Origin of the sequence: Pseudomonas sp. QD4, from assembly GCF_049199125.1 — a bacterium.
In the GTDB taxonomy this organism is placed as follows: Bacteria; Pseudomonadota; Gammaproteobacteria; order Pseudomonadales; family Pseudomonadaceae; genus Aquipseudomonas.
On sequence record NZ_JBLZOM010000002.1, the window covers coordinates 1,543,975 to 1,656,785 of the forward strand.

A 112,811-nucleotide genomic window follows, 5' to 3' on the forward strand; every position below is an offset into this window, starting at 1 on the left:
AATGTCCTTGGCCTGCAACGAGGTCTTGGCGCCCTGGTTGTCGGTCACCGTGACCTTGCCCGGCCCGTCGATATGGCCCCAGCCCTTGATCCAGTCGACCTTGTTCTTGCGAAACAGAAACTCGATGCCCTTGGTCAGGCCGGCCACGCTTTCGTCCTTCTGTTTCATCATCTGCGCCAGGTTGAGGGTCGGCTTGACCTCGATGCCCAGGTTGACGAATTCCTGGCCCATGGCCGCGTCGTACAGTTCCGAGGCATGCAGCAACGCCTTGGACGGCATGCAGCCCACGTTCAGGCAGGTGCCGCCGAGGGTGGCGCGGCCTTCGACACAGGCGGCTTTCAGCCCAAGCTGGCCGGCACGGATGGCCGCGTTGTAGCCACCGGGGCCGCCGCCCAGAATCACGACGTCGTAGGTACTCATGGCGTTACTCCTGCACAAGGGATGGGAAAGGAAGACCGTTGAAGGATGGTCGGATAAAAAATTACGGTCGTAATATGAGACCTCGAAAGCCTGCTGGTCAAGGGCCGGGTTTCGAGGAAGGAAGGCGGGGAGAGCAGGAGGGAGGTTGCTCGGGGGAGGTCGATGCCCCCGCCCGAGCGATAGCGCGTCGTTACCTCAGGTCCACCAGTAGCGCACCAGGTGGAAGAAGATCGGCGCGGCGAAACACACCGAATCCAGGCGATCGAGCATGCCGCCGTGGCCTTCGATCATGTGCCCCCAGTCCTTGACCCCACGGTCGCGCTTGATGGCCGACATGACGATGCCACCGGCGAAGCCCAGCAGGTTGATCAGCAGGGCGATCAGGAACGACTGCCAGATGTTGAACGGGGTGATCCAGAACAGCGCGCCGCCGATCAGCGAGGCCAGCAGGATGCCGCCGACAAAGCCTTCCACCGTCTTGGACGGTGACAGGTTGGGCGCGATCTTGCGTTTGCCGAAGAGTTTTCCACAGACGTACTGCAGCACGTCCGACAGCTGCACGACGATCACCAGGTAGGCGATCAGCAGCAGGTTGCGGCCCTCATAGCCGGCGATATCGAGGGTCAGCAGGGCCGGCACGAACGACACGCAGAACACTGCGATCATCAAGCCCCACTGGACCTTGGAGGCGCGCTCCAGGAAGTGCGTGGTGTCGCCGCCCAGGGACGCCAGGATCGGCAGCAGGAGGAACACGTAGACCGGGATAAAGATCGAAAACAGCCCGTACCAGTCCGAGTAGATCAGCAGGTATTGCAGGGGCAGCGCCAGGTAGAATGCCGCCACCAGCGCCGGGTAGTCGCTGCGCCGGGTCGGGGTCAGGGTCAGGAATTCACGCAGGGCGTAGAACGACACCGCGTAGAACAGCAGGATCACCGCGCTGGTGCCGAGCCAGAAGGCCAGGCCGATCACCACCACCATCACCCACCAGGCGTTGATCCGCGCGTTGAGGTTGTCGATCACCGAGTTGGGCGTGCCGCGGGTGCGCAGCTTGAGGATGAAACCGATCAGCGAGGCCAGCACCAAAATGGCACCGATGCCGCCGAACAACATCAGGGTTTGCTTATCCATGTCAGGAATGCTCCGGGGCCAGGGCCAGCAGCGCTTCGCGGCTGCGTTCAAGGAAGTGCTCTTTGCTTTCACCTTCTTCAAGGTTCAGCGGGGCGCCGAAACTGGTGGTGCATAACAGCGGCAGCGGCAGGAACCGGCCCTTGGGCATGACCCGGTTCAGGTTGGCGATCCACACCGGGATCAATTGCGCCTGTGGGTAACTTTTTGCCAGGTGGTAGATCCCGCTCTTGAACGGCAGCAGGCCGTCTTCGAGGTTACGCGTGCCTTCGGGGAAGATGATCAGCGAATCACCGTTCTCCAGGGCATCGAGCATGGGCTGCAAGGGGTTATCCACAGGCTCTTTGCGCTCGCGGTCGATCAGCACGCCGTTGAACACGCGGTTGATGATGTAGCGGCGCAGGGTGCTCTTTTGCCAGTAGTCGGAGCCGGCCACCGGTCGCGTCAATTTGCGCAGGGCCGGCGGCAACGAGGCCCAGAGCAGCACGAAATCGCCGTGGCTGCTGTGGTTGGCGAAGTAGATGCGCTGGGTCGCTTCCGGCGCGCAGCCGAGCCACAGGCTGCGGGCCCCGGTGATGCTGCGCGCGGCAGAGGTGATGAGGGTGGAGACCACGGGTTCGAACATGAGAATTCCTTATCCGGCAAAGGCCAGCCAGGGGCTGGCCAGGATGAAGCCCAATGTCAGCAAAACTTGTACAGCGAGCAGCAGAGCCTGGCGGCGCAACAGCCCCAGGGCACCATGGGTACGTTCGGGCCAGGGCCGGCCAGCGCGTGCGGCGGGTTGCAGGCCCAGCGCGCTGAGGGCCAGGTCCAGCGCCTGGGTACGCTCGGCCAGTGGCTGTGGGTCGTCGGCAACCCGTTGAAACAGGTCGGCATCGAAGGCCACGCGCAGCGCCCAGTATTTTTCCAGCAGGCCCACCACCAACAGGGTCACCCCGAAACACAGCAGCCATGGATTGAAAGTTGCCAGCCACCAGGGGCTGAGCCCCAGGGCGACACCGAACAGGCTCAGCCCTGTGGATAACTGATCCAGGCTGCGCCCGCGGCGCAACAGGCTGGCCACCGCGTGCAATTGCATGTCAGTGGCCATAAACCGCACCCGCGACTGTGGATAACTGCTCCAGGGCCTGACGGTGCGCCGGGTGCAGGACGATCTGCGGCCGCGCGCGCTGAATCTGCACGATAGCGGCATCGACGTTGGCCGCGCGCCCGGTGTGCAGCAGCCAGGCGGCGATGGCGGTGGCGCTGCGGGAGTAACCCAGGGCGCAGCACACCAGCAGCGGTCCGTGCTGGCGCAGGCTCTCGATGGCCTGTGCGGCGGACAGGCACTGTTCGGGGCTGGGCGCGGTCAGGTCGAGTACAGGGATCGAGCGGTAGGCCAGGTGCCGGGCATCCAGGGACAGCTCGGCGCACAGGTCGACCACCGCGCTGAATGGACTGTCCCGCAGCTCGGCCGGGGTCGGAATCCGCCCCAGCCAGACGTTATCCACAACCTGGTCCGGCTGTGGATGCTTGCGCGTCCACAGCCGAGAATTGATCCAGGCCGCCGCCAGGTACGGCGCCAGCAGCCAGCGCGCGGCGGCGGTCAAGCGCCCGTCCGCGCGTTTTTGGAAGCCTTCGGCGCCAATCAGGGCGTAGTTCAGGGCCACCAGCAGCAAGGCCACGGCCGGCCACACCAGCCATAGCCAGGTGCCGCCCAGGGTCAGGGCGGGGTAGCCCAGCAGCGCCGCGGCAATCCCGTAGCGCACGGCCAGTTGCCAGCGCTTGGGGTCCTGGGTGGGCTTGAGGCGCAGCAGCGGGCTGGGTCGGTCCAGGGGCCAGAGCCAGACGCACAGCCAGCCGGCCAGGGCGCCTGTGGGCAAGTCGACAAAGTGGTGTTGATAAGTGGTGAGTACCGAGACCCCGATCAGCGCGAACCAGCCGTGCACCAGCCAGCGCCACATCCCTTGGCTATGCCGTTGATAGCAGACCCAGAGGATCACCAGCAGGGCGATATGCAGCGACGGTGCCTGGTTGAACGGTTTGTCGAACCCGGCCAGGACCTCGAACATCCAGCCAAACACCCCGTCCAGCTCCGGCCGGGCAAAGGTGAAGCTCAACGGCCAGAGCAGGAAGCAACTGACCGCGATCAACTGCGCCGTCAGCAGGCGCAGGGCGTGGCGCTTGAGTTCTTCGCGGCTGTTGGGCAGCAACAGGGACAGGCCGTACAGCAGGTCGATGGACCAGTAGGGCACGATGGTCCAGGCCCAGAACGGCATATGGCTTTCCCAGCCGAACACCAGGCTGCCGACATCGTCACGCTGGGAGGTGTACCAGGTGGCGAAACCGTAGGTGCTGAAAAACAGCGGTGCCAGCAGCAACAACCAGAGCACCGCGGGTTTCAGCAAGCCGGGCTCGCGGCCCGGCGTTGCGGCGTGGGTCATCATTGCACCCGTTGGGCCAGGGACACGCTGAAAATGCCCCACTCATCGACGCGCATGGTCACTTTGCGGAAACCGGCGGCTTCCACCAGTTGGTCCATCTCCGCCTGGGTCCGGCGGCGCATGACCCAGGCCTGGCCCTGGCGGTGGCTGGTCAGGGCGCGGGCGATCAGTTCCAGCTGCGGGTGCCACGGCTGCCCGGTGTACACCAGGTAACCGCCGGGTTCCACGGCCTCGGCCAGGCCGGACAGCGAACCGCCGACCATCTGGTTGTCGGCGAACAGCTCGTACAGGCCAGAGACCACCGCCAGGGTCGGTTTCGGGTCGAGTGCCGCGAGGTCGGCACGGTCGAAGGCATCGCCTTTGACGAAGCGGGCGGTCTGGCCCAGGCCTTTCTCGCCGATCAGCGCACTGCCGTCGCGCACGTTGATGTCGCTGTAGTCGCGCAGCAGGATCGATTCCGGCAGCGGGCTGACCCCTTGCAGGGCTTCGAGAATGTAACGCCCGTGACCGGCGGCGATGTCGACGATGCGCACTTCGCTGTTCTGTTCGCGCAGCTTGCCCATGGCCAGGCGCAGCAGCTCCTCGACGTTCAGCTTGCGTTGGCGGATGCCGCGCCAGCCGATGGAGTTGAGGTAGTTCTGGTCGATCATGCGGCCCAGGGCCGACGTGCCGGTGGGTTTGTTGCGGTACACGTAGTCCAGGGTGCTGCCGGAATCGAAACCGGTGTCGAAGCCCAGCTTGACCCCGGCCGACAGCTGGCTGCCCAGGCGCATGCTGGCGCGGGTCATGCGCCAGTACAGGTCACGGGGCGAGTTGTGCGGCAGCGGCGCGGCCAGGGATTCGGATTCGGCACAGGTAGCGCCCAGGCGATCGGCATCGAGCAGGGAAGGGCGGTCCAGGGGCTGGGCGAACGTCTGCAGGATAAAGCGTCGTGCGCTGGCGACCGCAGGGGCGCGGTTCTTCTCGCCCAGGGTGTCGTGGAAGAAGCCCGGCAGGATGTGTTTTTCCTTGTGCAGACTGCCCAGGCGCTCGAAGAACTGCTCCTGGGGTTTGCGGTGCACCACGAAGTCGGCGCCGGAAATCAGCAGTTGGGTCGGCACCTGGATTGCCTGGGCGTCGGCCACCACGCGATCGGCAGCCTCATACAGGCCGAGCAAGACGTTGACCGAAATCGCCTTGGTGATCAGCGGGTCGCTGTCATAGGACGCGACGCGTTCCGGGTCATGGCTGAGAAAGCGCGCCTTGACGTAGCTGTTGACGAAGAAATTGCCGCGAAACTTGCGCATCAGGGCCAGGCCGCTGCGGGCAAAGGGCACGTAGAGCTTGACCTTGAACGCCGGCGACGCGAGCACCAGGGAACGGATGCGTGGCGCGTAGTCGTGGACCCAGGTCGAGACGATGACCGCGCCGACACTCTGGGCGACGACCGCGATGTTCTCTTCGTCGATCTGGTAGGTGGCGTTCAAGTGATCGCAAAAGGTCTGCACGTCTCGCGCGCTGGTGGCGAAACTCGGGCTGTCGCCCCGTGCACCCGGGGACTGGCCATGGCCACGGGCGTCCCAGGCGAAGAAGTCGAAGCCGGGCAGGTCCAGTTCGTCCACCAGGTGGGCGATGCGTCCGGAGTGTTCGTGACCGCGGTGGAACAACAGCACGGCCTGGCGCGGCTCGCCGGGTGTGGCGGCAGTGGCTGGCCAGTGCCGGTAAAACAGTTCTACGCCATCGTGGGTAGTGAACGTCTGGTGTTGAGCATCGCGCATTGCAATTTCCTTATGCTGAGGGAGCGTTGTTCTGCACTTCTTTAAGGCCCTGGCGGACCCGGTTCACAAGGGTGTAAAGCAGCAGTGCGGCGACGATCGCCAGGACGCCGTTGATCCAGGCGGCGGCGAGCCAGCCCAGGGCAATGCCGGTGGCCATGACGCCGAGGATGAACGCCCGATCGCTTTTGCCCATTGGCCCGTCGTAACGCCGGGTGGCGCCGACCATCGGCCCGAGCACGCCGGCGTATTCGCTGAACAGCGCCAACAGCGTGACCGCCAGCACCAGCAGCAGGCTGACGCCGGGGATCACGGCAAACGGCAGGATCAGCGCGCAATCGGCAACGATGTCGCACAGTTCATTGAGGTAGGCGCCGAGGCGCGATTGCTGGCCGAACTCCCGGGCCAGCATGCCGTCGATGGCGTTCAACGCCATGCGCAGGATCATCCACAGGGGGATCAGGGCGAACAGCCACAGGTGGCTGGCGAAACAGGCGATCACCACGCCCACCAGCACCGAGACCAGCCCGGCCAGCACGGTGATCTGGTTGGCGGTGGTGCCGTTGTCGTAAAGACGCTGTACCAGAGGCCGCAGCAGGTTCTGAAAGCGCGGTTTGAGCTGATAAATCGAGAGCATGGTGGGACAGTTCCTTGTCACGCTGGGGAAGCCGGGTTGGATTATTGCCATAAATCCCGGGGCGCCGACATCAGTACTTCCCTTGAGGCCCCGGGTTGCCTAGTGATTTTTTGACGCACCGCACAGACGAAAAGGCATAGGGCGTGACAAAAATTTCACTACTATTGTTATATAGTAACCAATTGTTTCGATTTCAGCGGCCTGGAAATTATCCACAGGCCCAGTTTGAACAACTGTACCTGTTGGGGTGGTATGCAAGTCGATCTTGATGCTGAAGGGGAGGGCGTCCAGGCCTTGCCACGGTTTCAGCGCGCGGGGTTTCACGCTCGCCGCTTGAAACGCTGGGGGGGTGGCCTGGCCGCAGTCGCAGCGAGTGCGATGGTGCTGGCGTTGTTTGTGGTGCTGTTTGCAACGCAGTCGATCTGGCCGGTGCTGCTGATGAACCTGGCGGCGGCACTGACGGTGCTGGTCTGCGGCCTGCAATCGGCCTGGTGGGTGGCGCATTGGCGTGCCGAGGGGATGGAAAACGCACCGCCCCTGATTGTTCAACAGACCACTCCTCCTGACGCGGCAACCCCTGCCGCCTACGAGCGTTTGCTCGAAGGCGTGGGTCGGCGTGGTCGTGGGCTGTTATCGCAGATCGGCGCGCCGACCTTGGGGCTGGCGGCCGGCGCCTTGTTGGCGCTGTGGGCCATCAAGCAGTTCTGGAACCTGGAGTTGCCAGGCGCGGCCCTCGGTGTGTCCGCCAGTGTGGGCGCGGTCCTGGCCTTGTTGCTGGCGTTCGCCCTGCTGGTATTCGAGCGGCAACTGGCCCAGGAACACCCCGCTGAATGGCCGGAGGCCGGGGCCTTGGCGCAGCTGGCGCGGGTGGCAATCATCTGCCTGATGCTGGGCGCGCTGTGCCTGTTGTTTGCCGGCGAATCCGCTGTCTGGCCGGTGCGTCTGGCGGTGCTGCTGGGCGCGTTGCCTGGGTTGGTGGCGGTTGAACTGCTGCTGCGGGCGCTGTTGTCCCTGTTCAGCCCCCATCGCGCGCGCCTGGAGCCCCGGCTGCTGGCCCACAGCGTGGTCGCCGATATGCTGCGCTGGCCACCGCAACCGCTGCGAGCCCTGCAACACGAGCTGCACAACCGCTTTGGCATCGACCTGCGGCAGATCTGGGCATTTACCTATATGCGTCGGGCGTTGCTGCCGGTGGCGTTGGTGGTGGCCGCTGTGGGTTGGCTATTGACCGGCATTCATGAAATATCCCTCCACAATCGCGGCATTTATGAGCGTTTCGGCAAACCGGTGGCGGTGTTCGGGCCTGGCCTGCATGCCGGGCTGCCCTGGCCGCTGGGGCGGTTGCTGAGTGTGGAAAACGGCGTGGTGCACGAGTTGGCCACCAGCGTCGGCGAGGCCGCGCCACCGGCCCAGGCCGAGCCGGCGGAAGGCCCGGCGCCCGTGGTCGCCAATCGGCTGTGGGACGCGAGCCACGTCAACGACAAGTCCCAGGTGATTGCCAGTGGCAGTGGCGACAAGCAGAGCTTCCAGATCGTCAACATGGACGTGCGGTTTGTCTACCGTATCGGCCTGGACGACAAGTCAGCGCTCGCGGCCACCTATAACAGCGCCGATGTGCCGACCCTGATCCGCAGCACGGCCAGCCGGGTGCTGGTCCATGACTTTGCTTCGCGGACCCTCGATGGCCTGCTGGGCGCAGACCGCGGCAATCTGGCCGATGATATCGGGCGCGCGGTGCAGGCCGACCTGGCGCAGCTCGACAGCGGGGTGGAAATCCTCGCCACCGTGGTCGAAGCCATTCATCCACCGGCTGGCGCTGCCAATGCCTATCACGGCGTTCAGGCTGCGCAGATCGGCGCCCAGGCGCTGATTTCCCGGGAGCGGGGTGCGGCCAGTGAGCAGACCAACCAGGCTCATTTGCAAGCCAGTGTGGTGCGCGATCAGGCCCAGGCCACGGCCCATGAAGTGCAGGCTGCGGCCCAGGCTGCCGACCTGCGTTTCACTGCCGAGCAGAAGGCCTATGCCAGCGCCGGCCAGGCGTTTGTGCTGGAGCAGTACCTGAGCCAACTGACCCAGGGCCTGGCGCACGCCAAGTTGCTGATTCTCGATCACCGTCTGGGCGGCGACAGCGCGCCGACCATTGACCTGCGTCCTTTCACTCTACCGACCGAGCTTTCGGTGCCGCGTAAAACCGCTCAGCCAGGAGCCGCCCAGTGAGCCAGTCTTCCCCTACCCACGAGCATCACGACGATCACCCCGGTCACGCTCACAGTCATGGCGGTCACCATCACGGGCACCACCACCATCATCATGGCGAGCCGGCAGAGGCGGGGCCTTTCCCTTGGCGGCGCATGGGCTGGGCGCTGTTGCTGGTGCTGTTTGCACTGGCTGCCGCGAGCCTGGTGCAAGTGCGCTCCGGCGAGGCGACGGTGATCACCCGCTTCGGCAACCCGGCCCGGGTGTTGCTCGACCCGGGCCTGGGGTGGCGCTGGCCGGCACCGTTCGAGGCGGCGATTCCGGTCGACCTGCGGCTGCGTACCACCTCCAGCGGTTTGCAGGATGTGGGCACCCGCGATGGCTTGCGCATCATCGTCCAGGCCTATGTGGCGTGGCAGGTGCAAGGTGACCCGGAAAACGTGAAGCGCTTTATGCGCGCGGTGCAAAACCAGCCGGATGAGGCGGCGCGGCAGATTCGCACCTTTGTCGGCTCGGCACTGGAGACCACCGCCAGCAGTTTTGATCTGGCCAACCTGATCAACACTGACGCGAGCAACGTGCAGATCGCCGACTTCGAGGCGCAGTTGCGCAAGCAGATCGAGCAGCAATTGCTCAGTACCTACGGCGTGCGGGTGTTGCAGGTCGGGGTCGAACGCCTGACCTTGCCCTCGGTGACCCTGACCGCCACCGTGGATCGCATGCGCGCCGAGCGTGAAACCATCGCCACCGAACGCACCGCCATCGGCAAGCGCGAAGCGGCGCAGATTCGCTCCGCTGCCGAGCGCGAAGCGCGCATGGTGCAGGCCGACGCCACAGTGAAAGCGGCCGATATCGAAGCTCAGTCGCGGGTTGAAGCGGCGCAGATTTATGGCCGCGCCTACGCCGGTTCGCCCCAGCTGTACAACCTGCTGCGCTCCCTGGACACCTTGGGCACGGTGGTCACCCCCGGAACCAAGCTGATTTTGCGCACCGATGCGGCGCCGTTCCGGGTGTTGGTGGATGGGCCGCCGAGCCTGGGCAACAAAGCGCCCGGGTCGCAGCCATGAGCGATAAGGTTCCACGTGGAACAAATGAACTGGCCAGCCCCTGGATTCAGGCCGGCCGCCTGGCGTTTCTGGCGCTGTACGGCGTCACCATCCTCGCGGCAGTGGCCTGGGCGTTTTCCAACGTGCGGCAAATCGATCCGCAAAACCGCGCGGTGGTCGTGCACTTTGGTGCTCTGGAACGGATTCAAAATGCCGGGCTGCTCCTGGCCTGGCCGCGTCCCTTTGAGCAGGTGGTATTGCTACCAGCGGCCGATCGGGTGATCGAGCGTCGGGTGACCAGCCTGTTGCGCTCCGATGCGGCGTTGCAAGGCGACCGGGTCGCCAGTTTTGCCACGCCCCTGAGCGATACCCTGGCCGGGTCCGGTTACCTGCTGACCGGCGATGCCGGGGTGGTGCAACTGGATGTGCGGGTGTTCTACAAGGTCAACGAGCCTTACGCCTTTGTCTTGCAGGGCGAACACGTGCTGCCGGCCCTCGACCGGCTGGTGACCCGCAGCGCCGTGGCCCTGACCGCCGCCCGCGACCTGGACACTATCCTGGTCGCGCGGCCGGAACTGATCGGTGCCGACAACCTGGCCGCCGAACGCCGCGAGCGATTGCGCGGTGATCTGGTGCAGGGCATCAACCAGCGCCTGACAGAGTTGACCGCCACCGGTCAGGGCATCGGTATCGAAGTGACCCGGGTCGATGTGCAATCGAGCCTGCCCGGGCCCGCCGTCAGCGCCTTCAATGCGGTGCTGACGGCCAGCCAGCAGGCTGACAAAGCCGTGGCCAATGCCCGCACCGACACCGAAAAACTCACCCAGGGTGCCAACGAACAGGCCGACCGGGCGTTGCAAGTGGCCCACGCCCAAGCCGGCGAACGGCTGGCCAAGGCCCAGGCCGACACCGCGACCATCCAGAGCCTGGCGGTGGCCCAGCAGCAGGGCACCGACCCGGAGATGCTGCTGCGGATCTACCGCGAGCGCCTGCCGAAGATTCTCGGCCAGGCCGCCTCGGTGACCACGGTCAACCCTAAAGATGATTCCCGCCTGATCATTCAGGGAGCCGAACAATGACCGCACACACTCATGCCGCTCCGCCCGCGAGCATGCTGACTTCCGTCGAACAACGCAGTGCCGCCCGGCAACTGACCCTGGCCATGCTGGCCCTGGGCTTGCTCGGCCTGGGCCTGGCCTGGCGCTGGCTGGCGCCGGAGCAGGAGGGTGTCAGCCAATTGCTGCTGGGTGTGGCCTCGTTGCTGGTAGCGGTGCCGGTGATGCGTTCGGCCTGGTACAGCCTGCGCTACCCGAGCCTGCACGGCATCACCGATCAACTGATCGCCTTGGCCATGCTCGGTGCCTGGGCGACCGGCGACCTGCTGACGGCGGCGCTGCTGCCGATCATCATGATCTTCGGCCATGTGCTGGAAGAGCGCAGCGTCATCGGCTCCCAGGAAGCGATCCATGCCCTGGGGCGCCTGACCCGCAGTCATGCACGCCTGGTGCAGGCCGATGGCAGTGTGCGCGAAGTGGATAACTCGATCCTCAAGGCCGGCGATATCGTGGAGGTGCGCGCCGGCGACCGGGTGCCGGCCGATGGCCTGGTGTTGTCCGGGCAGGCGAGCCTGGACACCGCGCCGATTACCGGTGAGTCGGTGCCGCTGGAGGCCAGCGTCGGCACCTTGGTATTTGGCGGGGCGATCAATCTCGATGGCTTGTTGCGCCTGGAAGTCACCCGCACCGGCAATGAGTCGACCCTGGGCAAGGTCATCGCCCTGATGCAAAGCGCCGAACGTTCCAAGCCGCCCATCACCCGTCTGCTGGAGCGTTATGCCGGCAGCTATATGGTGCTGGTGTTGCTGCTGGCGGCGGTGACCTGGTTTGTCACCAACGACGCGCAGGCCATGCTCGCGGTGCTGGTGGCGGCCTGCCCTTGTGCGCTGGTGCTGTCGGCCCCGGCCACGGCCATTGCCGGGATCGCGGTGGCGGCACGCCACGGCATATTGATCCGCAGCTCGGCTTTCCTCGAGGAGTTGGCCGACCTGACGTCGCTGGTGGTGGACAAGACCGGGACTCTGACTTACGGCACCCTGCGCTTGCAGTCCATCGACAGCCCGCAGGCAGACCACGGCGCATTGCTCAGCCTGGCGGCCAGCCTCGGTTCCGCCAGCAGCCACCCGGTAAGCCGCGCCTTGGCCGGGTTGGTGGGCCAGGAACAGCTCCAGGCCCTGAGCGATATTCGTGAGCGCCAGGGGCTGGGCGTGGTGGCGCAAACCCTTGAAGGCGAAGCAGCCCTGGGTCGCCCCGAGCTGTTCGAGCAGTTGGGCATCAGCACCACCCCGGTGCCGGGCCATGACGGTCCGATTGCCGGACTGGCCTTGAATGGGGAGTTTCTGGCCTGGCTGCTGCTGGCAGACAGCGTCAAACCCGAAGCGCGCGCGGCCCTCGATGAACTGCGTGAGTTGGGCCTGGGCCGCCAGTTGCTGCTGACCGGCGACCGACAGAGCGTGGCCGACAGCCTGGCGCTGGAGGTGGGGATCCGCGATGTGCAAGCCCAGGCCTTGCCCGAAGACAAACTCAACCGGGTGCTGCAAGAGATCGACAGCGGCTTCCGGCCGATGGTGGTGGGGGACGGGATCAACGATTCCCTGGCACTCAAGGCCGGCGTGGTCGGCGTGGCCATGGGCGCGGGCGGTGCCGATATCGCCCTGGCTTCGGCGGATGTGGTGCTGATCGGCAGCGACCTGCGGCGCCTCGGCACCTGTGTGCGCTTGAGCCGGCAATGCCGGCAGACCTTGCAGGTCAATGTGATCATCGGCCTGGGCTGGACCCTGGCCATTGTCGCCTTTGCCGCGTTCGGCTGGCTCGGTGCGGCAGGGGCGATGATTGCGGCAGTGCTGCACAACCTCAGCACGTTGCTGGTGCTGGGTAACGCCGGGCGCTTGCTGCGCTTCCAGGAGCCGCTGCTCAAACTCTAAGGGGCAGGCGGCTGCGGCGCTTGGAACTTTGCCGAACTGCACGACGTCCTCTGTCCAGAGGGCGTGGCTTTTCAGGTGATCATTGGCGGGAATTTCGGGTACTTGATGGCGGTTTGCCGCGTCGAGTCTTATAGAAACCGGCTATCAGATCGATAGCCTGCTAATTTTCGCTGATGGTCTACCCTCATTTCAGACGTCTGAAACCAGGGGGTTATTCCATGCTCGCGCAACTTCCACCGGCCTTACAGAATCTGCATCTACCGCTTCGTTTGCGGCTCTGGGATGGCCACGAGTTCAATCTGGGGCCAGCCCCCAGCGTCACTATTGTGGTCAAGGACCCGCAATTGGTTGCCCAATTCACCCACCCCAGCCTGGACCTGCTGGGGGGTGCCTTCGTTGAAGGCAAGCTGGAGCTCGAGGGCTCGATCAGCGACGTGATCCGAGTGTGTGACGAGTGGAGCCAGGCCCTGCTGGACGAGGACGACGCTGTGCAGCCGGCCCGCGCCGAGCATGACAAGGCCACCGATGCCGCCGCCATTTCCTACCACTACGACCTGTCCAACGCGTTCTACCAGCTCTGGCTCGACAGTGACATGGCCTATTCCTGCGCCTATTTCGAGACTGGCAGCGAAACCCTCGAACAAGCTCAGCAAGCCAAATTCCGCCATCTGTGCCGCAAGCTGCGCCTGCAGCCCGGCGAGTATCTGCTGGATGTCGGCTGCGGCTGGGGGGGCCTGGCGCGCTATGCGGCGCGGGAATTCGGGGTCAAGGTTTTCGGCATCACCCTGAGCAAGGAACAGTTGGCCCTGGCCCGCGAGCGAGTGATCGCCGAAGGCCTGGAAGACCAGGTCGAGCTGCAACTGCTCGACTACCGCGATCTGCCCCAGGACGGGCGCTTCGACAAGGTGGTCAGCGTCGGCATGTTCGAGCACGTCGGCCACGCCAACCTGGCCCAGTACTGCAAGACCCTGTTCGGCGCGGTGCGTGAAGGCGGTCTGGTGATGAACCACGGCATCACCGCCAAGCACACCGACGGCCGTCCGGTCGGACGTGGGGCCGGGGACTTTATCGAACGTTATGTATTCCCCAATGGCGAGTTGCCGCACCTGGCGATGATCTCGGCCGAGATCAGCGAGGCCGGCCTGGAAGTGGTCGACGTCGAAAGCCTGCGCCTGCATTACGCGCGGACCCTGGACCACTGGAGCGAGCGCCTGGAAGACAACCTGGAGGCCGCCGGCAAGCTGGTGCCTGAACAGGCCCTGCGGATCTGGCGCCTGTACCTGGCCGGCTGCGCCTATGCGTTCGCCCGGGGTTGGATCAATCTGCACCAGATCCTTGCGGTCAAGGCCCGGGCCGATGGCAGCCATGAGCTGCCCTGGACCCGTGACGACCTCTACTACCCCTGAGCGTTAGAGGATCGGTGAGATAAGACGGGCGACCCGCATGCCCAGTTGTTGCAGGCGGTGGGTTTCCCGGCTTTCTTCCTGGGCGATCTCGTGGGCCTGGGCGAAATCGGCGATCAGCATGCTTTCGACCTCAGCGGCGAACGCTTGGTCGACGGTCAGCAGCATCACCTCAAAATTGAGCCGGAACGAGCGGTTGTCCAGGTTGGCGCTGCCGATGGCGCTGATCTCGTTGTCCACCAGCACCACTTTCTGATGCAGGAACCCCGGCTGATAACGGAACACCCGCACCCCGGCCCGCACCGCTTCGAAGGCGTACAGGCTGGAGGCGGCGTAGACAATGCGGTGGTCGGGCCGTGAGGGCAGCAGGATGCGCACATCGACTCCGCGCAGGGCCGCCAGGCGCAATGCGGCGAATACGGCTTCGTCGGGGATGAAGTACGGGCTGGTAATCCACACCCGCTCGGTGGCGGCGTGGATCGCCTCGACAAAGAACAGCGAGCAGGTCTCATAAGGGTCGGCCGGGCCGCTGGCCAGGACCTGGCACAGCACCCCTTCATCGGGGTAGGTGTCCGGCAGGATCAGCGGCGGCAATTGCCGCGAGGCCCAGTACCAGTCTTCGGCGAACGACTCCTGCAGGCAGGCCACCACCGGGCCGCTGACTTGCACGTGGGTATCGCGCCACGGTGCCAGGGGCGATTTTTTGCCCAGGTACTCGTCCCCCACGTTATGCCCGCCGACAAACCCCAGCAGCCCGTCGACCACGACAATCTTGCGGTGATTACGGAAGTTGACCTGAAAACGATTGAGCCAGCCGCTACGGGTGGCGAAAGCGTGCACTTCGACCCCGGCGTCGCGCAGGGTCTGCACATAGGCATGGGGCAGCGAATGGCTGCCGATGCGGTCGTACAGCAGGTGAATGGCCACGCCTTCGGCGGCTTTCTTCAGCAGCAGGCTTTGCAGGCGGCGCCCCAGATCGTCGTCATGGATGATGAAGAACTGGATCAGCACCGCCGTCCGTGCCCGGCTGATGGCATCGAAAATCGCCGCGAAGGTGGCGTCACCATTGATCAACAACTGCAATTGATTGCTCGCCAGACACGGCATGCGCCCCAGCTTGGGCATCGCCCGCAGCGACGCATAGGCGGCGGAGGCGCGGGCGCTGAGGGCCTCTTCGATCCAGGGACGCCAGTTCAGTTCGTTGATGGCTTTGCGCATTTCCAGGTTGGCCTGGCGTCGCGCCTTGATGTACGCGTCGAAGGTGCTGCGGCCAAAAACCAGGTAGGGGATCAGGGTCAGGTAGGGGATGAACATCAGCGACAGTGCCCAGGCAATCGCGCCTTGGGCCGTACGCACGGTCAGCACCGCGTGGATGGCGGCGATCAATCCGAGGAAGTGCAACAGTGCGATCAAATAACCGAAGATATGCGGACCGAAATAATCCATGGGGCAGCCTTGCTCCTGAAGACTCAATGCGTAACAGACCATGTTCCACGGCGAATGTCGCTATTTAATTGGCCATGCAACGCAAGTCGATTTTTGACGTCTAACGGCCACTACTGTCTAGGAGCTTCTCGATGAAACGTCGTTTACTGGGTTTGGCCATGGTGATGGGTGTTGCACTTCCGCTGGCCGCTCAGGCGCAGATGCTGCAGCCCGGGCTATGGGAACTGACCAGCAGCAACATGAAGGTTGATGATCAGAACCTGCCGGACCTGTCGTTGATTCTTGGCCAGTTGCAGCAGCAGATGACCCCGGAACAACGGGCCATGCTGGAGAAACAGGGCGTGACCATGGGCGGCAAGGGGATCCGGGTGTGCCTGACCCAGGCTCAGGTGCAATCGGACAGCATCCCGCTGACAGACCCGCAATCGGGCTGCAAGCAGGAGGTCACCGACCGGACCGGCAACCAGTGGAAGTTCCGCTTCAACTGCCCGAAAGCCCAGGGCACCGGCGTTGCCAAGTTCCTCAGCGATCGTGAATTCACCACCAATGTCCTCGGCACCTTCAATGCCACCGGGATCCAGCAAAAGGGCAGCATGGACACCCGTGCCGTCTGGCTGGGGCAGGACTGCGGCACAGTCAAACCACGGGCCTGAGCCCTGTAGCCGCCGCCGAGGCACGAGGCTGCGCGGGCCCTGCGCAACAATTAACGTCTACCTGACCGACCTCGGCGGCCCGCTTACAAGGCCGCTATTTTTTCAATGGCCTCGGGCAGGGTCAGACGCCCGAGGTCTTCGCCGTTGCGGCTGCGCAGGCTGACGAAGCCTCCGTCCTTTTCCTTGTCGCCCACCACCAGCAGGTAGGGCACTTTCTGTTGGCTGTGCTCGCGGATTTTGTAGCTGATCTTCTGGTTGCGCAGGTCGGCACTGGCGCGCAGTCCGCGCTGGCGCAGGGCGTCGGTAACGGCTTGCGCATACTGCGCCTGGCCTTCGCTGATATTCAGCACCACCGCTTGTTGCGGCGCCAGCCAGCACGGCAGGGCGCCGCCGTAGTGCTCCAGCAGGATCCCGATAAAACGCTCCAGTGAACCAAACAGCGCACGGTGCAACATCACCGGCTGCCGACGTTCGCCGCCCTCGTCGATGTAGCCGATATCGAAACGCCGCGGCAGGTTGAGGTCGACCTGCAGCGTGCCGCATTGCCAGTCGCGGCCAATGGCGTCGCGCAGCACGAACTCCAGCTTGGGCCCGTAGAACGCGCCTTCGCCCGGGTTGAGCTGATAGTCGATCGCCATGTTCGCCAGCGCCCCGGACAGTGCGCCTTCCAACTGGTCCCAGACCTCATCGCTGCCAATGCGCTCGGCCGGCCGGGTCGAGAGTTTGACCTGGATATCGTCGAAACCGAAGTCGCGATAGATGTCGAATACCAGGGCGATGGTGGCCTCGCATTCGGCCTGCATCTGCGCCACGGTGCAGAAGATATGCGCGTCGTCCTGGGTGAAGTGCCGCACCCGCAGCAGGCCGTGCAACGAGCCGGAGGGTTCGTAGCGATGCACCTTGCCGAACTCGGCGATGCGCAGTGGCAGGTCGCGGTAGCTCTTGAGGCCATGGCCGAAAATCGACAGCGCCCCCGGGCAATTCATCGGTTTGAGGGCCAGCACCCGATCGTCCTCGGTGCGCGAGGTGAACATATGGTCGCGGTAGTTCTGCCAGTGCCCGGAAACTTCCCAGAGGCTGCGGTCCATCACGTCCGGGGTGTTGACCTCCTGGTAACCGGCCCGCTCCTGACGTGCGCGCATGTACCCCAGCAACTGCTGGAACAGCGCCCAGCCCTTGGCATGCCAGAACACCGAGCCCGGCGCGCAGTCGTCGAAATGGAACAGGTCCAACTGCTGCCCGAGCTTGCGGTGGTCGCGCTTGCCGGCTTCTTCGACGCGCAACAGGTAGGCGTCGAGGTCTTTGTGCTGCGCCCAGCAGGTGCCGTAGATCCGCTGCATCGGTGCATTGCCTGCGTCGCCGCGCCAGTAGGCCCCGGCGACCTTGGTCAGCTTGAAGGCCTGGAGGATGCCGGTGGAGCGCACATGGGGCCCGCGGCACAGGTCTTCAAAATCGCCCTGGCGGTACAGCGAGAGCACCTCGGCCTCGGGGAGGGCGCGGATCAGCTCGACTTTGTAGGACTCACCCAGGGCGCTGAAGTATGCCAAGGCATTGGCGCGGGATAACTCGCGGCGACGCAGGCTGTGATTGGTGGCGGCGAGGCTGCGCATGCGGGCCTCGATCAGCGCCAGGTCGTCGGGGGTAAACGGCCGGTCATGGGCGAAGTCGTAGAAGAAGCCGTCGTCGATCACCGGGCCGATGCCGACCTGCGCCGAGGGGTACAACTGCTTGACCGCCATCGCCAGTAGATGGGCGCAAGAGTGCCGCAGAATCTGAAGGCCCTCGGGATCACGGCCGGTGACGATGCTCACGCTGGCGTCCTGCTCCAGCAGGTGGGTGCAGTCCACCAGGCGGCCGTCGACGCGACCGGCGACGGCCGCCTTGGCCAGGCCGACGCCGATGCTGGCAGCCACCTCGAACACGGACAACGGCTGGTTGTACTCACGGTGCGAGCCATCGGGCAGGATGATGCGGATCATCTGTGGCGGTCCTTGGAGGTGTAAAAAACGACTGCAAAAAGACAGGGGGCGCGGCTCAGCGATTGAAGCGCAACGGCAATCCCTGGCAGCCGTCGTACAGGCGTTCGCCGTGCCAGGCCAGTTGTCCGGAGACCAGCGTGGTCGCGATGCTGTGGCGAAAACTGCGCCCGGCGAACGGGGTCCAGCCGCATTGGGCGAGGATCTGCTGGCGGTCCACGGCCTTGCCGTCGGGCTCGGGCTGGATCAGTACCAGGTCGGCCCAGTAGCCTTCGCGCAGGTAGCCTCGATCGGGGATGGCGAACAGGTCGGCGACCCGGTGGCTGGTTTTTTCCACCAGGGTGGTCAGCGGCAAGACGCCATCGGCCACCAGTTCCAGCAGCGCGGGCAGGGCGTGCTGCACCAACGGCAGGCCGCTGGGTGCGGCGTGGTACGGCAGCTGTTTTTGCGCCCAGGTGTGGGGCGCGTGGTCGCTGCCGATCACGTCCAGCCGCTGAGTGAGCAGGGCTTGGCGCAGGGCGTCGCGGTCGGCCTGGGTCTTGATCGCCGGGTTGCACTTGATCAGGTTGCCCAGCTGCGCATAGTCGCGATCATCGAACAGCAGGTGGTGCAGGCAGACCTCGGCGCTGATGCGTTTCTCGGCCAGGGGCTTGTCCTCGAACAATGCCAGTTCCCGGGCGCTGGTCAGGTGCAGCACGTGCAGACGGGTGCCGTGACGCCGGGCCAGTTCCACCGCCAGGGACGAGGAGCGATAGCAGGCCTCGGCGTCGCGGATCAGCGGGTGGGCGCCAGGACCAATCTGCTCGCCATAGCGCTCGCGCCACAGGTGTTCGTTGGCCTGGATGCTGGGGGTATGTTCGCAATGGGCCAGGAGCAGGGTCGGGACTTCGGCGAACAAGCGCTCCAGCACCTGTGGATCGTCCACCAGCATGTTGCCGGTGGAGGCGCCCATGAAGACTTTGACCCCGGCCACCAGGCTCGGGTCGAGAGCGGCCACGGTGTCGAGGTTGTGCTGGCTGACCCCAAAGTGAAAGCCGTAGTTGGCCACCGAATTGATCGCCGCACGCCGCTGTTTGTCTTCCAGCGCGGACAGGCTCAGGGTCGGCGGCTGGGTGTTGGGCATGTCCATGAAGCTGGTGATGCCACCGGCCACCGCCGCCCGTGACTCGGTGTAGAAGCTGCCTTTGTCCGGTGCGCCGGGGTCGCGAAAGTGCACCTGGTCGTCGATCATCCCTGGCACCAGCCATTGGCCCTGGGCGTCGATTTCCAGCGCGGCATTTTGATTGCTGATGCTGCTGGCGATGGTCTCGATCCGGCCGCGGCGCACCAGCAGGTCGGCATCCACCTGCCGGCCTTCGTTGACCAGGCGGGCGTTGCGAATAAGGATCTGGCTCATGTTCAGAACTCGTTTTGCAAGGCTTTGTAGCCGCGCACCAGATCGACGTTGGTGCGCGCCACATCCTCGGAAAACTCCGAGGCGCTGATGCTCACCGGGGGAAATTGCGAGAGGTCGGTGTTGGGGCCGATGCGAGTGGTGGAGGGCACGTAGAAGTCATCGGGCAGGTCGCGACCGTCGACCACCGAGTTGTGGCGCACCACGCTGCCGTCGCCGACCACGCAGTTGAACAGCACGCTGTTGAAACCGATGAATACCCGGTCACCCACCTGGCAGGGGCCGTGAACGATGGAGCGGTGGGCGATGGAGGTGAATTCGCCGATGGTCACCGCCGCCCCGGACTTGGAGTGGATCACCACCCCATCCTGGATGTTGGAGTTGGCGCCGATGGTGATCGGGTCCATTTCCCCCAGGGCGTTGACTTCGTCGGCGCGGATCACCGCATAGGGGCCGACGAACACGTTTTCACCGATCACCACCTTGCCGCAGATGATCGCGGTTTTATCGACGTAGGCCGACTCGGCAATCAACGGCAGGTCGCCGGAAGGGTTTTTGCGAATCATGGAACGGGCTCCTCAAGCGGTGCACTGATGACCTGCACCGCACCTTGGCGAACGGCGTTGTAAAAACAGCTGCGGCGCCCGGTGTGGCAGGCCGGGCCCTGTTGCTCCACTAGCAGCAGAATGGCGTCGCCGTCGCAATCCAGGCGCGCCTCCACCAGGCGTTGGCGATGACCGGAGCTTTCACCTTTGCGCCACAGTTGCCGGCGCGAGCGCGACCAGTAGCAGACGTCACGGCTCTCCAGAGTCAGGGCCAGGGCCTGGCGGTTCATCCAGGCCAGCATCAGCACCTCGCCGCTGTCGTGTTGTTGGGCGATGGCGGCGATCAGCCCGGCGTCGTTCCACGGCAGCCCATCGAGCACTGCGTTCAGTGGCCAGCGACTGCCCAGGGCGGCGTGCTCCAGGTCCAGCAGCGACAGCGGGGCGCACGGGTTCATGGTTGGCTCAGGGCGTCGTAGAGGGTGTTGAGGTTGTATTCGAACAACCCGGCGAAGGTACTGGCCGGACCTGTGGCGGCCAGGGCATCGGAATACAGGGTGCCGCCGATATGGGCGCCGCTCTCTTCGGCGATCTGTTGCAGCAGGCGTGCGTCCTTGATGTTTTCCATGAACACCGCCTTGACCTTGGCATTGCGGATCTGGGTGATCAGCGCTGCGACTTCGGCGGCCGACGGTTCACGCTCGGTGGACAAACCCTGGGGCGCCATAAAGTCGATGCCATAGGCCTGGCCCAGGTAGCCGAAGGCATCGTGGGAAGTGACGATCTTGCGATTGCCCGGCGGCAGCGAGCCGAGCTTGGCCTTGGCTTCGGCCAGCAGGCGGTAGATCTGTTTCAGGTAGGCCTGGCTGTTGCGCTCATAGTCGGCCTTGTTGGCCGGGTCGGCTGCCGCCAGGGCCTTGGTGATGTTGTTCACATACAGCTCGGTGTTGGCCAGGTTGTGCCAGGCGTGGGGGTCGGGCACGGTTTCGCCGTCTTCTTCCAGGGCGCGTGGAATCACCCCACGGCTGGCGGTAATGACCGGGGTTTTGGTCGCGGTGCTGGCCACCAGACGATCGAGCCAGGGTTCGAAACCCAGGCCGTTCTTGATGATCAACCGGGCCTTGAGCAGGGCCTTGGCATCGTCCGGGGTCGGCTCGTAGGTGTGGGCATCGGCATCGGCGCCGACCATGTTGGTGATCTGGATATGGTCGCCGCCCACCTGGTGGGTGATGTCAGAGAGGATGCTGAAACTGGTGACCACCTGGAGCTTGTCGGCGGCCTGGGCGGTCGACAGTGACAGCAGCAGGCTGAACAGCACGAATAGAACGCGCATCGGGAAACACCTCATTGGGATGTGAGCAAAGGCGGGCGGCGCAGCAAACCGTGCACCGGACCGAATACCACGGACAGCAGGTACAGGCCGCCAGCCACCAGCACGATGGCCGGGCCGCTGGGCAGCGAGTAGTAAAACGACAGCAGCAGGCCGAGCCACACCGAGAGGCACCCGAGCACGGCGGCAAGGGTGATCAACAGGGGCAGGCGCCGGCTCCAGAAACGCGAGGCGGCGGCCGGCAGCATCATCAAGCCGACCACCATCAAGGCGCCGATGGCCTGGAAACCGATCACCAGATTGAGCACCACCAACGTCAGGAACAGCCCGTGGGCCAGGGGGCCGAGGCGGCTGACGGTTTGCAGGAACAGCGGGTCGAGGGTGTCCAGCAGCAGCGGTTTATAGATAAGGGCCATGGCCAGCAGGCTGAAGCCGCTGACCCAGAGCATGCCGTTCAGGGTCGGCCCGTCCACGGCCAGTGCCGAACCGAACAGCAGGTGCAACAGGTCCAGGCGCTTGCCGGCCAGACCAAGAATCAGCACGCCGCTGGCCAGGGAGATCGGATAGATGGCGGCGAGGCTGGCATCTTCGCGCAGGCCGGTACGGCGAGTGATCCAGGCGGCGAGGCCGGCCATGCTCAAGCCAGCGCCCAGTCCACCGAGGGTCAGGGCCGGCAGGCTCAAGCCGGCGAACCAGAAGCCCAGGGCGGCGCCGGGCAAGATGCCGTGGGCCACGGCGTCACCGATCAGGCTCATGCGGCGCAGAATCAGAAACACGCCCAACGGTGCGGTGCTGCACGCCAGCACCAGCCCGCCGAGCAATGCCCTGCGCATAAACACAAACTCGTTGAAGGGTTGCCAGAGCTGGGCGACGACCATCAAGCCACCTGCGCTTGTGCTTGCGGTTTGATCAGTTGCTGGCTGGGGCCGAACAGGCAGCCGCTGCTGTTGATCAACAGGGTCTGGGGAATGTGCTGGCGTACGGCGGCGAGGTCATGGCACACCAGGACCTGGGTCCGGCCTTCGGCGTGCCAGGCGTGGATGTGTTTCCACAGCAGGGCCTGGCCCAACTCATCCAGCGCGGCGTGGGGTTCATCCAGCAACAGCACCGGGGCCTGGCCCAGGCTCAGCCGGGCGAGCAGGGCGCGTTGCAATTCGCCGCCAGACAGCGCCATCAACGGCCGCTGTTCCAGGCCACCGAGGCACCAGTCTTCGAGCGCCTTGTGCAACTGCTGCGCGCGGGTCTGGGCGTCGAGCTTGCTGCCCCAGAAACCGGCAGCCACCAACTCCTGCAAGCTGATGGGGAACTGTCGATCCAGATGCTGCTGTTGTGCCAGAAACGCCAGGCCGCCACGCCGTGGAACCTCCAGCAGGACCTTGCCGGCCAGAGGCTTTTGCAGGCCGGCGATGACTTTGAGCAGGCTGCTCTTGCCCGAGCCATTGGCGCCGATGATGGCGGTCAGGCTGCCCTTGGGCAGGTTCAGATCCAGAGCCGGAGTCAGCGCCTGCCCCGGGGCACCCCAGCGCAATGCCTGGCAGCGGATCATGCCGCCTCCCAGTTGTAGCGGCTTTCGGCGACGGCATCGTGGGCGTGCAGGCTCTCGGCGTGCACCACTCGCAGGGCGAAGGCATTGATCCCGGGGGAGCGTTTCAGGGCCAGGTGCAAGCGGCGCGCGGCGTCCTCGCAGAACATCAGATTCTGTCCATTGGCCAGGGCAAAAGCTTGTTCGTCGGCGCGTTTGACCGCAGTTTGCACGGCGGTGCCGAGGGCGGTTTCGGCGTCATTGATCAGGGCTATCAGCGGCAGCTGGTCCAGATAGTCGACCAGGCGCAGTTGCAATTGCGCGCTGCTGCGTTGGCTGTGAGGGGTGGCGACTATGCCTTTGGCCGAGCCAAGCCAAGCCAGTACATCGGCGTGCTGCAACGGCTGATTGGCGAAGTCGTCGACAAACTGCTGCTGAATCAACTGCCGTGAAAGCGCCGCCGAACATGGGCAGGTTGAGGAATAAGCCACGTCGATTTTTAGTTCCACGTGGAACATTGTGTTTTTCAGGCGCGCTTCGATGCTCACCGGGTAGCTCTTCCAACCGGCCAATGGGCTGACCAGGGCCGGGCGTTTCAGCAACAGATCGGCGTGAATCCGCAGATAGGCTTGTTGGGACAAACCTTGGTGGCTGTCGAGAAAACGCTGCAACACGTTGCGAATCAGCTGCGGCGTGAGGGGTTCGTTTTCGAGCATTTCCAACGCCAGGTACAGCCGCGACATATGAATGCCCCGCGCCTCGCCGTCATCCAGGCTGACTCCGGCATCTGCTGTGGCGCCGATCCGCTGGCCGTCGAACAACACAGGTAAGGCAATGCCACACATGCCCACCCATTCCAGGGGCAAGGCTTGGCGTGCGGCCTGCGCGGCGATATCCGGCAGAGTCAGCGCATTCATGAGCAGGTCCATCGTGGGAAAGAGTTCGACATGTTATATTATAACAATGCAGCGAATGAAAACTTTTTCCACAGCCGGCTTACCACCGGCCTCGTGAGTACGGACGCTCCTTAATCAGCGGTATATGTCATGCACAGACGTCAATTGCTTAACCTGCTGCTGGCCAGCGCGGCCCTGATCCTGCCACTCGGGGTGTCTGCGACGCAGATCCGCAACGCGCGGCTCTGGCGCTCCGACGACAAACTGCGCCTGGTGCTCGACCTCAGCGGGCCGGTGCAGTACCAGACCTTCTCCCTGAGTGCGCCGCAACGTTTGATCGTCGACTTGCGTGGGGCCAGGCTCAGCGGCGATTTCAGTCAGTTGGCCCTGGCCAATACGGTGATTCGGGCGATTCGCTCCGGGCGCTTTGGTGACGGCGACACGCGCATCGTCCTCGACCTGACCGAGCCGGTGCAGCTCAACAGCTTTTTGCTGCCGCCCCAGGATGGCCAGGGGCATCGCCTGGTGCTGGATTTGAGCCGCGTCGGCCAGGCACCGTTGCAGGTGGCCGCCGCCAGTGCGCCGCTGGTGCAACGGCCGCCGGCAGCGGACAAGGCCCACCCCAAGCGCGACATCATGGTGGTGGTCGACCCCGGTCACGGCGGCAAAGATCCGGGTGCGGTCGGGGCCAAGGGCGAGCGCGAGAAGGATGTGGTGCTGGCGATTGCCCAGTTGCTGGCCAAACGGCTCAAGCGCGAGAAGGGCTTTACGGTGAAGCTGGTGCGTAACGACGATTTCTTTGTGCCGCTGCGCAAGCGCGTGGAGATCGCCCGTCAGCATCAGGCCGACATGTTTATCTCGGTGCACGCCGATGCCGCGCCACGGCTGACAGCTTCCGGCGCCTCGGTGTATGCCTTGTCCGAAGGCGGCGCGACCTCGGCGACCGCGCGCTTCATGGCGCAGCGGGAAAACGGCGCCGACCTGTTGGGGGCTACCAGCCTGCTCAACCTCAAGGACAAGGATCCGATGCTGGCCGGGGTGATCCTGGACATGTCGATGAACGCCACCATTGCCGCCAGCCTGCAATTGGGCAGCACCGTGCTCGACAGCCTGTCCGGGATCACCACCCTGCATCAGAAGCGCGTGGAGCAGGCCGGGTTCGCGGTGCTCAAGTCACCGGATGTTCCGTCGATCCTGGTGGAAACCGGCTTCATCTCCAACAGCCGCGACAGCCAGCGCCTGGTCACCGCTCGGCATCAGCAGGCAGTGGCCGACGGTTTGTTCGAGGGCTTGCAGCGCTACTTTCAGAAAAACCCACCCATCAACAGCTACATGGCCTGGCAGCAGGAGCAGCAAAAAGCCCGAGTCTGACGCGCTGGCAGGCTTAACAACCGCTGAGGCGGCTGCAGGTGAACACGCCTTTGCTGCCGCCCGAACTGGAGAATCGATTGAGGGTGGTCCAGCCCACGCGGCGGCTGTAGCCGACCCAGGCTTCGCCGTTGGAAGCGAGGCCGGTGAAGAAGGTCAGCTGTCCATAGCGGCTGTTGGTCTGCGCCCAATAGCGTTTGCCGCTGACTTCGAAGCCGCGCAGGTAAGTGTCGCTGCCCGCGGTGGCGACGCTGTAGGCATTGCCCAGGGGATCCACGCAGGCCAGCAGGTTGGCACTGCGGGTGCAGTTGGCCAGCGTGCTCGGCAATTGACCCCAGGCGTGGCCGGCAATCAGCAGCGCCAGGCTCGGCAACAGGTATTTCAACGAAGTGGGCATCAAGGTTCTCGTCGCAAGAGGGCGCCAGCATCGCGCCCTTCGTCAGCCTCGGCAAGAGAGGATTGGCTTATTTGTATTGTTATAATATAACATCAAATAAAGCCTGATCCGTGATGCCCATGACTGAACAAGAACTGCTTGCCCAACCCCAGGCCGACTACATGAACGACGCCCAGCAGGGGTTCTTCCGCGAACTGCTGTTGGCGCAGCGCACCGACCTGCAACAGCGCATCGCCGGCGAGTTCAGCGAACTGCGCGAACAGGAACCCAGCAGCGACCCCGCAGACATCGGCAGCGCCGAAGAGCGGCGCCAGTGGCAACTGCGCCTGCTGGAGCGGGAAAAGAAGCTGCTGGACAAGATCGACCAGGCCCTCGAACACCTGGCCCGTGGCGAATATGGCTGGTGCCGGGAAACCGGTGAGCCGATCGGCCTCAAGCGCCTGTTGCTGCGCCCAACCGCCACCCTGTGTATCGAAGCCAAAGAACGCCAAGAGCTGCGCGAACGCCATACCCGGGCGTCTTGACCCAGCCACCGTACGCCCTGATGAGGACCAACCCATGACCGACCGTCTCCCCGTTACCGTGCTTTCCGGCTTTCTCGGCGCCGGCAAAAGCACCTTGCTCAACTACGTGCTGCGTAACCGTGAAAACCTGCGAGTGGCGGTGATCGTCAACGATATGAGCGAAATCAACATCGATGGCGGCGAGGTCCAGCGCGACGTCAGCCTCAATCGCGCCGAAGAAAAGCTGGTGGAAATGAGCAACGGCTGCATCTGCTGCACCCTGCGCGAAGACCTTTTGGAAGAAGTCGGCAAACTGGCCCGGGAAGGGCGCTTCGATTACCTGCTGATCGAGTCCACCGGCATCTCCGAACCGCTGCCGGTGGCCGAAACCTTCACCTTTCGCGATGAACAGGGCCAGAGCCTGGCCGACGTCGCGCGCCTGGACACCATGGTCACGGTGGTCGACGGGATGAATTTCTTGCTCGATTTCCAGGCCGCCGAAAGCCTGGCTTCCCGTGGCGAAACCCTGGGCGAGGAAGATGAACGTTCGATCACCGACCTGCTGATCGAGCAGATCGAGTTCGCCGACGTGCTCCTGATCAGCAAGATCGACCTGATCAGCAGCGACCAGCGCCAGGAACTGATGGCCATTCTCCAGCGCCTCAATTCCCAGGCGCAGATCCTGCCCATGGTCATGGGCCAGGTGCCGCTGAACGCGATCCTCAACACCGGACGGTTTGACTTCGAACGTGCGGCCCAGGCCCCCGGCTGGTTGCAGGAGCTGCGCGGCGAGCACGTGCCGGAGACCCAGGAGTACGGGATCGCCTCCACGGCGTACCGGGCGCGCCGGCCCTTTCACCCACAGCGTTTTTTCCAGTTTATCGACCGGCCTTGGGTCAACGGCAAACTGCTGCGCTCCAAGGGCTTTTTCTGGCTCGCCAGCAAGTACCGGGACGCCGGCAGCTGGTCCCAGGCCGGGGGCTTGATGCGCCACGGGTTTGCTGGGCGTTGGTGGCGTTTCGTGCCCAGGCAGCAGTGGCCCCAGGATCAGGAAAGCACCGCGGCGATCTTGAACAACTGGACTCCAGCCAGCGGCGACTGCCGTCAGGAACTGGTATTTATCGGGCAGAACATCGACTTCACGCAGCTTGCCGCCGAACTCGACGCCTGCCTGCTGAGCGACGCGGAGATGGCCCTGGGTGTCGAAGGCTGGCGACAACTACCCGACCCCTTTGGGCCCTGGCATGGGGAGGTCGCGGCCTGATGCCGGCCCTGAGAGCCCCCGGCATTGAGTTGCCGTCGCTGACCCGCCGCCAGGCGCTGGGCGCTGCGCCCTCAGTATTGGCCGAGGTGCTGCAGGACCCGGTCAACCTGGCCTTGTGGCAGCGCCGGCTGCCGGCGCATATCGCCGATTTCGGCGCCTTGTTGCTGTCCCTGAACCAGCCCCTGGCCGACTCCCTGTCCCTGGAGCTGGCCGATGACGAAGCCGAGCCCAACTTGCGTGGCCTGGCGTCGGGCTTCAGTGATCTTGAGGGCTATGACGGCTTTATCGCCGACGTTTCCTGGCTGGTCAGCGCCTTTGCCTGCCTGTTGGGGGCACGACGCGTGGGGTTGCGTCTGCGGGTTCTGGACAAGGCCATGTGTCCGCGCTTTCACGTCGACCATGTGCCGGTGCGCTTGATCACCACCTACGCCGGCGTCGGCAGCCAGTGGCTGAAGGAAGGCGTCATGGACCGCCGGCAGTTAGGCCAGGCCCAGGCCGAGCCTGATGCCGGAGCGTCAATCGAGCAAATGGCCTGCGGCGAGGTGGCGTTGCTCAAGGGTGAGAAATGGCACGGCAATGAAGGCTTCGGCCTGATCCATCGCTCACCGCAACCGGCGCCGGGCGAGCGCCGGTTGATCCTGACCCTGGACTGGCTGGGCTGACCGGCCGTGGTCTGCCAGGCAGGCATGGGGCGTTGCTGATGGCCAGCGCCGTCTCGTGCCTCGGCAGCGACTGCAGGTCGAGCGGCTATTCGCCTGGGTCGAGAAGGGCGTAGCATCGCTTCACCGGTTTTATGGACTCCCTTCCCATGCTGCAAAACATCCCCACTCACGTCATCGCCGGGCCCTTGGGTGCCGGAAAGACCAGCCTGATCCGCGACCTTTTGCGCCAGCGCCCGGCCAACGAGCGCTGGGCGGTGCTGATCAACGAGTTCGGTCAGATCGGCCTGGATGCAGCGCTGCTGGCCCGGGATGAAGACGGTATTAGCCTGGGGGAGGTGGCCGGTGGCTGTCTGTGTTGCGTGAACGGCGCGCCGTTTCAGGTGGGCCTTGGGCGTTTGCTGCGCAAGGCGCGACCGGACCGGCTGTTTATCGAGCCCTCGGGGCTCGGCCATCCGGCGCAATTGCTGCGGCAACTGCGCGAGGCGCCGTGGCAAGGGGTGTTGGCTGTGCAGCCCTGCGTATTGGTGCTGGATGCCCAGGCCCTGGCGGCCGGCAAGCCCTTGCCCCGGGCCCAGCAGGAGGCGTTGGCCAGTACCGGGTTGTTGTTGCTGAACAAGGATGAGCACCTGGACGAGGCCGAGCGGCAGCGGGTTATCGAGCAACTGCCGGATTGTCCGCGGTACTGGACCCACCAGGCCCATCTGCCGCTGGCACAGCTGCCCGGTTTACTGGCTCGCGCCGACGCGGCTCAGGTCGAGTTGGAGCTGCCCCAGAGCCTGGCGCAGCTGCCGGCGATCTGGACCGATCCGACGCGGCCGATCTGCCTGAGCCAGGCCCAGGAGGGCGGCTGGAGCATTGGCTGGCGCTGGCATCCAAGCCAGCTATTCGACCTGACGCGGATCGACCATTGGTTGCAGAACCTCGACTGGCGCCGGGCCAAGCTGGTGATCCATAGCGGCGAAGGCTGGCGTTCCGGGAATGGCGTCGACAACTCGCCCCTCAACTGGCTGCCCAGTGAATGGCGCCAGGATTCGCGGTTGGAGTTGATTTTCAGCGAGGTACAGGAGGTCGCGGCGTTGCAGAACAGTCTACAAGCCTGCCGCCTGCCGCCTGTAGCCGCTGCCGAAGGCTGCGCTGGCCCTCGACCCTGATCCACCGTCTCACTGCCGCCATTTCTGATGCTCTTCCCGCCATTGGCTCAGCTCGATCACTTCCGCACTGGGCAATGGGGTTTTGACTTCAAAGGGGTAGGGCGCGAGTTCAATCTGTGCGCTGTGGGCGCCGAACTGGGTGATGGTGCCGGCGTGCCGGGTTTCACCGGTCACGGTGAACTCGAAATTGTAGATTCGCGCCAGGCGTCGGCGGCCGTTGGCATCCTTGACGAAGCCGATGCGCTTGAGCGCGACGTTGCCGTCCAGCAGCTCGATATCGAGCTTGGCGCAGTGCTGCTTGACCCTCTCCAGTGCCCGCTCGCGCAAACCGTGGTTGTGCCAGATCCAGGCGGCGCCCGTCGCCAGCAGCATCAGCACAAAGATATTTCCAAGGGTCAGCATGAAGATTTGCTCCGACAAAGTGCCATCAGCTTAACTGCCTCTCCGGTCTGTCGTACAGGCTGTGTTTAGTCGCATACTGCGCGGCTTGAATTTCAATGGTTTTACGGAAAATCCGCGCATGAAACGTACACCTCATCTGCTTGCGATCCAGTCCCATGTGGTCTTTGGCCATGCCGGTAACAGCGCTGCGGTTTTTCCGATGCAGCGGGTCGGGGTGAACGTCTGGCCGCTGAACACGGTGCAGTTCTCCAACCACACTCAGTATGGACAGTGGGCCGGAGAAGTCCTGGCGCCCCATCGGATTCCCGAGCTGGTAGAAGGCATCGCCGCCATCGGCGAGCTGGGCAACTGCGACGCGGTGCTGTCCGGTTACCTGGGCAGCGCCGCCCAGGGGCGGGCGATTCTCAGTGGTGTCGCGCGGATCAAGGCGACCAACCCCAAGGCGCTGTACCTGTGCGACCCGGTGATGGGGCATCCGGAAAAGGGTTGCAGCGTGCCCGCAGAAGTCAGCGACTTCCTGCTCGAAGAAGCCGTGGCGATGGCAGATATCCTGTGCCCCAACCAGCTGGAGCTGGACAGCTTCTCCGGGCGCAAGCCGCAGTCGCTGTTCGATTGCCTGGCCATGGCTCGGGCGCTGCTGGCCCGTGGGCCGAAGGCGGTGCTGGTCAAACACCTGGATTACCCGGGCAAGGTCGCCGATGGCTTTGAGATGCTGCTGGTCACCGCCGAGGGCAGCTGGCATTTGCGCCGCCCGCTGCTGGCGTTTCCGCGTCAGCCGGTGGGTGTGGGCGACCTGACCTCAGGCCTGTTCCTGGCCCGGGTGCTGCTGGGCGACAGCCTGCTGGCGGCGTTCGAATTCACCGCCGCCGCAGTGCATGAAGTGCTGCTGGAAACCCAGGCCTGCGCCAGTTATGAACTGGAACTGGTGCGGGCCCAGGACCGGATCGCCCATCCGCGGGTGCGCTTCGAAGCCACGCCGATCGAGCTCTAGCGGTTTGGTCACAAGCCGCGGTGCTGGGCCACACCTCAACCGACCCTAGAGCGGCTCTGAGAACTGCACCTCGGGCGCCTTGTGGCTGAAGCCCCGGGTGTGGAACGCCAGGTAGGCCAGGCCCACAGCGAACCAGGCCAGGCCGATGCCCAGGGTCAGCAGCGACAGGCTGGTCCAGAGCCAGACAATCAGGGCAAACCCCACCAGCGGCAGCAAGCCATAGCGCAACAGGTCGGCGCCGCTGCGTGGCTGGCCATCGAACAGGTGGCTCTTGATCACTGCCAGGTTGACCGCCGAGAACGCCACCAGCGCGCCGAAGCTGATCATCGACGCCAGTGTCGTCAGGTCGATCACCACCGCCAGCAGCGAGATCAGCGACACCAGGACAATCGCCGTGGTGGGCGTCTTGTAACGCGCCGAGAGCACGCCGAACACCCGGCGCGGCAAGATCCCGTCGCGGCCCATGCTGAAGAGAATGCGCGACACCGAGGCCTGGGAGGCCAGCGCCGATCCCGCCGCGCCCGCCACATAGGCCGCGGTGAAAAACATCTCCAGAAAACGCCCCCCCGCCTGCAGCATGACCTCGCCGGCGGCCGCCTCCGGGTCCTTGAAGGCACTGCCGGGGAACACCAGCTGGCTGACCAGGGCCAGCAGGATAAACAGCGCGCCGGCGCCCAGGGTAGTAATCACAATCGCCCGAGGGATGTCCCTGCGCGGGTCGCGGGCCTCTTCGGCCAGGGTCGACACCGCATCGAACCCCAGAAACGACAGGCACAGCACCGCCGCGCCGGCCATCAATGGCAGAAATCCGACCTGACTGCCGTCACCCAGCCACGGCGCGCTCAAGTCCAGGGCTTCGACGCCGAGCAAGTGCTTGCCGGCCAGAGCGATGAACACCAGGACAAACACCACCTGGGCGCCGACGATCAGGTTGCTCATGCTCGACACCGAACTGATGCCGCGAATGTTCAGCACCGTCACCACACCGATGGTCGCCACCACGAAGACCCAGGCTGGGACCTGGGGAAAGGCGATATTGAGGAACAGACCGATCACCAGGTAATTGATCATCGGCAGGAACAGGTAATCGAGCAGCAGCGACCACCCGGCCAGAAAGCCGATGCTAGGGCCAAAGCTCAGGCTGGTGTAGGAATAGGCAGAACCGGCAATCGGATATTTCTTCACCATGGCGCTGTAGGACAGCGCGGTAAAAAACATCGCCAGCAGGGTAATGACGTACGCGGCGGCCGTGCGCCCGCCGGTGAGCTGGGTGACCACGCCATAGGTCGTGAAAATGGTCAGCGGCACCATGTACACTAGGCCGAAGAACACCAGGGCCGGCAGGCGCAGGATGCGTCGCAGGGAGGTGCCCTGGGCGCTGTGGGTAAATTCGCTGGGGACGCCGCTGTCGCTGATGGCGAGGGCGTTGCTGCTGGAGGCGGGGCGGGTGCTGGGCATGTTCGGTTCTCACGCGTTCGTTCTTGTTCGAATGCTCCCGAGAGCGGGAGTGCGTTTTTGCCTTGCACGAGGATTCTGGCAGCGGGGCTGCGGCTACATAACTGCGTATGTGGTCAAAAAGGGATCAAAGCGGCCAATCTGCCTGGCCTTTAAGGGCTGGCGCGGGGAGGGCACGGAAATACCCGAGGGGCATTGCAGGGAGGGAGGTGCGAAGCGGGAGGCTGGAACCGTCCATGGTTCCGTGGTGCGTGAAGCTCAGGGCGCGTCGGCCTTGATCTCCTGATAGCGAATTTCCAGCTCCTGGCGAATCTGCCGGCGCTGCTTGGCCTGGATAAAACGCCGTTTGTCTTCGCTGGTCTGCGGTTGCAACTGCGGGACTACTGCCGGCTTACGCTGGTCGTCCACGGCGACCATGGTGAAGAAGCAGCTGTTGGTATGGCGCACCGAGCGCTCGCGGATATTCTCGGTGACCACCTTGATCCCCACCTCCATTGAGGTGTTGCCGGTGTAGTTCACCGACGCCAGGAAGGTCACCAGTTCGCCGACATGAATCGGCTCGCGGAAAATCACCTGGTCCACCGACAAGGTCACCACATAGCGGCCGGCATAACGGCTGGCGCAGGCATAGGCGACCTCGTCGAGGTACTTGAGCAGGGTGCCGCCGTGGACATTGCCAGAGAAATTGGCCATGTCAGGGGTCATCAGTACCGTCATCGACAGCTGGGCGTTTCCGGGTTCCATAGCACACTCACGGTTGTAGGCAGGGGTTACGGGAGCACCTCTGCGGGCGCTTGGTCAGCTTTCAAAACCATCGATAACGGGACGCCGGGCCGCCGCTCGCCGTCACGCGCCGATCGATCTGTTTCCTTATATTGCACCGCCTTTTTGCTCGAAGTCGCGGTGGTAACCTGCGAAAGGCCCTTTCCCAGGGCTTTTTCTCTCAAATTTTCAGATTTTTACTTGGCCTTATCAGAGCATTCGGATGCTCGGCGGCCGAGTGAGCGTATTTGCCTACCCCACAAGGAGCCCCACGCCATGCATGCCATCAGCTTTATTCAGGACCTGGCAGTGATCATGCTGGTCGCGGGCGTGGTGACCATTGTTTTTCACCGGCTCAAACAACCGGTGGTGCTGGGCTATATCGTCGCCGGCTTCATTATCGGGCCGCACACCCCACCTTTTGGCCTGATCCATGACGAGCAGACCATCAAGACCCTGGCCGAACTGGGGGTGATTTTCCTGATGTTCTGCCTGGGCCTGGAGTTCAGCCTGCGCAAGCTGTTCAAGGTCGGTGCCACGGCCTTTATCGCGGCCTTTCTGGAAATCGTGCTGATGATCTGGATCGGCTACGAAATCGGTCGCTGGTTCGACTGGAGCACCATGGATTCACTGTTCCTCGGTGCGATCCTGGCCATTTCCTCGACCACCATCATCGTCAAGGCCCTCAATGACCTGAAGATGAAGAACCAGCGCTTTGCGCAGCTGATCTTCGGTGTATTGATTGTCGAAGACATCCTCGGCATCGGCATCATCGCCTTGCTTTCAAGCATCGCGGTCAGCGGCACGGTCGACTCCGGCGAAGTGTTTTCCACCGTCGGCAAGCTCTCGCTGTTCATGATCGTGGCGCTGGTGATCGGCATTCTGCTGGTGCCGCGCCTGCTGGCCTACGTGGCCCGCTTTGAAAGCAACGAAATGCTGTTGATCACCGTGCTCGGCCTGTGTTTCGGCTTTTGCCTGCTGGTGGTCAAGCTGGAATACAGCATGGTGCTGGGGGCTTTCCTGATTGGCGCGATCATCGCCGAGTCCCGCGAGCTCCTGAAAATTGAACGGCTGATTGAACCCGTTCGCGACATGTTCAGTGCCATCTTCTTTGTCGCCATTGGCTTGATGATCGACCCGCAGATTCTCCTGCAATACGCCTGGCCGATCGTGGTGATCACGGTCGCGGTGGTCCTGGGCAAGATGCTGTCCTGTGGGCTGGGTGCCTTTATCGCTGGCAACGATGGGCGCACGTCGCTGCGGGTCGGTATGGGCCTGTCCCAGATCGGTGAGTTCTCTTTCATCATCGCCGCCCTGGGCATGACCTTGCAGGTCACCAGCGACTTCCTCTATCCGGTGGCGGTGGCGGTATCGGCCATCACCACCTTGCTCACTCCGTACCTGATTCGCGCCGCCGACCCGTTGTCGCTGAAGTTGGCCGAGGTGATGCCGCAGCGCCTGGGTCGGGTGCTGGGCATGTATGGCGAATGGCTACGCAGCATCCAGCCCCAAGGCGAGGGCGCATTGCTGGCGTCGATGATCCGGCGGATCCTGATGCAGGTGGGGGTCAACCTGGCGCTGGTGGTGGCGATCTTCTTCTCTGGCGGCTATTTCGCGGCCCGTATCGCCGGCTATCTGCAGGACTGGATCAGCGACCCGAGCTGGCAGAAGGCGCTGATCTGGGGCGGTGCGCTGTTGTTGTCGCTGCCGTTCCTGATCGCCGCCTATCGCAAGCTCAAGGCGCTGTCGATGCTGCTGGCGGAGATGGGGGTCAAGGCGGAAGTGGCCGGGCGCCATACGCAGAGGGTGCGGCGAGTGATCGCCGAGGTGATTCCGATTTTGTCGTTGCTGGTGATCTTTCTGCTGCTGGCGGCGTTGTCGTCGAGCATTCTGCCGACTGCCGAGCTGCTGGTCCTGATCGCGGTGGTCACGGCCGCGGTGGCTGCGGTGCTGTGGCGCTGGTTTATCCGGGTGCACACGCGGATGCAGGTTGCGCTGCTGGAAACCCTGGATAACCACAAGGAAAGTTCAGGGCATTGATCGCCCATTCCCGCCGCTGCCAGGGACGGCAACGGCGCGGTCACGCGCGCCATTACAGGGGGCATGCCTCTGTAAGTGCGCGCTTGCCGGCCATGGGGCGTGCGGGTGATCGACTCAGCTTTCCAGCCAGACGTCCCGTGCCCAGTGCCACACCGATTCCCAGGATTCTTCGGTGATCAGCTCTTCTTCGCCGGACCACAGCACCACGGTGCCGTCTTCCTCGACACAGTAATAGTCTTCGCCGTCCTGGCAGATCGGGATCAACTCGCGCGGTACACCCAGGTCCCAGGCAGTAGCGGCTACTTCCGGCAGATAGGTGTGGGACTGCGGGTCGGTGACGGTCACCGGTTCCAGGCTGCCGTAGACCACGTCACTCACGGTCAACAGGAACTCTTTGAAGACGAAGGGGATGTTGATGAACAGCTGTTCCTCGACTTCCACCAGTTGGTCTTCGTCCGGTAACTCCAGGGGCACGGGTACCGGTTCGTTTGCTTCACGCAGTTGCTCGATGACTTCTTCCACGGCCTGGGTCCTCTTAGCTCTATGGCGCGGTTTATATGACGCGGTTTTATACAGTAGCTCGCTATAAGTGCAATCGTGAAATGCAAAACCCCGACCTGAGTCGGGGTTCTGCATTACTGGTGTGACCGCGAAAGGGATCAGCCGTTCTGGCGGATACCTGCAACCAGCCAAGGCTGGTTGTCGCCTGGAGCGCGTTCCATGTTCCAGCTTTCGCTGAACATTTCGCCCTGGTCGAAACGCGAGGTTTTCGACACGCCGGTGAAGGTCAGGGTAGCAATGGTCTTGTCGGCACGATCATCCACGCCGTCCAGTTGGACATTGAGGTTGTCGATGTAGGTCGACTGGAAGCCATCACCCAGGTCTGCGCGTTCTTTTTTCAGGAACTGCAGCATTTGCGGGGTCACGAACTCGGCGATCTTGTCCATTTCATTCGCGTCCCAGTGTTGCTGCAGGGACTGGAAGTGGTTACGCGCAGCTTCGATGAAGCGCTCTTCGTTGAACCAGGCCGGAGCATTGATCACCGGACGGGCGGCGGCAGCCGAAGCACCACCGAAGATCGAGCCTGGAGCAGGCTGCTGTGGCTGGAAGGCTTCACGCTGCATGGGCGCGTGGCCAGCCGGAGCGAACTGCTCCTGCTGTTTGCGGCGACGAGCGGCGATGAAGCGGAAGATCACGAATGCGATGACGGCGAGGATCAGGATGTCGAAGATCTGCATGCCCTGGAAGCCACCGCCCATGAACATGGAGGCCAGCAGGCCGCCCGCGGCGATACCGGCCAGAGGGCCGAGCCAGCGCGAAGCGCCGCCCGCTTTGGCAGCAGCGCCAGCGGCACCGGCAGCGCCCGCGGTTGCGGCAGTACCCGCACCTGCGGAAGGCGCCATCTGGCTGGTTTGGTGCGACGGCGCGGCGCCCGCGCTTTTGCCGCCACCGAAGCGCTTGGCGTTGGCGTCGAGGCTCATCGTCAGGCCGATGCACAGCGCCATGGCGATGCTAAGAAAACGTTTCATAAAGGGAATTCCCATTTGTGGATGGCACGCGCGCCATGTTGCACAGGTGAAGTGTCACTGGCTAGCGGCATAATGTTTCGGGCTTTTGCCTGACAGGCTGGGTTCAGTTTCAGCCGGGGCAAGAGGACGTATATCTGGGACCCGGCGGGCGACGGGTGGGTTCAGTGCAACCGTGCCTAGCGGCGTAGCGCCAGCATCACCACGCCTGCGGTGATCAGGCCGATTCCACCCCATTGGCGCAGGTCGAGCTTCTCCCCCAGCAGCACGGCGCCCAACAGCGCGACCAACACCACGCTGAGTTTGTCGACCGGCGCGACCAGCGAGGCCGGGCCCAGCTTCAACGCGCGGAAGTAGCACAGCCAGGAAGCACCGGTGGCCAGGCCGGACAGCACCAGGAACAGGTAGCTTTTGCCCGAGATCGATCCCAGTGACTGATATTGGCCCGTGGCGTACAAAATCAAGGCCAGGCTCACCAGAACCACTACGGTTCGCAGCAGGGTGGCGAAGTCGGAATTGACGTTCTCGATGCCAATTTTGGCGAAGATCGCCGTCAGCGCGGCGAATGTCGCCGATAGCAGGGCCCAGAATGTCCAGGAGGAAAAAAAGCCTGTGCCCATGGGGATGTTCCTCTTCCTTATATAAGGACGCTTGAGGGCGAGCGCGCCAGCCGTGGTCAGCGGGTGCCGGCTCGCACCGGCGCACCGCCTTCCGCTGGGCTCAGATGGCTTCCAGCTTGGCGTAACCCAGCATCAGCCACTTGCTGCCTTCGCTGAAGTTGACCTGGACCCGCGCCTGGGCCCCGGCGCCCTCGAAGTTGAGGATCACCCCGTCGCCAAACACGGCGTGGCGCACGGCCTGGCCCAGGCTGAAGCCGGTGTCCGGAATCTCACTGCCACCAAACAGGCTGCTGGAGCTCTGCTGCTGGCCACCACCGAAGGGACGGCTGACGCTGTTGGACAGGCGCACTTCCTGGATCAGCCCCTTAGGCACTTCGCGGACGAAGCGCGAGACCTTGTTGTAGGTCTCGCTGCCATACAGGCGGCGGGTCTCGGCATAGGTCATGACCAGGTTCTGCATCGCCCGGGTGATGCCGACGTAGGCCAGGCGCCGTTCTTCTTCAAGGCGCCCGGGCTCTTCCAGGCTCATCTTGTGCGGGAACAGGCCTTCTTCCATGCCCACCAGGAATACGTAGGGGAATTCCAGGCCCTTGGCGCTGTGCAAGGTCATCAGCTGGATGCCGTCTTCGTGCTCGTCGGCCTGGGTGTCGCCGGCTTCCAGGGACGCATGGCCGAGGAACGCAGCCAGTGGTGTCAGCTCCTCATCTTCTTCGGTGTTTTCGAAGTTGCGTGCGGCGCTGACCAGTTCCTCAAGGTTTTCTACCCGGGCCTGGCCTTTTTCGCCTTTTTCCGCCTCGTGGTAGGCAATCAGCCCGGATTGCTCGATCACCGTCTGGGTCATCAGGTGCAGCGGCATCTCGGCGGTTTTTGCCGCGAGGTTCTCGATCAGTTCGATAAAGCCGCCCAAGGCGCCGGCAGCGCGACCGGTCAGGCCCTTGTTGGCCACCAGCTGGCGCATGGCTTCCCACATCGACACGTCGCTGTGGCGCGCGTGTTCGCGGATCGCTTCGACGGTCTTTTCGCCGATGCCACGCGCCGGGACGTTGATTACCCGCTCCAGCGCGGCATCGTTGCCCCGGCCTTCGAGCAGGCGCAGGTAGGCCATGGCGTTCTTGATTTCAGCACGTTCGAAGAAGCGCTGGCCGCCGTAGATGCGGTACGGGATGCGTTCGCGCAGCAAGGCCTCTTCCAGCACCCGGGACTGGGCGTTGGAGCGATACAAAATGGCAATGTCGCTGCGGGCCAGGCCGGTTTTCAGCGCGCTTTCGATGGTTTCCACCACGTAGCGCGCTTCGTCGTGCTCGTTGAAGGCGGCGTACAGGTTGATGGCTTCGCCTTCGCCGCCGTCGGTCCACAACTCCTTGCCCAGGCGCCCGGTGTTGTTGGCGATCAGGGCGTTGGCGGCTTTGAGGATGCCGGCCGTGGAGCGGTAGTTCTGCTCCAGGCGAATGGTTTCGGCGTCCGGGAAATCTTCGGAATACTGGTGGATATTCTCGATTTTCGCGCCGCGCCAGCCGTAGATCGACTGGTCGTCGTCGCCCACCACCATCAGGCTGTCACCGCCCTTGGCCAGCAGGCGCAACCAGGCGTACTGCACGGCGTTGGTGTCCTGGAACTCATCCACCAGCACATGGCGGAAGCGCTTCTGGTAGTGCGCGAGCAAACCCGGGTGGTCGCGCCACAGGTCCAGGGCGCGCAGCAGCAGTTCGGAGAAGTCGATGACCCCGGCGCGCAGGCAGGCCGCCTCGTAGGCCTCATAGATGCTGCGCATGGTGGCCAGGAACAGATCGCCGCTGGCTTGAATATGTTGCGGACGCAGGCCTTCGTCTTTCTGGCCGTTGATAAACCATTGCGCCTGGCGCGCCGGCCAGCGCTGTTCATCCAGCCCCAGGTCGCGGATCACGCGCTTGACCAGGCGTTGCTGGTCGTCGCTGTCGAGGATCTGGAAGGTCTGGCTCAAGCCCGCTTCCTGCCAATGGGCACGCAACAGGCGGTGCGCCAGGCCGTGGAAGGTGCCGACCCACATGCCGGCCGGGTTGATCCCCATCAACTGCTCGATGCGATGGCGCATCTCGGCAGCCGCCTTGTTGGTGAAGGTCACCGACAGGATGGAGTGTGGCGAGGCGTTCTCGACCTGGATCAACCAGGCGATACGGTGCACCAGCACACGGGTTTTACCGGATCCAGCACCGGCCAGGACCAACTGACGACCCACGGAGGCAGCTACGGCCTGGCGTTGGGCATCGTTGAGGGAGTTCAGCAGAAGGGAGAGGTCATCGCGCATCGGGGCATTCTAGGGGGCCGGGCGACACCGGGCAAACCCGGCGTTGGTTTAGCCGATAAAACTACCGTGGATGACGACCGGTCGGTCACAGGCTGCAGCCGTTGGCAGTGCTCGCCTGTACGGTTTTATGCAGTACCGGCGGGGGATTTGTTTTAGCGATTTATGATCTGGAGCAGTTTGGTACGGGCTATTGCTTGTGTATGCTCCGGCGACGTTTCAGGCTCAACCATTATAAGAACACTGCCTATGACACTCAGCACCGACCTGAGCGGTCCTTTTGTGGAGCCGCGGGTTATCCGCCAGCACTACGCCATGGAGATGGCGGTCGAGCGCACGCGTCTGCTTTATCAGGGCTCATTGCTGCCCACACTCTTCATGTTGCTCAACGGTCTGGTCTGCGCCTGGTTGCTGTGGAGCCCCGAGCGGTACTTGCTGGTCAGTGTGTGGATGGTCTGGCTGCTGGCCCTGGTGGCGCTGCGAGTGATCCAGGTGGCGGCGTTCGATTCCGCCATGCCCAGCCGCCAGGCACACGCGGTGTGGCGGCGGATGTTTCTGATGGGGTCTGCGGTCAGTGGCCTGACCCTGGCCTGCGCCGCTATCGCCCTGGTGCCTGCCGACAGTTTCCTGCAGCAGGCCTGGGTCTTCGGCCTGATCGGCGCAGCGATTCTCTCCGCCAGCGTTTCCTATGCCGTCAGCCTGCCGGCCTTCCTGTCTTTTACCTTGCCCTGCCTGTTGCCGGCCATCGCCTATCTGTTCTGGGGCGGCGACCAGCAACAGCGCGGCTGGGGCTGGCTGGGGCTGATTCTGCTGGTGTCATTGAGTGTGGTGGCCTGGCAGGTTCATCGCCTGATCCACCGTGGCATGCTGCGGCGTTTCCAGAACCAGGCGCTGATCGAGCACCTGCAGCAGGCGCAAAGCCGCAGCGAGCAGCTCAACAGCGAGCTGGCCCGCGAGATTGAACAGCGCCGGCGCGCCGAAGATGAACTGCGCGAAGCCCAGGTCAGCCTTGAAGGCCGGGTCGCCGAGCGCAGCCTGGAGCTGGACGCGGCCAACAAGGCCCTGAGCAAGAGCGAGGCGCGCCTGGCCCTGGCGCTCAAGGCCAGTGAGTTGGGGCTGTGGGACTGGAACCTGCAGACCGACGAAGTGCACCACACCCAGGTCAAGGAGCTGTTCGGGCTGGAGCCCGACTACGTCACGGCGATGCTCAGCCACCTCAAGCCCCGCCTGCACCCCGAGGACCTGCCGCTGCTCAGGCGCGCCCTGGTGGAGCACCTCAAGGGCCGCAGCGAGGATTATCAAGTTGAATACCGGGTGCGCCACGGTGCCGGCCATTGGGTCTGGATCGAGGACCGTGGCCGAGCGGTGGAGCGTAGCGCCAGCGGGCGGGTGACGCGAATGGTCGGCACCCGGCGCGACATCAGCACCAGCAAGGAGCTGGAAGAGCAGCGCAACCTGGCCGCCACGGTGTTCGAGGCCGCCAGCGAAGGCATAGTGATTCTCGACCCGGATTACGCATTGATCGCGATCAACCAGGCATTCAGCCGCGTCACCGGCTATCAGATCGAAGACATGCTCGGGCGCAATGTCGTGGAGCTGCCGTGCAGCCGCGATGCGCGTCGCCACTACCCGGCGATCCGCCAGGCCCTGGAGCAGCACGGCAGTTGGCAGGGCGAGTTAGTGGAGGCGCGCAAGAATGGCGAGCTGTACCCGCAGTGGCTGCAACTGAGCATGGTCCGCGACAAGCGCGGGCAGGTCAGCCATATCGTCGGCTTCTTCGCCGATCTGTCGGCGCGGCGCGAGTCCGAAGAGCGCATGCGCTACCTGACCCACTACGACGAACTTACCGGCCTGGCCAACCGCTCGCTGTTTCGCGAGCGCCTGCGCGACGCCCATCTGCGGGTGCGCCAGGGCGGGCGCAGCCTGGCTCTGGTTCACATCAACCTGGACCGCTTCAAGTTGCTCAATGACAGCCTCGGGCATGACGTGGCCGACCAGCTGTTGCAGAAAATGGCCCGGCGCCTGATCAATGCGCTGCCGGAAGCCGACACCATCGCCCGCTTGTCCGGCGATGAGTTTGCGGTGCTGTTCGATGCCTACGGCAGCCTGTCGAGCCTGACCCGGGTCGCCACCCGTTTACTGAGCAAGCTGCGCCTGCCGCTGACCGTGGACGGCCACGAGTTGGTGGTCAGCGCGTCCATGGGCATCAGCCTGCTGCCCGATAGTGCGCGGGAGATTTCCGCGCTGATCAGCCAGTCGAACATGGCCATGCAGTACGCCAAGCACCTGGGGGGGAATAATTTCCAGTTTTACACCGAGAGTTTGCAGGCCAGCACCCTGGAGCGCCTGCAATTGGAAAACCAGCTGCGCAAGGCCATCGACGAACAGCAACTGAAAGTCTTCTATCAACCCAAGCTGTGCCTGGCCAGCGGCCATCTGAATGCCGCCGAGGCGTTGGTACGCTGGGATCACCCGACCATGGGTCGGGTGCCGCCGGGGGACTTTATCGGCCTGGCCGAAGAAACCGGGCTGATCGGGCCGATCGGCGAGTTCGTGTTGCGCCAGGCCTGTTGGCAGGCGTGTGAATGGCAGCGCCAGGGGCTGGCGCCGATTCGGGTCTCGGTCAATCTGTCGGTGTATCAGCTGCGCCAGGGCAAGTTGGTGAGCCTGGTGCGCCAGGTGCTGGAAGAAACCGGCCTGGAGCCGCAATACCTGGAGCTTGAGCTGACCGAAAGCCAGTTGCTCGACAGCGTCGAACACATCATCTCGACCTTTCAGCAGCTGCGAGGCCTGGGGGTGAAGCTGGCGATCGACGATTTTGGCACCGGGTATTCGTCCCTGAGTTACCTCAAGCGGATCCCTGTGGACTACGTGAAGATCGATCAGGCGTTTATCCGTGGTCTGACGGAAGGCAGCGCGGATGCGGCGATTACCCGGGCGATCATTGCCATGGCCCACGGCCTGTCGCTGAAGGTGGTGGCCGAGGGCGTCGAGCATCCGGGGCAACTGGCATTTCTCAAGGCCGAGCAGTGTGACGAAGTGCAGGGTTACCTGATCAGCCGCCCCGTCGAAGCAGAAGGCCTGGCGGCATTACTCCGAGCCGACGCCGCCTTGTAGCCACTGCCGCAGACGCGGGCCGCCCTGGCAGCTACATACAGCGGACCCAGCCAAAATAGGGGACGTAAAGCTGATTCAGTTACGCATTGCGCGGGCAAAAAACGGATTCATGTAGTATAACTACAAAACTGCTACATCCCTGGCGCCTGCCAATAACAATGAGTCCAGCCCTTTGAATCTGTTGCAGCACATCGCCCAGTCACGCCATCTCTTGCGCAAGTCGGAGCTCAAGGTCGCCGATCATGTGTTGCTCGATCCTGCGGCTGTGATGCACAGCTCCATGGCCGACCTGGCCCATAGCGTCGGCATCAGCGAACCGACCATCGTGCGTTTCTGCCGCGCCATCGGTTGTTCGGGCTTCCAGGACCTGAAACTCAAGCTGGCGCAAAGCCTGGCCGCCGGTGCCAGCTTCGGCCAGTTCGCGATCCATGAAGACGATTCCGTCGCCGACTACAGCCTGAAAATCTTCGACACCACCCTGCACACCCTGATGGAAGTGCGCGAGAAGCTCGACCCGGTGGAGTTGCAGAAGGCCGTGACCGCCATGTCCCAGGCCCAGCGCGTGGAGTTCTACGGCTTCGGCGCGTCGGGCGCAGTGGCGGCAGATGCCCAGCACAAGTTCTTTCGCCTGCTGCTGACGGCGGCGGCGTATTCCGACCCGCATATGCAGGCGATGTCGGCGGTGACCCTGAAGCCCACCGATGTGGCGATCTGCATTTCCCAGTCCGGGCGTTCCAAGGACCTGCTGATCACCGCCAACCTGGTGCGCGAAAGCGGCGCCTCGCTGATCACCCTGTGCCCGAGCCAGACGCCCTTGGCCGAGCTGTCGACCGTCAACCTGGCGATCGACGTGCACGAAGACACCGAAATCTACACCCCGCTGACCTCGCGTATCGCTCACCTGGTGGTGATCGACGTGCTGGCCATGGGCGTGGCCATGGCCCGCGGGCCGAGCCTGGTCAACCACCTGAAAAGCGTCAAACGCAGCTTGCGCAGCCTGCGCCTGTCGCCAAAATCGGTCAAAGCGCTGGACGACTGAGTCTGGCTGCACCGCCTGAGGTGGGCGACATTCGAGCGGCCCACCACTGGGCAACATTCATCTCTCTGTCACTGACTCGCCGCCAAACCGTAACGCCCGACGTCCATCGTGAAACTCCCGTACTCGCATTGGGAGACTAGAAATGGCCCGGCCTTACGAAGAGAGCAACAGCGTAGTCAAGACCCGTCGTCAGCAGGAAGACCAGCGCCGCATGGAGTTTCGCCGCGCGATCGAACACCGCTGTGAGTTGCGTCAACTGCAGCAGGAGATCAACGATTACCCGGAGCTTGAAGCCATCAATTACTGGCAGGCGGCACCGACAGCTTCCCGTCGAAACGCTCAACCAGCACGCTGATCTGCACCCGTTCGCTGCGGATAAACCCCAGGAACGCATGCGCTACCGGTGACAGGCGCTTGGCCTTGGCCTGCACCAGGCACCAGCTGCGGTACAACGGCAGCTCTTCGACGGGCAGCTCGATGAGCCCCCCCGTCGCCAACTCAAGGTTCAGGGCGTGGCGCGTCAACAAGGCCACGCCCAGACCCGCTCGCACGCATTCGCGCTGGGCCTCGGCCGATGACACTTCCAGGGTCTGGGTGAAGTGCACGCGCTTCTCCTTGAAGTATTCCTCGCAGGCCATCCGCGTTCCCGACCCCTGTTCACGCACTAGCAGGTTGTAGGGCTCCAGGTCCTGCAGGCGCAGCGGCCCCATATGGCACAGCGGGTGCTCGGGGGGCGCCACGGCCACGATCGGGTTGTTGAGGAACGGCAGAAACTCCAGGCCCATGTCCTGCGGCACCATGGACATGATCACCAGGTCGTCACGGTTGTCCGAAAGACGGCGGATCACCTGTCCGCGATTGACCACGGTCAGTTGCAGGTTGACCTCCGGGTGCTGGCGCTTGAAGGCGGCGAACAGGTGCGGCACGAAGTATTTGGCGCTCGATTCCACCGCCAGTTTCAGCTGGCCCTGCAACGATCCCTGCATGTCCGAGAGCTGCATGTCGAGGTTTTCCAGGCGTCCGAAAATGTCGCGACTGGCCCGTTGCAGGGCTTCGGCGGCCTCGGTCATGTACAGCTTCTTGCCGACGTAATCGAACAGCGGCTGGCCGATCAGCTCTTCCAGCTGGCGGATCTGCAGGCTCACGGCGGGCTGAGTCAGGGACATCTCTTCGGCGGCGCGACTGTAAGAGCGTAAATCACAGACCTCATTGAAGATCTGAAGCTGGCGTAATGTCATACGCATCAAGGACTTACGCATTATTTTAGGTCTCGCGCCGCAGGCTGATTGGCCAACTATAAGTCTTTACTTATGGTCGACCCAATAATTATTGATTTTTGTTAATCCCTCCATAGGCATAGTGTGGCGCAGCGACTGACTTGAAACATTTGGTCACGCGCCGACCTGGTCTAGCAGGTCGTGTGTTTCAACGGCTCAAGGGAACCTCCAAGTGATAAAAAAGATCCTGATCGCCAACCGTGGTGAGATTGCCGTACGAATCGTGCGTGCCTGCGCCGAGATGGGCATCCGTTCGGTCGCGATCTATTCCGACGCCGATCGCCATGCCCTGCATGTAAAGCGCGCGGACGAGGCGCATAGCATCGGCGCCGAACCGCTGGCCGGTTACCTCAACCCGCGCAAGCTGGTGAACCTGGCGGTGGAAACCGGCTGCGACGCACTGCACCCCGGCTACGGTTTCCTCTCGGAAAACGCCGAGCTGGCGGACATCTGCGCCGAGCGTGGCATCAAATTCATCGGCCCTTCGGCGGAAGTGATCCGGCGCATGGGCGACAAGACCGAAGCCCGCCGCAGCATGATCAAGGCCGGCGTGCCGGTGACCCCGGGCACCGAAGGCAACGTCGCGGACATCGCCGAAGCCTTGACCGAGGGCGACCGCATTGGCTACCCGGTGATGCTCAAGGCCACCTCCGGCGGTGGCGGCCGCGGCATTCGCCGTTGCAACAGCCGTGAAGAACTTGAACAAGCCTTCCCCCGGGTGATTTCCGAGGCCACCAAGGCCTTCGGTTCGGCGGAAGTGTTCCTCGAAAAGTGCATCGTCAATCCCAAGCACATCGAAGCGCAGATCCTCGGCGACAGCTTTGGCAACGTGGTGCACCTGTTCGAGCGTGACTGCTCGATCCAGCGCCGCAACCAGAAGCTGATCGAGATCGCCCCCAGCCCGCAACTGACCCCTGAACAGCGCGCCTATATCGGCGACCTGTCGGTGCGCGCCGCCAAGGCCGTGGGCTACGAGAACGCCGGCACCGTGGAGTTCCTGCTCGCCGAGGGCGAGGTGTACTTCATGGAGATGAACACCCGGGTGCAGGTGGAACACACCATCACCGAAGAAATCACCGGCATCGATATCGTCCGCGAGCAGATCCGCATCGCTTCCGGCCTGCCGCTTTCGGTGAAGCAGGAAGACATCCAGCATCGCGGCTTCGCGCTGCAGTTCCGGATCAATGCCGAAGACCCGAAAAACAACTTCCTGCCCAGCTTCGGCAAGATCACCCGTTATTACGCACCCGGCGGCCCCGGCGTACGTACCGATACGGCGATCTACACCGGCTACACCATTCCGCCGTTCTACGACTCCATGTGCCTGAAACTGGTGGTCTGGGCCCTGACCTGGGAAGAAGCGATGGACCGCGGCCTGCGTGCCCTGGACGACATGCGCCTGCAAGGCGTGAAGACCACGGCGGCCTATTACCAGGAAATTCTGCGTAACCCGGAATTCCGTAGCGGCCAGTTCAACACCAGCTTCGTTGAAAGCCACCCTGAACTGACCAACTACTCGATCAAGCGCAAACCCGAAGAGCTGGCCCTGGCCATCGCCGCCGCCATCGCCGCCCACGCAGGCCTATGAATGAAGCAGTTGCAAGCTTTCAGCTGCAAGCGGCGGTAAGAGCAGATTGGCTTTTACCTGCAGCTTGTAGCTTGAAACTTGTAGCTATGAGGAGATCCGAATATGACTAAGAAAATCTTCGTTACCGACACCATCCTGCGCGACGCCCACCAGTCTCTGCTGGCCACCCGCATGCGCACCGACGACATGCTGCCGATCTGCGACAAGCTCGACAAAGTCGGCTACTGGTCCCTGGAAGTCTGGGGCGGCGCGACTTTCGACGCCTGCGTGCGGTTTCTGAAAGAAGATCCGTGGGAGCGCCTGCGCCAACTGCGCGCGGCATTGCCCAACACCCGTCTGCAAATGCTCCTGCGCGGGCAGAACCTGCTGGGCTACCGCCATTACAGCGACGATGTGGTCCGCGCGTTCGTGGCCAAGGCTGCGGTCAATGGCATCGACGTGTTCCGCATCTTCGACGCCATGAACGACGTGCGTAACCTGCGGGTCGCCATCGAAGCGGTAAAAGCCGCCGGCAAGCACGCCCAGGGCACCATCGCCTACACCACCAGCCCGGTGCACACCATCGAGGCCTTCGTCGCCCAGGCCAAGCAAATGGAAGCCATGGGTTGCGACTCGGTGGCCATCAAGGACATGGCCGGCCTGCTGACGCCCTATGCCACTGGCGAGCTGGTCAAGGCGCTGAAGGCCGAGCAGTCGCTGCCGGTGTTCATCCACTCCCACGACACCGCAGGCCTGGCCGCGATGTGCCAGCTCAAGGCCATCGAGAACGGCGCCGACCATATCGACACCGCCATCTCCAGCTTCGCCTGGGGCACCAGCCACCCGGGCACCGAGTCCATGGTCGCGGCCCTTAAAGGCAGCGAATTCGACACCGGCCTGAACCTGGAGCTGCTGCAGGAAATCGGTCTGTACTTCTACGCCGTGCGCAAGAAGTACCACCAGTTCGAAAGCGAATTCACCGCGGTCGACACCCGGGTACAGGTCAACCAGGTACCGGGCGGGATGATCTCCAACCTGGCCAACCAGCTCAAAGAGCAGGGCGCGCTGAACCGCATGAGCGAAGTGCTGGCCGAGATCCCGCGGGTCCGTCACGACCTTGGCTACCCGCCGCTGGTGACCCCGACCTCGCAGATCGTCGGCACCCAGGCGTTCTTCAACGTCCTGGCCGGCGAGCGCTACAAGACCATCACCAACGAAGTGAAGCTCTACCTGCAAGGCGGCTACGGCAAGGCTCCAGGTGAAGTCGACGAAAAACTGCGGCGCCAGGCCATCGGCAGCGAAGACGTGATCGACGTGCGCCCGGCCGACCTGCTGAAACCTGAGATGACCAAGCTGCGCGGTGAAATCGGCGCCCTGGCCAAGTCCGAAGAAGACGTGCTGACCTACGCCATGTTCCCGGATATCGGGCGCAAGTTCCTCGAAGAGCGCGAGGCCGGCACCCTGGTTCCGGAAGTGCTGCTGCCGATCCCCGAAGCCGGTGGCGTCAGCAAGGCGGGCGGCGAGGGCGTGCCCACCGAGTTCGTCATCGACGTCCACGGCGAAACCTACCGCGTCGACATCACCGGGGTCGGGGTCAAGGCCGAGGGCAAGCGCCACTTCTACCTGTCGATCGACGGCATGCCGGAAGAAGTGGTGTTCGAGCCGCTCAACGAATTTGTCGGCGGCGGCAGCAGCAAACGCAAGCAGGCCACGGCGCCGGGTCACGTCAGCACCACCATGCCGGGCAACATCGTCGACGTGCTGGTCAAGGAAGGCGACGTGGTCAAGGCCGGCCAGGCGGTATTGATCACCGAAGCGATGAAGATGGAAACCGAAGTCCAGTCGGCCATCGCCGGCAAGGTGACCGCCATCCACGTGGCCAAGGGCGACCGGGTCAACCCGGGCGAGATCCTGATCGAGATCGAGGGCTGATCTAAGCCTTCATCTGCAACGTTTTACCTCGGGGGGGCATTTGCTCCCCTTTTTTTTTGCGAGGAAAAAACCTGCGCATGCCCGTTCAGTTGAGTGCCTAGCGCTGATGGCCCTTGCCGTAATAGCGCTCCAGGCGGGCCTGAACCAGTTCCAGGGCGAAGGACATCAGCCAGTAGATCACCGCCGCGGTGGTCAGCATTTCCAGGTAGCGGTAGCTGGAGCGGCCGTAGGACTGGGCCAGGAACATCACTTCCCAAACCCCCATCACCGAAATCAGCGACGAGTCCTTGAGCATCGAAATGAACTGGTTGGCCGTGGGCGGGATGATGGTGCGCATCGCCTGGGGCAGGGTCACGTGCCAGAAAATGGTCGTCGGGCGCATACCCAGGGCCAGTGCCGCCTGGCGTTGGCCCTGGGCGACGCCGATGATGCCCGCACGGAAGATTTCGCTGAGATAGGCCCCGTAGTTCAGGGACAGGGCGATGATCCCGGCCGCGATCGCGCCCGGCACCACGCCCAACTGGGGCATGCCCAGGTAGATCAGCATGATCTGGATCAGCAGCGGGGTGCCGCGAAAGAATGAGGTGTAGAAGCTGGCGATGCCGAACAGCACGGCGCTGCTGGACAGACGCGCCAGGGCGGCGGCGAAGCCCAGCAGCACCGACGCCAGCATCGAGCACAGGCACAGGAACAAGGTCAGCGCCGCGCCTTGCAGGAAGCCATTGGGCCCCAGGCGAAAGCCCGCCAGGTTGGGGAATTTTTCCAGGATGATCGCGAATTTCAGGTCAAAGCTCAGGAAGAACCCGACAAACAGCAAGAACAGCAACGCCCAGGTCAGGTACAGGCGTGTGCGAAAACCCAGCAGGCGTTTGAGAAACGACTCAGCCACCGGTTGCGGTGGCTGAGGTGGTTGCGAGAGAGAGGTCATTTACTGATATCGGCGCCGATCCATTTGTCCGACAGTTTGCTCAGAGTGCCGTCCTGTTTCAACTGAGCGAAGACTTCACGCACCTTGCTGTTCCACTGGGCGTCGCCTTTCTCGATGGCCACCGAGTTGGGTTCGGAGTAGAGCGGCTCGCCGGCCAGCTTGAAGCGTTTGTCCTGGGTCAGGCGCGGCTGTGCGGTCACCAGGTTGGTGAGGATCGCGTCCAGGCGCACGCCGGCACCCAGGCCCAGGTCCTGGAAGGCGACGTTGTCGGTGTCGTACGGGGCGATCTGCACGTTCTCGAACGGGTACTGCAATTGGGTGTCTTCGGCGCCTTCGATCACCAGGTTCTTGTTCAGGTAGCTCTCATAGCTGGAGGCGCTGGTGAGGCCGACTTTCTTGTCGCTCAGGTCTTTGGCCCCGTGGATGCGATCGTCCTTGGCGTTGACCACGATCACCGCCGGCGAGGCGTAGTACTCCACCGGGAAGTCGAAGACTTCGGCGCGGGCCTTGCTCGGGGTCATGGAGCAGATGCAGATGTCGTAGCGACCGCTCCAGCGACCGGCGGCGATCACGTCCCAGGAAGGGGTTTCCAGGCGCAGCTTGACCCCCAGTTTGGCGGCGACGGCCTTGGCCACGTCGACGTCGAAGCCGTCCAGCTGGTTCTGATCATTGAGGAAGGAAAAGGGCGGATAGCTTTCCATCAACACGCCGACCAACTCCTTTTTCTGCTCGATGCGGTCCAGGGTGGCACCGGCGAAGGCCTGGGAAGAGGCGGCGAGCAAGGTCAGGCCCAGGGCCAATAACGGTTTGAAGTTCATGGAAATCCTGACTGAAAAAGGTTGTGATTAACCGAATGGTGCGTATTTAATAGTTATAAGAACCACTCCGGTAGTGAGTTATTTTCATAAGCATATGAGTAAAAGGCATATGGGCGCAGGCAACACGGTAATTCTGGATGGCGGCATGGGCCGCGAACTGCAACGCCGCGGGGCGCCGTTCCGGCAGCCCGAGTGGTCGGCCCTGGCCTTGAGCGAGGCGCCGCAAGCGGTGGAAGCTGTGCATGCGGCGTATATCGACAGCGGCGCCAACGTCATTACCAGCAACAGTTATGCGGTGGTGCCGTTCCATATTGGCGAAGAGCGGTTTGCCGCTGAAGGGCAGGCCCTGGCGGCCCTGGCCGGCGAGCTGGCGCGGCGTGCGGCGGATGCCTCGGGCAAGAGCGTGCGGGTCGCAGGTTCGCTGCCGCCGCTGTTTGGTTCTTATCGTCCGGACTTGTTCGATGCCTCGCGGGCTGCAGACTTGCTGGCGCCGCTGGTCAACGGCCTGGCACCCCACGTCGACCTGTGGCTGGCGGAAACCCAGAGCTCCATCGTCGAGGCGCGGGCGATTCATGCCGGCCTGCCTGAAGACGGCAAGCCTTTCTGGTTGTCCTTTACCTTGAAGGATGAAGACACCGACGCCGTGCCGCGCCTGCGTTCCGGCGAGCCGGTGGCCGAAGCGGCAGCAGTAGCCGCCGAGCTGGGTGTGGAGACCCTGCTGTTCAACTGCAGCCAGCCGGAAGTGATTGGTGATGCGATTGATGCTGCGCGTGCGACCTTCGAGCGTCTGGGGTTGAAGATCCATATCGGTGCCTACGCCAATGCCTTCCCACCGCAACCCGAGGAAGCCACGGCCAACGACGGCCTCGACCCGCTGCGTGAAGACCTGGACCCGCCGGGCTACCTGCGCTGGGCGGCCGATTGGCAGCAACGCGGCGCCAGCCACCTGGGTGGTTGCTGCGGCATCGGCCCGGAACACATCGCCGTCCTGGCGCAAAAGCTGCGCTGACCGCGAAAAACAAAGCCCAATTGGGCTGACGGGTCTCGGCGCCCATCAAGGCCAGCGCAGCCTCCGGCAGCGGCTACAGGGTGTAGCCGCTGCCGAGGTATGAGGCCGCGCTGGCCCTGCCGGACAGCGTCGGTTTGGCTATCGGGCGCCGTGTATCAGGCTCGGCATTCGGCCAGGGTTTTGCGCTGGCCTGCGCCGCTCTGATTCTCTTCGCTCAGCCAGCGCTCGAACCCTGCGCCGATCGTCGGCCATTCCGAGTCGAGGATCGAAAACCACGCGGTGTCGCGGTTCTTGCCCTTGGCGACCATGTGCTGACGGAACACCCCTTCGAAGCTGAAGCCCAGGCGTTCGGCAGCCTGGCGCGAGCGGGCGTTGTCGTTGTTGCACTTCCATTCCAGGCGCCGGTAGCCCAGGTCGAAGGCTTCCTTGGCCAGCAGGTAGACCGCCTCGGTGCTTTTGGGCGAGCGTTGCATCGGCGCGCCGAAACTCACGTGGCCGATCTCGATGCGGCCCTGGGCCGGGACGATCGACATCAGGCTCAGCATGCCCTGGGCCTGGCCGCTGGCACGGTCGATCACGGTGAAGAAATAGGGGTCGCTGCTGGCCGCATGATTGCTCAGCCATTCATTGAACGCGTCGTGCGCAAAAGGCCCGTACGGCAGGTAGTCCCACAACTTGGGGTCTGCGCCGGGGCCCTGGAAGGCCTGCCACAGTTGCTCGGCATGGCGCGCCGGGTCGAGGCGTTCCAGGCGGATGAAGCGCCCTTCGATCAGGGTCGCCGAGGGGGCCGGGGCGCCTGTCCAGTCAGCGGGTGAAATCGGCATGCTGTTCTCCTTGAACCTCAAAGGGCTTTGCGAAACTGAATGAAACCCGGCCGTTCGGCGATGCGCTCGTAGAGCTGGATCGCTGTGGCGTTGGTTTCGTGGGTCAGCCAGTGAACCTTGCAGGCACCATCGTGCTTGGCCTGCGCGTAGACAAACTCGATCAGCAGGCGACCGACGCCGGTGCCACGCTGCTCCGGGCTGACCAGCAAGTCTTGCAGGTAGCAGGAGTTCTCGATACTCCAGTTGGAGCGGTGGTAAATGAAATGCACCATGCCCACCGCACGCTCGCCATCCCAGGCCAGGGCCGCGTTGGTCGGCTCGTTCGGGTCGAGAAAGCGTTGCCAGGTGCTGTGGCTCACTTCATCAGCCAGCTCGGTGTTGTAGAACCGCAGGTAGGCTTGCCATAGCGGCAGCCAGGCGGCGTGGTCGGCGGCGGTCACGGGGCGAATCTGAATCTGGCTCATAAGTCTCCTTGGCGCATCAGGTGGGAAAGCTGTTGATCGCGGACGTCGGCACTGGCCGCCAAGCCGTCGCGCACGCCGGCAATGTCGGCCGGGCTGCGGTTCTGGCTGAGCTTGCGCTTGCCCTCCAGGCGCTGGATCGGCAGGGCAAAACCAACAATCGCCTTGAGCATGCCCTCGATGTAGTCGGCGGGGGCGTCCGTGACCTTCCACGGCTCGCTGCGCGTGCTCTCGTGGCGCTCGGTGAGGGCGCTGACCAGCTCCAGCAGGCGTGGTCCGTCGCTGAACACTTCGGCCCTGCCGTAGGCATGCACGGCCAGGTAGTTCCAGGTGGGAACCACTTTTCCATGCTCGGCCTTGCTCGGATAAAAGCCCGGGCTGACGTAAGCGTCTTCGCCACTGAAAATCATCAGCGCCTCGGCTCCGTCGGCCAGCTCCTGCCATTGCGGATTGGCCTTGGCCAAGTGCCCGAACAGGGTGCCATTGGCGCCTTGTGCGGGGTCCAGCAACAGCGGCAAATGGCTGGCTTGCAGGCCCAGCTTGCCGTGGGTGACCAGGGTGGCGAGGCGGCTCTGGGCAATCTGCTGCTGCAGGCTGGCCAGGTTGTCGTCGACGAAGGCACGAGGTAGGTACATGGAAAAATTCCTTGGCGAATGCCTGCATCCTAGGCAGGCTAATGGTCTGTTGTAAGAGCCATCTTGGGTCTATTTCATAGGTCCAATTACTCGGGTGCATACCGATGAACAGCCCAGCGCTACCGCTTTCCTTCAACCCGGCGGGTATCGAGCTCGACCGCCGCCAGGGCCTCAGCCGCCAGCTGTACCAGGCCCTGCGCCTGCGCGTGCTGGACGGTCGCCTGGCCGGTGGCACCCGGTTGCCCGCCAGTCGCGACTTGGCGCAGGCCCTGGGGATTTCCCGGAACAGCGTGGTGCGCGCCTACGACCAGTTGTATGCCGAAGGGTTTATCGAAGGGCGGGTCGGCGATGGCACTTACGTGGCGTTGCTGCCTGAAGCGCAGTTGCCGATCAAAAAACTATCCACAAAACTGTCCACAGGGATATCAACAGGCTTACCCACAGGGTTATCCACAAAATCGGCCATTTCACTGGATTTACATCCAGCTAAAGTTATCCACAACGAGGCGCTGGAGCTGCTGCAAAAGCATCATTTGTCGACCCCGCCCAGTGGTCCGCCACGGGCATTTCGGGTGGGCGTGCCGGCCTTCGATCTGTTTCCATTCGAGGTCTGGGCCAAGCTGAATGCGGCTTTCTGGCGCAAGCCGGACCTGCGCCATCTGTGTTATGGCGACTCGGCGGGCGACGCGCGCCTGCGTGGGCTGATCGCCGCCTATTTGCGCAGTTCCCGTGGCTTGCAGTGCACGGCTGAGCAAATAGTGATCACCAGTGGCGCGCAGCAGGGAATAAGCCTTTGTGCACAGCTGCTGGTGGAGCCGGGAGCCGGCGTGGCTGTGGAAAACCCCGGCTACCGCGCCGCCGGTCACGCCTTCGCGGTGGCGGGCGGGCGCCTGCACGGCGTGGCGGTGGACCAGGAGGGGATCGACTGCCGGCAACTGGCGGCTCTGGAGGATTGCCGGCTGGCCTATGTGACGCCGTCCCACCAGTACCCGACCGGGGTCATCATGAGCCTGGCCCGGCGCCTGGAATTGCTGGCCTGGGCCGAGCGGACCCAGGGCTGGATCATCGAAGACGACTACGACGGCGAGTATCGCTACAGCGGCGCGCCCCTGGCGCCTCTGGCCGCCCTGGATCGCCAGTGTCGAGTGCTGTACGTCGGCACCTTCGGCAAGGTCGCGTTTCCGGCCTTGCGCCTGGGCTATCTGGTGCTGCCGCCGACGCTGGTGCAGGCCTTTGCCCGGCGCCGGGCCGTGGATGTGCGGCATTCGGAGGTCAGCACCCAGGCGGTGATGGCCGAGTTCATGGCGGCCGGGCACTTTCAGCGGCATATCCGGCGCATGCGGCGCGCGGCGTTGAGCCGGCGCAATACTTTGCTCGCTCACTGGCCTGTGGATATCCAGGGTGTCGGGCCGTTGCCGAATGTGGCGGCGGGGCTGCATCTGACGCTGGCGGTGGACAGCCTGGCACGCGAGCGTGAGCTGCTCGCCCAGGCGGCCGGTGCCGACGTCGAGATCAGCGGGCTGAGCAACTACTGGCTGCCCGAGTCCGCACAACCGCCGGACCAGCGTGCCGGGCTGGTGCTGGGGTTTGCCGCGGTGCCGGAAGCGGAGATCGAAGCCGCCCTGCAGCGTTTGCGAAAAGCCTGGCAGGTCTGAGGGTTTATACTCGCGGCCATTTCCTTCGCCGAGAACGCCCATGAGTCAGACTCTTTCCGCGGCGCCCGAACGCAAGTTCGGCGCGCCCTTGTGCGCATTGCTGGTACTGAGCGCTGCTGCCTTGTTCCTGCAAGCGCGGGTCGGTGCGCAGCAGGTGCTGTTGCTGGTGCTGGGTGCCGCGCTGGGGCTGACCCTGTATCACGCCGCCTTTGGTTTCACCTCGGCCTGGCGCGTATTTATCCGTGACCGCCGGGGCGCGGGCCTGCGGGCACAGATGGTGATGCTGGCGCTGGCGGTGCTGCTGTTCTTCCCGGCATTGGGCGCCGGCACCCTGTTCGGCCAGCCGGTGACCGGGCTGGTGGCGCCGGCCGGGGTCTCGGTGATTTTCGGGGCGTTTATCTTCGGCATCGGCATGCAGTTGGGCGGCGGTTGCGCCTCCGGCACCCTGTTTACCGTGGGCGGTGGCAATGCGCGGATGCTGGTGACCTTGCTGTTTTTCATCTGTGGCTCATTGATCGCCACCCAGCATGTGGATTGGTGGTTCGCCTTGCCATCGCTGCCGCCGATTTCCATCGTCAAGAGCATGGGTGTGTTGCCGGCGCTGGTGCTGAGCCTGGTGGTGTTCGCCTCGATTGCATGGCTGACGGTGAGCCTGGAAAAACGCCGCCACGGCGCCCTGGAAGCCCCTGTCAGCAGTGATCACTATGGCTGGCGCCGCCTGCTGCGCGGGCCCTGGCCGCTGGTGTGGGGCGCGGTTGCCCTGGCGTTGCTCAATTACGCCACCCTGGCCCTGGCGGGGCGGCCTTGGGGCATCACCTCGGCGTTTGCCTTGTGGGGTGCCAAGGTGGCCAGCGGGCTGGGGGTGGATGTCGGCAGTTGGGTGTTCTGGCAGAGCCCGGGGAACGCCAAGGCCCTGGCGGCACCGGTGTGGGAGGACATCACCAGCGTGATGGACATCGGCATCGTCTTTGGGGCCTTGCTGGCGGCCGGGCTGGCCGGGCGTTTTGCCCCCAGCCTGAAAATCCCCCGGCGTTCCCTGGTGGCGGCGGTGCTCGGTGGATTGCTGCTGGGCTACGGCTCGCGGCTGGCGTATGGCTGCAACATCGGCGCCTATTTCAGCGGCATCGCCTCCGGCAGCCTGCATGGCTGGCTGTGGCTGGTAGCCGCCTTTATCGGCAACGGCGTGGGCGTACGCCTGCGCCCCTGGTTCTTCGCCGAAGACCGGACGCCTCAAGGCCTGACGGGCTGCTGAGCGCAGCGAGCATCAAGCCCTAAGCCGCAAGCTTGGCTCTTTTGTGGCGAGGGAGCTCGCTCCCGCTCGAGCGCGAAGCGGTCGCAAAGGCGGTAATCGCGGTGCATCAGGTGTGCTGCGGCGGCAGGATTTGGGCTTGCTTCGCAAGCCAGCGCGAGCAAGCTCGCTCGCCACAGGGGTCAGGTAACCCCCCTTGAAGCTTGCCGCTTGGCTCTTTTGTGGCGAGGGAGCTTGCTCCCGCTCGAGCGCGAAGCGGTCGCAAAGGCGGTAATCGCGGTGCATCAGGTGTGCTGCGGCGGCAGGATTTGGGCTTGCTTCGCAAGCCAGCGCGAGCAAGCTCGCTCGCCACAGGGGTCAGGTCCCCCCCTTATAGCTTGCCGCTTAGCTCTTTTGTGGCGAGGGAGCTTGCTCCCGCTCGAGCGCGAAGCGGTCGCAAAGGCGGTAATCGCGGTGCATCAGGTGTACTGCGGCGGCAGGATTTGGGCTTGCTTCGCAAGCCAGCGCGAGCAAGCTCGCTCGCCACAGGGGGGGTGATCCCCTATGGCTTGCCGCTGGAAGCTTGAAGCTTGCCGCTGCTGCTAGGTCCCCGACTTGATCTTGGTCCAGGCCCGGGTCCGGGCGCGTTCCGCGTCACGCGGTAGCGGTTGCAGGGTGTAGAGGGTGCCCATCGCCGCTTCGGTCGGGTACAGGTTGGGGTTGTTGCGGATCGCCGGGTCGACCCGTTCGGTGGCGTCCTTGTTCGGGTTGGGGTAGCCGACGAAGTCGCTGACCGGCGCAATCACCTGGGGTTGCAGCAGGTAGTTGATAAAGGTGTAGGCGTCTTCCGGGTTTTTCGCCCCTTTGGGCACCGCCAGCATGTCGAACCAGATCGGCGCGCCTTCCTTGGGCAGGCGCATGTCCACGGTCACCCCGTTCTTGGCCTCCTTGGCGCGGTTGGCGGCCTGGGAGAAGCTGCCCGAGTAACCGACCGCGACGCAGATATCGCCATTGGCGATGTCGGCCATGTATTTGGATGAATGGAAATAGGTGATGTACGGGCGGATCTTCATCAGCAGTGCTTCAGCCTTGGCGTAATCCGCCGGCTTCTTGCTGTTGGGGTCCAGGCCCAGGTGTTGCAGGGCCAGGGGCAGGATCTCCGACGGTGAATCCAGCAGCGCCACGCCGCACTGCTTGAGCTTGCTGATGTTCTCTTCCTTGAAGATCAGGTCCCAGCTGTCCACCGGTGCGTTGTCACCCAGGGCTGCTTTGACTTTGGCCGGGTTGAAGCCGATCAGGATGGTGCCGTACATGTAGGGCACGGCGAATTTGTTGCCCGGGTCGTTGGCCTCGATCAGCTTCATCAGCTTGGGATCGAGGTGGTTCCAGTTGGGCAGCTTGCTGCGATCCAGGGGTTGGAACACCCCGGCCTCGATCTGCTTGGCCAGGAACACGTTGGACGGCACCACCACGTCGTACCCGGAGTTGCCGGTCAGCAGCTTGGCTTCCAGGGCTTCGTTGGTGTCGAAGATGTCGTACACCAGCTTGATCTGGGTGTTCTGCGCCTTGAAATCCTCCAGGGCCTTGGGGGTGATGTAGTCGAACCAGTTGTAGACCCGCAGGGTGCGTTCTTCAGCCTGCACCGCGCCGCTGAGCAGGGCCGCGCAGAGGGCTGGGGCGATAAAGCGTTTGAGACTGTTCATGGTGCGGATCCCTCACTGGGCGCTTTGAAAACCTTCGAGAACGTTCACGGCGTTGATGCCGATTTCTTCCACCGCATAACCGCCTTCCATCACAAACAGCGTCGGCTTGCCCAGGGCGGCGATGCGCTGGCCCATGCTCAGGTAGTCCGGGCTGTCGAGCTTGAATTGCGAGATCGGATCATCCTTGAAGGTGTCCACGCCCAACGACACGACCACGATGTCGGCGCCGTAGCGGGTGATTTCCCCACAGGCCTGTTCCAGCGCCGCGCTCCAGCTGTCCCAGCCGCTGCCCGCCGGCAGAGGGTAGTTGAAGTTGTAGCCAGCGCCCGGGCCTTCGCCCAGTTCGTCGTCGTAGCCCAGGAAAAACGGGAACTCGGCTTCCGGGTGGCCGTGGATCGAGGTGAACAGCACATCGTTGCGCGCGTAGAAGATCGATTGCGTGCCGTTGCCGTGGTGGTAGTCGACGTCGAGGATCGCGACTTTTTTGTGGCCCTGGTCGAGGAAGGCCTGGGCGGCGATGGCGGCGTTGTTCAGGTAGCAGTAGCCGCCCATCAGGTCGCTGGCGGCGTGGTGCCCCGGCGGCCGGCACAGGGCGAAGGCGCTGCGTGCGCCACGCTGGATCACCGCCTGGGCCGTCAGTGCCACCTGGGCTGCGCTGTAGGCGGCTTGCCAGGTCCCGGCGGTAATCGGCGCGCCGCCGTCAAAGCTGTAGTAGCCCAACTGGCCGTGCAGGCTGGTGGGTATCACGCTGCGCAGGGTGCGCGCGGGCCAGGTATAGGGCAGCAGGTCGCCGTCGGTGCCGGTGGCGGCCCAGCGATCCCAGGCCCCCTTGAAAAAGTCCAGGTAGGCGCGGCTGTGGATGCGTTCGATGGGTGCCAGGCCAAAGTCCTTGGGGGCCTCGACCGGGCCCAGGTTGCGGTACTGCACGCGCGCCAGGACATGGTCGGCGCGGGACGGCATTTCAAAACAGGGCATCAGGCGGCCGTCGATGAGTTCGCAGCGGCCGTGGTGCAGGTGGTGGTCATCCGAGTAGATCGTCAGCATTTTCTTGTTCTCCGCAGGCTGATTCGGTGTTCCACAGTCTTGCGGCGCCGAGGCTTTCGGAGAACGTCGGTAGCGGCCAAAATGGGATCGATATGGCCAAAGTCTTTGTCCGAATTTCGCCCCTTAACGAGGCGTTGCGCCCCATTGCGGGGCGCGCGGCTTCAGCTTTTGCCGGCGGGGGGCGGACTCAGGCGTTGCAGGACCTGGAGCATATCCTGGCGTTTTTGCCGGTTCAGGGTTTCCAGCAATAGCGCATAACCTTTCTTTTCGCAGTATTGGCCGACGTTGGGGTTGGCGCCGTGTTCCAACAGCAGGGTGAACATGTCCAGGCTGTCCTGCACGCTGACCGTAGGCTCCTTGCTGTCGGCGGCGGTCTGCTCGGCCACCCGCATCAGCAGGCTCTTGCCGATCGGCTGGTTATGGCAGGTGCCGCGTCCGTAGCTCAGGTCGAGGTTGGCGCCGGCAGCGATCAGTTGCCGGGCCGCGGCGTAGTTGTTGCCGTCGAGCGCGCGCCAGAGCGCGGTTTCGCCTTCGTCCGGGGTGCGCAGGTCGAGGTTTTGCGGGTACTGCATCAGCCAGGTGAAACCCTCGATATCCCGACGGCTGCGGGCCATCTCCAGCAACGGGGTGGCGCCTCTGCTGCTTTGCTCGTCGATGGCGACCCCGGCGTCGAGGAGGAACTTCAGGCGCCGGGCCTGGTTCAGGTCCGGGCTGTCCCTGAGATCGTTGCGCATGGCCAACAGGGCCAGGGTGCTCCCGTTGTAGAGGCCGCGAGTGTGGGCGCCATGGGCCAGCAGCTGGCGGGCGATGTCCAGGTTCGGCGCATCCAGGGCGTGCAGCAAGGCGCTGCGCCCGTCGTCAGCCATGACTTCGCCGCTGATCCCTTGCTCCAGCAGGCGCTGGACCTCGGCGGCATCGCCGGCATCCACGGCGCTGACCAGAGGCCAGAACCCCTGGCACGCCTGAGGGGTGGCGGCCTTCACATCGAGGCGTTGCAGCACGCGGGCCGGCACGGTCTGTTGGCGTTGCAGGCGCAGGCCGCAGTACACCCGATAGCGTTCCACGGCTCGCCCCTGATGCTCGTTGTTCAAGGGCTGCTGTTCAAACAGCGCCCAATCCAGGTCCGCCAGGTTGAGGTAGCTCGGCACCCGCGCCGGGTCGCGGCGCAGTACCTCGGCCAGCCACGGACGTGCGGTTTGCAGCTGGCCTGCTTCGCTGGTCCAGTAGGCGATGTCGTTGAGCAGGCCGGGGTAGGTACTTTCCCCGGGGGCGAGGGTGCGAAAGTCATGGCTGGCGAAAAAGTCTTTGACCCGAGCGATGCCTGGCCCTTTGTCCTTGGCGCTGCGCAGCTGGCCGTGCAACTGGCGGAATTCGTCCCACACGCGGTCTGCCGCCGGAGCCGGCGGGTAAGGGTTGATCGTCAGCGTGCCGGTACCGCTGCTGAAGGGCTGAAACCACCTCGGGAAGCGCTGCAAGGCTTGCAGCCACTGCTCCTGCACCTCGGCGTCGATCGGTTGCAGCGGGGTGAAGTCCATCTGCGACAGGTCTTTGCGGCGGCTGAAGGCCAGCAGCGGCTGCTGGGGATCGCGGATGTCGATCAACAGGTAGCGGCTGCTGAGCTGCCAGTCGCTGTTGCGGCAGTTGAAACTGAGTTGGGTCAGGCTCAGCCCGGGCTCCAGGTCATTGCTGACCGGCCAGTTGTCGGCGACCGGGATCGGCTCATGTTGCGGCACGCAGTCACGCAGTTCCTGGGCGGTGAACAGCTGCAAGGCAGGGGATTTGTAGACCCGCTGCTGGTACTTGGGATCGGCATAGGCGTTGAGGTAGAACAGCCCGCGGTACTGGCTGAGCACCACCCGCGCTGGCGTCTGCGGCTGGCCGGGTACGGGGAACGCCTTGATTTGCAGGGTGGCGCTTTCGGGAGCGTCGAGCCGCATGTCGCGCTGCAGTTGCGACCACTTGATCTTGCCCAGGTCGAGGTCGAAGGCCTGAACGGTGGGCACGGCGCCCAGGCACAGCAACGCGATCAATGCCGCGCGCAGGCGACGCGAGCCGGTGGAGTGTTTCAAAGGTGCAGTCCTTGGCGGTCTCGAAAGGCGGCAATGTAATGCAAGCAACGCATTTATGCCGGGCTTTCTCGCAGAACCTGTTGCCGATCCGCTGTGCCTGGTCCTGGGGCGTTAAACGGGGCTAAGGGTTGCTCGCCAGGTCGTAAGCAGGTGCTCAGGGCCGGAACTGGCTGGGCGCCACGCCGCTCCAGCGGATAAAGGCATGGCGAAAGCTCGCGGTTTCGCTGAAGCCCAGGGCCTCGGCAATCTGGTAGATCGGCACCTGGTCTTCGCAGAGCATCTGCTTGGCGCGTTCGAAACGCAGCTCGTCGAGCAATTCCTGATAGCTGCAACCGAGGTCCTTGAGGTGACGGCGCAAGGTCCGCGCCGAGCAGTTCATCTGTTCCGCCAGGCCCTCAAGCCCCGGGGCGGCGTCGAGCTGCGCAGTGAGCAACTGGCGGATACGCCCGAGCCAGGCCTGGCGCCCGGTGAACTCCAGGTTCTGTTTGCGGCAGCGCTCGGCCATGGCCTGGTGGGTGATGGCGTCCGCCAGTGGCAGCGGTTGGTCGAGCCAGCGCCGGTCGAAGGCAAAGGCGTTGGTCGTGGCGGCAAATTGCAGCGGGCATTCGAAGCGTTCGCTGTAGCGCGCCTGATAGTCGGGGGCCGGGTATTCGAAGCGGGCCCCCAGCAGCGGCAGCGGGCGGCCCAGCAGGTCGTCGCAGATGACCTTGAGTGACACCAGGCAGAACTCGATATTGAACACGGCCATCGCCGGGTTTTCCCGGTAATCGCTGGCGGCGAACCAGACGCGCTCGCCGTCCTGCTCCAGGCTCAGTTCGAAAAGTGTTCCCAGCAGCGCCGGATAACGCAGCGCCAGACGCAAAGCGTCACCGAAGGTGGCACTGGTGAGCAGGGCGTAGCCGAGCATGCCGTAGGACGAAACATGCATGCGCCGCCCCAGTTCCAGGCCGATATCGCGGCGCAGCGCAACGGCGTTGGCGCAGACCAGCATCTCCTGATTGGTGGTGATGCGGGTGTCGGCCCGGCTCAGGTCGGCGGGGCTGATGCCGCTGCCGGCAAGCAGGGCGTCGCTGGACAAACCCTGGTCCTTGAAGGCATTGAGGATCAGCGACACCGCGTTCAGGGTCGTGAGGTGAGAGTGCAACATGCTCGTCTCCAGCCATGATGAACCGCTAAGCCGAGCAAGTTGCATGCCGCTCGCGGCAAAACCTGCGGTTCGCCGGCCAGCCGCGTGGGGCGTTTTGGGGGACATGTGGCTAGTGACTTGGCGCATTGATTGGTGCAACCTGCCTGCCAATCACCCCCCGGTGGCGGTGTTGCAACCCGATAAAGGACTATGTATGACCCCCATTCCCGCGCGTTCCCTGCTCCTGGTTTCCAGCCTGCTGCTCAGTTCGCTGTGCCTGGCCGAAGGCGAGCCGGCCAGCGAGAGCACCCTGAAGGATTCCGCCAAGTCTGCGGTCTCGTCGGCCATTTCGGCGGGCAAGAACCTGCTGGGTGGCGTCAGCGAAGGCGTGCTCGACGGTCGTCAGTCGGCGCAAGGCGTCGACGGTGCCTCGATCATTTCCTCCCGTGAACAAATGAAAGACCGCGTCGATGTCCAGGTCTTGAAGACCGAAGCCAGCGGCGACAGCTTCAACGTCACCCTGGGGTTCAAGAACAGCAGCGACAGCCAGTTGCGGCTGATCAACCTCAAGCAGACCGGGGCATTGCTGGCCATCGACCAGGATGGTTATGCCAACGGCCTGACCGCCAGCCTCGACAACCCGGACGAAGTCACCATCCCGCCCAAGGCGGCGGTACGGCAGAAGTTCGTGTTTGAAGGACCGATCGAGCAGTCGAGTTCGGTACGGGTCTGGGGCCAGGATTACTCGGTCAAAAAGTAACCTGGCACCCGCCCTGTGCTCGTGCTCGAGCCGGCGGCTACCGCAGTAGCCACCGGCTCTTTGGCACGGGCTTCAGCTCAATTCGCCACACAGATCAAGCTCAACCAGGCGCCGCACTTCGGCTCCGTCCAGGCCCGCGCCGAGCAGCGCATTGAGCTTGCCGAACGCCGCTTCGCGGGTCATGCCACCACCGGACAGCACGCCCACGCCCCGCAGGCGGCTGCCGGCTTCGTAGACGTCCAGCTCGACCCCGCCTTCATGGCACTGGGTGATCGCCACCAGCACAATCCCTTGCTCATGCGCCCGTTGCAGGCTGGCCAGGAACTGCGGGTTATCGCTCGGCCCGGTGCCGCTGCCAAAGCACTCCAGCACCAGGGCCTGGATGCCGCTGGCGAGCACGCCGTCCAGCAGCTCGGCACCGATGCCGGGGAACAACGGCAGCACGCCGACCTTGGCCAGTTGCCTGGCCTGGCGATAGTCCAGTTGCGCCGGCAGCGTTTCGGCCCTGGCCGCGCCGCCCTGGCGCTTGAGTGCGGCGAACGGGTGGCGGCCGAAGCTGCGGATTTTCGCGCAGCGGGTCGGCGCCAGCAGCTCGCCGTGGAAGTACAGGTGCACCCCCGGGGCCAGGCCCTGACCTAGGGCGACCAGCGAGTCGCCGAGGTTTTCCCAGGCATCGCTGTCGGGCACGCCGGCCGGCAGCATCGAACCGGTAAACACCACCGGTGCGCGCAGGCCCAGCAACTGGAAGCTCATGGCGGCGGCGCTGTAGGCCAGGGTGTCGGTGCCATGCAGGATCAGCACGCTGTCGCAGCCCTGGTCGATGGCATCGACCACCGCTTCACGCAGGTTCTGCCAGTAGGCGGGGGTCATGTTGGCGCTGTCGATCAGCGGCGCCATCTCGCGAAAGCGCCAGGCTGGCACGGTCAGCGTCGGCTGGCTGTTGAGGTAGTCGCGCATCCGCGCTTCGAATCCGGCAGCCGGCGCCAGGCCGTTGGCGCTGGCCTGCATACCGATGGTGCCACCGGTGTAAAGCACCATGACGTGCTGGGCGGCAGGATAGGTCGGGGCATTCATGGAGGGTCTCCGAGGACGATGACAGCGGTGGCCGAGCATGACGCCGGCCACGCGCTGTGTCACGCCGGGCGCAGGGGGTGCGCCCGGTTACTGGCCGATCAGCGTTGCGCTGCGGGCACGCCTTCAGCTTGGGTCTGTGGCGCGGCAGGCGCGGCTGGCGGGTTGGCCGGCCAGGCTTTCAGGTCCAGGTCCAGGTCGGGGAACTTGCTGGAGTCGAACACCGGGGTCTTGATCCCGGCGGCGCGCTGGTCGTCGTAGTCGCGCAGCACGCGCAGGGCGATCTTGAACAGCAGGAACAGCGCGATCAGGTTGACGAACGCGAGCATGGTCATGGTGATGTCGGCAAAGGCGAACACCGTGCCCAGGTTCTCGATCGCGCCCCAGAAAATCAGCACCAGCACCAGCACCCGGTAGGCGATCAGCGCGTCGCGGTTCTCGCCGAGCAGGAAGCGCAGGTTGCTCTCGCCCAGGTAGTAGTTGTAGAGGATCGAGGTGAACACGAACAACGACAGGGCCACCGAGATGAAGACCCGGCCCCATTCGCCGACGACCGCGGCCAGGGAGTTCTGGGTCAGGGCAATGCCGTCACCTTCGAAGCCCGGGGTGTAGAAGCCCGACAGCAGGATCAGCAGCGCGGTGCAGGTGCAGATGATGAAGGTGTCGAGGAATACGCTGAACGCCTGGACCACGCCTTGCGCCACCGGGTGTTCGACCGAGGCCACGGCAGCCACGTTAGGCGCACTGCCCAGGCCGGCTTCGTTGGCGAATACGCCGCGTTTCACGCCCATGATGATGGCGCTGCCGATCAGGCCGCCGAACGCCTGGTCCAGGCCGAAGGCGCTTTTGACAATGGTCATCAGCATCCCGGGCACGTGGTCGATCTGCAGCACGATCACGTACAGGGTCACGCCGATGTAGGCCAGGGTTTTCACCGGCACCAGCAGGTCGGCGACCTTGGCGATGCGCTTGATGCCCCCGACGAACACCAGGCCCAGCAGCACGGCCAGGGCCAGGCCGGAGTAGGTGGTGTCGAAGTTGAAGGCGTCCTGAAGCGAGTGGGTCACGGCGTGGGCTTGCAAGCCGTTGAAGGCGAAACCGAAGGTCACCAGCAGCAAAAAGGCCATGACCATGCCCAGCCAGCGTTTCTGCAGTCCGTGCTGGATGTAATAGGCCGGGCCGCCACGGTACTGGCCTTCGGCGTCGCAACGCTTGTAGAGCTGGCCGAGGGAGCACTCGAAGAAGCTGCTGGACATGCCGACCAGCGCGGTCACCCACATCCAGAACACGGCACCGGGGCCACCCAGGGTCACGGCGATGCCGACCCCGGCGATATTGCCTGCGCCGACACGGCCGGCGAGGCTGAGCATCAGCGCCTGGAACGAGCTGAGTTGGCCGGCGCTGCTTTTCAGGCTGTCGCGAAATACCGCGAACATATGGAAAAAGTGGCGCAATTGAACGAAACGCGAGCGGATCGTGAAGTAGCTACCGAGCCCGACAATGAGCACGATCAGTACTTTCCCTGAGAGGAAGTCGTTGATGACTTCGAGCATGGAGTATTCCTCGCTGTTTTTTTGTAGAGGCAAATGCTGGATGGAACGAAACATTTCGTTACACCTCGTCGCGCAGACAGCACAACGGGTGGGGCGAGCTTCGTCCCGGGTCCATATCGCGGGTTGTTATTAGTTCGGGTTTCGCATGGGTTCAGGCCTCGTTACCGACGGCCGCTCATGCGAAGAGGGGCCGCACTATACCGGTGCGCACGCCTGCCGTCTGCATGTTGCGCATTTGACCGAGGAACGGCAGCCCCGCTGGGGCTGAAACGCTCCAGCATCGAGAGGCAGATGCAAGCGTCAAGCCTGGAGCCTGGAGCCTGGAGCCTGGAGCTTTGTGCTTTGTGCTTTGTGCTTTGTGCTTTGTGCTTTGTGCTTTGTGCTTTGTGCTTTGTGCTTTGTGCTTTGTGCTTTGTGCTTTGTGCTTTGTGCTTCTGTGGCGAGGGAGCTTGCTCCCGTTCGGCCGCGCAGCGGCCGCAAAGAAAGTTTGCGCGGTATACCTGACAAACGGTGCGTACAGGGTTTAGGCCAGCTGCGCTGGCCAGCGCGAGCAAGCTCGCTCGCCACAAGGCTCACTGGAGCCCCGTAGCCTTTTAACTTGCAGCTTGCCGCTTAGATCCAAAATTCCTCCCGCCGCTCTTGAAACCCCTGCATCTCCCCCTGTTGCAACAGCTGCCTGATCCACGGCCCCAACAGGTCCTGGGAGCTGTCCAGCGGGTTTTCCCGACGCCAGCGCAGGGGGACGGCGGCAAAGCGCTGCTGGTTGGCGCTGAGTTTTTCCAGGATCTGCCGGTCCTGGCGCAGGATCACCTTGAACAAAGGGTGCAGCACGCTGCGCTTGAGCCAGGCCGGGGTCCGGCCGCGGGCGGTGGCGATGCGGGCGAACAGGCGCAGTTGGCCGTCGGCGGCTGGCATCAGCCAGGCACTGACCAACAGGTTGAGGCGTCCCTGCCGATCGCGGTATTCGATTTCCGCCAGCCCGGGCAGACGAAAGCGTCCCATGCTGACCCCTCGTTCACCCTCGAACAGCCGTGAAATCAGTCCCGACTGGGTGCCTTCCTCGCTGTACTGCGCCTGCACCCCGTCGCTCAGCGCCTGGACCCAGGCCGTGATGTGCTGGCGTTGCTGGTCATGGCGAATCCAGCCGGCATGCACGAAATGGGTATGGAACCCGTCGAGAAAATTCTCTGCCGCATCCTGCAACGAACAGCGCACCTGGTCGGTGATCCAGAAGGTGTCCAGCGCCTGTTGCTGTTCGGCAGGGGCGACCGGGGGGCTGGCCGGACGTTCTGGCGTCAGGCTGGCCCACACCAGCCCATGGGCTTCGCAGCTGGGCAGCGGTTGCAGCAGCGGCTGGCTGCATCGCTGTTGTTGCTGGCCGGGCAGATGGGTACAGCGGCCTTGGGCGTCGAGGCGCCAGCCGTGATACGGGCATTGGATCTGCCCGTTGTGCACCCGGCCGGCGCTCAGCGGCGCGAAGCGATGGGGGCAGCGGTCGGGCAGCACCGCCGGCAGTCCCTGGGCATCGCGAAACACCACCAGCGGCACGCCGTGCAGGGTGCAGCCCAACGGCTGTTTTCGCAGCGTGTGGCTCAGGGCCACGGGCCACCAGGCGTTATCAGGCTTCACAGTTTGAGTTTCCTCATCAGGGGCACGCCGATGCGCGTCAGCAGCAGGCTCAACAGTTGCCACACCAGGCGCCGGCCCAGGGGCAGATGCCCGACCTGGATCAGGCTGTACTCGATCTGTGGCTGGCCGCCGCGCAGGCGTTTGAACGCCGCGGCGCCGGAGCTGAAGTTGAGTACCAGGCGCCGCTCCACGGCTTCCTGCAGGCACAGCCGGGTCAGTTGTCGATAGAGCCCGGTGCGCTGGGGCAATGCGGTGTCGTAGCCGACGATGGGGGCACTGATCAGGCTGCTGTTGGCGAACCAGCCAAGGGCGCCATCGATCCGCCCCTCGGGATTGCGCAGGGCCCGTAGCTCAAGCCAGCCCTCGGCGTGGCCGCGTTGCAGCCATTGGGCGCTGTAGTGCGGGTTCAGGGTGCAGTACTTGTCCAGGTACAGCAGGTTGTACAACTGCTCGATGCGCTCGAAGTCGGCGGCCTGCAACTGCGCGCCATGCACCACGGTGTAAGGGCTGCGGCGCAGCAGCGTGGCATCGAGGCGGGTGTTGTGATGACGCAGGAAGGCTGAGCGTTCGCCCTCGCGACCGTCGAACAGGTACACCTGGCGGCTGGGGATCGCCAGGTAGCCCAGAGCTTGCAGGCGCTGGCGCAGCTCCAGGTTGCTGAAGTCGTTGAGCGAGCGGAAACCGAAGCCATGCTCGGGAAACTGCCGCCGCAGCAGGTCGGTGATCGCCGGCAGGTCGGCGCCATCCCAGTCGGCGGGGTAGAGGTTGGTCGACAGCAGCCAGTTGTTGACCTGCACCAGCCGGTCGACCTGGGCCGCGCGCAGCAGGCGGTCGACACCCTGGGTCAGCAGCTTCAAGGGCCAGGCCAGCCAGGGGCGGTTCAGGCGCTTGAGTTCTTCCCGGGCGTAGCCGCTGTAGGCGGTTTGCGGCGAGACCACGTAGCAGTTGTCCGGCGGTTCGGTGCCGTGGGTGATGCTCACCGGAAACTGCTGCTGGCCGGTGTCGAGCAGGGCCAGGGTGCAGCTGACATTGCCGATCAGCGCACCGCCGGCGCAGGTGCGCACGTAGCGCAGGGCCTGGCTGTCGTCAGCCCCGGGCGCCAGAGTGGACAGTTGTTCGGGCAGCAGCAGCTTCATGGCCGGGGGGCGTCCAGGGTTTGGCCGTTCCACTCGATATCGGCGGTGGAGGCGGCCAGCAAACCGCAGCGTCGGGTCAGGGCGCGGCCGATGATTTCGCCGAGGCTCAGCAGTTGGGCCAGCAGTGGCCCGCGATCGCCATCCTGCACGATCACGTCCCGCGCGTGCTGGTAGTCCTTCCAGAAGGGGCGGCTGAAGGCCCGTTGCGGGGCGGCCAACAGCAGCATGGCCAGGGCGATCATGCGCGGCTCCAGGGTGGCTTCGAGTGGCGGGTTTGCGCCGGCGTTCTCGCTCAACGCCGCCACCAGTTGCGAGCGCTGGTCGTCGAACAGGTGCACACCGCTGGTGGCCCTGGGGTTGCACTCCAGGACATGGAAACGGCCCTGGGCATCCTCGATAAAGTCGAAGCCCAGCTGGCCGGTGTAGCCGGTTTCGTGACCGAATTGCTCAAGGAAGGCGCGAATCGGCAGCGGCGCGCAGGCCTGGAAATAGATCCCGGACCCGCGCCCGACCCGGTACTTCGGCTGATAGCAGCTGTGGGCGCGCAACTGGCCGTCCACCAGCACGCTGAAGCTGCAATATTCCTGGCCGGCGACAAAATCCTGGGCGACCCAAGGCGCATCGACGCGGGGCTGGATCTTCGCCAGTTGCGCCGCGCTCGGGCGGATCAGGGTCTGGGAGGCGAAGCGCGAATACGCCGGCTTGAGCACCAGGTTTTCGCCCTCGGCGGCCAAGGCCTGCAACGCCGTCAGGTCGTGCAGCACCTGGGTCGGCGGCGCTGCCACGGCCCAGCCCTGGGTCATGGCGGCGAAATCGCCCTTGTGATGCAGACGGTGCAGCAGGTCGAAGTCGCTGGTGAACACCCGGCACAGCGGCCGCAGGCGCTCCAGGCCGTGAGCCAGGTAGAACACCTCTTCGCAGGTCGGCAGCAGCAGGTCCACCGATTGCTGGCGGATGACCGTGGCCAGGGCGTCGATCCAGGCCTGGGGGTTGGTTTTGGGTTCCGGCAGGCGCACGAAGTGTTCAGCCGCACGGCTGAAGCGGCTCAAGGGCTGGGCCAGGGAGTCGGCCACCGTGACCTTCCAGCCGGCGTGCTGGAACGCCCGGGCCCACTCCAGGCACGCCGGGGCGCGGGCGCCGAGAATCAGTACATGCATGGCAAACCCTCGGGTTGTTGCAGCATCTGGATCCGTCGCCGTTTGGCCTGGGGCGGCGGCGCCTGCCAGTGGCCGAAGCTCAGGCCGGGCGGGCTCAGGTCGTGCTCGGCGCAAAGCCGGTGCAGGGCCTCGGCCAGGCGTTGGCAGACGTCAGGGTAAGGCTCCCGTGTGCGCAGGTTGATGTGCCAGGTCAGCCCCTGCTGGCGAATTTCATATTCCTCCAGGGCCGGGCCGAGCATCAGCAGGCCACGGCGCAGCACGTCGGGATACAGGGCTCGCAACTGCCGGCCATCGAGGCTCGGCAGCCAGAGGATTTCATCGGCCCGACCTTCCACCGCCGCGATGGCGCGCTCGGCGCGGCCACAGGGGCAGGGCGCCGCAGCGACCCGCAGAATATCGTTGAGGCGGTAGCGCACGATCATCTGCGTGCGCCGGGAAAAGTCGGTGATGATCGGCTGAAAACGCGTCTGCGCGGCATCCAGCCATTGCGGCTCGATATGCAGGTGGCTTTCGTTGAGGTGCAGGGTCCCGGCCTCGCAGGTGTAGCCGAGGAAGCCTTCGCTGGCCTGATAGATCTGCTGCGGCTGGCGCCCGAACGCGGCGAATACCGCCTCGGCGTCGGCGCTTTCCAGCACCTCGGCCACCGACAAGATGTGCCGCGGGCGAATCCGCAGCTGCCCGGCCAGGGCCGCCTGGGCCAAGCCCCGCAGCACGGTGGCCGGGGCCACCAGCACATCCGGATCCTGCTGGTTCAACCGTTCGAAGGACGGTGCCAGGCCCAGGGTCAGGTCGTGAAAGGCAAAGTCGATACGGCGGCTGGCCAGGGTGGTGTACAGGCGGCTGTTGGCCCGCAGGAAGAAGGCAATCCGCAGCGGTGCCAGCCACGGGCACAGCAGCCGTGGCAACAGCGCCCGGGGCAGGGTCCGCGCCAGCAGAATGCCGGCCCAGCGCTGGCGCTCGACGCTGCTCACCAGAAACACCCCCTGGGCCCCCGACGTACCGCTGGACAGACCGACCGTGATATCCCCCAGCGTCGGGCTGAAATCCCGGGACTGCTCGGCCTGGACCGCCAGCGGCAGCACCTGCTCCAGGCTCAGGTCGCGGGTGTTGTAGGCCGCGAAGTCGCCCATCAGCGCGGCCTTGTCCATCAGTGGCAGGCTGTCGAGGGTTTGCCCCGGCGGGGGGCTGAAGCGTCGGGCCTGGGGCATGACCCGGGTCATGAAATGCGCCAGGCGCCTGGCCTGCCAGGCTTCCAGCCGGTCGCGCCGGCGAAATTGCAGGCCATAACGGCTGAGGATGAAGGAACCCACGCTGCGCAACGTACTCAACAGGCGCTCACTGTTCATTGACGAACGCCTCCCAGGCCCGGGTGCAATGGGACGGCAGCACCGCCACCGCCGGTTCGCGCCGGAGCAACTGGCCAAGGCCGCTGTAGGTGCGCCGGTATTGCCCTTGATCGGTGCTGGAAAACCACAGCGCCGGTGCCGCCGGCAGGCGATTGGCGCGGCAGGCCGGCACCGACCAGCAGGCGTCGGCCACCAGGAACACCGGCCGCCCCTGGGCATCGGGAATAAACAGCCCCAACTGGCCGGCACTGTGCCCCGGCAGCGGTACGCCGATCAGGCTGCCATCGCCGAACAGGTCCAGGCCCTGCTCGAAGGGCGCCATCCAGCCCGGCAGCGCGCAGCTGGGGCTGGCTTCGGCCAGGTTCAGGCGGGCGTTGAAGTCGTCCGGCAGCAACCCCGGCAGATGGCCGCCGAGGGTGGCGCGCCAACGCTGGCCGCGCAGGCTGTCGATATGCCGGTAATCGGCTTCCAGGGCAATGAAACGCGCATTGTTGAAGTCCCGCAGGCCGGCGATATGGTCGGCGTGGAAGTGGGAAATGATCACGTAGCGGATATCAGCCGGGCCGATGCCCAGCTCATGCAACTGGGCCCCCAGCTGTTCCGCCACCGGCAACTGCACCGGCACCGCGCTGCGGTACAGGCGCTCGGGCAGGGTCCGGGTGGCCTGGAAGAAGTGCTCGGCGTAGCCGGTGTCGTACAGAATCCAGCCGTGGTCCGGGTGCTGGATCAGCCCGCACAAGGCCGGAAACTGCACCGGCGCCAGGCGCCCGCCACGGTCGGCCATGCATTCCAGGTGCTGGCACCAGCCGGTCCGCAGGATCTTCAAGCTCACGCGGCGGCTCATGGTTGTTGCCTCTGTTGTGCCAGCCACCATTGGGCGTGCTGGGCGATGCCCTGTTCCTGGCTGATGACCGGGCGGTAGCCCAGCTCGCGCTCGATCGCACTGATGTCCAGGGTCTGGCTGAAGGCCAGGACCCCGGCGCCGTAACGGGTGATCAAGGGTTCGGCGCCGTTGCCCAGGCGCGCGCGCAACTCCAGCAGGTATGCCACCCGGTCCACCAGGCGCCAGGGCAGGCGTCGGGTGCGCAAGGGAAGGTCGAATTGGCGGGCCATTTTCTCCAGCAGTTCCTTGAAACTCAGCGGCGTGCCGTTGCTCAGGTTGTACACGCACAGCGCACGCGGCAGCGGCCGGGTCAGGGCCAGCCACACCGCCTGCACCAGGTTGTCGATGCAGGTCAGGTCCAGTTGCGCCCGGCCGCCGCGCATCAGCGGAATCGCCCCGCGCTGCATGACTCGCAGCAGACGCGGCATCAGGGTCGCGTCCCAGGGGCCGAACACCGCCCGTGGTCGCAGGATCACACATTCGCCAAGCCCGGCCTGACCCAGCAGCACTTCGGCCTGGGCCTTGCTGCGGGCGTAGTCATTCACCGGGGGCGGCAGCGGCTGGTCCTCGCGGATGCCCAGGCGGTCGCGGAAATCGAAATACAGGCTTGGTGTCGACAGGTGCACCAGGCGCCGCACCTGATTGACGCGGCAGGCGTTGATCACCTCGGCGGTGGAGTCGAGGTTGGCCTGGGCAAAGGCCTGGGGCGAACCCCAGGGCGAAGACAGCGCCGCGCAATGCACCATGGCATCGCAACCCTGGCTGGCGTCGGCCAGTAGCGCCTCGGCCTGGGGGCTGCCATGGTCCAGGGCCAGCCAGTGCACAGGCGCCGGGCTCAGGGCGATGACTTCGGCGGCGGCCTGGGCATTGCGTCCGCTGAACAACACTTCGCAACCTTCGGCCGCCAGCCGCCACACCAGATGCCTGCCGATAAACCCGCTGCCGCCAGTGACCAGGACTTTCATTAGTACTCCAGGATCATGCCGCCGAGGGACAGGCCCGCGCCGGTGCCGATCAGCAGCAGCCGTTGCCCGCGCTGGATGCGCCCGTCGCGTACCGCAATGTCGAGGGCCGTGGGCAGGGAGGCCGCGACCTGATTGCCGTGCCGGGCAAAGATGTCGACCACCTGCTGCGAGCCGAACCCCAGGCGCCTGGCCGCGTGCTGCATCGCCTGCTGGCTGGCCTGGTGCGGAATCACCCAGTCGATCTGCCCTTGCTGCAGGCCGGCCTGGCTCAGCAGTTCTGCCAACAGGTTCGGCAGGTGTTTGGCGGCGAGGCGAAACACGCCTTTGCCCTGCATCGAAAAACTGGTCAGGGGCTCGAACGGTTCATCGATGCGTCGCGGGTGATAACGCGAACCGCCGGCGCGGATCTGGCACAGCTCGGCGCCTTCGGAAAAGGTCTTGAGGCGCGAGGCGAGGATCTTCGGCCCGGCGTCGCCCGCCCCCAGCACCACCGCCGCCGCGCCGTCGCCGAAGATGCCGCTGACCTCCACCTGCTGCCAGTCCAGGCCGCAGGAGGCGATATCCGCGCACACCAGCAGCACGCGCCGGTAATGCCCGGCCTGGATCGGCCAGGACAGGGTGTCCAGGGCGGCGATAAAACCCAGGCAGCTGGCGTTGATGTCCATGGCCGGGATACCCGACTGCCCCAGGCCCAGCTCCCGCTGCAGCAGCGCCGCGTTGCAGGGCATGCCCTGGTCCATGGTGCCGCTGGCGCAGACGATCAGGTCCAACTGTTCAAGCGCCAGGCCCGCCGCGTGCAGGGCCTGGCGCGCGGCGCTGGCGCCTAGGCTGGCGGCGTTGTCCGCGGGGCCGGCGACGTGGCGCTGCTGCACACCGCTGATGCGCGCCACGCTGCCGGTTTCCAGGCCCAGCTGGCTGTCCAGTTCGGCACTGGTGACCACCCGCTGCGGCAGGGCATGGCCAGTGCCGAGGATGGCCAGTGTGCGGGCAGGGCAGGGGGAGGACGCTGATGTGTGCATGCAAATTCCGTTTGTGGGGCGTCGAGGGGGCGTTGCGAGGTGTGCTCAGTGGGCTGACGGTGCCATTGGGCATTTGCTCAGAAACCCCTGCAGCTTTTGCTGGTATTCCTCGACCGGCATCAGGTCACTGTGTTTGGCGATGACGTAGGCCATGCCCTCGCGGGCCATATCGGCGTCAGCCACGAGGTAGAAATCCGTTATTTCCTGCACATGCACAATCTGCTTCCAGGCCAGGCTGCTCTGACCTCCGCGGGCGTTGAGCAGGGTGAAGCCCTGGTCGTCGAAGTGCAGGTAATAGGTGCCTTCGACGGCCCGCAACCGGGTTTCGATCAGGCGCTGACTCAACCCGCGCAACGGCGCCTGGGGTTTGATCGGGGTGGCGGCAATACGGGCTTGCAGGTGCTTGATCCAGCGTCCGGAAAAGCGCCACCACAGGGGGATGAAGATCAATGCGAACGCCACCATGGCGATGACCTTCTCCGGGGTGAAGGTCCGCTCGGGGAAATAGATCGACAGGCAGCCGCCGACCAGGCACAGGGTGAACATCACGGGACCGATAAAACGGCTTTGCCACCGGGCAAATGTGGTCATGGCCCGGACATGCTGCTGATCATCCTTGAGCAGTTCCTGCTTCAGCGGTTCGGCAATCCAGGCGGCGGTGTGGGCGGGGGTGATGGTGAACTGCAATTCCATGGTGTTCAAACCGGTGTCCGTTACCTGATCAGTGCGGCAGTTTACGGGTTTGCGCGATGGTTGGTGCTGATGTCTTTCAGCGCCCCTGGGGTCATGGGGCGCCAGGCGTCGTACTCAGGCACTGGTGGTGTTCTGCGCCGCGCCGCCTTCGAGTTTGCGCCACAGCAGGCGCACGTTGGCCTTGCGCACCAGGGCGCAGCGGTACAGGCGAATCTCCAGCGGCACATGCCATTGCGGGCCGCCGCAGACCACCAGCTCGCCGCGCGCCAGTTCGGCCCGCACGCTCAATTGGGGCACCCAGGCGATGCCCAGGCCTTCGAGGGCCATGCTTTTCAGGCTGTCGGCCATGGCGGTTTCGTACACCGTGGTAAAACGCAGGGCGCGCTGGCGCAACAGCATATTCACCGAGCGCCCGAGAAAGGCCCCGGCGCTGTAGGCCAGCAGCGGCACGCTGGCTTCGCCCTCAAGGTCGAACAGCGGCTGGCCATCCGGCCCGGCGGCGCACACCGGGAGCATTTCGGTGTGGCCCAGGTGCAGCGACGGGAAGATTTCCGAGTCCATCTGCATAGCGGCGTCCGGGTCATAGAAGGCCAGCATCAGGTCGCAACCGCCTTCACGCAGGGCATGCACCGCGTCGCCGACGTTGGTCGCCACCAGCCGCGTGGCGATGTTCAGGCCTTCGTTGCGCAGTTGCGCGATCCATCGCGGGAAGAACCCCAGCGCCAGGGAGTGCGCGGCCGCGACCTGCATCACCTCGCCCTGGCCGCCTTCCAGGTGATGCAAATGCCGCAGCACTTCACCCAGTTGTTCGACCACGGTGCGCGCGGTCACCAGGAACAGTTGCCCGGCTGCCGTCAGCTCGATGGGCGTGCGGGAACGGTTGACCAGGGTCAGGCCCAGCGCCGACTCCAGGCTGCGGATCCGCCGGCTGAAGGCGGGCTGGGTCACGAAGCGCCGTTCGGCGGCCTGCGAGAAGCTGCGGGTGGCGGCCAGGGCACTGAAGTCCTCGAGCCATTTGCTTTCCAGATTCATCACGTCCTCCCGGACACGCACCATTTTAGGTCACACGCTTGCCGCACACGCGGCGTCACATGGGCATTATGCCGTTTCTGCATAGGGCAGTGTTTAACAGCATTGGCCCTAAATTGCCTGTAGGCCTAGCATTCGAAGCGTTCCGGCACAGACCGGGTCCATATTGAGATGATTTCTATCATGTCCTCCGCTGCATCATTCCGCACAGAAAAAGACCTGCTTGGCGTACTCGAAGTACCGGCTCAAGCGTATTACGGCATCCAGACCCTGCGAGCGGTGAATAACTTCCGTCTCTCCGGCGTTCCGATTTCGCACTACCCCAAGCTGGTTGTCGGCCTGGCGATGGTCAAGCAGGCCGCCGCTGACGCTAACCGCGAGCTGGGTCATCTGAGTGAAGCCAAGCACGCTGCCATCAGCGAAGCCTGTGCCCGTCTGATCCGCGGCGATTTCCACGAAGAGTTCGTGGTGGACATGATTCAAGGCGGCGCTGGCACTTCGACCAACATGAATGCCAACGAAGTCATCGCCAACATCGCGCTGGAGGCCATGGGCCACAGCAAGGGCGAGTACCAGTACCTGCACCCGAACAACGACGTGAACATGGCGCAGTCGACCAACGACGCCTACCCGACCGCGATCCGCCTGGGTCTGCTGCTGGGCCACGACGCCATGCTCGCCAGCCTCGACAGCCTGATCCAGGCGTTCGCAGCCAAGGGTCAAGAATTCAACCACGTCCTGAAGATGGGCCGCACCCAACTGCAAGACGCCGTGCCGATGACCCTCGGCCAGGAATTCCGCGCCTTCGCCACCACTCTGGGCGAAGACCTGGCACGCCTGAAGACCCTGGCTCCGGAGCTGCTGACCGAAGTCAACCTGGGCGGCACCGCCATCGGTACCGGCATCAACGCCGACCCGCGTTACCAGCACCTGGCCGTGCAACGCCTGGCGACCATCAGCGGTCACCCGCTGGTACCTGCAGCCGACCTGATCGAAGCCACCTCCGACATGGGCGCCTTCGTGCTGTTCTCGGGCATGCTCAAGCGCACCGCGGTCAAGCTGTCGAAGATCTGCAACGACCTGCGCCTGCTGTCCAGCGGACCACGTACCGGGATCAACGAGATCAACCTGCCAGCGCGTCAGCCCGGCAGCTCAATCATGCCCGGCAAGGTCAACCCGGTTATCCCGGAAGCGGTCAACCAGGTGGCGTTCCAGATCATCGGCAACGACCTGGCCCTGACCATCGCGGCCGAAGGCGGCCAGCTGCAACTGAACGTGATGGAGCCGCTGATTGCCTTCAAGATCTTCGACTCGATCCGCCTGCTGCAACGGGCCATGGACATGCTGCGCGAGCACTGCATCGTCGGCATCACCGCCAACGAAGAGCGCTGCCGTGAACTGGTCGAGCACTCGATCGGCCTGGTCACCGCGCTGAACCCGTACATCGGCTACGAAAACGCCACCCGCATCGCCCGTATCGCCCTTGAAAGCGGCCGCGGCGTGCTGGAACTGGTGCGCGAAGAAGGCCTGCTCGACGAAGCCATGCTCGCCGACATCCTGCGCCCGGAAAACATGATTGCTCCACGTCTGGTGCCGCTGAAGGCGTAACCGACGCGACACTTAACACGCAACACCGCTCACCAGGTCGAGGGACTAGACACCTCTCACCTTTTGAGGGCTTGGAGATCACTCTCCAGGCCCTTTTTTTTGCCTGTACCTTGATGCCCCACGGCGTAATTCTGTAGCCGCTGCCGCAGGCTCGGGCCGCGCTCGGACGCTGCCCCTACTAAATGCTGCCTCATTTACCTGACACTCCACGGCGTCCGATCCGGCCAGCGCAGCCTCGTTCCTTGGCAGCGGCCACGGTGTTTTCGGGGGTGGATGAACTGACTTTCGGGTCAATAAAATCGGGGTTTTGCTGTGGAAATACTTTGTATGACAGGTGGTCGGCGAAAGTGCGTTTAGTGCGGCTTTTTCGGTATACTGCGCGGCCTTCGGCCGGTTCGCCTGGCCATAATTCGTACATTCAAGCCACGCATTTTGCGTGGCTTGTTGTTTTTTGACGCGCCTGCGGGCGCCCAGAGAGAAGAGGCACGACGATGAGTGCACTGGTTGGCGTGATCATGGGCTCCAAGTCCGATTGGTCCACCCTTAGCCACACCGCCGATATGCTGGAAAAGCTCGGCATCCCTTACGAGGTGAAAGTGGTCTCTGCCCACCGCACCCCGGACCTGCTGTTCCAGTACGCCGAAGAGGCTGAGGCGCGTGGCATCGAGGTGATCATCGCCGGTGCCGGCGGCGCGGCCCACTTGCCAGGCATGTGTGCGGCCAAGACCCACCTGCCGGTCCTGGGCGTGCCGGTGCAGTCGTCGATGCTCTCGGGCGTCGACTCCCTGCTGTCGATCGTGCAGATGCCGGCCGGCATTCCGGTTGCCACCCTGGCCATCGGCAAGGCTGGCGCAATCAACGCCGCGCTGCTGTCGGCGAGCATCCTGGGCGCCAAGCACCCGCAGTTTCATACCGTGCTGAAAAAATTCCGCGCTGAACAGACAGACAGCGTCCTGGACAATCCAGACCCACGCGTCGCCTGAGGTTTTTGACGATGAAGATCGGTGTAATCGGTGGCGGCCAATTGGGCCGCATGTTGGCCCTGGCGGGTACGCCGCTGGGGATGAACTTCGCTTTCCTGGACCCGGCGCCAGACGCCTGTGCCGCGGCATTGGGCGAACACCTGCGGGCCGATTACGGCGATCAGGACCACCTGCGCCAATTGGCCGATGAAGTGGACCTGGTGACCTTTGAGTTCGAAAGCGTGCCGGCCGAGACCGTGGCCTTCCTTTCGCAATTCGTTCCGGTCTACCCGAGCGCCGAAGCCCTGCGCATCGCCCGCGATCGCTGGTTCGAAAAGAGCATGTTCAAGGACCTGGGGATTCCCACCCCGGCGTTCGCCGACATCCAGTCACAAGCCGACCTGGACGCCGCGGTAGCCGCCATCGGCCTGCCGGCCGTATTGAAAACCCGCACCCTGGGTTACGACGGCAAGGGCCAGAAAGTCCTGCGCAAACCTGAAGACGTGGTTGGCACCTTTGCCGAACTGGGCAGCGTTGCCTGCCTGCTGGAAGGCTTCGTGCCGTTCACCGGTGAAGTCTCGCTGATCGCCGTGCGTGCCCGCGATGGTGAAACCAGGTTCTATCCGCTGGTGCACAACACCCACGACAGCGGCATTCTCAAGCTGTCCGTGGCCAGTACCGACCATCCATTGCAGGCCCTGGCCGAGGACTACTCGAGCCGCGTGCTCAAGCAACTGGATTACGTCGGCGTGATGGCGTTCGAGTTCTTTGAAGTCGACGGTGGCCTCAAGGCCAACGAAATCGCCCCGCGGGTGCACAACTCCGGGCACTGGACCACCGAAGGCGCCGAGTGCAGCCAGTTCGAAAACCACCTGCGGGCTGTGGCCGGCTTGCCACTGGGTTCGACCGCCAAGGTTGGCGAGAGCGCCATGCTCAACTTCATCGGTGAAGTGCCGCCAGTGGACAAGGTCATCGCCATCGACGACTGCCACCTGCATCACTACGGCAAGGCCTTCAAGATCGGGCGCAAAGTGGGTCATGCCAACTTGCGTTGCAAGGACCTGGCGACCCTTCAAGCGCAGATCCTCAAGGTCCAGGCGCTGATCGCCGAGTAACAAAACCCGAGTGCCGGCGGGAACCTTCGTTCGCCGCCGTTCTCTGATGGCAGGATGCCAAAGCGCTGACTAGGCTTTGGCGTACCTACCCACACAGAGGAAATGCCATGGGAATTATCGGAACCATTTTTATCGGCTTGATCGTCGGCCTGCTGGCACGCTTCCTCAAGCCTGGCGATGACAGCATGGGCTGGATCATGACCATCCTGCTGGGCATCGGCGGCTCGCTGGCAGCCACCTACGGTGGTCAGGCACTGGGTATCTACCAGGCCGGTCAAGGTGCGGGCTTCATCGGTGCACTGGTCGGCGCGATCGTGTTGCTGGTGATCTACGGCCTGATCAAAAAGAACTGATTCTGCGACGAAACCCTCTCTGCTGCGCAGGCCGGGAGGGCTAGAATGCTCGGCGACGCAACGTCCCTCCCTGATCGAGCCCCTCCATGCGCCGTCTTTTATTGACTCTTGTTTTGCTGGGCAGCGGCCTGGCTAATGCTGCTGAACTGCCGGAAACCGACTGGCTCGAACTGATGCCCAAGTCGGACCAGAAAGCCCTCGAACAGATGCCGGAAATCGACCACAACTCCCCCGAAGCCAATGGCACCTTCACCGACAAGGGTGGCCTGAAGCAGAGCAAGGGCTTGCCGGCGGTGATGTATTCGACCAAGACCGTGGCCGCGATGAACGGCAAGGACATCCGCATCGGTGGTTACCCGGTGCCGCTGGAGGCCGATGCCAAGGGGCGCAGCACGCTGTTTTTCCTGGTGCCGTACCCGGGTGCATGTATCCACGTACCGCCACCGCCGCCGAACCAACTGGTGCTGGTGCGCTTTCCCAAAGGCCTGAAGCTGGACGATATCTACACCCCGCTGTGGGTCACCGGCACGCTGAAGGTGGAGAAGGTCAACAACGACCTGGCCGACGCCGCCTATGCCCTGGATGCGGCGAAGGTGCGGGTGGTCAAGGAATCGGATTTGTAGGCTGCGGGGCGTTCAGCTGATCTGCCAGCTCCCTCACGTGAAGAGGGAGCTGACTGCCGCTCGATCAGAGCGCAGCGCTGCTGATGCTCACACCCAGGGTGTGGCTGGCACCGGGTGCCAGGGTCACCACGTCATTCATCACGTTGGCGGTTTCGATGCACAGCATGCGTTGCCAGCCATCGGCGGCCATGTCGCTGAACTGGGCGGCGCGGTCGATCCAGGGGTTCCAGATCACTGCCGAGCGTGAGCCGCTGCTGGTCAGTTGGATGCGTCGCTGCCAGGCCGGATCGACGATGCTCAGCTGCGGCGGGGTGTTGAGGTAGATGCGATCGGTCTCGTCGGTAAAGTGCAGGTCGCCGGCCTGGGGCACGGTCTTCCAGTCATCCAGGGTCTCGATGTAGTCCAGCCCGTCCAGCCCCTCGACATGCACCTGGCGCACATCGCTGACTGCAAAGTAGCTGTGCAGCGCCTGGCTGATGCTGACGCTCTCGGTGCCGCGGTTATGGCTGGTCAAGCTGATGTGCAGTTGCTCGTCCAGGCGAATCGACAGCTTCAGGTCGACCTGGTGCGGCCAGCCCGGCAGCCCGCCCTGGGGGACTGGCAGCACCAACTCCAGCACCAGGCTCTGGCCCTGGGTTTCGATCCCCAGCAGTTCCCAGTCGGTGGCCCGTACCAGGCCGTGGGCCGGGGCGGGGTCGTTGCTCTGGCGCATGTCTTGAACGCTTTGCGGGTTGCGCGCCAGGTTGCCGAACCACGGCCAGCACACCGGAACCCCGGCACGAATGCTTTTGCCGGCCTTGAACACGGCCTCGTCGTTGAGCCAGATCAGCGGCGGTTGCCCGGCCAGTTGATAGCTGAGGATGTGCGCGCCTTGCTGGGCCACCAGCAATTCGGCCTGACCGTGGCGGATGCGCCAGCAGTTCAGCTCATCCAGTTTGACGGTCTCGACGTGAGGGCTTGGCATGCGACGGTTCTCGTTCAGGAGTGGGGCTGCTTTGGACCGCGCGACGCCCCTCGGGTTTAAGGCGGGCTATCAGCGGGCTCTGGGTGGAACCGAGCGGGTGCGGCCGCTGCCGTCGATGGCGACGAATACGAACACCGCCTCGGTGACCTTGCGCCATTCGCTGGACAGCGGGTCGTCGCTCCACACTTCGACCATCATCTGGATCGAGCTGCGGCCGATTTCCAGGGTCTGGGTATAGAAGGACAACTGCGCGCCGACCGCGACCGGCACCAGGAACGCCATGCGATCAATGGCCACCGTCGCCACCCGTCCACCGGCTACGCGGCTGGCCATGGCCGTGCCGGCGAGGTCCATCTGCGCCACCAGCCAGCCGCCGAAAATATCGCCAAAGCCGTTGGTTTCGCGGGGGAGTGCGGTGATTTGCAGGGCCAGGTCGCCTTGCGGGATCGGATCTTCTTGTTCGAGTTCTATCATCTCGGGGGTGCCTCTGACCCATGACTCTTCGTGTTTGCTGCAGGTGAATAGCCGTCTTGAGGAAAAACGATTCAGCCCGAACATACTACGTTCGTCACGTTCTTCGTAAGGCGTGCTAAAGGGATACTCTGCGAAATCGGCTGATTCTGCTGCCGCTTGAAGGGCCAACGACGTTTTCGCACAGCAACCCTTGCCAGGAGCGGGTTTTGGCTCCGAGGTCCGCGAGTATATCGGTCGATAGACTCCGCGACGACCGTCAGGTTCTCATTTTGCCGCCCAATGGCGGCATCTTCCTGAAAGTTTTTTGATCACGCCCTGGCAGGCAGGCTCAAGAGCCTGAATCTTGGTCAAACCAGTCATCCAGATTGAGGGTTTTGGCCATTGTGCCTGTTCACCCGGCAACCCCAGTATTTCGTGGCTTTCCTGTGGTTCCCGATACTGGGGTCTATTGACGTTTGGTGACGAGCCGCGTCGTTTGGCACGCAACCCGAAGGGCCACTGTCGCGGCCTGTCACCAACGTCAAAAGCCCCTAATAACATCATGAGGAATTCTGGCCAGGCGCGACGCGTTGTCCGCAGGGCACCCTCAAGCGCCGGATGTGGCGTTCAGAATGTGCATTTTCGAACAATTTGCTATCGTGCCCCACCTGCCAGGCCCCAACCAGCGCTGTTGAGGCTTCAGAACCGCCTATAAGAGAAGCCCTTGCCATGACCACTGTGCCCTCGAGCATTGCGCAGCCAGCGCAACCCGCCCGCCCGTTGACCCGCAACGACTACAAGACCCTGTCGCTGTCCGCTTTGGGCGGCGCGCTGGAGTTCTACGATTTCATCATTTTCGTGTTCTTCGCCACGGTGGTGGGCAAGTTGTTCTTCCCGCCCGACATGCCTGAATGGCTGCGCCTGATGCAGACCTTCGGCATTTTTGCCGCCGGTTACCTGGCGCGGCCCCTGGGCGGGATCGTGATGGCGCACTTCGGCGACCTGCTGGGGCGCAAGAAGATGTTCACCCTGAGCATTTTCATGATGGCCGTGCCGACCCTGATCATGGGCCTGCTGCCGACCTACGCGCAGATCGGCATGTGGGCACCGATCCTGTTGCTGGTGATGCGCGTGATCCAGGGCGCGGCTATCGGCGGTGAAGTGCCGGGCGCCTGGGTGTTCGTTTCCGAGCATGTGCCCCAGCGGCACATGGGTTATGCCTGCGGCACCCTGACCTCGGGCCTGACGGCCGGTATCCTGCTGGGCTCGCTGGTCGCCACCGCAATCAACAGTATCTACACCCCGGTCGAAGTGGCCGATTACGCCTGGCGGATTCCGTTCCTGCTGGGTGGGGTTTTCGGTTTGTTCTCGGTGTACCTGCGCCGTTGGTTGCACGAGACGCCGGTGTTCGCCGAGCTGCAGGAGCGCAAGGCGCTGGCGGCGGAAGTGCCGCTGCGCGCGGTATTGCGTGATCACCGTGGGGCGATCCTGATCTCCATGCTGCTGACCTGGCTGCTCTCGGCCGGGATCATCGTGGTGATCCTGATGACCCCGACCTTCCTGCAGACCATCTATCACTTCTCGCCGACCACTGCGCTTCAGGCCAACAGCCTGGCCATCGTGTTCCTGAGCCTGGGCTGCATCGCCTCGGGCGCCCTGGCCGATCGTTTCGGTGCCGGGCGGGTATTTGTGGTGGGCAGCGGCCTGTTGTTGGTCAGCTCCTGGACCTTCTATCACAGCCTGATGGACCACCCGCAATGGCTGTTCCCGCTGTACGCGTTGACCGGCCTGTTTGTCGGCACCATCGGCGCGGTGCCGTATGTGATGGTCAAGGCGTTCCCGGCCGTGGTGCGTTTCAGCGGCTTGTCGTTTTCCTACAACCTGGCCTACGCGATCTTCGGTGGCCTGACGCCGATGGCGGTGACCTGGTTGCTCAAGAGCAGCCCGATGGGCCCGGCCTACTATGTTGCAATTCTTTGCAGCCTGGGGATGGTGGTGGGCCTGTACCTGTGGAAAAAAGGCCGCTGATGGTGTCTTCCCGGCGGGGTTCCTTGCGCCCCGCCTGGCGCCGGCCGTGTCGCTCACGGCCGGCATGCCGTTAGCCATTTCACGTTTTCACCCCGCACAAACAAAGGCCAGCCTTCCTCTCCGGAATGCTGGCCTTTCATCTAATTGTCATATTCCAGTCATAGAGTGTTCACACGGCCTACAGATACTTGGCCCCGACTTAACACCCCCTATCTGCTAGGAGTAAGGCATGAAACTGAAGCGTTTGATGGCGGCAATGACTTTTGTCGCTGCTGGCGTTGCCACTGCCCACGCGGTTGCCGCTGTTGACCCTGCTATCCCGAGCTACACCAAGACCACTGGTGTGTCGGGCAACCTGTCCAGCGTCGGTTCCGATACTTTGGCGAACCTGATGACCCTGTGGGCCGAGAACTACAAAAAAGAATACCCGAACGTCAACATCCAGATTCAAGCCGCCGGCTCCGCCACTGCGCCTCCTGCGCTGACTGAAGGCACCTCCAACCTGGGCCCGATGAGCCGCAAGATGAAGGACACCGAACTGGCTGCCTTCGAGCAGAAGTACGGCTACAAGCCAACCGCCATCCCGGTTGCCGTGGATGCCCTGGCCGTGTTCGTGCACAAGGACAACCCGATCCAGCACCTGACCATGGAACAGGTTGACGCGATTTTCTCCTCGACTCGCCTGTGCGGTGCCAAGGAAGACGTCAAGACCTGGGGTGACCTGGGCGTGAAGGGCGACCTGGCCAACAAGCCAGTGCAACTGTTCGGCCGCAACTCGGTTTCCGGCACCTACGGCTACTTCAAGGAAGAAGCCCTGTGCAAAGGCGACTACAAGCCTAACGTCAACGAACAACCAGGCTCGGCTTCGGTCGTGCAGTCCATCAGCTCTTCGCTGAACGGCATCGGTTACTCGGGCATCGGCTACAAGACCGCCAGCGTGAAGACCGTGGCCCTGGCCAAGAAAGGCAGCACCGACTTCATCGAAGACACCGAAGAAAACGCCCTGAACGGCAAGTACCCGCTGTCGCGCTTCCTCTACGTCTACGTCAACAAGGCCCCGAACAAGCCTCTGGCCCCGCTGGAAGCCGAGTTCGTGAAACTGGTCCTGTCCAAACAGGGTCAGGAAGTGGTCGTGAAAGACGGTTACATCCCACTGCCAGCCAAAGTAGCCGCCAAGGCCCTGGCTGACCTGGGTCTGCAGGAAGGCGGCTCGGTCGCCAAGAAGTAACACCCAAGGCCCAGGCCTTGTGCAGGAGCCGAAGGAGGGCGTCTGGCCCTCCCGGAAAGCGGCTCCTGCACCCCCCAATTTTTTGTCTGCTGCCAGCCCTGCTCGGCGGCGGATTTGCTGCGTCACTGCATTGTCATCTTTCTGTCATACAGGATCGCTAGGGTGTGCGCATGAATGATCTGGCCAATTCCCCCATGACTACGACTTCTCCCCCCAAGCGCATTGACTTCAATACGCCTGAGTTGCAACGCAAGCGCCGCATCCGCGCGCTCAAAGACCGCCTGACCCGCTGGTACGTCCTTATTGGCGGCCTGGCTGTGCTGGGGGCGATTACCCTGATCTTCTTCTTCCTGGCTTACGTGGTGATGCCGCTGTTCCAGGGCGCCGACCTGACCGCCAAGGAGCCCCTGGCTCCAGCCTGGATGCAGGATGCCGGCAAGCCGCTGCTGTTCGCCCTGGAAGAGCAGAACCAGGTCGGCATGCGGGTTTCCGACAAGGGCCAGGCGCTGTTCTTCGACATCGACAGCGGTGCCGAACTGCGCCGAGTCGATCTGCCGATCCCGGCCGGCGTCAACGTGAGCTCCATCGGCAAGGACCAACCCGGCAGCCCGCTGGTGGTGGTCGGCCTGTCCAATGGCCAGGCGCTGGTGTTCCGCCATACCTATAAGGTCACCTACCCGGACGGCAAGAAAACCATCTCGCCGGCTGTCGAGTTCCCTTACGGTGAAACCCCGATCGTGCTCAACGAGCAGGGCGGGGCGCTGGATCACGTCAACCTCAATGCCACTGATTCGGCGTTGGTCGTTGCCGGCTCCAGCGGTTCGCAGCTGCATGTGCTGCAACTGACCCGCGAAGAAAACATGATGACCGGGGAAGTCACCAGCGAGCAGAAGCGCATCGAGCTGCCGCAGATGACCGAGGCGGTCAAGGCGATGTACATCGATCCGCGTCAGCAGTGGCTGTATGTGATCAATGGTCGCGCCCAGGCCGATGTCTTCAGCCTGCGCGACAAGAGCCTCAACGGCCGCTACAAACTGCTGGAAGACGGCACCGCCGAAGTGACTGCCAGCACCCAGCTGGTGGGCGGCATCTCGCTGATTATCGGGACCTCCAAAGGCGGCCTGGCCCAGTGGTTCATGGCCCGCGACCCGGACGGCGAGCTGCGCCTGAAGCAGATCCGCACCTTCGAGATGGGCACTGCGCCGATCGTTGAAATCACCGCTGAAGAACGCCGCAAAGGCTTCGTGGCCCTGGATGCCTCGGGCAAGCTCGGCGTGTTCCACAGCACCGCGCACCGCACCCTGCTGGTGGACCAGGTGGTCGATGGCCAGGGCATTTTCGGCCTGTCGCCACGGGCCAACCGGGTCATCGTCGAAGCCGGCGGCAAGCTGCAACCGCTGCTGCTCGACAACCCGCACCCGGAAGTGTCCTGGAGCGCGCTGTGGAGCAAGGTCTGGTACGAAAACTACGACGAGCCTAAATACGTCTGGCAATCGACTGCGGCCAACACCGATTTCGAACCCAAGATGAGCCTTGCGCCCCTGACCTTCGGTACCTTGAAGGCCGCGTTCTACGCCATGCTCCTGGCCGCGCCGCTGGCGGTTGCCGCCGCCATCTACACCGCTTACTTCATGGCCCCGAGCCTGCGCCGCAAGGTCAAGCCGGTGATCGAGCTGATGGAGGCGATGCCGACGGTGATTCTCGGATTCTTCGCTGGCCTGTTCCTCGCGCCCTACGTCGAAGGCCACCTGCCGGGCATCTTCAGCCTGCTGATGCTGCTGCCGATTGGCATCCTGGTGGCCGGTTTTGTCTTCAACCGCCTGCCTGAATCGATCCGCTTGAAAGTGCCGGATGGCTGGGAAAGCGCGATTCTGATTCCGGTGATCCTGTTTGTGGGCTGGCTCTCGCTGTACATGAGCCCGTTCATGGAGAACTGGTTCTTCGGCGGTGACATGCGCATGTGGATCTCCCACGACCTGGGCATCACCTACGACCAGCGCAACGCCCTGGTGGTCGGTCTGGCCATGGGGTTCGCGGTGATCCCGAACATCTACTCCATCGCCGAAGACGCCGTGTTCAGCGTGCCGCGCGGCCTGACCCTGGGCTCCCTGGCCCTGGGCGCCACGCCGTGGCAGACCATGACCCGCGTGGTGATCCTGACCGCCAGCCCGGGCATTTTCTCGGCGTTGATGATCGGCATGGGCCGTGCGGTCGGTGAAACCATGATCGTGCTGATGGCCACCGGCAACACCCCGGTCATGGAAATGAACCTGTTCGAAGGCCTGCGAACGCTCGCAGCCAACGTCGCGGTGGAAATGCCCGAGTCGGAAGTCGGCGGCAGCCACTACCGCGTGCTCTTCCTCTCGGCGCTGGTGCTGCTGTTGTTCACCTTCGTCATGAACACCCTCGCCGAGCTGATCCGTCAGCGTCTGCGCAAGAAATACTCGTCGCTTTAAGAAAGGTAGAAGTCTGTGAAACAGAACTCCCTAAAAGGCTGGTTCAAGAGCGGCGCCCCAGGCGTCTGGATCAGCGGTGGTGCGGTGTCCATCGCGGTCATCATGACCATCGGTTTGCTGGCGGTGATCGCGGTGCGCGGGCTGGGCCATTTCTGGCCGGCGGACCTGATCCACGCCAATTACGATGTGCCGGGCCAGGCTAACCACCTGGTCATCGGTGAAGTGGTGCAGAAAGAAGAAGTGCCCCGTGCGCGCCTGAAAAGCGCCGGCCTGCCGGTGCCCGATCAGGGCCCGGAGTTCATGACCCGCGAGCTGATCAAGGTCGGCAACCGTGACTTGAACGGTAACGACTTCACGTGGATCGTCGGCGATTGGCTGACCAACCAGACCACGCCGCCAGAGCTGATGGCCATCGAGCGCCGCGAATGGGGCAATTTCTACGGCTACCTGGTCAACGTCAAACAGGACGGCAAGGTGATCGCCGAGGGCGAAGCGGCCTGGCCCGAGCTGCAAGCGCGGATCGAGCGGGTGAACAAGCTGGCAGCCCAGCTCAAGAGCCTGGAAAAAACCGACATCGGCGCGATCAACGCCGGCCTCGAACGCATCCGCCTGCACGGTCGCAAACTGGAGCTGGACGGCAAGATGGACGCCGCCGCCCAGGCCGACATGGACGCCGAGCGCGCCGAACTCAACGCCCGTTATCAGGACATCGAGGCGCGCCTGGGTGACCTGCACGCACAGTTCAACCGCGACAGCCTGACCGCCCGCGATGCCAACGGCAAAGAGCTGGAGATCAGCCTGGGCAAGGTGGTGCACGCCTATCAGCCGAACGCCATGGGCACCCTGACCAAGATCGGCTTCTACTTCAGCAAGGTCTGGGAATTCCTCAGCGACGACCCGCGGGAAGCCAACACCGAAGGCGGGATCTTCCCGGCGATTTTCGGCACCGTGATGATGACCCTGATCATGGCCATGATCGTTACGCCGTTTGGTGTGCTGGCCGCGGTCTACCTGCGTGAATACGCCAAGCAGAACACCCTGACCCGGGTCATCCGCATTGCCGTGAACAACCTCGCCGGTGTCCCGGCCATCGTCTACGGCGTGTTCGGCCTCGGCTTCTTTGTCTATGTGCTTGGTGGTTCGGTTGACCGCCTGTTCTTCCCCGAAGCCCTGCCGGCGCCGACCTTCGGCACCCCGGGCCTGCTCTGGGCTTCCCTGACCCTGGCCCTGCTGGCGGTGCCAGTGGTGATCGTGGCCACTGAAGAAGGCCTGGCGCGGATCCCCCGCACCGTACGCGAGGGCTCGTTGGCCCTGGGTGCAACCAAGGCTGAAACCTTGTGGAAGATCGTGCTGCCCATGGCCAGCCCGGCGATGATGACCGGCATGATCCTCGCCGTGGCCCGCGCTGCGGGTGAAGTGGCGCCGCTGATGCTGGTGGGTGTGGTCAAGCTGGCGCCGTCGTTGCCGCTGGATGGCAACTACCCGTACCTGCACCTGGACCAGAAGATCATGCACCTGGGCTTCCATATTTATGACGTCGGCTTCCAGAGCCCCAACGTCGAAGCCGCGCGGCCGCTGGTGTACGCCACGGCGCTGCTGCTGGTGCTGGTGATCGCCACGCTCAACCTGTCGGCGGTGTGGATCCGTAACCACCTGCGCGAGAAGTACAAGGCGCTGGACAGTTAACCAAAGCTTTAAGCCACAAGCGGCAAGCTCCATGCAGATTGCCGCTTTGCCCTAAATTGCGGCTTGCAGCTAAAAGCTTGCAGCTACGAACGGAGTGCGACCATGCAACACGAAACCCATTCCCACGGCATCAATATGTCGGCCCTGGGTCGCGACAAGCAGAGCCTGAGCCTGGCCCAGGAAACCGTGGCCATCGAAGTCCCCGGCCTGAGCCTGTTCTACGGCGACAAACAAGCGTTGTTCGACGTCAGCATGAACATCCCCAAGCAGCGCGTGACCGCCTTTATCGGCCCGTCCGGTTGCGGCAAGTCGACCCTGCTGCGCACCTTCAACCGCATGAACGACCTGGTGGACGGGTGCCGTGTGGAAGGCGCCATCAACCTCTATGGCAACAACATCTACCGCAAGGGCGAGGACGTGGCCGAGCTGCGCCGCCGGGTCGGCATGGTGTTCCAGAAGCCCAACCCGTTCCCCAAGACCATCTACGAAAACGTGGTCTACGGCTTGCGCATCCAGGGCATCAACAAAAAGCGCGTCCTCGACGAAGCCGTGGAGTGGGCGCTCAAGGGCGCGGCCCTGTGGGATGAGGTCAAGGACCGCCTGCACGAGTCCGCCCTGGGCCTGTCCGGCGGCCAGCAACAGCGTCTGGTGATTGCCCGGACCATCGCCGTGGAGCCGGAAGTGCTGCTGCTCGACGAACCGTGCTCGGCCCTCGATCCGATCTCGACCCTGAAAGTCGAAGAGCTGATCTACGAACTGAAATCCAAGTTCACCATTGTGATCGTGACCCACAACATGCAGCAGGCCGCGCGAGTTTCCGACTACACCGCCTTCATGTACATGGGCAAACTGGTGGAGTTCGGCGACACCGACACCCTGTTCACCAACCCGGCGAAAAAGCAGACCGAAGACTACATTACAGGGCGCTACGGCTAGTGATGAGCTGCAAGCCGCAAGCATCAAGCGGCAAGTAAAAGCAGTTCAAGGCAACGACACCTATCAACTTGCAGCTTGTAGCTTGTGGCTTACAGCTTTTGCGGAGCAAAACCATGATTTCGAAGGAAGGCCTTACCCACCACATCTCCGCGCAGTTCAACGCCGAGCTTGAGGAGGTGCGCAGCCACCTCCTGGCGATGGGCGGGCTGGTGGAGAAGCAAGTCAACGACGCGGTGACTGCGCTGATCGAGGCCGATTCGGGCCTGGCCCAGCAGGTGCGCGAGATCGATGACCAGATCAACCAGATGGAACGCAACATCGACGAAGAATGCCTGCGCATCCTGGCTCGTCGACAGCCGGCCGCGTCGGACCTGCGGCTGATCATCAGCATCTCCAAGTCGGTGATCGATCTCGAGCGGATCGGCGACGAAGCGACCAAGATCGCGCGACGTGCCATCCAGTTGTGCGAAGAAGGCGAGGCGCCGCGTGGCTACGTCGAGGTCCGCCACATTGGCGACCAGGTGCGCAACATGGTCCGCGATGCGCTGGACGCCTTTGCCCGTTTCGACGCCGACCTGGCGTTGTCGGTGGCCCAGTACGACAAGATCATCGACCGCGAATACAAGACCGCGCTGCGCGAGCTGGCCACCTACATGATGGAAGACCCGCGCTCTATCTCGCGGGTCTTGAGCATCATCTGGGTCCTGCGTTCCCTGGAGCGTATCGGCGACCACGCGCGCAATATTTCCGAGCTGGTGATTTACCTGGTGCGCGGGACCGACGTGCGCCATTTGGGCCTCAAGCGCATGAAGCAGGAAGTTGAAGGCACCAGTGCCGAAACCGCTAATGTTCCGGACGAAGCTGACGATAAGTAAGATTGCCCGAGAAAAGCGCCCGGTCTTTTGGCCGGGCGTTTTTGTTTGGGTTTTTTGAATCTGACAGCAGCACCCGCGAACGAAAAGTCCCGGCGTGACTGAAAGTTTTTGGCAAAGTGCCATCAGCCAAGCGTTATGCTTGCCGGGATTTTTAAAGGGGCGGTCGATGAGTAAGGTAAGTGTGTTGGTGGTGGACGACGCTTCGTTCATTCGTGACCTGGTGAAGAAGTGCCTGCGCAACTACTTCCCGGGCATCAAGATCGAAGACGCGGTCAACGGCAAGAAGGCCCAGGCCATCCTGGCCCGCGAAGCGTTCGACCTGGTCCTGTGCGACTGGGAGATGCCGGAAATGTCCGGCCTCGAACTGCTGACCTGGTGCCGTGGGCAAGAGGCCCTGAAAAGCATGCCGTTCGTCATGGTGACCAGCCGTGGCGACAAGGAAAACGTGGTCCAGGCGATCCAGGCCGGGGTTTCCGGCTACGTCAGCAAACCCTTTACCAACGAACAGCTGCTGACCAAGGTCAAGCAGGCGCTGAACAAGGTCGGCAAGCTCGACACCTTGATGAACAGCGCGCCGACCAAGATGAACTCGGCGTTCGGCAACGACTCCCTGAGCGCCCTGACCGGCGGCAAGGCTGAAGTCCTGGGTGGCGGTGCGGCATCGGCCCCAGTCAATCCCTTCGCCAAACCGGCCGTGGTTGCGCCTGCCGCAGCCGCAGCGGCGCCGTCCCGTGGCCTGCTCAACAGCCCGCCGGTCAAGGCACCCACCCCGGCGGCAGCGGCCTCCGGCGGCCGTGGCCAGGGTCAGTTGCGCCTGCCCAGCGGCACCCAGCAATGCGTGATCAAGGCCTTGAGCATCAAGGAAGCGCTGTTGGTGGTGAAGCGTACCGAGACACTGCCTCAGGTGCTGGACAGCGCGGTGCTGGACCTGGAGCAGGGCGACAACGCGGAAGTGGCGCGCCTCAACGGGTACCTGCATGCGGTGGTGGCCTACGAGCCGAAGCCGGACAGCGAATGGCTGCAACTGACCTTCCGCTTTGTGGATCAGGATGCGCAGAAGCTGGATTACATTTCGCGGCTGATTGCCCGCGGGACGGCGCAGAAGCACTTTGTGCCGGGGGCTTGAGGCTGCCGGCCTGAGCGAGGATCTGGCTGGCATCCGGTAGTCACTGCCGTGGGCTCGGGCCGCGTTCAGACGCTGGCCCTGCCAGGCGCCGTGCTACTTGCGATGCACGCCGTCGTTCCATTGGCCCAGCGCAGTCTGGAAGCAGCGGTTGCAGTCAGCCGCTGCTGTTGCGCATAAAGATTTGATTTCCCCTCTCCTGAATTTCCCCGCCTGGTCGTTGATCGATCTCGACCGCCGCGCCTGAATGCGGCCGGAAACCTGCTGCAACCACTTTCCTGTCCCCGGCGTTTCATCCGAATGACCCTGACCTGAGGCGTCTGCCTCAACGGTCGTGGGTAGTGCCTGAAGAGTTCTGCGCTGGGTTGCAGGCCTTGCAGTGCAAGGCTTGGAACTCGGCGACGGTGGTTCGATGCCGTGCGTCTGGTTTCTGTTTTTCAGGTTGATTTATATCTGTTTAGATATAGGTTGTGGGGTGTGTTTTTGTCTTTCTCGCTCTTGGCCATGCCTTGAAACAACCCAGGCGCGCGCTCTAGCGGGCGGGTTGTTTAATCTCTCGGCACTCAGTCACGGGAGAGGTTCGATGCCAAGGCACAAGGATGTGGTGTTTGTCGGGAGCGCGCTCAGGGATCTCAAGGCGTTTCCATTGGAGGCGCGGCGGGCCGCGGGTTATCAGCTGGATCTGTTGCAGCAGGGCGAGCAGCCCTATGACTGCCGATCGATGAAGACCGTGGGGCCTGGGGTATTCGAGATCAGGATCAACGAGGAATCAGGCGCGTTTCGGGTGTTTTATGTGGTGGTCCGGCTGTCGGCGATTTATGTGCTGCATGCCATGCGCAAGACCACGCGCCGTACCGAAACGCGGGATATCGAGCTGGCTCGTGCCAGATTGCAGGAGATAGGTTCACACCATGAACGAACATCAACATATTCAACGCTTCGACAGTGTCTGGGATGCCCTGGAGGATTCGCCCCAGGAGGCGGCCAATATGCGCCTGCGCTCCAAGGTGATGCTGGAACTGAGCAAGACCATCAAGACCTGGGGACTTTCGCAAAAGGCAGCGGCCCAGCGGCTCAACATCACTCAGCCACGGCTCAACGACGTGCTCAGCGGCAAGATCAACAAATTCTCCCTCGACGCGCTGGTGAACCTGTCCGACGCCGCGCAATTGGAGGTCGATATCAGTGTCGGCGCCGCTCCCACCGGGCCGCTGATTCCGGTCTGATTCACACAAGCTCCATGTGCTGCTGTTAGTCTCGCGGCTGGATTTTTCAAGATAGTTGCCCATGCTCGTGCGCCTGCTGTTTTTTTGTGGCCTGTGGCTGTCTGCCTCCTCGGCAGTCGCCATGACCATCTACAAGTCCACCGACGCCAACGGAGTGGTTTCGTACAGCGATCGAGCGACGCCGGGTGCCCAGGTATTCGTGTTCCGGGATCGCATGGTCGAACACCTGGAGCGGCAGGTGCACCTGGATATTCAGCGGCAAAAGGGCGTCGACAGTGTGTTTGTGCGCAACGAGCTGTATGCGCCGGTCGAGGTCGAGTTGAGCTTTGGCGGCTTGAGCAATGTCAGCGCGGCACCGAAAGCACCGATTCGGCGAGTGCTGCCGGCGCGCAGCAGGACGCGCCTGGCGCTGCTCACGGCGAGCCGGCTTGATCAGCCGCTGGTGTATACCCCAAGGTTCCGTTATTCCCTGGGCGACCCTTCAGGCGCGGCTCAGACCTATCGCTATCCGCTGCCATGGCGTGGAGGACCGTTTCGCCTGACCCAGGGTGCGGATGGGCAGTACAGCCACTTCGGTCCGAAAAGCCGCTACGCCATGGACATCGCCATGCCCGAGGGCACGCCGATCATTGCCGCCCGTGGCGGGGTAGTGGTGAAGACCGAGAACAGCCAGACCGGGCGCGGCAACAACCCGGCCGGCAACTTTGTCCGGGTGCTGCACGATGACGGCACCATGGGCGTGTACCTGCACTTGCAGCGTGGCTCACTGAGGGTGCGTGAAGGGCAGCGGGTGGCCGTGGGCAGCCCCCTCGGGCTGTCGGGCAATACCGGCAATAGCACGGGCCCGCACCTGCACTTCGTGGTGCAGCGCAACACCGGCTTGGGGCTGGTGTCGATTCCCTACCAGTTCAACCAGCCTGTCAGCAGCCTGCCCAACTTCGCCCTCGGCAAACCCTGAGCCCGCAACTTACCTGTAGAAATGAGGTTGCTGCCATCAGAGCGTCCGCCCCGGCCGCCCCAGCGCGAGCAAGCTCGCTCGCCACAAAAGCGCACGCAACGCATCGAGGTTCATCGCCCGGCATAAGCCCCGTGGCGAGGGAGCTTGCTCCCGCTCGGCCGCGCAGCGGCCGCAAACCCTGAGCCCGCAATTTATCAGGAGGAATTAGGTTGCTGCCATCGGGGCAGCTATACCCCGGAGCCCCGGCCACCCCAGCGCGAGCAAGCTCGCTCGCCACAAAAGCGCACGCAGCGCATCGAGGTTCATCGCCCGGCATAAGCCCCCTGTGGCGAGGGAGCTTGCTCCCGCTCGGCCGCGCAGCGGCCGCAAACCCTGAGCCCGCGATTTATCAGGAGGAATTAGGTTGCTGCCATCGGGGCAGCTGCACCCCGGAGCCCCGGCCGCCCCAGCGCGAGCAAGCTCGCTCGCCACAAAAGCGCACGCAGCGCATCGAGGTTCATCGCCCGGCATAAGCCCCCCGTGGCGAGGGAGCTTGCTCCCGCTCGGCCGCGCAGCGGCCGCAAACCCTATGCCCGCAATCTATCGGCAGGGAAGGTTTTGCAGCCATTGGAGAGGGGCGGGGGCCAAGGGGGCTATCAGTCGAGCATCAAGACCTTGGCCAGAATGATTTTCGGGCCTTTCATCTTTTTGATGATGATGCGCAGCCCTTCGACTTCCATGACTTCCTCTTCTTCCGGAACCCGTTTCAGGGTTTCGTAGACCAGGCCGGCCAAGGTTTCAGCCTCGATGTGGTCAAGGTCGATGCCCAGCAGGCGTTCGACTTTGAACAACGGCGTATCGCCGCGCACCAGCAACTTGCCCGGCTGGTAGGCGAGGATGCCGCGTTCGGCCTTGCGGTGTTCGTCCTGGATGTCGCCGACCAGCACTTCGAGCACGTCTTCCATGGTCAGGTAGCCGATGATCTTGCCGTCGGCCTCTTCCACCAGGGCGAAGTGCGAGCCGCCTTTGCGGAACTGTTCCAGCAGGTGCGACAGCGGCATGTGCCGCGATACGCGCTCCAGCGGGCGGGTCAGTTCGGCGAGGTTGAACGACTCGGGAATGTGGTCCAGGGCCGCCAATTCCAACAGCAGATCCTTGATGTGCAGCAGGCCGACGAACTCGTTGCGGTCGCTGTCGTACACCGGGTAGCGGCTGAACTTGTGGCGGCGGAACAGGGCGAGGATTTCCTTGAGTGGCGCGTTGAATTCGACGCTGATCAGGTCTTCCCGGGAGTTGGCCCAGTCCACCACTTCCAGTTCGCCCATTTCCACGGCCGAGGCCAGTACGCGCATGCCTTGGTCGCTGGGGTCCTGGCCACGGCTGGAGTGCAGGATCAGTTTCAGTTCTTCGCGGCTGTAGTGGTGTTCATGGTGCGGGCCGGGCTCGCCCTGGCCGGCGATGCGCAAGATGGTGTTGGCGCTGGCGTTGAGCAGGTAGATGGCCGGGTACATGGCCCAGTAGAACAGGTACAGCGGCACCGCCGTCCACAGCGACAGCAGCTCGGGTTTGCGAATGGCCCAGGATTTGGGCGCCAGCTCGCCGACCACGATGTGCAGGTAGGAAATCACGAAGAAGGCGGCAAAGAACGACACGCCCTTGATGATCTCCGGCGACTCGACGCCGATGGCGCCCAGCAGTGGTTCCAGAATGTGTGCGAAGGCCGGTTCACCGACCCAGCCCAGGCCCAGGGAGGCCAGGGTGATACCCAGTTGGCAGGCCGACAGATAGGCGTCGAGCTGGCTGTGTACGGTGCGCAGGATCTGTCCGCGCCAACCGTTCTTGTGGGCGATGGCCTCGACCCGGGTGGAGCGCAATTTGACCATGGCGAACTCGGCGGCAACGAAGAAGCCGTTGAGCAGAACCAGGATCAGAGCAAAAAGAATCATGCCGAAGTCGGCGAAGAGTGTCGCGAGGGTAAAACCAGGGGATGGGTCCATGATGGAGTTTTGCGGGTTCCGTGTAGGCGAAAAAAGAAGGAAATGCGGTGCCTGAAAGGCAGGCACAAGTGCGCCAATGTAGCGGCTGACAGGACGATTGCCTAGTGGCGAGTCGCTGTCAGCGCTGGCCGGTCAGGGCGTGGGGGCGGTTTTCTTGACCTGGGTGGGGGCGAAATGGCAGGTGAACGTGCTGCCGTGACCCAGCACGCTGCTGATCTCCAGGCGCGCACGGTGGCGCAGCAGCACGTGCTTGACGATGGCCAGGCCCAGGCCGGTGCCGCCGGTATTGGAGTTGCGGCTGGAGTCCACGCGGTAGAAGCGCTCGGTCAGGCGCGGCAGGTGTTTGCTGTCGATGCCGATGCCCGAATCCTGCACGCTCAGGTGCGCGCCTTGCTCATCACCCCACCAGCGAATGCGGATATTGCCTTCGGCCGGGGTGTATTTCACCGCGTTGAACACCAGGTTGGAGAACGCGCTGCGCAGTTCCGCCTCGCTGCCCTTGAGCTGGATCCTGGCATCCGCTTCCAGGCTGATGCCCTGGTTGCGCTCGCCGGACAGGGCCTGGGCGTCGCTCTTGATCGAATGCAGCAAGGTATCGATCGCCACCGGCTGGTTGTCCGAGGGGTAGTCGGTGGCTTCCAGCTTGGCCAGCAACAGCAGGTCGTTGAGCAGGGTCTGCATACGCCCGCCTTGCTGCTGCATCTGCTGCAGGGCACGGCTCCAGCGCGGGTTCACTTCTTCGACGTTGTCGAGCAGGGTTTCCAGGTAGCCGCAGATCACCGTCAACGGCGTGCGCAGCTCATGGGAGACGTTGGCGATGAAGTCTTTGCGCATCTGCTCCAGCTGATGAATGCGGGTGACATCGCGCACCAGCATCAGGTGTTCGTTGTTGCCGTAGCGGGTGATGTAGAGCTGGATACGCAGGCGGTCGTTGATCGGCGAGGGGATTTCCAGCGGCTCGGCGTAGTTGTCCTGCTCGAAGTACTCCTTGAAGCGCGGGTGGCGCACCAGGTTGGTCACCGGCTGGCCGCTGTCTTGCGGGGTCTTGAGGCCCAGCAGGGTTTCCGCGGCGCGGTTCCACCATTCCAGGTTGCCGTCGCTGTCGAGCATGATCACCGCGTCCTTCAGGGCGGCGGTGGACTCCTGGACCCGGTCGATCACCGCTTGCAGGCGCCCGCGCACCCGTTGGTCGCGGCGTTGCAGGTGGTAGATGCTGTCGAACACTTCACCCCACAGGCCGTAGCCATCGGGCGGTGCCTGGTCAGGCTGGTGCAGGCGCAGCCATTCGTGCAGGCGCAGCAGTTGCTTGAGGGTCCAGGCCAGGTAGATCGCCAGGCCGATGGCCATGCTCCAGCCGTAATAACCGCTGATCAGGCCGACCAGCAGGCAGCCGGTGATCAGAAGCAGCATGTGGCGAATCAGGGTGCCATGCCAGTTTTGGTTCACGTAGGGGACAGCTCCAAGTTGCAAGCTACAAGTTCAGAAGCGGTCAACTTGCCGCTTGCAGCTCATAGCTTGGCGCTGATGTCATGCCTTGGTTGAAAAGCGATAGCCGGTGCCGCGCACGGTTTGTACCAGGTTCTCGTAGGCTTCACCCAGCGCTTTGCGCAGGCGTCGAATGTGCACGTCGACGGTGCGTTCTTCAACATAGACATTGCCACCCCAGACCTGGTCCAGCAGCTGGCCACGGGTATAGGCGCGTTCCTGGTGGGTCATGAAAAATTGCAGCAGGCGGTATTCGGTCGGGCCCATTTCGGCGGGGGTGCCGTCGATGGTCACGCGGTGGCTGATCGGGTCGAGCCGCAGGCCGCCGACTTCAATCGGCGCTTCACCATCGGTCGGGCCCGCGCGGCGCAGCACGGCCTTGAGGCGCGCCACCAGCTCGCGAGGTGAAAACGGCTTGGTGATGTAGTCGTCGGCGCCGACTTCCAGGCCCTGGATCTTGTTGTCCTCTTCGCCCTTGGCGGTGAGCATGATGATCGGGATATCCCCGGTCAGCTCGTCGCGCTTGAGGCGCCGCGCCAGTTCGATGCCCGAAGTGCCGGGCAGCATCCAGTCGAGCAGGATCAGGTCGGGCTTGCGGTCGACGATAATGGCGTGGGCCTGCTGGGAGTTTTCAGCCTCCAGGCAGTCATAGCCGGCCATTTCCAACGCAACGGCGATCATTTCGCGAATAGGCGCTTCGTCGTCAACGATCAGAATGCTTCTGCCAACCATGCTTGAACCTCTTGTCATTTAACTGTCTTGCGCCGCATTAGATAACGGAATTATTGCAGTCGTGTGACAGTATTTTAGGCCGACGGCGGCCCGCGCATTCATGAACTAAGCTTTGAGTCCGAATCCTGACAACCACAAGAGAAGGTTTCCATGACTCAACTGACGCAATCCTGGAAGGCCCTGCTGGTCGCTGCTGCCCTGGCGCTGCCGACACTGGCTTTCGCCGCCGACCCCGCCATGAGCAAAGACGGGATGATGGTCGACCACAAAGGCATGACCCTCTACACCTTTGCCAAGGACGCGGGTGGCAAGTCCATGTGCAACGACAAATGCGCCGGCAATTGGCCGCCGTTGATGGCCGAAGGCAGCGACAAGGCCATGGGCAAGTGGACCACGGTCAAGCGCGATGACGGCACCATGCAGTGGGCCTACGATGGCAAGCCGCTGTACACCTTTGTCATGGACAAAAAGGCCGGCGACATGACCGGCGAAGGCAAAATGGACGGCGCCTGGAAGGTGGCCAAACCCTAACCCCCTCTGTGCCCATGCCGGCCCGCGCAGCCTCGCGGGCTCGGCAGCGGCTACAGGTGTAGCCGCTGCGGCACGCTGCGCTGGCCATCAGCGGCACCGCATTCTTCCAGGTGTAGTCCCGCTCGTGTCAGCGCAAGCCGTAATCGGCAACGATCCCCAGGAAAATCGCCAACCCCGCCCAATGGTTATGCAGGAAGGCCCGGAAGCATTTCAACCGGTCCTTGTCGCGGGTGTACCAGAACTCCCAGACAAAGCACCCGGCCGCCACCAGCAGCCCGAGGTGGAACCAGCCCCCCAGATCGAACCGCGCGCCCGCCAGCAGCAGGCAGCCCAGGGCCAGGCCCTGCAGGCTGAGGATGATCACCCGGTCCGCTTCGCCAAACAGGATGGCGGTGGATTTCACCCCGATCCGCAGGTCGTCGTCGCGGTCGGTCATGGCGTAATAAGTGTCGTAGCCCACGGTCCATAGCAGGTTGGCGATATACAGCAGCCAGGCGCTGGCCGGCAGCTCGCCAGTCTCGGCGGTGAAGGCCATGGGAATGCCCCAGGAAAACGCCGCGCCCAGCACCACCTGCGGGTAGTAGGTGTAACGCTTCATGAACGGGTAGCTGGCCGCCAGCGCCAATCCGCCCAGGGACAGCCAGATGGTGGTGGCGTTGGTGCACAGCACCAGCAGGAAGCTGATAAACATCAGCACCGCGAAGAACACCAAGGCCTCTTTGGAGCTGATCTTGCCGCTCACCAGCGGCCGTTGCTCGGTGCGTTTGACGTGGCCGTCGACCTTGCGGTCGGCCCAGTCATTGATCACGCAGCCACCCGCCCGGGTCAGGGTCACACCGAGTACGAAAATCACGATATTGGCCAGGGATGGCGCGCCCTTGCCGGCAATCCACAGGGCCCAGAGGGTGGGCCAGAGCAGCAGGTAGATGCCGATCGGCTTGTCCATACGGGTCAGTTGAATAAAGTCCCAGGCCCGCGGGTTGAGGCGATTCAGGGATTTGAGCAGGCTCTGGTACATCAGCAGTTCTCCGGGTGGGCGCGTACCGCGTCCCACAGGGTCGGCAAAAAGATTTCCGCTACCAGCACACTCAGCGTGCCGCGGTCGAAGCGCGAGCGGCGGCCCCAGAGCGCGTCGGCCTGGACCTCGGCGGGCAGCCATTGGCGCGGGTAATGGCAGACCTCAATGGCGCGGCGCTGGAATGCCTGGTCGCAGAACAGCAATTCACCCAGGGAACGGCTGCCCAGTTCGTCAATATTCAGCCCGCCATTCTCCAGGGCCGTGCGTGCGGCAACGCTGCGGGCGAATACCCAGGCCTCGCCATGGCCGCGCAGGTACACCTCGCGCACCCAGCCCTGGCTGTCTGCGGGCAGGTCCAGGGCTGCACACTCGTCGGCGCGCAGGGGCTGCCAGCCTTCCACCAGCGGGGTCACGCTGAAGCCGTTGTCCGACAGCCGGGTCAGGCGCCGGGTCAGCGACCCTTGATCGAACAGCCAATCGACAATCTGCGCATCGGGGAGGGGCGACAACTGGCTGTGTGGCAGCCAGGCCGGGGTCGGAACGGGGGGATTAGAGTGCGGCACAGTGAGTCATTATTGGCAGCAAATGAGGCGCCGAGCTTAACATGTCGTCCGCGAACTTTGATTGATCGGGGTGGCTTGGCGCTGCGAACATGCTTGCATCTGCGCTGAGCGATCAGTACAAAACGCCCTGAGCCGGACGGCAATCAGAGTCGATCCATCGACCGCCGCGCCGGCAACGCCTGAGAACCTGAGGAAATGCGTACATGAAAAAGTGGCAATGTGTGGTCTGCGGCCTGATCTATAACGAAGCCGATGGCTGGCCCGACGACGGTATCTTGCCCGGTACCCGCTGGGAAGATGTGCCGCAGGACTGGCTGTGCCCGGACTGTGGCGTGGGCAAAATGGATTTCGAGATGATCGAAATCGGTTAATGGCGATTTTTTGATCAATTGCATAACAAGGAGAAAGGGATGAGCGCACCTGTCGTGATCGTTGGCACCGGGCTTGCGGGTTACAACCTGGCCCGGGAGTTTCGCAAACTCGACGGCGAAACACCGCTGTTGCTGATTACGGCGGATGACGGTCGCTCCTACTCCAAGCCGATGCTGTCCACCGGCTTCGGCAAAAACAAGGACGCCGACGGCCTGAGCATGGCCGAGCCGGGCGCCATGGCCGAGCAGCTCAAGGCCGAGGTGCGCACCCATACCCGCATCAGCGGCATCGACCCGGGCCACAAGCGCCTGTGGATCGGTGAGGAAGCGGTGGCGTATCGCGACCTGATCCTGGCCTGCGGCGCGCAAACCGTGCGCGTGCCGGTGGAGGGCGACGCGTCCGAGCTGATCTTCCCGATCAACGACCTGGAAGACTACGCACGCTTCCGGGCTGCCGCCGCCGGCAAGCGCCGGGTGCTGTTGCTGGGGGCCGGGCTGATCGGCTGTGAATTCGCCAATGATCTGATCCTCGGCGGCTATGAAGTCGAGTTGGTGGCGCCGTGCGAGCAAGTGATGCCGACCCTGTTGCACCCGGCCGCCGCTGCAGCGGTGCAGGCCGGGCTTGAAAGCCTGGGCGCTCGCTTCCACCTGGGGCCGGTGCTCAACCGCCTGCAGCGCAGCGAGGACGGCCTGCAAGCGCACCTCTCCGACGGCCAGGTGATCGCCTGCGACCTGGTGGTCTCGGCCATCGGCCTGCGTCCGCGCACCGATCTGGCTGCGGCTGCCGGGTTGGTGGTCGGCCGCGGCATTGCCGTCGATCGGCAGCTGAAAACCTCCCACGCCAATATCTACGCCCTGGGCGACTGCGCCGAGGTCGATGGCCTCAACCTGCTGTACGTGATGCCGCTGATGAGCTGCGCCCGCGCCCTGGCCCAGACCCTGGCCGGCAACCCGACGACCGTCGGCTACGGGCCGATGCCGATCACCGTGAAAACCCCGGTCTGCCCGCTGGTGGTCTCGCCGCCACCTCGCGGCCGCGAAGGGGTGTGGAGCGCTGAAGGGCAGGGCGCCGACATCAAGGTGCTGTGCCGCGATGCCAGCGGCCAGCTGCTGGGCTACGCCCTGACCGGCGCCGCGGTGATGGAGAAACTGGCCCTGAACAAAGAGCTTCCGCCGTTGCTGGCATAAATAGCGGTCGTTCTGTCGGAATAACCCCGATTTTGCCCCTACAAAGGTCGTGGGGAGACTGGCGCCACTCTCAAGTGCGTGCCATCCTCACACCCGTCTGCCGCAGAGTAGAGCCTGCGGCGCCTTGGGCGCTGTTCCGGAAGAACAGCACGGACATAACAACAAAAAACCGTCAAAGAGGCTTCACTATGCGTAAACCAGAACTCGCCGCCGCCATCGCTGAAAAAGCGGATCTGACCAAAGAGCAGGCCAACCGCGTACTCAACGCCGTTCTCGAAGAAATCACCGGTGCCCTGCATCGCAAAGACAGCGTGACCCTGGTTGGTTTTGGCACCTTCCTGCAGCGCCACCGTGGCGCCCGTACCGGCAAGAACCCGCAAACCGGCGAGCCGGTAAAAATCAAGGCCAGCAACACCGTTGCCTTCAAGCCAGGCAAGTCCCTCAAGGACAGCGTCAACCCTTAAGCACTGCACGCCCCGAAGCGGGGGAGAGCAGTACAAAAAATGAGCACGCCGAACCGTACGGGTGCTCATTTTTTTATGCCTGCGTATTTGCCGATGGCGTCACTGAAAGCGTCTTGCGCATGGCTTTGGGCATGGCTAGCATGCGCACTGCTTTACTTGCGAACAAAGGCCAAGGATGACCCGCTCGACACCTTTCCCGCTCCCGATCCCCCCACAAGTACCCTCAGCTGCCATGGGCCGTGCCTGGCGGATGGTGTGCGGGTGCGTCCTCGGGTTGAGCATGAACTCGGCCTTCGCCGTGGCCGAGCCAGGGTCGGCGCTGACGCAAGTGGGCTATCGCGAAGCCCTGAAGTGGTTCAACAGCCAGAAGTACGACAGCCCGGGGATCTGGCTGTGCGGTTATTCGCTGGCACGCCCCGACTACAGCGTTGCGCCCAAGGCCCCACGGCTGCTGGTAGAGATCGACGAACACTTCCTCTACCTCAAGACCGGCGGCCAACTGGTGGAGTTGACCAGTGGCGCCCAGAGCAACAACCGGGTCGAGTACCAGAACGCCTCGGCAGACATGCGTGTGACCCTGAACATCCTCAAGCGCAACAACTTCAGCGAGTACCAGGAGTCCCACGACCGCCAGGTCGAGGCCCGCATCGAAATCGCCGGACAAGTCGAAACTCTCAAGCTCAAGGGGCAATCATGCGGAACCTGAATCTGGCCATCCTCGCCCTGCTGGGCAGCCTGGGGGCGATGCCGGCCCTGGCCGATGAGGCAACAGGCGTCGCCAGCTGCTACGGCTACCTCACCGAAATGGTCAGGAGCAGCAACTACCCCTACCGCGACTTCACCACCCCGGACAAACTCAAGCTGCTGATCGACACCGACAAGGGCGACGAACTGTCGCTCCAGCTGTTCTACGACACGTCCGGCAGCGGCATCATCGGCTGGGTCAAATACGAGGTGGAACAGCAGAAGCTGTGGAACATCACCATCGACCCCGAAGAGCCCGAGGCCCTCACGTTCGACAAGCAATGGGCCACCCGCTACGCGGCGTGCATTCAGAGCTAGGCGGCCGAGCAGGCATGGCATTGATCCCAAGCGGCCTCGTTGCTTGAGCGACAGACAGTGCTTTGCTCTCTACCTTTCTCTCAGAAATCGAGGAAGTCATCGTTCTCGTTGTAATAGTTCAAGCCTTTGATCGCATCTTTCGTGTCTATTTGCGGGCGCTGTTCCACCGCCAGTTCCAGAACGCTCACAAAGTGTTCGCCGTAGTAGATCAGTTGTAATTTATTGTTCAGCACAAAATCGGGATAGAGATCTTCACCTTTGCTGCCTTCAGAAGGGTAGCGATCAATGAATACTTCCAGCTCGGGGCTCAACTGCGATACGAACTTGCGCGCGTAAACGCAAAAACGTTCGTCGCATTGATCGCTGCCGTGTTCGGCCTTGATCTTGTTCAGCAGACTTTCGACCAGTTGTTCGACTGTCATGCTCTGTTCGGTGTTCAGGTTATTGATCAGCATCTTTTTGCTCCTGTCTTGCCGTTGAGTTGTCCGTGTCTACCCGCAGGGCCACCGCCCCATATATCTCGACCACCTTTGCCAGTCGGATGATAAAGACCGTGATTTTTTCGGTGGTCTCTGTAGTCCACCAACACCAGGCGATTGACTTTTTCATGGTGGTGCCAGGTCAGCATTTTTGATGGGCTGCTCCCCATATCTCCGTTTTTAATCCAATCGCCCAAACCTGGATACCGCGCGTGCATGGTTTTTTTAAAGGATGGGTCGGAGTTGAGTTGCTTGATGAACTCCTTGTTGGCTTGCCTGAACTGGACCGCGTCACTGGCGTAGCGATTGTCTGGGCTGATGCTGTGGTCGAAAAATATCTTGTATTTCCCGTTGTTCGGGCGGGTTGCCCAGCCAAGTGGGTCGAGCCAGCCGACAGGGTTCGGCCCATAGCTGTAAAGGTTCAGCCCTCCCGCCAGGCCGATTGGGTCGGGGGTGGTATAACGCCCGATATCAGGGTCGTAGAAGCGAAAGGTGTTGTAGTGCAGGCCGGTTTCGCGATCCAGATACTGGCCCTGGAACCTTAAGTTCTGTTCCTCGATGAAGTAGGGCTCGCGCAACTCCTTTCGGCTCTGGCCCCACGCGAGGTACTGCGCCTGCCAGGCTAAGGAGCCGTCGGCTTCGGTGAGTTGTTCGGGCAACCCGTTCAGGTCGTTATGGTAGTAGCGCACGACCTGCTGTTCGTCCCGGCCATCGACACGTGCCAGGAGCTCATAGCCATCCTCGACATAAATGTAGAGGCTGCACTGACTGTGCCGTTGCTCCTGAAGTAGGCGGAGCCCGTCCCAGGTGAAGCGAGTCTGGCCCAGTACCTGCCCGTGGCTGTCATATTCGGTCTTGGCAATACGACGCCCTATCGGGTCGTAGGACATGCGTACCTGGGTCTGGCTGATACCGTCGTCGTTACGGACCTCCACCAGCCGATGCTCGGCGTCATAGCTGAAGTATTGAACCCGCCGGCTACCGCTGCGTTTTTCCACCATGCGGCCGAATCCGTCGTAGCGATATCGCTTGTCTTGATACGTCAGCAGACGGTTATGGCGCACCAGCCCGCCTCTCTGGGTGGAGTCGAGCAGGTTGGCGGCGGCGTCGTAAGCATAGGTTTCGCTGTGCTGGGTGTCCTGGCAGGTCATGAGTCTGCCACTGGCGTCATAACCCAGCTGTTGCAGTTGGTCTTGTTGCTCGTTGATACGCCGGCGCTGGGTGAGATTGTCGGTGGCGTCGAACCAGTACTGTTTCTCCGCCAAGGCCGGTAGCTGCCAGCTCTGTTCAAGCATGCGGCGTTGCCGTGAGCGAATATGCCCGCAGCGGTCGTAGTCGGTACGGGTTGCCAAACGGCCCTGAGTCCGCTGCAACTCCCGGTGCAGTCGATCACGCTCGAAATCGCTGATCACCTGGCCATCAAGATTGATTTGATGCAGGTGCCCGCTGCCGTAGTACAACTGGTTCAGCCAGCGACCATCGGGCAACCGGCTCTGCAAAAGGTTGCCCAACTCATCGTAATGATGGCGCAGAGAGCCTGCTGCGCTTTGCTCCTCCTGCACACGACCGAAGGCGTCATAGTCGAATTTCAGGTGCTGTTGTTCACCATCAACGCCGAAGAAACTGATTGCCGTGAGCTGGCCGTTGGCGTCATAGCAATATTGGGTCTCGCCGTCCTCGGTGGTCTTGCGCAGCATTCGACCCAAGGCATCGTTATCCATCAGGAGTTTGATGGGCTTTACGGGTGCACCTTGCGCACTGGGTAAGTCCTCGATGGCGATGATGTTGTCCATGGCATCGTAGCTGTAGCGTGTCGCGCTCTGGTCAAGGCTCTGCTGGACTATCAGTCGATCGCCCGCATCCCAGCTGAAGCTGTAGCTTTCGCCGTTCTCGTTGGTCAGTTGGTGAATACGTCCATAGGTGTCATAGGTAAAGTTCACGCTACGGTTGTAGGCATCGCTACGCTGGCGAACCAGGCCACGCAGGTCGCGTATGTAATTGACGGTGTTGCCCGAACTGTCGGTAAAGGCCGTGACCTGTCCCGAGGCGTTGCGCTGCAGTTGTTCAGTCCTTCCATCCGGTAGCTGGTACTGCAACAGCCGACCTTGAGGGTCGTGTAGATAGATCAGTGGCTCGCCTTCGGCGTTGATCATTTTTTGCAGGTTGCCAAAGGCGTCGTATTCGTAACGCGTCGAGTAGCCGGAACAGTCCACCTCTTCGGTCAGCAGATTCCATTCGTTCCACCTCAGAGTGCGGCTCTTATCCAATGGATCGACTATTTTGACGGGCTGTCCGAAATCGCTATAGCTGTAGCGTGTGCGATGACCTAGGGGGTCGATGCTTTCTATGCGATTGCCCCGGCTATCGTAGCGATAATGCCAGCTATTGCCGTTCGGATCGGTTTCCATGATTGGTAGTGACCAATGCTCCAACCACAGAGTGCTGCTCATATGACCCAGGGGGTCGACGGTCTTGCTTAGATTGCCGGACTCGTCGTAGCTGAGGCGCCACAGTCCACCGAGCGGATCGGTGGCGCCGAGCAATTGGCGCTGATCGTTCCATTCGAATTGCCAGCTCTGCCCCAGATTGTTGGTGTAGCGCGTGATCTGGTACTGAGCGTTCCACTCACGGCGGCTGACCCGTTGCAGACCATCAGTGATCTGGGTGACCCCGGCCGCTAGGTCGTACTCGAAAGCGTATTGCTCTCCCGTATCTGTCCAGTGCCGGGTGACTCGCCACTCTTCGCCATCGGGCCCTTGCAGGGCTGACCATTGGTAAAAGCAGCGCAGTCCCGAGGGTAACTGGTGTTCGATCATTCGCCGGCCTTCGTCATAGCAGAAGCGCCGTTGAGTCTGGCCTTGGGTATCGGTGACGCTACTCAAGTCACCGTTAGTGTCGTAGCTGTAGCTGACTAGCACATCGCAGCGCCCGGCAAAATGTCGCGGGTTCAGGTAGCGGCGCTCGACGCTGGCAACTCGGTTCGGATGGATGGTGTCGTAGGCCAGTTCCAGATGCATCAGGTCATGGGTATCGCGCAAGCGTGCTAGGCGCCCAAGGTCGTCATAGTCGAGGTAGATGCGTCCATCGTTGCGGTTGCCCAGTTGTACCAGGCGCAGTCGCGAGGCATTCAAAGGGTGGGGTGCAAACAGGCGGTAGACTCCGTCGGCACTTTCGATCAGCACGGCGCCTTCGGCGCTGCGACGTACTGCCAATCCTTCGCCGGGGCTGAAGGCCCCACCCGCCAGCGGGACATAACCGATATGCAGCTGTCGGCCCTGTTCGTCGGTGTAAAGCAGTTCCTGGTCTAGGTTAATGTCGACACTGACCTCGTACGGCAGGCTCCAGCCCGCGCCCAGCAAACCATCGCGGCGAGTGTCGAGGCTGCTGTAAAAGCGCTGCCATTCAATCAGCAATAACCCAGGTACGACAAAGTCCAGCTCTTCCTCTCCGCCGAGAATCTTGGCGCCGGTGGCGCTATGCACCGGGTTGGGTGAACCATTGCTGCCTTCCTTGTAGGCCGATACAACTTTGCTGGTTCCCCAGGCCGTCGCCGCGCCGACCATCGTGCTGACGACCAAACACGGCAACTTGCTCCAAAACCCACGCATATTGCCTCGCAGCATCAGCAGCGCGGTAATTGCCAGGCCCACTCCGGGGGTTTTTCCGCTGCGGATTTCGCGGACCACGATAGTCTCGCCGCCGATGCGCACATCGGGGGAGATTAGGCCTTCAGCGCTGCCAATCTTGGCATCACAGGTGCTGCGGTCGCCGCTGCGGGCAGCCGGTTGGCCGTTGATAAAGACCGAGCTTGAGCCTTCTGCGAGGAACTGTTCGGGCATAGGGGGGTGTTTGTTGCAGGCCACCGTATCCAGCAGGCAGGGCTCGGTTCCAGGCGCGGGTGTGGCGACTGTGGGGCGCCACATTTGCGAGAAGAAGTTCTGTGCCATATCCAAAAAGCTGGCAGCAGGTGGTTCGCTGGGCGGCACAGGCACGGCCATCATCTTCCCCGCGGCGCGTGCTGCAGGCTTGTCGTTGATGAAGACGTTTTCCGAACCGCTGGTGATAAAGGCATCGATCACCGGCGGAAAGACCCAGTTGGCAGCGCTTTCGCACCAACTGGATATCTTGACGTCGGCTCCCGTGAGCCCTGCTGTGATACCCACGATGGCACCGACTGCGAGGCCCAGTGCCACGCAGCCGACGCCAGCAGTGCCGATGGTTATGCCGGTGGCAACCGCTATCAGGGCGGTCGCGGCAATGCAGCCGACATAGGTAATCGCGGCATAGGCTGCCACCTCAAGCACGCCGCCGAGGATATCGGCCATGACCGAGGTGTGAAGCAACGCATCGCCTTCGCGAGCAGCCCAGAGATCGTCACTCATGGATCAGGCTCGACTCAAGGCGTGACGTGAAGGGTGAGGGTGTTCTTGATGAGTGCCCAGTGTACGGCCTCAGCTGCGCCCAGCGGCTGAGTCTTGACATAACTCAAGGCCATCATTCTCCGGGTGCCAGGAATCAGCAAGGCCAGTTGGTACTGGTAGATATGCTCATTACCCTTGCTAAAGCGATTTTGTACTTCGATGGCATCAATGTCCTGGGCGGTCCCAACTTTGACGGCCTGGGCCGGCGAGTAGCGCAGATCCTTGACTTGTTGTTCGAGCTTTTTCAGTTGTCCGTCGAAGTTGCTTTGCAAGGTTTCGCCATCTGCCAGTGGGCTGCGACTGATGATCAGTGAGGTACCCAGGCTGGCGAACTTGAGGATGTTGATCGAGGCGTCCTGCAAACCCTCATCGGGCAAGGTGAACTGGGCTTCATTGATCAGGTAATTCATAACTGGAAATTCCGTTATTAATCGGCGTTGGTTTTGCCCGGAAATCTGGACTCGACGGCGGACTTGATGCTGTCTTGCACACCTTGGGCGCCAGGCGAGGTGCCTTTGTCACTGCCCAGGTTGATATCGAGCTTGCCTTTTGTCTGAATCTTGCTGCTGCCGGAGGAAAAGAGATTGAACGAGCCGCAGGTCAGGTTCACGTCACCACCGGCCTTGAGCTCAAGCACGCTGTCGCCACAGACCAGGCGTATGCTCTCGCCGGCCTCGATGGTGTACCGGGTGGCGGCACTGTCGGATTTGGCGCCGCCCACCAGCAGGGTGTCGTTTTCTCGTACCACCCGCAGACGATTGGAGCCGATGGTTACCGTCTCGTTATGTCCAATGCTCTTGTTCCGGTCATGCCCCACCGAATGGCTTTCATCGACCTCGACCACGATGTCCTGGTTGCGCTCGGCGTGGATGTACAGCTGCTCCAGGCCCTTTTTGTCTTCCATGCGGATTTCGTTGAAGTTGGCCGGGGAGCCGCCTTTGCTCGAGCGGCTTTTCATGCCGCTCTGGGTGGCGTTGGCGGGCAGGTCGTAGGGCACGCTCTGCTCGGCGTTGTACACGCGGCCGGTGATGATCGGGCGGTCGGGGTCGCCTTCGAGGAAGCTGACGATGACTTCCTGGCCGATCCGCGGGATCTGCATCGAGCCCCAGTTCTTGCCGGCCCAGGCCTGGGAGACGCGGATCCAGCAGGAGCTGTTTTCGTTGGACTGGTCGTGGCGGTCCCAGTAGAAGTGCACCTTGACCCGGCCGAACTGGTCGGTCCAGATTTCCTCGCCGCTGGGGCCGACCACGATGGCGGTCTGCGGGCCTTTGACGACGGGCCGGTGGGTGTCGGCCAGGGGTCGGAAGCTTTGCTGGGCGTCGATGCAGGTCAGGCCGCTTTCGAACTGCGCGCCGCCGCCACCGCCGCCCGACTCCAAGCTTTCCTGGACGATGTAGTAGCGCGCGCCGACGATCAGGTATTCGCGGTTCTGGTCCTGGCGACTGAAGCCGCTGAGGCTGAACAGGTGGCCGGCGCCGAGGCCGCGGGCGTTGCCGCTGAGTTCGACCCGTTCGTGCAGGCTTTGCAGGGCCTCGATGCGGGTGCGCGCGTAGTGTTCGCCGTCCTGGCTCTGGACGTAGGTCCCGGGGTAGTCGTACAGCGGGTAGTCGCCGGCGGTGTGCGGGCGCGGCATGGCCGAGCGCACGTCGATCCGCGCGCTGGGGCGCTGGAAGTCGTAGTCGTTGAGCTCCAGGGAGCCGGGCTGGACTTCCTGCGCCAGGTGCCAGTCGAAGATGTGGTCGCGCTCGCGCTGCTGTTCGTCGCGCGGGTAGTAGGGCACCGAGTCATAGCCGGGCACGGTGCTGTGAGCGCCGTAGGCATCAGCCAGGACCAGCACGTGGCGGTCTTTTTCATGGCGGAAGAAGTAGTAGATGCCTTCCTGTTCCATCAGCCGGCTGACGAAGTCGAAGCTGTTTTCCCGGTACTGGACGCAGTATTCCCACTCGCGATAAGGCTGGCTGAGGGCGTCTTCGAAGTCGGAGAAACCCAGGTCGCGAAACACCTGCTTGATGATCTGCGGGATGCTCAGGTTCTGGAAAATCCGGCAGTCGGAGGTGCGGCTCAACAGCCACAGCCAGGGGCGCAGGGTCACCTGGTAGCTGGCGAACTGGCCCAGGTCGACATTCTGGCTGCACCGGGAAACGATGCCGTGGAAGTGCCGCTCGCCACCGTCGCTCAGTTGCAGGCTCAGGCTCATGGGCTTGCCCAGGAGCTGGTTGAGGTCGATGGCGGCGTCGTTCGAGGTCAGTTGCAGCTCGTAGTCGAACAGGCGCCCCAGCTCCTCGCCGCCGCCCATGTTTTTCAGCAGCAGAACATCCGGCCCCAAGGGGCTGCTGATCTGTGCCAGCCGTGTGGATTGCGTGAATAACATGGTTTATCTCGTTAGAGGCAATTGATCTGTAGCCGCTACCGCGAGGCTCGGGCCCCGTTCGGCGGCGGCTACAGTCCGTAGCAACATCCCCTTGCGCTCAAACCCCAACGTCACTGAACGCGTAGTGCAATTCGTTGTTGCGCTGGCTGATGCGCACCCCGGCCATTGGCTTGCCTTCGAGCATGCGCGTCAGGAACTCGCGGCTCATGTCCGGCAGCAGGCTGTTGGTGAGGATGGTGTCGATCATCCGTCCGCCGCTTTCGGTCTCGCTGCAGCGCGAGACGATCAGGTCGACCACTTCGTCGTCGAAGTCGAAGGCGACTTTGTGGGTGTTCTCCACGCGCTTCTTGATCCGCCCCAGTTGCAGGCGGGTGATGGCCTTGAGCATGTCGTCGCTGAGCGGGTAGTACGGAATGGTCACCAGGCGCCCGAGCAGGGCCGGGGGGAAGATTTCCAGCAGCGGCTGGCGCAGGGCCTTGGCGATTTCCTCGGGCTCGGGGACGTTCTGCGGGTCCTTGCAGACTTGCGCGATCAGCTCGGTGCCGGCGTTGGTGGTGAGCAGGATCAGGGTGTTCTTGAAGTCGATCACCCGGCCTTCACCGTCCTCCATCACGCCCTTGTCGAATACCTGGAAGAAGATCTCGTGCACGTCCGGGTGGGCTTTTTCCACCTCGTCCAGCAGCACCACGCTGTAGGGTTTGCGCCGTACCGCTTCGGTCAGCACGCCGCCTTCGCCATAGCCCACATAGCCCGGCGGGGCACCCTTGAGGGTGGACACGGTATGGGCTTCCTGGAACTCGCTCATGTTGATGGTGATGACGTTCTGCTCGCCGCCGTACATGGCTTCGGCCAGGGCCAGGGCGGTTTCGGTCTTGCCCACGCCGGAGGTGCCGGCCAGCATGAACACGCCAATCGGCTTGCTCGGGTTGTCGAGGCCGGCGCGGGAGGTCTGGATGCGCTTGGCGATCATCTGCAGGGCATGGTCCTGGCCGATGATGCGTTTCTTCAGGTGCTGGTCGAGGTTGAGCACCGTCTCCAGTTCGTTGCGCGCCATGCGCCCGACCGGGATCCCGGTCCAGTCGGCCACCACCGAGGCCACGGCCTGGTAGTCCACGGTTGGCAGGATCAGCGGGGTTTCACCTTGCAAGGCGCTGAGGCGCTGTTGCAGGTCGACCAGTTTTTCACGCAGGGCGTGGCTGTCTTCGCTGCCGTCATCGCTGTCCACCACGCCGGCGCGTTCACGCAGGGTGGCGCGGGTCGCCAGCAATTCGTCGACCAGGGTTTTCTCTTCGGCCCAGCGGCTTTCCAGCTCGGCCAGGCGCTCGCGTTCGGCGCTCAGCAGGCCCTCGCTGTTGCTTTGCCGGGTGCCGATGTTGACCCCGATCGCGTGTTCGCGGGCGATGATCTGCAACTCGGTTTCCAGGGCTTCGATCCGGCGGCGGCTGTCGTCCACCTCGGCCGGCACCGCGTGCAGGCTGATGGCGACGCGGGCGCAGGCGGTGTCCAGCAGGCTCACGGATTTGTCGGGCAACTGGCGCGCCGGAATGTAGCGGTGCGAGAGTTTGACCGAGGCCTCCAGGGCTTCGTCGAGGATCTGCACCTGGTGGTGCTGCTCCATGGTCGAGGCCACGCCACGCATCATCAGCAGCGCCTTGTCTTCCGACGGCTCGGCCACTTGCACCACTTGGAAGCGGCGGGTCAGGGCCGGGTCTTTCTCGATGTGTTTCTTGTACTCGGCCCAGGTCGTGGCGGCCACGGTGCGCAGGGTGCCACGGGCCAGGGCCGGCTTGAGCAGGTTGGCCGCGTCACCGGTGCCGGCGGCGCCACCGGCACCGACCAGGGTGTGGGCTTCGTCGATAAACAGAATGATCGGCTTGGGCGAGGCCTGGACGTCTTCGATGACCTGGCGCAGGCGCTGTTCGAATTCGCCCTTCATGCTGGCGCCGGCTTGCAGCAGGCCGACGTCCAGGCTGCGCAGTTCGACGTCCTTGAGTGCCGGCGGCACATCGCCGGCGACGATGCGCAGGGCAAAGCCTTCGACCACGGCGGTTTTGCCGACACCGGCTTCACCGGTGAGGATCGGGTTGTTCTGCCGCCGGCGCATGAGGATGTCCACCAATTGGCGGATCTCTTCATCACGGCCGACGATCGGGTCCAGTTTGCCGCTGCGGGCCTGCTCGGTGAGGTCGACGGTAAAGCGCTTGAGCGCTTCCTGCTTGCCCAGGGCACTGGGGGCCATGGCGCCGCTGGCTTCGCCGGGCACGGCGCCGGCATTGAAGCCGTCGCTGGCGCTGAGGGCGTTTTCCGGCGAATCGCCGATGTATTCGTCAAAGCGCTCGCTCAGGGCTTCGACCTTGATCTTGTCGAACTCTTTGGACAGCCCCAGCAGCGCGTTGCGCAGGCTTGGGGTCTTGAGGATGCCGATCACCAGATAGCCGGTGCGCACCTGGCTTTCGCCGAACATCAGGCTGCCGTAGACCCAGCCGCGCTCGACCGCTTCTTCGACGTGGGACGAGAGGTCGGTGATCGAGGTCGAGCCGCGCGGCAGGCGGTCCAGGGCTTCAGTCAGGTCGCGGGCCAGGCGCGCCGGCTCCAGGTTGAACTGACGGACGATGCGGTGCAGGTCCGAGTCCTGCAATTGCAGCAATTGGTGAAACCAGTGGGCCAGCTCCACATAGGGGTTGCCCCGCAGTTTGCAGAAGACGGTGGCGGCTTCGAT

At 63.5% G+C, this 112,811-nt stretch carries 99 protein-coding genes and 1 pseudogene (2 of these 100 only partly in view); 43 read left to right on the forward strand and 57 right to left on the reverse strand.

The features are described from left to right. The 7 genes from lpdA to ACOZJV_RS18135 all read right to left on the reverse strand — a co-directional run. Positions 1 to 420, reverse strand: the start of a protein-coding gene (gene lpdA / locus ACOZJV_RS18105; RefSeq protein WP_421548162.1) for a dihydrolipoyl dehydrogenase. The gene continues 981 nt to the left of window position 1, outside the view; 420 of the gene's 1,401 nt are visible here — the first part of the coding sequence; its start codon is at positions 418 to 420; its stop codon lies off the left edge, out of view. Positions 421 to 615: 195 nt separating this feature from the next. After that, positions 616 to 1,548 (reverse strand): phosphatidate cytidylyltransferase, encoded by a 933-nt coding sequence (locus ACOZJV_RS18110; protein WP_020294910.1) that lies wholly within the window; start codon positions 1,546 to 1,548, stop codon positions 616 to 618. Position 1,549: 1 nt separating this feature from the next. Beyond that, positions 1,550 to 2,170, reverse strand: coding sequence for a lysophospholipid acyltransferase family protein (locus ACOZJV_RS18115; RefSeq protein WP_421548163.1), 621 nt, complete (start codon positions 2,168 to 2,170; stop codon positions 1,550 to 1,552). A gap of 9 nt (positions 2,171 to 2,179) precedes the next feature. Next, positions 2,180 to 2,635, reverse strand: coding sequence for a hypothetical protein (locus ACOZJV_RS18120; RefSeq protein ID WP_421548164.1), 456 nt, complete (start codon positions 2,633 to 2,635; stop codon positions 2,180 to 2,182). Beyond that, complete coding sequence (locus ACOZJV_RS18125; RefSeq protein ID WP_421548165.1) at positions 2,625 to 3,968, reverse strand: phosphatase PAP2/dual specificity phosphatase family protein; 1,344 nt, start codon at positions 3,966 to 3,968, stop codon at positions 2,625 to 2,627. Before ACOZJV_RS18125 ends, ACOZJV_RS18120 begins: the two co-directional genes overlap by 11 nt. Next, positions 3,968 to 5,725, reverse strand: a complete 1,758-nt coding sequence (locus ACOZJV_RS18130; RefSeq protein ID WP_421548166.1) for a bifunctional alpha/beta hydrolase/class I SAM-dependent methyltransferase — start codon at positions 5,723 to 5,725, stop codon at positions 3,968 to 3,970. Before ACOZJV_RS18130 ends, ACOZJV_RS18125 begins: the two co-directional genes overlap by 1 nt. A 10-nt stretch (positions 5,726 to 5,735) precedes the next feature. Beyond that, positions 5,736 to 6,359 carry a CDP-alcohol phosphatidyltransferase family protein gene (locus ACOZJV_RS18135; protein WP_078470357.1) on the reverse strand — a complete coding sequence of 208 codons (624 nt, stop codon included), beginning with the start codon at positions 6,357 to 6,359 and terminating at the stop codon, positions 5,736 to 5,738. 252 nt (positions 6,360 to 6,611) lie between these two features. Between ACOZJV_RS18135 and hflK (ACOZJV_RS18140) the strand changes: the two genes are divergently transcribed. The 5 genes from hflK (ACOZJV_RS18140) to cfaB all read left to right on the forward strand — a co-directional run bounded on the left by hflK (ACOZJV_RS18140) (position 6,612) and on the right by cfaB (position 13,987). Further along, positions 6,612 to 8,576 (forward strand): protease modulator HflK, encoded by a 1,965-nt coding sequence (gene hflK / locus ACOZJV_RS18140; protein WP_421548167.1) that lies wholly within the window; start codon positions 6,612 to 6,614, stop codon positions 8,574 to 8,576. Then, positions 8,573 to 9,622, forward strand: a complete 1,050-nt coding sequence (gene hflC, locus ACOZJV_RS18145) for a protease modulator HflC (protein WP_078470359.1) — start codon at positions 8,573 to 8,575, stop codon at positions 9,620 to 9,622. Before hflK (ACOZJV_RS18140) ends, hflC begins: the two co-directional genes overlap by 4 nt. Next, positions 9,619 to 10,680: a protease modulator HflK gene (hflK, locus tag ACOZJV_RS18150; protein ID WP_421548168.1), complete on the forward strand. Its 1,062-nt coding sequence runs from the start codon at positions 9,619 to 9,621 to the stop codon at positions 10,678 to 10,680. The genes hflC and hflK (ACOZJV_RS18150) overlap by 4 nt, the downstream gene beginning before the upstream one ends. Beyond that, entirely contained in the window at positions 10,677 to 12,581 is a 1,905-nt protein-coding gene (locus ACOZJV_RS18155) for a cation-translocating P-type ATPase (RefSeq protein WP_421548169.1), read from the forward strand. Before hflK (ACOZJV_RS18150) ends, ACOZJV_RS18155 begins: the two co-directional genes overlap by 4 nt. A gap of 218 nt (positions 12,582 to 12,799) precedes the next feature. Then, positions 12,800 to 13,987 carry a C17 cyclopropane fatty acid synthase CfaB gene (gene cfaB / locus ACOZJV_RS18160; RefSeq protein WP_078470362.1) on the forward strand — a complete coding sequence of 396 codons (1,188 nt, stop codon included), beginning with the start codon at positions 12,800 to 12,802 and terminating at the stop codon, positions 13,985 to 13,987. A gap of 3 nt (positions 13,988 to 13,990) precedes the next feature. On the opposite strand, the gene cls is transcribed toward cfaB, so the two are convergent. Continuing rightward, positions 13,991 to 15,430 carry a cardiolipin synthase gene (gene cls / locus ACOZJV_RS18165; RefSeq protein WP_078470363.1) on the reverse strand — a complete coding sequence of 480 codons (1,440 nt, stop codon included), beginning with the start codon at positions 15,428 to 15,430 and terminating at the stop codon, positions 13,991 to 13,993. A gap of 131 nt (positions 15,431 to 15,561) precedes the next feature. On the opposite strand from cls, the gene ACOZJV_RS18170 reads away from it, so the two are divergent. Continuing rightward, positions 15,562 to 16,083, forward strand: a complete 522-nt coding sequence (locus ACOZJV_RS18170) for a DUF3617 domain-containing protein (RefSeq protein WP_421548170.1) — start codon at positions 15,562 to 15,564, stop codon at positions 16,081 to 16,083. 83 nt (positions 16,084 to 16,166) lie between these two features. Here ACOZJV_RS18170 and thrS read toward each other — a convergent pair whose 3' ends face one another. From thrS to folE2, 8 genes are read right to left on the reverse strand one after another with little or no spacing between them, the layout of a single operon-like run. Further along, positions 16,167 to 18,062: a threonine--tRNA ligase gene (gene thrS / locus ACOZJV_RS18175; protein ID WP_421548171.1), complete on the reverse strand. Its 1,896-nt coding sequence runs from the start codon at positions 18,060 to 18,062 to the stop codon at positions 16,167 to 16,169. A 55-nt stretch (positions 18,063 to 18,117) separates the two neighbouring features. Further along, on the reverse strand, positions 18,118 to 19,455 hold the full coding sequence (locus ACOZJV_RS18180; RefSeq protein WP_421548172.1) for a dihydroorotase: 1,338 nt from the start codon (positions 19,453 to 19,455) through the stop codon (positions 18,118 to 18,120). Between the two features lie 2 nt (positions 19,456 to 19,457). Further along, a complete protein-coding gene (locus ACOZJV_RS18185) occupies positions 19,458 to 20,018 on the reverse strand; it encodes a carbonate dehydratase (RefSeq protein ID WP_421548173.1) in 561 nt (186 codons plus the stop codon). Next, positions 20,015 to 20,452, reverse strand: coding sequence for a phosphoribosyl-AMP cyclohydrolase (hisI, locus tag ACOZJV_RS18190; RefSeq protein WP_421548174.1), 438 nt, complete (start codon positions 20,450 to 20,452; stop codon positions 20,015 to 20,017). Before hisI ends, ACOZJV_RS18185 begins: the two co-directional genes overlap by 4 nt. Beyond that, positions 20,449 to 21,327, reverse strand: coding sequence for a metal ABC transporter substrate-binding protein (locus ACOZJV_RS18195; protein ID WP_421548175.1), 879 nt, complete (start codon positions 21,325 to 21,327; stop codon positions 20,449 to 20,451). The genes hisI and ACOZJV_RS18195 overlap by 4 nt, the downstream gene beginning before the upstream one ends. 11 nt (positions 21,328 to 21,338) lie before the next feature. After that, a complete protein-coding gene (locus tag ACOZJV_RS18200; RefSeq protein ID WP_201128653.1) occupies positions 21,339 to 22,202 on the reverse strand; it encodes a metal ABC transporter permease in 864 nt (287 codons plus the stop codon). After that, the gene (locus ACOZJV_RS18205; RefSeq protein WP_421548176.1) at positions 22,202 to 22,870 is read right to left on the reverse strand and encodes a metal ABC transporter ATP-binding protein; all 669 of its coding nucleotides are present in this window, start codon (positions 22,868 to 22,870) and stop codon (positions 22,202 to 22,204) included. Before ACOZJV_RS18205 ends, ACOZJV_RS18200 begins: the two co-directional genes overlap by 1 nt. Continuing rightward, the gene (folE2, locus tag ACOZJV_RS18210) at positions 22,867 to 23,763 is read right to left on the reverse strand and encodes a GTP cyclohydrolase FolE2 (protein ID WP_421548177.1); all 897 of its coding nucleotides are present in this window, start codon (positions 23,761 to 23,763) and stop codon (positions 22,867 to 22,869) included. Before folE2 ends, ACOZJV_RS18205 begins: the two co-directional genes overlap by 4 nt. Before the next feature lie 129 nt (positions 23,764 to 23,892). Between folE2 and ACOZJV_RS18215 the strand changes: the two genes are divergently transcribed. After that, positions 23,893 to 25,113 carry an N-acetylmuramoyl-L-alanine amidase gene (locus tag ACOZJV_RS18215; RefSeq protein ID WP_043228421.1) on the forward strand — a complete coding sequence of 407 codons (1,221 nt, stop codon included), beginning with the start codon at positions 23,893 to 23,895 and terminating at the stop codon, positions 25,111 to 25,113. Positions 25,114 to 25,126: 13 nt separating this feature from the next. On the opposite strand, the gene ACOZJV_RS18220 is transcribed toward ACOZJV_RS18215, so the two are convergent. After that, the gene (locus ACOZJV_RS18220) at positions 25,127 to 25,507 is read right to left on the reverse strand and encodes a glutamine synthetase (protein WP_421548178.1); all 381 of its coding nucleotides are present in this window, start codon (positions 25,505 to 25,507) and stop codon (positions 25,127 to 25,129) included. Between the two features lie 119 nt (positions 25,508 to 25,626). On the opposite strand from ACOZJV_RS18220, the gene dksA reads away from it, so the two are divergent. The 4 genes from dksA (at position 25,627) to ACOZJV_RS18240 (ending at position 29,087) form a co-directional block, all read left to right on the forward strand. Then, positions 25,627 to 26,031 (forward strand): RNA polymerase-binding protein DksA, encoded by a 405-nt coding sequence (gene dksA / locus ACOZJV_RS18225; protein ID WP_078470579.1) that lies wholly within the window; start codon positions 25,627 to 25,629, stop codon positions 26,029 to 26,031. 34 nt (positions 26,032 to 26,065) lie between these two features. Beyond that, complete coding sequence (zigA, locus tag ACOZJV_RS18230; protein ID WP_421548179.1) at positions 26,066 to 27,274, forward strand: zinc metallochaperone GTPase ZigA; 1,209 nt, start codon at positions 26,066 to 26,068, stop codon at positions 27,272 to 27,274. Beyond that, positions 27,274 to 27,936: a DUF1826 domain-containing protein gene (locus ACOZJV_RS18235; RefSeq protein ID WP_421548180.1), complete on the forward strand. Its 663-nt coding sequence runs from the start codon at positions 27,274 to 27,276 to the stop codon at positions 27,934 to 27,936. Before zigA ends, ACOZJV_RS18235 begins: the two co-directional genes overlap by 1 nt. Before the next feature lie 146 nt (positions 27,937 to 28,082). Next, complete coding sequence (locus ACOZJV_RS18240) at positions 28,083 to 29,087, forward strand: CobW family GTP-binding protein (RefSeq protein WP_421548181.1); 1,005 nt, start codon at positions 28,083 to 28,085, stop codon at positions 29,085 to 29,087. A 9-nt stretch (positions 29,088 to 29,096) separates the two neighbouring features. On the opposite strand, the gene ACOZJV_RS18245 is transcribed toward ACOZJV_RS18240, so the two are convergent. Further along, positions 29,097 to 29,489, reverse strand: coding sequence for a DUF3301 domain-containing protein (locus ACOZJV_RS18245; protein WP_020294882.1), 393 nt, complete (start codon positions 29,487 to 29,489; stop codon positions 29,097 to 29,099). Positions 29,490 to 29,607: 118 nt separating this feature from the next. On the opposite strand from ACOZJV_RS18245, the gene pdxY reads away from it, so the two are divergent. Next, positions 29,608 to 30,480 carry a pyridoxal kinase PdxY gene (pdxY, locus tag ACOZJV_RS18250; protein WP_078470376.1) on the forward strand — a complete coding sequence of 291 codons (873 nt, stop codon included), beginning with the start codon at positions 29,608 to 29,610 and terminating at the stop codon, positions 30,478 to 30,480. A 45-nt stretch (positions 30,481 to 30,525) separates the two neighbouring features. On the opposite strand, the gene ACOZJV_RS18255 is transcribed toward pdxY, so the two are convergent. Both ACOZJV_RS18255 and ACOZJV_RS18260 read right to left on the reverse strand, forming a co-directional pair. Then, positions 30,526 to 31,938 (reverse strand): APC family permease, encoded by a 1,413-nt coding sequence (locus tag ACOZJV_RS18255; protein WP_207202164.1) that lies wholly within the window; start codon positions 31,936 to 31,938, stop codon positions 30,526 to 30,528. 255 nt (positions 31,939 to 32,193) lie between these two features. Next, on the reverse strand, positions 32,194 to 32,679 hold the full coding sequence (locus tag ACOZJV_RS18260; protein WP_020294879.1) for an acyl-CoA thioesterase: 486 nt from the start codon (positions 32,677 to 32,679) through the stop codon (positions 32,194 to 32,196). A 294-nt stretch (positions 32,680 to 32,973) separates the two neighbouring features. On the opposite strand from ACOZJV_RS18260, the gene ACOZJV_RS18265 reads away from it, so the two are divergent. Further along, positions 32,974 to 34,737 (forward strand): cation:proton antiporter, encoded by a 1,764-nt coding sequence (locus ACOZJV_RS18265; protein WP_421548182.1) that lies wholly within the window; start codon positions 32,974 to 32,976, stop codon positions 34,735 to 34,737. Between the two features lie 114 nt (positions 34,738 to 34,851). Here ACOZJV_RS18265 and ACOZJV_RS18270 read toward each other — a convergent pair whose 3' ends face one another. The 4 genes from ACOZJV_RS18270 to uvrD form a co-directional block, all read right to left on the reverse strand. Next, entirely contained in the window at positions 34,852 to 35,259 is a 408-nt protein-coding gene (locus ACOZJV_RS18270) for an SMI1/KNR4 family protein (RefSeq protein ID WP_020294877.1), read from the reverse strand. Positions 35,260 to 35,396: 137 nt separating this feature from the next. After that, on the reverse strand, positions 35,397 to 36,266 hold the full coding sequence (locus ACOZJV_RS18275) for a Tim44 domain-containing protein (RefSeq protein ID WP_078470379.1): 870 nt from the start codon (positions 36,264 to 36,266) through the stop codon (positions 35,397 to 35,399). A 176-nt stretch (positions 36,267 to 36,442) separates the two neighbouring features. After that, complete coding sequence (locus tag ACOZJV_RS18280) at positions 36,443 to 36,883, reverse strand: EamA family transporter (RefSeq protein ID WP_421548183.1); 441 nt, start codon at positions 36,881 to 36,883, stop codon at positions 36,443 to 36,445. A gap of 100 nt (positions 36,884 to 36,983) precedes the next feature. Beyond that, the gene (gene uvrD, locus ACOZJV_RS18285) at positions 36,984 to 39,167 is read right to left on the reverse strand and encodes a DNA helicase II (protein WP_421548184.1); all 2,184 of its coding nucleotides are present in this window, start codon (positions 39,165 to 39,167) and stop codon (positions 36,984 to 36,986) included. 246 nt (positions 39,168 to 39,413) lie between these two features. On the opposite strand from uvrD, the gene ACOZJV_RS18290 reads away from it, so the two are divergent. The 3 genes from ACOZJV_RS18290 (at position 39,414) to ACOZJV_RS18300 (ending at position 43,675) form a co-directional block, all read left to right on the forward strand. Continuing rightward, positions 39,414 to 42,281: a GGDEF domain-containing phosphodiesterase gene (locus ACOZJV_RS18290; RefSeq protein ID WP_078470382.1), complete on the forward strand. Its 2,868-nt coding sequence runs from the start codon at positions 39,414 to 39,416 to the stop codon at positions 42,279 to 42,281. A gap of 172 nt (positions 42,282 to 42,453) precedes the next feature. Continuing rightward, positions 42,454 to 43,320 carry a transcriptional regulator HexR gene (gene hexR, locus ACOZJV_RS18295; protein ID WP_003177007.1) on the forward strand — a complete coding sequence of 289 codons (867 nt, stop codon included), beginning with the start codon at positions 42,454 to 42,456 and terminating at the stop codon, positions 43,318 to 43,320. A gap of 142 nt (positions 43,321 to 43,462) precedes the next feature. Further along, the gene (locus ACOZJV_RS18300) at positions 43,463 to 43,675 is read left to right on the forward strand and encodes a PA3496 family putative envelope integrity protein (protein ID WP_078470383.1); all 213 of its coding nucleotides are present in this window, start codon (positions 43,463 to 43,465) and stop codon (positions 43,673 to 43,675) included. Here ACOZJV_RS18300 and ACOZJV_RS18305 read toward each other — a convergent pair. Continuing rightward, on the reverse strand, positions 43,617 to 44,579 hold the full coding sequence (locus ACOZJV_RS18305) for a LysR family transcriptional regulator (RefSeq protein ID WP_020294871.1): 963 nt from the start codon (positions 44,577 to 44,579) through the stop codon (positions 43,617 to 43,619). The two genes, ACOZJV_RS18300 and ACOZJV_RS18305, sit on opposite strands and share 59 nt — an antisense overlap. A gap of 190 nt (positions 44,580 to 44,769) precedes the next feature. Here ACOZJV_RS18305 and ACOZJV_RS18310 point away from each other — a divergent pair, with 190 nt between their 5' ends. Next, complete coding sequence (locus tag ACOZJV_RS18310) at positions 44,770 to 46,185, forward strand: acetyl-CoA carboxylase biotin carboxylase subunit (protein ID WP_020294870.1); 1,416 nt, start codon at positions 44,770 to 44,772, stop codon at positions 46,183 to 46,185. A gap of 102 nt (positions 46,186 to 46,287) precedes the next feature. Continuing rightward, entirely contained in the window at positions 46,288 to 48,096 is a 1,809-nt protein-coding gene (gene oadA / locus ACOZJV_RS18315; RefSeq protein ID WP_078470385.1) for a sodium-extruding oxaloacetate decarboxylase subunit alpha, read from the forward strand. 97 nt (positions 48,097 to 48,193) lie between these two features. Here the strand turns inward: oadA and ACOZJV_RS18320 are convergent, their stop codons facing one another. Next, on the reverse strand, positions 48,194 to 49,024 hold the full coding sequence (locus tag ACOZJV_RS18320) for an amino acid ABC transporter permease (protein ID WP_078470386.1): 831 nt from the start codon (positions 49,022 to 49,024) through the stop codon (positions 48,194 to 48,196). Next, on the reverse strand, positions 49,021 to 49,842 hold the full coding sequence (locus ACOZJV_RS18325) for an ABC transporter substrate-binding protein (RefSeq protein ID WP_078470387.1): 822 nt from the start codon (positions 49,840 to 49,842) through the stop codon (positions 49,021 to 49,023). The genes ACOZJV_RS18320 and ACOZJV_RS18325 overlap by 4 nt, the downstream gene beginning before the upstream one ends. A gap of 109 nt (positions 49,843 to 49,951) precedes the next feature. Between ACOZJV_RS18325 and ACOZJV_RS18330 the strand changes: the two genes are divergently transcribed. Continuing rightward, the gene (locus tag ACOZJV_RS18330) at positions 49,952 to 50,851 is read left to right on the forward strand and encodes a homocysteine S-methyltransferase family protein (RefSeq protein ID WP_421548185.1); all 900 of its coding nucleotides are present in this window, start codon (positions 49,952 to 49,954) and stop codon (positions 50,849 to 50,851) included. Positions 50,852 to 51,006: 155 nt separating this feature from the next. Here ACOZJV_RS18330 and ACOZJV_RS18335 read toward each other — a convergent pair whose 3' ends face one another. From ACOZJV_RS18335 to ACOZJV_RS18345, 3 genes are read right to left on the reverse strand one after another with little or no spacing between them, the layout of a single operon-like run. Further along, complete coding sequence (locus tag ACOZJV_RS18335; protein ID WP_421548186.1) at positions 51,007 to 51,675, reverse strand: GNAT family N-acetyltransferase; 669 nt, start codon at positions 51,673 to 51,675, stop codon at positions 51,007 to 51,009. A gap of 17 nt (positions 51,676 to 51,692) precedes the next feature. Beyond that, positions 51,693 to 52,139, reverse strand: a complete 447-nt coding sequence (locus ACOZJV_RS18340) for a GNAT family N-acetyltransferase (protein WP_201128636.1) — start codon at positions 52,137 to 52,139, stop codon at positions 51,693 to 51,695. Continuing rightward, a complete protein-coding gene (locus tag ACOZJV_RS18345; protein ID WP_201128635.1) occupies positions 52,136 to 52,771 on the reverse strand; it encodes an FMN-binding negative transcriptional regulator in 636 nt (211 codons plus the stop codon). The genes ACOZJV_RS18340 and ACOZJV_RS18345 overlap by 4 nt, the downstream gene beginning before the upstream one ends. A gap of 104 nt (positions 52,772 to 52,875) precedes the next feature. On the opposite strand from ACOZJV_RS18345, the gene ACOZJV_RS18350 reads away from it, so the two are divergent. Continuing rightward, positions 52,876 to 54,426, forward strand: coding sequence for a PLP-dependent aminotransferase family protein (locus tag ACOZJV_RS18350; RefSeq protein ID WP_421548187.1), 1,551 nt, complete (start codon positions 52,876 to 52,878; stop codon positions 54,424 to 54,426). Between the two features lie 40 nt (positions 54,427 to 54,466). Next, positions 54,467 to 55,678, forward strand: coding sequence for a YeeE/YedE family protein (locus tag ACOZJV_RS18355; RefSeq protein WP_421548188.1), 1,212 nt, complete (start codon positions 54,467 to 54,469; stop codon positions 55,676 to 55,678). A 578-nt stretch (positions 55,679 to 56,256) separates the two neighbouring features. Here the strand turns inward: ACOZJV_RS18355 and ACOZJV_RS18360 are convergent. The 4 genes from ACOZJV_RS18360 to ACOZJV_RS18375 all read right to left on the reverse strand — a co-directional run bounded on the left by ACOZJV_RS18360 (position 56,257) and on the right by ACOZJV_RS18375 (position 61,617). After that, on the reverse strand, positions 56,257 to 57,357 hold the full coding sequence (locus tag ACOZJV_RS18360; RefSeq protein ID WP_078470394.1) for a polyamine ABC transporter substrate-binding protein: 1,101 nt from the start codon (positions 57,355 to 57,357) through the stop codon (positions 56,257 to 56,259). Between the two features lie 12 nt (positions 57,358 to 57,369). After that, positions 57,370 to 58,401 carry a histone deacetylase family protein gene (locus ACOZJV_RS18365; protein WP_421548189.1) on the reverse strand — a complete coding sequence of 344 codons (1,032 nt, stop codon included), beginning with the start codon at positions 58,399 to 58,401 and terminating at the stop codon, positions 57,370 to 57,372. Between the two features lie 161 nt (positions 58,402 to 58,562). Next, on the reverse strand, positions 58,563 to 60,470 hold the full coding sequence (locus ACOZJV_RS18370; protein WP_421548190.1) for an ankyrin repeat domain-containing protein: 1,908 nt from the start codon (positions 60,468 to 60,470) through the stop codon (positions 58,563 to 58,565). Between the two features lie 154 nt (positions 60,471 to 60,624). Continuing rightward, the gene (locus ACOZJV_RS18375) at positions 60,625 to 61,617 is read right to left on the reverse strand and encodes an AraC family transcriptional regulator (RefSeq protein WP_421548191.1); all 993 of its coding nucleotides are present in this window, start codon (positions 61,615 to 61,617) and stop codon (positions 60,625 to 60,627) included. A gap of 193 nt (positions 61,618 to 61,810) precedes the next feature. Between ACOZJV_RS18375 and ACOZJV_RS18380 the strand changes: the two genes are divergently transcribed. Further along, positions 61,811 to 62,356, forward strand: a complete 546-nt coding sequence (locus ACOZJV_RS18380; protein WP_238596141.1) for a hypothetical protein — start codon at positions 61,811 to 61,813, stop codon at positions 62,354 to 62,356. A gap of 72 nt (positions 62,357 to 62,428) precedes the next feature. Here ACOZJV_RS18380 and ACOZJV_RS18385 read toward each other — a convergent pair whose 3' ends face one another. From ACOZJV_RS18385 to ACOZJV_RS18435, 11 genes are all read right to left on the reverse strand, one after another. Further along, on the reverse strand, positions 62,429 to 63,430 hold the full coding sequence (locus ACOZJV_RS18385) for an asparaginase (protein WP_421548192.1): 1,002 nt from the start codon (positions 63,428 to 63,430) through the stop codon (positions 62,429 to 62,431). A gap of 98 nt (positions 63,431 to 63,528) precedes the next feature. Then, positions 63,529 to 64,980, reverse strand: coding sequence for an alanine/glycine:cation symporter family protein (locus ACOZJV_RS18390; protein WP_078470400.1), 1,452 nt, complete (start codon positions 64,978 to 64,980; stop codon positions 63,529 to 63,531). Positions 64,981 to 65,592: 612 nt separating this feature from the next. Next, a complete protein-coding gene (locus ACOZJV_RS18395) occupies positions 65,593 to 66,609 on the reverse strand; it encodes a Rieske 2Fe-2S domain-containing protein (protein WP_078470401.1) in 1,017 nt (338 codons plus the stop codon). Next, complete coding sequence (locus ACOZJV_RS18400; protein WP_421548193.1) at positions 66,606 to 67,745, reverse strand: hypothetical protein; 1,140 nt, start codon at positions 67,743 to 67,745, stop codon at positions 66,606 to 66,608. Before ACOZJV_RS18400 ends, ACOZJV_RS18395 begins: the two co-directional genes overlap by 4 nt. Beyond that, a complete protein-coding gene (locus ACOZJV_RS18405) occupies positions 67,742 to 68,902 on the reverse strand; it encodes an ATP-grasp domain-containing protein (protein ID WP_421548194.1) in 1,161 nt (386 codons plus the stop codon). Before ACOZJV_RS18405 ends, ACOZJV_RS18400 begins: the two co-directional genes overlap by 4 nt. After that, positions 68,890 to 70,248 (reverse strand): F390 synthetase-related protein, encoded by a 1,359-nt coding sequence (locus tag ACOZJV_RS18410; protein ID WP_421548195.1) that lies wholly within the window; start codon positions 70,246 to 70,248, stop codon positions 68,890 to 68,892. Before ACOZJV_RS18410 ends, ACOZJV_RS18405 begins: the two co-directional genes overlap by 13 nt. Beyond that, the gene (locus ACOZJV_RS18415; protein WP_421548196.1) at positions 70,238 to 71,092 is read right to left on the reverse strand and encodes an MBL fold metallo-hydrolase; all 855 of its coding nucleotides are present in this window, start codon (positions 71,090 to 71,092) and stop codon (positions 70,238 to 70,240) included. The genes ACOZJV_RS18410 and ACOZJV_RS18415 overlap by 11 nt, the downstream gene beginning before the upstream one ends. After that, the gene (locus tag ACOZJV_RS18420; protein ID WP_421548197.1) at positions 71,089 to 72,096 is read right to left on the reverse strand and encodes an NAD-dependent epimerase/dehydratase family protein; all 1,008 of its coding nucleotides are present in this window, start codon (positions 72,094 to 72,096) and stop codon (positions 71,089 to 71,091) included. Before ACOZJV_RS18420 ends, ACOZJV_RS18415 begins: the two co-directional genes overlap by 4 nt. Then, a complete protein-coding gene (locus tag ACOZJV_RS18425) occupies positions 72,096 to 73,115 on the reverse strand; it encodes a beta-ketoacyl-ACP synthase 3 (RefSeq protein ID WP_421548198.1) in 1,020 nt (339 codons plus the stop codon). The genes ACOZJV_RS18420 and ACOZJV_RS18425 overlap by 1 nt, the downstream gene beginning before the upstream one ends. Before the next feature lie 45 nt (positions 73,116 to 73,160). Then, positions 73,161 to 73,808 carry a hypothetical protein gene (locus ACOZJV_RS18430; protein WP_421548331.1) on the reverse strand — a complete coding sequence of 216 codons (648 nt, stop codon included), beginning with the start codon at positions 73,806 to 73,808 and terminating at the stop codon, positions 73,161 to 73,163. 114 nt (positions 73,809 to 73,922) lie between these two features. Then, the gene (locus tag ACOZJV_RS18435) at positions 73,923 to 74,840 is read right to left on the reverse strand and encodes a LysR substrate-binding domain-containing protein (protein ID WP_078470408.1); all 918 of its coding nucleotides are present in this window, start codon (positions 74,838 to 74,840) and stop codon (positions 73,923 to 73,925) included. Between the two features lie 180 nt (positions 74,841 to 75,020). Between ACOZJV_RS18435 and aspA the strand changes: the two genes are divergently transcribed. From aspA to ACOZJV_RS18460, 5 genes are all read left to right on the forward strand, one after another. Then, positions 75,021 to 76,445: an aspartate ammonia-lyase gene (gene aspA / locus ACOZJV_RS18440; protein WP_020298261.1), complete on the forward strand. Its 1,425-nt coding sequence runs from the start codon at positions 75,021 to 75,023 to the stop codon at positions 76,443 to 76,445. A gap of 491 nt (positions 76,446 to 76,936) precedes the next feature. Next, complete coding sequence (purE, locus tag ACOZJV_RS18445; protein ID WP_020298262.1) at positions 76,937 to 77,428, forward strand: 5-(carboxyamino)imidazole ribonucleotide mutase; 492 nt, start codon at positions 76,937 to 76,939, stop codon at positions 77,426 to 77,428. An 11-nt stretch (positions 77,429 to 77,439) separates the two neighbouring features. After that, on the forward strand, positions 77,440 to 78,522 hold the full coding sequence (locus ACOZJV_RS18450; RefSeq protein ID WP_201128618.1) for a 5-(carboxyamino)imidazole ribonucleotide synthase: 1,083 nt from the start codon (positions 77,440 to 77,442) through the stop codon (positions 78,520 to 78,522). A gap of 107 nt (positions 78,523 to 78,629) precedes the next feature. Beyond that, positions 78,630 to 78,875, forward strand: coding sequence for a GlsB/YeaQ/YmgE family stress response membrane protein (locus ACOZJV_RS18455; RefSeq protein WP_003229635.1), 246 nt, complete (start codon positions 78,630 to 78,632; stop codon positions 78,873 to 78,875). An 86-nt stretch (positions 78,876 to 78,961) separates the two neighbouring features. Beyond that, positions 78,962 to 79,498, forward strand: a complete 537-nt coding sequence (locus ACOZJV_RS18460; RefSeq protein ID WP_078470410.1) for a DUF3299 domain-containing protein — start codon at positions 78,962 to 78,964, stop codon at positions 79,496 to 79,498. Between the two features lie 64 nt (positions 79,499 to 79,562). Here ACOZJV_RS18460 and ACOZJV_RS18465 read toward each other — a convergent pair whose 3' ends face one another. Together ACOZJV_RS18465 and ACOZJV_RS18470 are read right to left on the reverse strand one after the other, a co-directional pair. Beyond that, on the reverse strand, positions 79,563 to 80,462 hold the full coding sequence (locus ACOZJV_RS18465) for a D-hexose-6-phosphate mutarotase (protein WP_421548199.1): 900 nt from the start codon (positions 80,460 to 80,462) through the stop codon (positions 79,563 to 79,565). 69 nt (positions 80,463 to 80,531) lie between these two features. Beyond that, positions 80,532 to 80,936 carry an acyl-CoA thioesterase gene (locus tag ACOZJV_RS18470; protein WP_003229628.1) on the reverse strand — a complete coding sequence of 135 codons (405 nt, stop codon included), beginning with the start codon at positions 80,934 to 80,936 and terminating at the stop codon, positions 80,532 to 80,534. A gap of 708 nt (positions 80,937 to 81,644) precedes the next feature. Between ACOZJV_RS18470 and ACOZJV_RS18475 the strand changes: the two genes are divergently transcribed. From ACOZJV_RS18475 to ACOZJV_RS18520, 10 genes and pseudogenes are all read left to right on the forward strand, one after another. Beyond that, entirely contained in the window at positions 81,645 to 82,943 is a 1,299-nt protein-coding gene (locus ACOZJV_RS18475; RefSeq protein WP_421548200.1) for an MFS transporter, read from the forward strand. 229 nt (positions 82,944 to 83,172) lie between these two features. Then, positions 83,173 to 84,171: a phosphate ABC transporter substrate-binding protein PstS gene (locus ACOZJV_RS18480; RefSeq protein ID WP_078470413.1), complete on the forward strand. Its 999-nt coding sequence runs from the start codon at positions 83,173 to 83,175 to the stop codon at positions 84,169 to 84,171. 170 nt (positions 84,172 to 84,341) lie between these two features. Beyond that, complete coding sequence (locus ACOZJV_RS18485) at positions 84,342 to 86,627, forward strand: ABC transporter permease subunit (RefSeq protein ID WP_421548201.1); 2,286 nt, start codon at positions 84,342 to 84,344, stop codon at positions 86,625 to 86,627. Between the two features lie 15 nt (positions 86,628 to 86,642). Continuing rightward, entirely contained in the window at positions 86,643 to 88,313 is a 1,671-nt protein-coding gene (gene pstA / locus ACOZJV_RS18490) for a phosphate ABC transporter permease PstA (RefSeq protein WP_078470415.1), read from the forward strand. Between the two features lie 102 nt (positions 88,314 to 88,415). Further along, positions 88,416 to 89,249 (forward strand): phosphate ABC transporter ATP-binding protein PstB, encoded by an 834-nt coding sequence (pstB, locus tag ACOZJV_RS18495; RefSeq protein ID WP_020298270.1) that lies wholly within the window; start codon positions 88,416 to 88,418, stop codon positions 89,247 to 89,249. A gap of 113 nt (positions 89,250 to 89,362) precedes the next feature. Next, positions 89,363 to 90,124: a phosphate signaling complex protein PhoU gene (phoU, locus tag ACOZJV_RS18500; RefSeq protein ID WP_020298271.1), complete on the forward strand. Its 762-nt coding sequence runs from the start codon at positions 89,363 to 89,365 to the stop codon at positions 90,122 to 90,124. Between the two features lie 166 nt (positions 90,125 to 90,290). Next, positions 90,291 to 91,250 carry a response regulator gene (locus tag ACOZJV_RS18505; RefSeq protein ID WP_078470416.1) on the forward strand — a complete coding sequence of 320 codons (960 nt, stop codon included), beginning with the start codon at positions 90,291 to 90,293 and terminating at the stop codon, positions 91,248 to 91,250. A 580-nt stretch (positions 91,251 to 91,830) separates the two neighbouring features. Beyond that, positions 91,831 to 92,151 (forward strand): annotated as a pseudogene (locus tag ACOZJV_RS18510) (type II toxin-antitoxin system RelE/ParE family toxin); the annotation flags it as partial. A 7-nt stretch (positions 92,152 to 92,158) separates the two neighbouring features. Continuing rightward, positions 92,159 to 92,473, forward strand: a complete 315-nt coding sequence (locus tag ACOZJV_RS18515) for a helix-turn-helix domain-containing protein (protein ID WP_421548202.1) — start codon at positions 92,159 to 92,161, stop codon at positions 92,471 to 92,473. 61 nt (positions 92,474 to 92,534) lie between these two features. Further along, positions 92,535 to 93,431, forward strand: a complete 897-nt coding sequence (locus ACOZJV_RS18520; protein ID WP_078470417.1) for a peptidoglycan DD-metalloendopeptidase family protein — start codon at positions 92,535 to 92,537, stop codon at positions 93,429 to 93,431. Positions 93,432 to 94,066: 635 nt separating this feature from the next. Here ACOZJV_RS18520 and ACOZJV_RS18525 read toward each other — a convergent pair. From ACOZJV_RS18525 to phoB, 3 genes are all read right to left on the reverse strand, one after another. Beyond that, positions 94,067 to 95,407 carry a hemolysin family protein gene (locus ACOZJV_RS18525; RefSeq protein WP_020298275.1) on the reverse strand — a complete coding sequence of 447 codons (1,341 nt, stop codon included), beginning with the start codon at positions 95,405 to 95,407 and terminating at the stop codon, positions 94,067 to 94,069. Positions 95,408 to 95,539: 132 nt separating this feature from the next. Next, a complete protein-coding gene (gene phoR, locus ACOZJV_RS18530) occupies positions 95,540 to 96,817 on the reverse strand; it encodes a phosphate regulon sensor histidine kinase PhoR (protein ID WP_421548332.1) in 1,278 nt (425 codons plus the stop codon). A gap of 117 nt (positions 96,818 to 96,934) precedes the next feature. Beyond that, the gene (gene phoB, locus ACOZJV_RS18535) at positions 96,935 to 97,624 is read right to left on the reverse strand and encodes a phosphate regulon transcriptional regulator PhoB (protein WP_020298277.1); all 690 of its coding nucleotides are present in this window, start codon (positions 97,622 to 97,624) and stop codon (positions 96,935 to 96,937) included. A gap of 150 nt (positions 97,625 to 97,774) precedes the next feature. Between phoB and ACOZJV_RS18540 the strand changes: the two genes are divergently transcribed. Continuing rightward, the gene (locus tag ACOZJV_RS18540) at positions 97,775 to 98,155 is read left to right on the forward strand and encodes a hypothetical protein (RefSeq protein ID WP_020298278.1); all 381 of its coding nucleotides are present in this window, start codon (positions 97,775 to 97,777) and stop codon (positions 98,153 to 98,155) included. 127 nt (positions 98,156 to 98,282) lie between these two features. Here the strand turns inward: ACOZJV_RS18540 and ubiA are convergent, their stop codons facing one another. Together ubiA and ACOZJV_RS18550 are read right to left on the reverse strand one after the other, a co-directional pair. After that, complete coding sequence (ubiA, locus tag ACOZJV_RS18545) at positions 98,283 to 99,173, reverse strand: 4-hydroxybenzoate octaprenyltransferase (RefSeq protein WP_421548203.1); 891 nt, start codon at positions 99,171 to 99,173, stop codon at positions 98,283 to 98,285. Beyond that, positions 99,173 to 99,736 (reverse strand): chorismate--pyruvate lyase family protein, encoded by a 564-nt coding sequence (locus ACOZJV_RS18550; RefSeq protein ID WP_043229853.1) that lies wholly within the window; start codon positions 99,734 to 99,736, stop codon positions 99,173 to 99,175. The genes ubiA and ACOZJV_RS18550 overlap by 1 nt, the downstream gene beginning before the upstream one ends. Before the next feature lie 203 nt (positions 99,737 to 99,939). Between ACOZJV_RS18550 and ACOZJV_RS18555 the strand changes: the two genes are divergently transcribed. From ACOZJV_RS18555 to ACOZJV_RS18575, 5 genes are all read left to right on the forward strand, one after another. Further along, entirely contained in the window at positions 99,940 to 100,107 is a 168-nt protein-coding gene (locus ACOZJV_RS18555) for a rubredoxin (protein ID WP_020298281.1), read from the forward strand. Between the two features lie 39 nt (positions 100,108 to 100,146). After that, on the forward strand, positions 100,147 to 101,295 hold the full coding sequence (locus ACOZJV_RS18560) for an NAD(P)/FAD-dependent oxidoreductase (protein WP_421548204.1): 1,149 nt from the start codon (positions 100,147 to 100,149) through the stop codon (positions 101,293 to 101,295). A 188-nt stretch (positions 101,296 to 101,483) separates the two neighbouring features. Then, the gene (locus ACOZJV_RS18565) at positions 101,484 to 101,759 is read left to right on the forward strand and encodes an HU family DNA-binding protein (protein WP_003213368.1); all 276 of its coding nucleotides are present in this window, start codon (positions 101,484 to 101,486) and stop codon (positions 101,757 to 101,759) included. 280 nt (positions 101,760 to 102,039) lie between these two features. After that, complete coding sequence (locus tag ACOZJV_RS18570) at positions 102,040 to 102,465, forward strand: hypothetical protein (RefSeq protein ID WP_238596142.1); 426 nt, start codon at positions 102,040 to 102,042, stop codon at positions 102,463 to 102,465. Beyond that, positions 102,453 to 102,821, forward strand: a complete 369-nt coding sequence (locus tag ACOZJV_RS18575; protein WP_078470422.1) for a hypothetical protein — start codon at positions 102,453 to 102,455, stop codon at positions 102,819 to 102,821. Before ACOZJV_RS18570 ends, ACOZJV_RS18575 begins: the two co-directional genes overlap by 13 nt. An 80-nt stretch (positions 102,822 to 102,901) precedes the next feature. Here the strand turns inward: ACOZJV_RS18575 and ACOZJV_RS18580 are convergent, their stop codons facing one another. The 5 genes from ACOZJV_RS18580 to tssH all read right to left on the reverse strand — a co-directional run. Further along, a complete protein-coding gene (locus tag ACOZJV_RS18580) occupies positions 102,902 to 103,276 on the reverse strand; it encodes a DUF7716 domain-containing protein (RefSeq protein WP_421548205.1) in 375 nt (124 codons plus the stop codon). Further along, positions 103,270 to 107,682: an RHS repeat-associated core domain-containing protein gene (locus tag ACOZJV_RS18585; protein WP_421548206.1), complete on the reverse strand. Its 4,413-nt coding sequence runs from the start codon at positions 107,680 to 107,682 to the stop codon at positions 103,270 to 103,272. The genes ACOZJV_RS18580 and ACOZJV_RS18585 overlap by 7 nt, the downstream gene beginning before the upstream one ends. A 14-nt stretch (positions 107,683 to 107,696) precedes the next feature. Next, on the reverse strand, positions 107,697 to 108,131 hold the full coding sequence (locus tag ACOZJV_RS18590; RefSeq protein ID WP_421548207.1) for a DcrB-related protein: 435 nt from the start codon (positions 108,129 to 108,131) through the stop codon (positions 107,697 to 107,699). Positions 108,132 to 108,148: 17 nt separating this feature from the next. After that, the gene (locus tag ACOZJV_RS18595) at positions 108,149 to 110,092 is read right to left on the reverse strand and encodes a type VI secretion system Vgr family protein (RefSeq protein WP_421548208.1); all 1,944 of its coding nucleotides are present in this window, start codon (positions 110,090 to 110,092) and stop codon (positions 108,149 to 108,151) included. A gap of 97 nt (positions 110,093 to 110,189) precedes the next feature. Further along, positions 110,190 to 112,811: the 3' portion of a type VI secretion system ATPase TssH gene (tssH, locus tag ACOZJV_RS18600; protein ID WP_421548209.1), read on the reverse strand. Its footprint extends 60 nt past the window's final position; only the last 2,622 of its 2,682 coding nucleotides appear in the window; the start codon falls outside the window, past its right edge — the gene reads right to left on this strand; its stop codon occupies positions 110,190 to 110,192.

Bases quoted from the DNA above. Each gene is read 5' to 3' on its own strand.
- ACOZJV_RS18205 (WP_421548176.1), bottom strand. From the start codon at position 22,870: ATGATCCGCTGCCAGGCATTGCGCTGGGGTGCCCCGGGGCAGGCGCTG.
- ACOZJV_RS18125 (WP_421548165.1), bottom strand. From the start codon at position 3,968: ATGACCCACGCCGCAACGCCGGGCCGCGAGCCCGGCTTGCTGAAACCC.
- hflK (WP_421548167.1), top strand. From the start codon at position 6,612: ATGCAAGTCGATCTTGATGCTGAAGGGGAGGGCGTCCAGGCCTTGCCA.
- ACOZJV_RS18320 (WP_078470386.1), bottom strand. From the start codon at position 49,024: ATGACCTCTCTCTCGCAACCACCTCAGCCACCGCAACCGGTGGCTGAG.
- ACOZJV_RS18390 (WP_078470400.1), bottom strand. From the start codon at position 64,980: ATGCTCGAAGTCATCAACGACTTCCTCTCAGGGAAAGTACTGATCGTG.
- ACOZJV_RS18555 (WP_020298281.1), top strand. From the start codon at position 99,940: ATGAAAAAGTGGCAATGTGTGGTCTGCGGCCTGATCTATAACGAAGCC.
- ACOZJV_RS18215 (WP_043228421.1), top strand. From the start codon at position 23,893: ATGCACAGACGTCAATTGCTTAACCTGCTGCTGGCCAGCGCGGCCCTG.
- phoR (WP_421548332.1), bottom strand. From the start codon at position 96,817: ATGCTGCTTCTGATCACCGGCTGCCTGCTGGTCGGCCTGATCAGCGGT.
- ACOZJV_RS18410 (WP_421548195.1), bottom strand. From the start codon at position 70,248: ATGAACAGTGAGCGCCTGTTGAGTACGTTGCGCAGCGTGGGTTCCTTC.
- ACOZJV_RS18235 (WP_421548180.1), top strand. From the start codon at position 27,274: ATGCCGGCCCTGAGAGCCCCCGGCATTGAGTTGCCGTCGCTGACCCGC.
- ACOZJV_RS18280 (WP_421548183.1), bottom strand. From the start codon at position 36,883: ATGGGCACAGGCTTTTTTTCCTCCTGGACATTCTGGGCCCTGCTATCG.
- ACOZJV_RS18290 (WP_078470382.1), top strand. From the start codon at position 39,414: ATGACACTCAGCACCGACCTGAGCGGTCCTTTTGTGGAGCCGCGGGTT.
- ACOZJV_RS18350 (WP_421548187.1), top strand. From the start codon at position 52,876: ATGAACAGCCCAGCGCTACCGCTTTCCTTCAACCCGGCGGGTATCGAG.
- ACOZJV_RS18430 (WP_421548331.1), bottom strand. From the start codon at position 73,808: ATGGAATTGCAGTTCACCATCACCCCCGCCCACACCGCCGCCTGGATT.
- ACOZJV_RS18480 (WP_078470413.1), top strand. From the start codon at position 83,173: ATGAAACTGAAGCGTTTGATGGCGGCAATGACTTTTGTCGCTGCTGGC.
- ACOZJV_RS18465 (WP_421548199.1), bottom strand. From the start codon at position 80,462: ATGCCAAGCCCTCACGTCGAGACCGTCAAACTGGATGAGCTGAACTGC.
- ACOZJV_RS18330 (WP_421548185.1), top strand. From the start codon at position 49,952: ATGGGCGCAGGCAACACGGTAATTCTGGATGGCGGCATGGGCCGCGAA.
- ACOZJV_RS18110 (WP_020294910.1), bottom strand. From the start codon at position 1,548: ATGGATAAGCAAACCCTGATGTTGTTCGGCGGCATCGGTGCCATTTTG.
- folE2 (WP_421548177.1), bottom strand. From the start codon at position 23,763: ATGAATGCGCTGACTCTGCCGGATATCGCCGCGCAGGCCGCACGCCAA.
- ACOZJV_RS18155 (WP_421548169.1), top strand. From the start codon at position 10,677: ATGACCGCACACACTCATGCCGCTCCGCCCGCGAGCATGCTGACTTCC.
- hisI (WP_421548174.1), bottom strand. From the start codon at position 20,452: ATGAACCCGTGCGCCCCGCTGTCGCTGCTGGACCTGGAGCACGCCGCC.
- ACOZJV_RS18505 (WP_078470416.1), top strand. From the start codon at position 90,291: ATGAGTAAGGTAAGTGTGTTGGTGGTGGACGACGCTTCGTTCATTCGT.
- ACOZJV_RS18590 (WP_421548207.1), bottom strand. From the start codon at position 108,131: ATGAATTACCTGATCAATGAAGCCCAGTTCACCTTGCCCGATGAGGGT.
- ACOZJV_RS18200 (WP_201128653.1), bottom strand. From the start codon at position 22,202: ATGGTCGTCGCCCAGCTCTGGCAACCCTTCAACGAGTTTGTGTTTATG.
- ACOZJV_RS18380 (WP_238596141.1), top strand. From the start codon at position 61,811: ATGACCCCCATTCCCGCGCGTTCCCTGCTCCTGGTTTCCAGCCTGCTG.
- ACOZJV_RS18345 (WP_201128635.1), bottom strand. From the start codon at position 52,771: ATGTACCTACCTCGTGCCTTCGTCGACGACAACCTGGCCAGCCTGCAG.
- ACOZJV_RS18525 (WP_020298275.1), bottom strand. From the start codon at position 95,407: ATGGACCCATCCCCTGGTTTTACCCTCGCGACACTCTTCGCCGACTTC.
- ACOZJV_RS18195 (WP_421548175.1), bottom strand. From the start codon at position 21,327: ATGCGCGTTCTATTCGTGCTGTTCAGCCTGCTGCTGTCACTGTCGACC.
- ACOZJV_RS18130 (WP_421548166.1), bottom strand. From the start codon at position 5,725: ATGCGCGATGCTCAACACCAGACGTTCACTACCCACGATGGCGTAGAA.
- ACOZJV_RS18450 (WP_201128618.1), top strand. From the start codon at position 77,440: ATGAAGATCGGTGTAATCGGTGGCGGCCAATTGGGCCGCATGTTGGCC.
- ACOZJV_RS18360 (WP_078470394.1), bottom strand. From the start codon at position 57,357: ATGAACAGTCTCAAACGCTTTATCGCCCCAGCCCTCTGCGCGGCCCTG.
- ACOZJV_RS18255 (WP_207202164.1), bottom strand. From the start codon at position 31,938: ATGCCCAGCACCCGCCCCGCCTCCAGCAGCAACGCCCTCGCCATCAGC.
- ACOZJV_RS18365 (WP_421548189.1), bottom strand. From the start codon at position 58,401: ATGCTGACGATCTACTCGGATGACCACCACCTGCACCACGGCCGCTGC.
- ACOZJV_RS18265 (WP_421548182.1), top strand. From the start codon at position 32,974: ATGCATGCCATCAGCTTTATTCAGGACCTGGCAGTGATCATGCTGGTC.
- ACOZJV_RS18570 (WP_238596142.1), top strand. From the start codon at position 102,040: ATGAACTCGGCCTTCGCCGTGGCCGAGCCAGGGTCGGCGCTGACGCAA.
- ACOZJV_RS18120 (WP_421548164.1), bottom strand. From the start codon at position 2,635: ATGGCCACTGACATGCAATTGCACGCGGTGGCCAGCCTGTTGCGCCGC.
- ubiA (WP_421548203.1), bottom strand. From the start codon at position 99,173: ATGTACCAGAGCCTGCTCAAATCCCTGAATCGCCTCAACCCGCGGGCC.
- ACOZJV_RS18325 (WP_078470387.1), bottom strand. From the start codon at position 49,842: ATGAACTTCAAACCGTTATTGGCCCTGGGCCTGACCTTGCTCGCCGCC.
- cfaB (WP_078470362.1), top strand. From the start codon at position 12,800: ATGCTCGCGCAACTTCCACCGGCCTTACAGAATCTGCATCTACCGCTT.
- ACOZJV_RS18595 (WP_421548208.1), bottom strand. From the start codon at position 110,092: ATGTTATTCACGCAATCCACACGGCTGGCACAGATCAGCAGCCCCTTG.
- oadA (WP_078470385.1), top strand. From the start codon at position 46,288: ATGACTAAGAAAATCTTCGTTACCGACACCATCCTGCGCGACGCCCAC.
- pstB (WP_020298270.1), top strand. From the start codon at position 88,416: ATGCAACACGAAACCCATTCCCACGGCATCAATATGTCGGCCCTGGGT.
- hflK (WP_421548168.1), top strand. From the start codon at position 9,619: ATGAGCGATAAGGTTCCACGTGGAACAAATGAACTGGCCAGCCCCTGG.
- ACOZJV_RS18460 (WP_078470410.1), top strand. From the start codon at position 78,962: ATGCGCCGTCTTTTATTGACTCTTGTTTTGCTGGGCAGCGGCCTGGCT.
- ACOZJV_RS18305 (WP_020294871.1), bottom strand. From the start codon at position 44,579: ATGCGTAAGTCCTTGATGCGTATGACATTACGCCAGCTTCAGATCTTC.
- ACOZJV_RS18275 (WP_078470379.1), bottom strand. From the start codon at position 36,266: ATGAAACGTTTTCTTAGCATCGCCATGGCGCTGTGCATCGGCCTGACG.
- cls (WP_078470363.1), bottom strand. From the start codon at position 15,430: ATGGATTATTTCGGTCCGCATATCTTCGGTTATTTGATCGCACTGTTG.
- ACOZJV_RS18415 (WP_421548196.1), bottom strand. From the start codon at position 71,092: ATGAGCCGCCGCGTGAGCTTGAAGATCCTGCGGACCGGCTGGTGCCAG.
- ACOZJV_RS18520 (WP_078470417.1), top strand. From the start codon at position 92,535: ATGCTCGTGCGCCTGCTGTTTTTTTGTGGCCTGTGGCTGTCTGCCTCC.
- ACOZJV_RS18485 (WP_421548201.1), top strand. From the start codon at position 84,342: ATGAATGATCTGGCCAATTCCCCCATGACTACGACTTCTCCCCCCAAG.
- uvrD (WP_421548184.1), bottom strand. From the start codon at position 39,167: ATGCGCGATGACCTCTCCCTTCTGCTGAACTCCCTCAACGATGCCCAA.
- ACOZJV_RS18515 (WP_421548202.1), top strand. From the start codon at position 92,159: ATGAACGAACATCAACATATTCAACGCTTCGACAGTGTCTGGGATGCC.
- ACOZJV_RS18580 (WP_421548205.1), bottom strand. From the start codon at position 103,276: ATGCTGATCAATAACCTGAACACCGAACAGAGCATGACAGTCGAACAA.
- phoU (WP_020298271.1), top strand. From the start codon at position 89,363: ATGATTTCGAAGGAAGGCCTTACCCACCACATCTCCGCGCAGTTCAAC.
- ACOZJV_RS18335 (WP_421548186.1), bottom strand. From the start codon at position 51,675: ATGCCGATTTCACCCGCTGACTGGACAGGCGCCCCGGCCCCCTCGGCG.
- ACOZJV_RS18240 (WP_421548181.1), top strand. From the start codon at position 28,083: ATGCTGCAAAACATCCCCACTCACGTCATCGCCGGGCCCTTGGGTGCC.
- ACOZJV_RS18540 (WP_020298278.1), top strand. From the start codon at position 97,775: ATGACTCAACTGACGCAATCCTGGAAGGCCCTGCTGGTCGCTGCTGCC.
- phoB (WP_020298277.1), bottom strand. From the start codon at position 97,624: ATGGTTGGCAGAAGCATTCTGATCGTTGACGACGAAGCGCCTATTCGC.
- ACOZJV_RS18300 (WP_078470383.1), top strand. From the start codon at position 43,463: ATGGCCCGGCCTTACGAAGAGAGCAACAGCGTAGTCAAGACCCGTCGT.
- ACOZJV_RS18585 (WP_421548206.1), bottom strand. From the start codon at position 107,682: ATGAGTGACGATCTCTGGGCTGCTCGCGAAGGCGATGCGTTGCTTCAC.
- ACOZJV_RS18425 (WP_421548198.1), bottom strand. From the start codon at position 73,115: ATGCACACATCAGCGTCCTCCCCCTGCCCTGCCCGCACACTGGCCATC.
- ACOZJV_RS18220 (WP_421548178.1), bottom strand. From the start codon at position 25,507: ATGCCCACTTCGTTGAAATACCTGTTGCCGAGCCTGGCGCTGCTGATT.
- ACOZJV_RS18435 (WP_078470408.1), bottom strand. From the start codon at position 74,840: ATGAATCTGGAAAGCAAATGGCTCGAGGACTTCAGTGCCCTGGCCGCC.
- ACOZJV_RS18135 (WP_078470357.1), bottom strand. From the start codon at position 6,359: ATGCTCTCGATTTATCAGCTCAAACCGCGCTTTCAGAACCTGCTGCGG.
- ACOZJV_RS18475 (WP_421548200.1), top strand. From the start codon at position 81,645: ATGACCACTGTGCCCTCGAGCATTGCGCAGCCAGCGCAACCCGCCCGC.
- ACOZJV_RS18180 (WP_421548172.1), bottom strand. From the start codon at position 19,455: ATGAGCCAGATCCTTATTCGCAACGCCCGCCTGGTCAACGAAGGCCGG.
- ACOZJV_RS18560 (WP_421548204.1), top strand. From the start codon at position 100,147: ATGAGCGCACCTGTCGTGATCGTTGGCACCGGGCTTGCGGGTTACAAC.
- ACOZJV_RS18575 (WP_078470422.1), top strand. From the start codon at position 102,453: ATGCGGAACCTGAATCTGGCCATCCTCGCCCTGCTGGGCAGCCTGGGG.
- aspA (WP_020298261.1), top strand. From the start codon at position 75,021: ATGTCCTCCGCTGCATCATTCCGCACAGAAAAAGACCTGCTTGGCGTA.
- ACOZJV_RS18245 (WP_020294882.1), bottom strand. From the start codon at position 29,489: ATGCTGACCCTTGGAAATATCTTTGTGCTGATGCTGCTGGCGACGGGC.
- ACOZJV_RS18455 (WP_003229635.1), top strand. From the start codon at position 78,630: ATGGGAATTATCGGAACCATTTTTATCGGCTTGATCGTCGGCCTGCTG.
- zigA (WP_421548179.1), top strand. From the start codon at position 26,066: ATGACCGACCGTCTCCCCGTTACCGTGCTTTCCGGCTTTCTCGGCGCC.
- ACOZJV_RS18355 (WP_421548188.1), top strand. From the start codon at position 54,467: ATGAGTCAGACTCTTTCCGCGGCGCCCGAACGCAAGTTCGGCGCGCCC.
- purE (WP_020298262.1), top strand. From the start codon at position 76,937: ATGAGTGCACTGGTTGGCGTGATCATGGGCTCCAAGTCCGATTGGTCC.
- ACOZJV_RS18260 (WP_020294879.1), bottom strand. From the start codon at position 32,679: ATGGAACCCGGAAACGCCCAGCTGTCGATGACGGTACTGATGACCCCT.
- ACOZJV_RS18385 (WP_421548192.1), bottom strand. From the start codon at position 63,430: ATGAATGCCCCGACCTATCCTGCCGCCCAGCACGTCATGGTGCTTTAC.
- ACOZJV_RS18400 (WP_421548193.1), bottom strand. From the start codon at position 67,745: ATGAAGCTGCTGCTGCCCGAACAACTGTCCACTCTGGCGCCCGGGGCT.
- ACOZJV_RS18115 (WP_421548163.1), bottom strand. From the start codon at position 2,170: ATGTTCGAACCCGTGGTCTCCACCCTCATCACCTCTGCCGCGCGCAGC.
- ACOZJV_RS18565 (WP_003213368.1), top strand. From the start codon at position 101,484: ATGCGTAAACCAGAACTCGCCGCCGCCATCGCTGAAAAAGCGGATCTG.
- ACOZJV_RS18340 (WP_201128636.1), bottom strand. From the start codon at position 52,139: ATGAGCCAGATTCAGATTCGCCCCGTGACCGCCGCCGACCACGCCGCC.
- ACOZJV_RS18185 (WP_421548173.1), bottom strand. From the start codon at position 20,018: ATGATTCGCAAAAACCCTTCCGGCGACCTGCCGTTGATTGCCGAGTCG.
- ACOZJV_RS18470 (WP_003229628.1), bottom strand. From the start codon at position 80,936: ATGATAGAACTCGAACAAGAAGATCCGATCCCGCAAGGCGACCTGGCC.
- ACOZJV_RS18170 (WP_421548170.1), top strand. From the start codon at position 15,562: ATGAAACGTCGTTTACTGGGTTTGGCCATGGTGATGGGTGTTGCACTT.
- ACOZJV_RS18405 (WP_421548194.1), bottom strand. From the start codon at position 68,902: ATGCATGTACTGATTCTCGGCGCCCGCGCCCCGGCGTGCCTGGAGTGG.
- ACOZJV_RS18420 (WP_421548197.1), bottom strand. From the start codon at position 72,096: ATGAAAGTCCTGGTCACTGGCGGCAGCGGGTTTATCGGCAGGCATCTG.
- dksA (WP_078470579.1), top strand. From the start codon at position 25,627: ATGACTGAACAAGAACTGCTTGCCCAACCCCAGGCCGACTACATGAAC.
- thrS (WP_421548171.1), bottom strand. From the start codon at position 18,062: ATGATCCGCATCATCCTGCCCGATGGCTCGCACCGTGAGTACAACCAG.
- pdxY (WP_078470376.1), top strand. From the start codon at position 29,608: ATGAAACGTACACCTCATCTGCTTGCGATCCAGTCCCATGTGGTCTTT.
- ACOZJV_RS18375 (WP_421548191.1), bottom strand. From the start codon at position 61,617: ATGTTGCACTCTCACCTCACGACCCTGAACGCGGTGTCGCTGATCCTC.